We start from the raw sequence: 115343 nt of genomic DNA, 5'->3' as shown, positions 1-115343 counted from the left end.
CAAATTTCAGTTAACAAAATATAACTATACTATAGAAGATGGTCTACAAAAAGTAATAGATAGAACCATTGAAAATGAAGAGATAGTCTCTTACGCTTATAAAACTGCTTCTTCAGATGGAAATTCTGACATGGGGGTAACAAGCGATAAAGTAACAACCTATTCTCTGTTGTTAACACCAAAGGAGTTCCCAGCTCTACAGTATATTATTAATTATTATGAATGTGAAAATGGATATTTTATCGGTTCAAATACTAATGGCTTATGTACTAAAGTTGATGACTCAATCCATGAAATGATTAGTAGATTAAAATAAATGTATATGGAAACTGTAATATTAATTATCATTATAACTTGGAATTTACATTGCTTCTAATTGTTTGTTTTTCACGCAGTAAATAAACAGGTGCTTTTTGAAAATCAATGATGCACTATATAAAATTATATTAATAAAGGAATAAGGATAATGAATAAGAATTATGCGCTAAAATTAACTATTATATCTTTTTTTATATGTGTAGTTATTTTGGTTATAACAGGCTGTAGTAATCATAAGTTAGATGCTCGTGAAGCAGAACAAAATGTGAAGACTTTCTTATATAACAAATATGGACAAGACTTTACTGTGAATGTAATCGAATATAATAAAGCAGATTATGTTGGAGTTACATTACCTACATATTTTAAGCTTGAAGCCATAAGTAATGGGGAAAAATATAATGTTTTTTATGAAAATAATATAAAATATTATTCGTGGACAAAAGAGTCAGAAGATATAAAGTATCCCAATTCAAATGAAAAAGTTGAAGAAAATATTGAAGGTAGAGATTGGAACAAAGAGATATCAGATTATTACGCAAAGCGTATTGGTGAATATTGTAGTTATGGTTATTTAAAGGAATTACATTTTGTAAGAAATAGAACTCCATCAAAAGTTGGAATGACTGCAGAAGAATATCTAGACGAACTTTTTGATTATTCTGCACCATCAATATATATAGACTATGCAATATTTGTGGATAATACAGACAGTGTTCGTGCGAATAATAATGTTTTAAAGAAAATAGATGATGGTATTCGTAGAAAACCAGGTGATTCTAGTCAGTCAAAAAATTTATATCCACATGACACATTTTTTCAGGAACATTTCCTTATTGTATCTAAGAAAGACAAAGAAGAATATATAAAAAAAGTTGAGGAACACAATAAATTGGATGCAGATTATTATGGTAACAAAATGTCAGATGAATATGCAGAAAAAGTAAAGCCCCTAGATGACTGGTTTAAAAAAGCAGAACAAGATTCTTGTATTGTTGAACATAATAATATAGGACCAAATCCAAATGAGGTAGTACAAAATTGGAGAAAAAAATAATTTGAAGTAATAACAGGCTTGGAGGTTTGATTTAGTGAATGTAGAATATGTTTCTTGAAGATTGAATAGTGTGATATTTATAAATATATTATAATTTACAAGGTCATAAATTGTGGATTTAAAAGATTAGCAAATAAGAATTTAATGGAGGATAATCAAATGCTTGATTTTTTATTGGCGGCTTTACCTTGGGTGGTTATGGGAATTGCAATTGCCTTTGCAGTAGTAAGCTTTAGCAGAAAAAAGGACAAATTGAACATTGGAGGACAGAAAGGCCTAGATAAAGAAAATTCCAAGAGTACGGTAGATGAGGATGATTATATGTCTGTTGGAATGTGTTTGGGAATTTGTTTTGGAAGTGTATTCAGTTTATTAGGACTTGTGTCACTTTCATATGGAATCAGTTTTGGTATGCTAATTGGCATGGTTGCAGGGATATATATTAAGAAAAAATAAATATATCTATAAAATATCTCATTGTTTAAAAACGAATTTGAGGTATTTTTTTGTTGTACAAGTTACGCAATTCTAAAATAGGGTGAGTGGGACAGGGAGATATGAAATGAGATTGATATTGGAAGAATTTACAGAATTATATGCAAAAGAAATTTGTAATTGGAAATATGATGGAGAATATTCTAGTACTAATTTGTATCCAAGCAAAATAATTGCTTTAGAGGTGCGATCTTTCAACGAGCGGGCAGTTAAATGCTATAAAAGAGCAGGATTTATAGTAAAGGAAATATATAAAAAAGATACTCCTATTGGGTACGGTGAATTTATAAGAATGGAATTTATCTGTTGACTAATTGGTGATTTGTTAGATAAATTGCAATTTAGGCTGGGAGGGAAAGTAAGCTAGATGTATTTACTATCTATCATTTTTTATCTGATTTTAAAACTGAATAGTTCATAATTTACAAAACATGCTACAATTAAATAAAAGATAAATCATAATTTGAAAGGAATTAAGATAATGGATTTTAAAGAAATTATGAAACAAAATAGAGGATATTGCTCAAAGCACACAGATATGCCAGCAGAATTACAACTAAAAGCGAAAGAATTATGCTGGGAATATAATCAGACTGGACCATCAGAAAAAGAAAAGAGAAGTAATATTTTAAAAGAACTGCTTGGAACTTGCCATCCGCTAACATTTATTGAGCCGTTATTTCGTTGCGATTATGGTTTTAATATACATACCCATGGGCTTGCTGTGATTAACTATAATTGTGTAATATTAGATACATCGCCAGTTTACATTGGTGCAAATGCATTTATAGCTCCTGGAGTTTGTTTGGCTTGCTCGGGACATGCTGTATTTCCAACACAAAGGGCAGAAGGGATTGGAACCTCAAAACCTATTACAATAGAAGATGACGTATGGATTGGTGCTAATGCAACTGTATGTGGTGGAGTTACTATAGGAAAAGGTAGCGTTATTGGTGCAGGAAGCGTAGTAAATAAAGATATTCCAGCAGGGGTAATTGCAGTAGGAAATCCTTGCAGAGTATTACGGAAGATTACAGAAGAAGACATAATTAACTTGTCAGTTGAGCAAGGCAATTTCTAATTTGTAGAGTTTATTATATTTTTTTGTAATAATAAAACAAATGTGCAGGCAGAAGTTTAAATAATGTAATTTGAAAAGTTAATAGTGCGATATTTACAAGTATGTTATAATTTATAAAACAAATTGTAATTTAGACTTGGGGGAAAGAAAATGTTTATAGTAAATTTAACTTATGTTAAACCACTAGAAGAGGTTGAAAAGCATTTGAAAGATCACATTACATTCTTAAATAAATACTATGCTAGTAACAACTTTATCTGCTCAGGGAGAAAAAATCCTAGAGATGGTGGAATAATTTTATGCAGCGCAAAAAATAAAGAAGAGGTAAATGAAATTATTAGTGAAGATCCATTTCATAAAAATGGAGTTGCTAATTATGATGTAATAGAATTCCAACCAACAAAGTATTCTGAAGGTTTTAAGGAATTTGTTGAGTAAAGTTTGCTTTATAGATTAATATAACTCTTAATAAATGAATAAGAATTTTAAATATCACATTATTCAAAATAATAAATGGGTAATGTGATATTTACTATTTATGTTAGAATTAATTACAATATAAATTAGTTAAAAACTAGATATTTTCTATTTTTACTTGAGGAGATGGAAAATGATGATTATTGGCTTTATTATGTCAGCTATTTTTGGATTACTTGGAATGATATTTATGATTTTTAAAAAATATTCATTTTAATCCAGAAAAAGCATTTGATAAATATAAAAAATAATAATTTCATTGGGAGATGAGTACGTGATTAACTTGATATTAATGATCCCATTAGGACTAATTTCTATATTTTTAGGATGGCGTATTTGGAAAAAAGAGCAGATAACATTGATTCATGATTATCATCATGCAAGGGTTGCTGAAAGTGATAAGAAACCTTATACTGAGGAAGTTGGAAAAGGATGCATTATCATGGGAACTGGAATTATACTGACAGGCATTATTAATTTAATAGGAAGCACAAAATATGGATGGATATGTTTTGTAATATTTGCTGTATTGGGATTTAGGATGATGTTTAGAGCACAAAAGAAATATAATGGAGGATTGTTCTAATTTTAGGGCATCTCGCTATTATAAATTAAAAAAATAGAATAAAGTTAGGGAGAATATATGATTATTATTTTATCAATTATAGTATCTTTTTTATGTGGTTCAATTCCTACAGGATACTTAATTATCAAAAAGTTGCATGGAATTGATATAAGGACCAAAGGTAGTGGGAATATAGGATCTACAAATGTTAATAGAGTAGCAGGACGTAAAATATCTATTATTACGCAAATAGTGGATATTTCAAAAGGTATAATTCCTGTAGCTTTAGGAATTTGTTTAGCAAAGATTTTTGAACTACAAATGTCAATGGATACTTATCTTTCGATTATTGCTATAGCGGTAATTTTGGGACACGATTTTACTCCATTCCTAGGATTTAATGGTGGGAAGGGAGTTAATACAACTATTGGTGCATTCTTTGTAATTGTACCAATTCCAACATTGGTTGGAGTTGCAGTTCATTTTATATTGCGTTTATTTACAAGTATAGTTTCTATAAGGTCAATTGCAATAGGGGTAACAATACCTTTAATGTGTATAATTATGAAAACGCCTGTTTCAATAATAGTAAGTAGTTTAATAGCATGTGTTTTAATGATATATAAACATAAAGATAATTTAATAAGACTTTTAAATAATGAAGAAAAATAATCTTAAATTATCATTAATTAATTAGAGAATGGATTTACCACTATTTACAATACTGTTATAATTTGTTTATGTAGCAAGTTAGTTTGTATTAAATATTAATTGAGTAGTGGGAGGGGTTATGAATATTTCTATTGTTGAAAATGGAATAAAGGAAATTGAGCTAATGAAACCATTATGGGAACAACTTAATTCTATTCACTATAATAAATCTGTGCACTTTAAGGAGAAATATGACAGATTTACTTTTGACAAAAGAATAGAATCTATTTGCAAAAAGGCTAAAAACGGTGTTGTTAAGTTTGATATGCTTCTAGACAATGAAACGGGAAATTATGTAGGATATTGTTTAAGCTCAATTGAAAATAATTTGGGAGAAATAGAATCTATATTTGTTGAGAAAAAGTATCGAAAGCTTAAGCTAGGGGACAAGCTTATGAAAAATGCTTTAAGTTGGTTTGAATCTAACTCCATAACAGATATTGAAATTAATGTGGTATATGCAAATGATGAAGCGTTACCTTTCTACAGTAACTATGGTTTTAAAATTGGAAATTACATTTTGAAAAGGACGTGATTCTAAAAACTTACAGTCTTGTATTTATAAAAGTACAATTGGATTGTAAATTTATATATCACATTGCGTAAAATTAGGAATATGATATTTTATATAAAATTTCAGAATATGTACTAGTATTAGTAGCACTATAAATAATTAAATTTGAACTCAATCAATAGCAGGTTAGTAGAAAAATATTTTATTAAGATCGATAAAAGGTTTAGTTTATTATTAATTTGAGAGAAGTTTAGAGGGAGATATATGGATATTGAGAGCAAAGAAATAAGAAAAAGTGCAAGATATAGTTTGAAAGGTAATTGGAAGATTGGAATATTAAGTACGCTAGTGTACAGTGGCGCAGGTATTATAGGAGGCTTATTTCAAGATTCTAGTGTTATATGGAATTTGATATTAGAAATTATATTTGGTGCATTATTTACATTTGGATATTTTAGTATAATATTAAACATAGTTAGAGGAGAACAAGTTAATTTTTCAGATATATTTACTGGCACAAAGAAATTCTTTAAAGCATTAGGAATTACGCTAACAGTAAATATTCTTACACTATTATGGTCACTATTATTAATAATCCCAGGTATAATAGCAGCTGCAAAATATTCTATGACATACTATATATGGGCTGAACATCCTAATATAAGCATTCAAGAAGCAATTGATAGAAGTATTAAAATGACAGATGGACACATTTCAGAAATATTTTGGTTATATATAAGTTTTATAGGATGGAGCTTATTAGTAATAGCTCCGGCAGTAGCTATAAAATATTGGCATCCCGAATATTTTGATGTATTTATGTCTTTGGGAATGATTTTTGTAAATGTGTATGTTAATGTATCTTTTGGATATTTATACACCAAGTTGCTTCAAGAAGGGCAGAGATATTAATTTTAAATTGCTCTAGTTTTTTATTATTAATGCCTAGGTAAATAAGATATAAGAAAAACGACAGTACTTTTGCAGATACTGCCGTTTTTATTTATATTTTATTTTAATGATTTATGAGATTAGAATATGGTTTTCAATTTTGCTATCATTTTTTAACTTTTGGAAAGATAGTCATGTACAACCTTAGGTGTTCCAAGAGTTAAATCTGTGAGGATATGAGATGCTGATACAATCTCTAATACAGGTAAATCAGCAAGAGGAGCTAGTGCATGGCTAAATAATTGTAGACGTGCACTTCCAGTCCAAGCACCGTGAATAGTTATATCAGTATTTTCTGCACATATTAGTTCACAAATTCTTGGCTTACCATCATAACCTTGGATGATTTTTAGCATAAAATTGGGTCTGGCAATTTGATTATAAGCTTCTTTAAGATCTAGAGGCTCGTGCTTATATCCCATTGTTGCAGTAGCTACTGGTAATGTACCATACTTAAGTGTTCCAACTAGAGTGTCTGAATCAACAAATAGCTTTGGATAGCCAAGCTTTTTTGGATAAGCGCTACTTTCTCTTCCAACAGCAATAGCAGGTTCATTATCTAGATACATCATATGCAAGTAGTCACCCTTAACCCCATTATATTTTACTGGAATGGCTTGACCACATTCTGTATATGAGCCTAGTCCGGTTGTATCAGGCATGGCCATCATCTCAAATCTAACATATGCTCCATCTAATTCAAGTGGCTCTGGTACTATTTTTCGAAGAGCATCTAAATCAGTTCGATAAATAATGTTTAGATATTCTCTATTGTGAAATCTATATGGTCCTCTAGGAAACGCTGGAGCAGCAAGTGGAGTTGTAATTTGTTTAGATACTTCACTTTCTAACATAAAATAATCAACCTCTTTTCTCAGATTGTAATACATAATATTTTTAAAGTTATATATTTAAAATAGAATGATTCAGATATCCATAATCTTTAAGTTATCTGGAATAATTAAATCTGCATCTGTTAAAAATTTTATTTCATCAATAGTTGTATCTTTATGAATTTCTTTTAAAAGTAAGCCGTCATTTGTTACATCAATTACACAAAGTTCTGTAACAATTAAATCCACTTGAGCCTTAGCAGTAAGTGGGAGAGCACATTTTTTAACGATTTTAGGTTTACCTTTTCCTGTATGTTGCATTGCCACTATTATTTTTTTTGCGCCTATTGCCAAATCCATGGCGCCTCCCATACCTGGGACAATTTTATTTGGAACAATCCAGTTAGCTAAATTACCTTCTTCATCAACTTCTAGAGCACCAAGAACAGCAACATCAACATGTCCTCCTCTTATTAGTGCGAAAGACGTTGAACTATCAAAAAATGCACCTTGAGGTAATAATGTTACATATTCCCCACCAGCATTTATTATATCTGGGTCATTTTCACCTGATGAGGCCATTTGTGCCATACCAACCATGCCATTTTCTGATTCAAAAGTAATGTTCATTTCTTTTGGCACATAATTAGCTACTAAAGTTGGAAGTCCTATTCCAAGGTTTACGAGTTGGCCTTTTTTTAGTTCTTTTGCAACTCTTTTGGCAATTATCTCTTTTGCTAAAGTTTTATCTAGAATCAATTAAGCCACCTCCTTAACGATATAATCTACTAATACGCCAGGAGTCATTATGGTATCTCTTTTTAAATCTTCACATTTCACTAAATTTTCTGCTTCAACTATAACTGTTTTTGCCGCCATTGCCATATATGGATTGAAATTTTTAGTAGCAGCTCTATAGAAGGTATTTCCAAATTCATCTACAACGCTACCTTTTATTAATGAAACATCAGCAGATAAAGGAAGTTCTAATAGATATTCTTTGCCGTCGATAGTAATTTTTTTCTTACCTTCTTCAACGATAGTACCAAGCCCTGTTGGAGTTAATACACCTCCGAGTCCAGATCCAGCTGCACGAATTCTTTCAATAAGTGTCCCTTGTGGGGAAAGCTCGACTTTAAGCTCGCCAGAGCTCATTTTTTTTCCAGTTTCAGGATTAGTTCCAATATGTGAAGCAATTACTTTAGAAACTTGACCATTTACAATAAGTTTTCCTATTCCTTTATTAGGAAAAGCTGTATCATTGCTTATAATAGTCAGATTTTTTATATTTAAATCAACTAGCATATCTATAATATTTTCAGGAGTTCCACAATCTAAAAAACCCCCAATCATAATTGTCATGTCATCTTTGAAAATGCGCTTTAAATCTGTTGATTTTACTAATTTATTCATTTTAATATCTCCCTTCTAAATAATTTTTAATATTTTGTGGGAACATTGCATATTAAAGTTATGTGAATAAATGTATAAATTTAGCAAGAAGTTAGCCGGCAAGTACACATCTTCTTTGTCTTGTAAAATTTCTTGCAGAGGTTATGCCTTCACCAGTAGATCCAGCAATAGTGAAAGTTGTAAATCCTTCTGCTTCATAACCAACACCAGCAAAAGATTTAGCATTCTTTACAAAAATAGTAGTATCAATTTCTCTTTCAAATCTATTTAGGTTGTCTATATTTTTAGAATAAATATAGGCACTATGTTTTCTATTTTGTTCTGCTATCTTTGCATATTTAATAGCTTCATCTATATCTTTAACTCTTACAATTGGTAATATTGGCATCATGAGTTCCGTCATGACAAATGGATGATTTGCATTTACTTCGCAGATTATGCATTTAACATTTGAAGGAGACTCAACATCTATCTCATCTAAGAATAATTTTGCATCTTTTCCTACCCATTTTTTATTTATAGAGTATTCTTGAGTTTCATTATTTTTTTGTAATACTAAATCTATTAATTTTGATACTTGATCTTCATTTATAATTACAGCATTATTTTTTAGCATGTTAGATATTAAATCATCTGCAACATTCTCAAAAACAAATACTTCTTTTTCTGCAATACAAGGTAAATTATTATCAAAAGAACAGCCTTCAATGATGCTCCTACCAGCCTTTTCTATATCAGCAGTATCATCTACAATAACTGGTGGATTTCCAGCGCCAGCACCTATAGCTTTCTTACCAGAATTTAAGAGGGTTTTTACCATTCCTGGACCTCCAGTTCCGCAAAGTAGTTTTATTGAAGGGTGCTTAATAATTGCATCTAGAGATTCCATAGTTGGATTTTTTATAGTTGTTACTAGATTTTCAGGACCGCCACATGAAATAATTGCTTTATTTATCATTTCGACAGCAAAAGCAACACATTTTTTAGCGCCTGGATGCCCGTTAAATACTACAGCATTTCCAGCAGCTATCATGCCTATGCTATTACATATTACAGTTTCAGTTGGATTCGTAGAAGGAGTTATTGCACCTATAACGCCATATGGAGACATTTCTACGACTGTGAGTCCGTTATCTCCTGACCAGGCAGTAGTAGTTAAATCTTCTGTGCCAGGAGTATATTTAGCTACCAATTCATGTTTTAATATTTTATCCTCACATCTTCCCATATGTGTTTCTTCTAGAATCATTGTAGCCAAGACCTCTTTATTTTGTAATGCGGCCTTTCTTATCTCAGTTATGATTTTTTCTCTTTGCTCTTTTGTATAATGAAGGGATAATATCTTTTGTGCGTGTACAGCGCTGCTTATAGCATTTTCAACATTTTCGAATACTCCGAAACATGAAGAATTATCCTTGTAGTTCTTTAAATTAATGTTTTCAACATTTGTTTTTAATTTTAAATCTTTTGTTACAGATACTAGTGTGTCTTTGATCATGACTAATCCTCCTTATGATTTAAAAATTAATAAACATTAAAAATTTTATATGAAAATTAAATTTTTATATGTTATTAAATATATGTTATCACTAAAATTTACAGAATCAATCTTTTAAACCAAAAAAGTAAATATAAGGAAGACAAAACGTTATCAAATGACAAGACTATATGATATTTTTTTTATATAGCCGTTACAGATAAATTATCGTATTATTTTGGAATTATTGTTATATATTGTTTATAGGTAGAGTTTGTTTAGTATTTGAGTGAAATTTCGAATAAAGACTGTAATATTGTAATATAAAATAAATATTATTGATAATATTCCTTATAATTATATATTAAATGCGTAAATTTTAATAAATATAATCAATAATTCAAACAAGCATCTTAAAAGTCCGATCTTTTATTAATGAAATACTGACATAAATCCAGAAATTAATTGGTAATTCATATTGTCAGTGTTTTGAAAAGCAGTCAAGAATATATTGAATGCATATGTTATAATCAGTTAGTAATAGCAAGAAGATATGACATACTAACTAATTAATAATGGAGGAAGAATGGAGTCTGAATTTAAAGTTAAGCAAATTACTAAGTTATATGAAAGCTGCAATAAATGCGGGTTGCCAATAATAAATTGTATCTGTAATATTGTGCCTAAAATAGAGACAAAAGCAAAGATATTGATATTATCAACAGAAAGAGAATTTAGTAGGCCTTCAAATACCGCTAGATTATTGAAATTGGTGAATCCAGAATCAACTGAGTTAATTCTTTGGGAGAGAGTAAAGACTCCTGAAAAATTAATCGAATATATTAATAGCGATGATTATGAAATAAATATATTATTTCCTATGGATGATGATGAGCCTGTAGAAAGAAAGCCTAAATGCAAAGATTCAGAAAAAATTCCAGCATTTATTATCTTAGATGGCACATGGAAAGAAGCAGAGAAGATACTAAGAAAGAGTGACTACTTAAAGAAGCTTCCAAGAATTTCATTAAATCCAATTAATAAATCAGAATATACTTTAAGAAAAGGTGCTTCAGAAGGAGAACTTTGCACTATCGAAGCAGCAATTGAAGTACTTAAGTTAAATTCTGAACTTGAGAATGCACAGCTAATTAAAGGTGCTTTCGATTTATTTATGAGAAGTTTTAAAGCAGGGGTTAGTGGAGTAGAGCTGAAAGATATAAATAGATAGAGTTTTCATAGTGTTATTTCACTATAAATCTACATAATTGATAATTTCTACTTATAGAAGATATGCAGTAAGCATAAGAAATCTTTAAAATATTGAAAAAGTTAAGATAGAAGATCTCAAATTCATATTATGAAGTTGGGATTTTTTTGTATAATTTTGAGATTGCATTTGATATATAGGGTCCCACAATGATATTCAAACTTATAAAATTTCAATATCGCTGGTATTCATGAAATTGAAACAGTAGATATGTATTGTTATCAATATGGAACCCTGTATAGATAAACAACTTAAGAATTTAATTTATACTTTGCAATAAATACCATATTAGAAAGTAGAAACATTTTTATGCAGCAGGCATTGAAAATGAGCTGTTAAAAGCTCTTAATTGTAGGTTGTTCAACTAATGCTTGTCACAATGAAATTGGGAGCAAGCATTAGTGGTGCAACCTGCAATTTAGTACTTTCAGCGAAATTTTCATAGTCCTGTGAAATAACAATGTTTTTACTTTCGGTAGGTTATTGCATAAGTATAAGTTATATATTGTTTATCTATAAATATGCGAATAATAAAACTACATTTACAATATATGTTATAATTTATTTGTGATGGAAGTTTATTGTAAATTATTATAGAATACGGGGGAGTGAGTGCACGTGAAAAGAAAACTACCTATGATAGTGATGTTTATTGGAGACATGAGTCTGCTTTATGTAGCCTTAATTATAATATCAATTTCACCTATGAAAAGCATTATGGAGAATATTGGAGTTTATCCCATTCCTATGTATAATTTTTTAGATGGTGCGCTCAGAGTATTAAGCGCGATAGTCCTATTAACAATAGCCTATGGATATTTTAAGCTTAAAAAATGGGCATACTTAGAAATCATAATTTATAATGTATTTTTTTTAGCAGTATCTATGTTCTTTATAGCCATGAAGACAAGCAATCAATATAATACTCCAAATATTATAGAATCATTGTTAGGACTCATAATTGCATTTCCGTCCAAGAGATATTTTTTTAAAGAGGAATGTGATTCGTAATATATATTAACGTAATAAATTTATATTTAAAATTCTGGTAAGCCAAAGGTTAAGATAAGAATGGTAATGTAAGAATCAAATTGAAAGTGACAATACATAAGTTAATATGTAGATTATATATCACGAAAATTTATGAGAGACAAGAATGGTAAACTACGTTAATGTAAGAAGTATTTGATTTAAAATACATACTTCTAACTAACAAGATTACATGAAAGTTCATGAACAGGAGCAGAGGGAAGGGAATTATATGGGGAAAATATTATTTTTAATTTTTGATGAAATGACAGACTATGAAGTTACATTTATCAGTCATTTACTAAGTTCAGAGGCATGTAAAGAAATAATTACTATCTCCTATGAAGATAAAATGATTAAAGGACGATCTGGTTTCTTATATAAACCAGCCAAATTAGTTAAAGATGTCTTAAATTATAATGTAGATGGATTAATTATTACTGGAGGATGGTATGGTGAAGTAAGACCGGAATTAATAGAGCTTATCGATAAAATATATTTAGATGGGAAACTAGTAGGAGGTATATGTGGAGCAGGAACCTTTTTTTTAGCAAAGTCGGGAATTTTAAATAATGTTAAGTATACTACGCCTATTAATCAATGGACACAAAAACATATTGATATATATGGAGAAAATGACCCATTTCCAAGAGAAAATTTTATTTCTGAAAGAGTCGTGAGAGATAAAAATGTAATAACTGCTCAGGGAACAGCTTTTATTGACTTTGCAGTAGAGATATGTGATTGGTTCAACTTATTTGAAAACCAAGAAGATAAGGATAATTTCGAAAAAGAAATTAAAGGATTATAAGTGGATAATTTTCGAAAAGAGACTTAATAATTGGAGCATGTATTACGCAAGTTCCTAAGTTAGGCTCCATTAAATCAGTTCTCTCGTTCATTACCGTATTAATTTTTTGGATTATGAATTTTAGACTAAAGAGATTGGCAATACTTAAAAAGTATGCTGAGATAAGGCAATAAGTTCTTGTCCAATTAAGATCATTAATAATATTATAAATTAAGGATATTATAAGAAATATCTGATTTAAAGTTTATTATATTTTCAATATTATTTATTTAAAGACGAAGAGGAGAAAAAATATGCTTGAATATAAATTTGATACGCAATTATTAATCGAAGGAAAAGATCTTTCAGAAGATGAAATAAATGAATATATAACAAAAAACATTGAGGGAGATTCTCTGCTTGCAGTTGGAGATGAGGAATTGATTAAGATTCACTTCCATACAAATACTCCATGGCAGGTACTTAAGTATTGTGCTTCTTTAGGGGAGATATATGATGTTGTCATAGAAAATATGGAGCGACAAGCAAATGGACTCAAAGGCTAAAACAGTGAATTATTGAAATTAAATATAATGCTGAAAAATCGTATTATTCAAAGAAGATGATATGCTCCATTTAAGGTAAACAGATAAAAAATAAAAATCTGTTATTTTAATGGGAGTATTTTTATATCTAAAAATGTGAAGTTTAAAGTTAGTATAGATAAACAACTTAAGAATTTGATTTATAATTTGCAATAAATATAATACTAGAAAGTAGAAACATTTTTATGCAGCAGGCATTGAAAATGAGCTGTTAAAAGATCTTAATCGTAGGTTGTTCAACTAATGCTTGTCACAATGAAATTGGGAGCAAGCATTAGTTGAACAACCTGCAATTTAGCACTTTCAGCGAAATTTTCATAGTCCTGTGAAATAACAATGTTTTTACTTTCGGTGGATTATTGCATAAGTCTAGCTTATATATTGTTTATCTATAATTAAGTTTCTTGTAGGTTAACTTTTTCTACTAATATCAACTAGGAATCCATTTACGGAAAATGTAGAAACACATAAAATATTATTAGAGGTGAGGAATATGAAAAAGTTAAATATAGGAGAATGTATTGCTTATAAGAGGAAAGAGAAGGGAATAACTCAGGAGCAATTAGCAGATTATATTGGAGTTTCTAAAGCATCTGTTTCTAAATGGGAATCTGCATTAAGTTATCCTGATATCTTACTTCTTCCTGAGCTTGCGACTTACTTTAATATTTCGGTTGATGAATTATTAGGATATTCCCCGCAGCTTACAAAAGAAGATATTAAAAAGACTTATAAGGAACTTTCGAATGAATTCGCTATAAAACCATTTGATGAAGTAATAAATAAATGTGAGAAGTTAATAAAAAAATACTATTCCTGCTTTCCTTTTTTGCTTTCAATGATTCAGTTATTAATAAATTATTCTATATTAGCAAAAACTGAGGATATAAAAAAAGAAATTTTTCAGAAATGTATATTATTAAGCAAGAGAATAAAAGAAGAATCAGATAATATTTCTGAAATAAAGAGTTCAAATACAATGGAAGCATTGGCACAAATGTTATTAGGAAATAGTGAAGAAGTTATTCGATTATTGGATAATAAATTAATACCGTATAGTGGTGAGGATGTAATGCTAATTAATGCATACAAGATGCAGGGAGAAATAGATAAAGCAAATGAGGTCAATCAAATACTAGTATTTAATAATGTAATAAACATGTTAAGACTTTTAAACAACTATCTTTCAATAAATATTATGGAGCGAGTTTTGTTTGAAAAAATTTATTCTCAAGGTATTCAGATCATTGAGTCTTTTAATCTTAATGAGATTTTGACAAATGATGTTTTAGGAATTCATATTGTTGCAGCACAAGGTTATTTAATTCACAAAGATAAGGAAAAGGCCATATGTGCTCTGGAGCAGTATGTAAATATTGTCTGCAAAATAAAGTTTCCATTGAAATTTAAAGGAAATGAATATTTTACTAAGGTTGATAAATGGCTTGAGGATAATAGCTATATTGGAACGAGCACTCCTGTAGATGAGACAACAATAAAGAAAAATTTTGCCTCTGCAATTACTGAAAATCCGGCATTTGTATCATTAAGAGAAGATGAAAAGTACAAATTTCTTGTTAAAAAACTGAAGAGAAAGTTGGATGAATAAAATGAATGCAATAAATATAGAGAATCTTAACAAGTCTTATGATGGAAAGACTAATGCTTTGAATGATATAAACTTGAGTATACCAAAAGGCCAGATATTTGGATTTCTTGGACCTAATGGTTCAGGAAAAACTACAACAGTTAGAATTCTTAATGGAATTCTTTCAGCAACATCTGGTCATGCCGAAATTTTAGGGATTCCTGTTTTGGAAAATAATATTGAAATTCATAAATTATGTGGAGTTATGACTGAAAGTTCGAGTTGCTATGAGAATCTCACTGCAAAACAAAACTTAATATTCTTTGGAAAAATGCACGGAGTTAAAGAAAATTTACTCAATGAACGTACTGATTCTATATTAAAAAGATTAGAGCTGCTAGAGGTAAAAGATAAGAAGGTGAAATCTTTTAGTACAGGAATGAGAAAGAGGGTTTCATTAGCTATAGCATTAGTTCATAATCCAAAAATTTTATTTCTTGATGAACCAACGTCTGGTTTAGATCCAGAAAACGCATTAAATGTTACAAAGCTTGTAAAGGAACTTGCAGAAGAAAACGAAGTTACAATATTTCTTTGTACCCATCAATTAAAATATGCTGAAGATATATGTACTCAATATGGTTTTATAAACAATGGGAATATCCTTGGGATAGGCACTTTTGATGAACTTGCTTCAAAGAAAAATGCAAAACTTCAACTAAAAATTAGAGGAAAGAATGTTTCTGATAAATTTGGATTTATCTATGAAGGAAATGATATATATAGCAAACCTATTTCAGGAGACCAAGAGGTAAATACTCTAATACAAAGCATTATGAAAGATGATGGAGAAATTTACGAGGCGATGCAGCAGAAATGGTCTTTGGAACAACTGTATTTCAAATATATAAAAGGTACATCTGATGATGTGTCTTTATAAATCAGGAGTGATTAGAATATGAAGAGTAATGAAAAAGCACTTATATATAAAGATATAAATGAGTTAATAAGTTCAAAACGAGTAATTCTTCCTATGACTATTGTTCCAATTATCTTGACAATAATAGTGCCTCTTGGAATACTTATAGGTGCAAATTTTATTGGAAGTGACTCAAGCACCATTACAAAAATGGATCCTCTTATAAGGAAATTACCTTATGAATATACAATATATACTCCAGCTCAATTACTAGTAAAAGTGGCTATAAACTTCATGTTTCCATCATACTTTCTTATAATACCTATAATGTGTTCATCAGTTATTGGGGCTAGTAGTTTTGTAGGAGAAAAGGAACATAAAACTTTAGAGTCTTTGCTTTATACTCCAATATCTATGGAACAATTACTTAGAGCTAAAATTTTAGGTGTATTTATTCCATCGTATATTGTGACTTTGATTTCATTTATATCAATTGGAATAATATTTAATATAGGTGGCTTTATATACTTTGGAAAACTTATCTTTCCAGATATAAAATGGTTGATAATTATACTTTGGCTTTCACCTGCAATTAATTTGCTATCGTTAATACTTACAGTTATGGTGTCAGCAAAGTCGGAAACTTTCCAGGAAGCACAACAAATAAGCGGGCTTCTTGTAATTCCAGTTATTCTTGTATTAATTGGTCAGATGACAGGAGTACTATTACTTAGCAATTTTATAATGATTGTAGCAGGAGGAGTTCTATTAATACTTGATTATGCTCTAATAAAGAGAATTTCTTCAAAGTTCATTCCAGAAAAGTTAATTTAAAATAAGAAAATTTATAAGTTTAGATTCAATAATGAAAGTATTTATTTAAAATTTAATAGAGTGATATCTTGGTGAAAAAATACTGTGATAAAATCTGTTTTTAAACAAATTTCTTGCAGTACTTCTTCACCATTATTTTATTCTATAGGAATTTAGATCGGAGTGAAATCTATGAATAACTTTTAAAAGTATAAGAAATACATAATCTAATAAGGAGATTTTCTTGTAAATTAATGTGATGTTTTAAATTTGTGTTATAATATGGTAAGGTTTCAAAATGTTATATAAAGTTTGGACAGACTTATGTTATAATGAGTGGAGTTGTTAATTATGATATTTGAAGACAAAAAAGTAAAATTGAAAAATGGAGAAGAATGCATATTAAGAAGTCCTGATGTAAAGGATGCAGAAAAATTAATTGATTACTTAAGAAAGGCATCATCAGAAACAGACTATATGCTTAGGTATCCAGAAGAAATTACTATGACTATAGAAGATGAAGAAAAATTCATCAATGACATTAATGAAAGTAATAAGGATGCAATGATTTCAGCATTTATTGATGATAAGCTTGTTGGAAATTCAAGCATATGTACTATTGGAAATATGATTAAAGTTTCACACAGAGCAGATTTTGGAATAGCAGTTATCAGAGAGGCTTGGAATCTTGGTGTTGGAAAAGCTTTGCTAACTGAAATCTTAAAATATGCAAAAAAAGTAGGATTTGAACAAGTTGAATTAGAGGTAGCATGTGATAACTATAAGGCAATAAACTTATATGAAGAATTTGGTTTTAAAAAGTATGGGACAAGAAGCAACTCTTTTAAATTAAAAGATGGATCATATTACACAGAATATTTAATGATGAAAAATTTATAGGTATTCAAGATTTAATATTATTCGCTTATTCTTAATAAAGCGTTATTTTTGTTGTGTGAGTATTTTAAGTTATATAATAAAAAAATGAAATTGTAGTTTTTGTTTATATAAAATTCTGCTAGGCACAGTGGTGTGATGTTACAGAATTTGGGATTGATAGAAAAATATTATAAGCTTTACTAACAAACTAAATAGAAGATGAAATCTATAATTTATTTACATTCAAATTATAAAGATAACTTAGAGATTTTTTTGAGATTAAATCAATATTATTTATAGTTTATTGTTTAATTATATTAATGAAAATAGATTGATATTTGCAAAATAATAAAGGAATTTGACTACTTATGTAGAATTATTAATATTATTAAGAAGATAGTATAGGTGAATATAAATATTTGAGGAGGATTATCATGGGATATAAAGAACATTTAACTGAAAATTTAACGGACGAGGAAATTTTAAAGGCATTTTCTATTGTTTTGCCATATCTTAACGATCTATCAAGAGATGATACAGCATTTGGATTAACAGATACTGAAAAATATATCGAATATGAAGATCCTAAGGAATTTCAGTTGCAACTTAGAGCTGGCTCTGAACCATTAGATGTTATAAAAGATTCTTTAAGAAGTGGAAGACTTGAAAAAGGTGATACAAATGTATCTGGCAAAGAAATAAAAGTTATATCAATACCTATTAGAAATTCAAAAGGGAAGATTATTGGAACAATTAGCGATGGAATTGATTTAGATGATACTACTAGATTGGTAAATAGTGTTTCGGAAATATCAGAATCATTAGATCAAGTTTCTACAAGTGTTAGTGAACTAGCTAATTCCGCTTCAAATTTTGCTCTAACTGGACAAAAGACTCTAAAGCAGGCTCAAGATGTTATGGAAACTTCAAAGAAAACATCAGATGCTATAGAAATTATTAAGAGTATCGCTGATCAAACAAATTTACTAGGATTAAATGCAGCTATTGAATCTGCAAGAGCTGGTGAGCATGGAAAAGGATTTAATGTTGTATCAACAGAAATCAGAAAGCTTGCAAGCCAAAGTAAAGAATCAACTAGAATAATAAATGATATTGTTATTAATATGAATCAGTCAATAAATACTATAATTGGAGCTGTAAATGAATCAGCATCAGAAAGTGAAGAACAAGCAGCAGCTATTGAAGAAATAAGTGCTACTATCGAAAGTATAAATGCTAATTTAAAAAGATTAAATGAATTTATTGAAAGATTTGCATAATTTTAAGCAACAATAATAAATAATATAGATATTGAAATATCGCGGTATTCATATGAATTTGCGATATTTTTTATTTAGCAATTTTATAATATATAGATACCTAAATTTAAAACTGCATTTATGTGATAACTTACCGGTACGCCAAGCAAGGGCGTAAAAGATAATGAGGGCTAACCTTCCTCATTATTACTATATAGCAGGTGGGAATCCTGCATGACAAAGGCCAGCAACCAGTCATTAGTTAGTCTTGGGCTTATTATGGCGATGTAATAAGTTAAGTGTAGACAAACAAGGTACCAGGCCGCAAGCGAATGCTGAAACTACTAGCCACGAAATTATCACAAAGTCAGAAAGGACGATAATATCGGTAAATTAGAAGTCAGAACATAGATAATCATTATTGCAAGAATATCTGTGCTTTCTCGTGGTTTTAAGGTGTAGCATGGTATACATTGATATAGTACGTCAACTTGGGAGGACTCATTATTCTCTGACTTCAGAGTATGGAAAACAATGATTAGAAATCAGAGGTATTCAAATGATAATGAGTAGTCGGATTACACCATAGTACTGAAGAAATGAGTAATGACCATGGAGGGAAGGGTGTAACATATTATAGACCTTGAAAAGAGAAACAGAAATTCTCACACAGAGGAGGAAAAAAAAAAATGTACACAAAACTTGAGAGGATAGCAGAAATAGCTGGAAATAATCCTAAAGAGAAATTTACATCACTAATGCATTTAGTTAACAAGGAAATGCTAATTTTATGCCATTATGAACTGAGCGGAAATAAGGCTACAGGAGTGGATAAGGTAACAAAGGAAGAATATGAAACTAACTTAGAGAATAATATTGATAATCTACTAATTAGAATGAAGACTTTTAAATATAGACCGCAGCCTGTAAGGAGAGTATACATAGATAAGTCTGGTTCAAACAAGAAAAGACCTCTAGGTATACCGGCATATGAAGACAAAGTTGTACAATTAGCCATTAATAAAATATTAAAATCAATATATGAACAAGATTTCATTGATAGTTCTTTTGGGTTTAGACAAAATAGAAGTTGTCATGATGCTCTTAAAATCTTAAATGTATATTTATCTGAAAAGAATGTGAATTATGTTGTAGATGCTGATATTAAAGGATTCTTTGATAATGTTGACCACAAGTGGTTGATGAAATTTCTTGAACACAGGATTGCAGACAAGAACTTACTTAGATATATAGGTAGATTTTTGAAAACTGGAATAATGGAAAACGGAAAGTTTTATAAAGTATATGAAGGAACTCCACAAGGGGGAATAATATCTCCAACATTAGCAAACATTTATTTACATTATGTTTTAGATATATGGTTTAATAACTTTATCAAAAAGAAGTGTAAAGGACAGGCGTACATAGTACGCTATGCGGATGATTTTGTTTGCTGTTTTCAGTATGAAGACGAAGCGAAAGCTTTCTATGAAGCATTGAAAAACAGATTAGACAAATTTAACTTGCAGGTAGCTGAAGATAAAACTAAAATATTATATTTCGGTAAGAATGCCTACTATGATAGAAAATTCAAGAGAGCATGAAAGTTAGAATCATATAAAGATAGAACTTTTGATTTTCTAGGATTTACACACTTCTGCAGTTGCAGAAAGAATGGAAGTTTTAGAGTTAAGAGGAAGACTAGCTCAAAGAAATTTGGAGCTAGCATAAAGAGATTGAATGAATGGTTAAAGAATAATAGAACAGTGCCGCTCACATTATTAATGGAGAAACTGACACAGAGACTAATAGGATATTATAGGTATTACGGAATCACTGACAACAGTTTAAGTCTCGCAACTTTCAGATATTTAGTAAGAAAACTAACTTTTAAATGGCTAAACAAAAGAAGTCAGAAAAGAAGTTATAACTGGAGAAGTTTTGACACTATGTTTGAGTGCTTCAAAATACCTAAAGCTAAAATATATGTTAATATTTTCAACTTAAAAGAAGATATATCATATATACTGTGAATTATAATGTGGGGAGCCGTATGCGGGAAATCCGCACGTACGGTTCTGAGAGGGGGTAGGGAAGTGATTCCCTAGTCTACTTACCAAATCATAAATATTTTGATTCCGAAAAGCTATGAAAATATCGCTGAAGCTTCTAAGCAGCAGGTTGTATCCACTTTAGCATGCTTCAACTTTCCTAGGGAAGCTCGACTCATTACATTCACTGAGGAAGTTCGAGAACCCAAAATAAAATTTTGGACTCTCACTTCACAAGCTAAAATGGAACAACCTACAGCTAAGAACCTTTAACAGCTCATTTTCAAATGTTTTCTCCACAAATATATTTATGATTTCTAGTGAAGATACGAACTTAAAGTTTTAGAAACCTTGTAAATATGTTCATCTAATAAATAAAATTCCTAAGTTGTTTATCTGTATATACACTGAAATAATAAATTTGCACTTGAACTCTAGCAAGTCAAATGCTTAAGTAAACATAGAATGTAGAAAATTAATTACAATATATATATGGAAGGAGATAGTTATGAATTTTTATATTTTTACTTTAGCTATATGTTCAATAATATTTTTAATATATGCTCTTAACGGAGTATTTTACATATTTAAAAAACCAGAAGCTATAATTAATAAAAAATTATCGAAAACAGAAAAGATATATGAAATTACAAATGTTAATGAGTACTTGAGTAATTTAGGAAAATTAAATTTATATTCAGCTATTATCCTCTATGCAGGCGTCTTAATTTCACTTTATGCTGATAAATATAGATATCAGATTTCAATGTACATATATATCGTAATTTACTTTGCCTATTTTTATTTGATAAGAAGTAGAATTGTGAGAAAGATAGAAAAATATTTAATTCGCAAGGATACTAAAGATTAAAATAAATGCGCTACTGATCAAAAAAATATTCTTGACCAGTAGTAATTAAGTATTTTTGAAGAATAAACATTAAATAGAAAGTGCGCATAGTTTTGCACAGATATTGTATAAAAAGTTCACACTTATTTTTGGAAATAAATATAAGTGTGAACTTTTTCGCTTTTTTATGTTTTAATTTTTGAAAAAATTTTCTTAACATAAAATCGTCAAAGTGTCTTAATAAGGCAAAATTTGTTTTTTAACGACATTAATTGTTTAAAAGTTATTTTTAATTCTTAGAAATATAAATTTGGCATATGTTTTGCTTATTAAATAAAGTGTAGTAACAAAGCAAGCTTGTTTGTTAAATATTAAACATAGGGAGGCAAAAAAATGATAAAAGGATTATCTAAATTTTTTACAGCTATTGTTCAAAAATTTCTTCCAGACCCACTTGTTTTTGCAATGATTTTAACATTGATTATGTTTATTTCAGGTATTATATTTACTGGCCATACTCCAATTGATATGATAGGATTTTGGGGTAAGAGTTTTTGGAATCTTCTAGCATTTGGTATGCAAATGGCGTTAATTTTAGTCACTGGTAATGCATTGGCTAGTTCACCACCTGTTAAACGTATTCTGCAAAAGATTGCAGGAGTGCCTAAAACACCAGCTCAAGCTATTATGCTTGTTACATTTGTTGCAGCGGTTGCTAATATTATTAATTGGGGATTTGGTCTAATTGTTGGTGCTTTACTTGCAAAAGAAGTTGCCAAAAAGGTGCGACATACAGATTATCGTTTATTGATCGCGTGTGCCTATATTGGTTTTATGACTTGGCATGGAGGCTTATCTGGTTCAATTCCACTTTTGGCAGCAACTAAAGGGAATCCAATGGAAGCGACAATCGGATTAATTCCGCTAGGTGATACTATTTTTGCTCCGTTTAATATCTTTATAACTGTTGCTTTAATAATAATATTACCTTTAATGACAAGAATGATGATGCCTAAAGATGAGGATGTTGTGGAGATTGACCCAGCATTATTAGCAGCAGAGGCAGCAAATGAGACTAGTACTGATACTATAACTGAAAAAACATTTGCAGTACGCGTTGAAAACAGCAGAATTATTGCATGGCTAATTGGTATTCTTGGGGTTTGCTATATGGTTTATTACTTCATGAATGGTGGTTCTATGGATGTAAACGCTGTAAATATGATTATGTTCTTTGCAGGTATCATTCTTCATGGTAGTCCTGTATCTTATATGCAGGCTATAGTTGATGGAGCAAAAGGAACAGCTGGTATAATGGTACAATTTCCTTTCTATGCGGGTATACAAGGCATGATGGATTTGTCAGGATTAGGTGGAATGATTACAAGTGGCTTTGTTAGTATATCAAATACTCATACATTCCCAATTTTTGCGTTTTTAAGTTCAGGAATAATTAACTTCTTTGTTCCATCTGGTGGTGGACATTGGGTTGTACAAGGGCCATTTATAATGCCAGCTGCGCAAGCACTTGGTGCAGATATGGGGAAAGCAGCTATGGCAATTGCATATGGTGAGGCTTGGATGAATATGGCGCAACCATTCTGGGCACTACCAGCTTTAGCTATAGCAGGTCTTAAAGTTCGTGATATTATGGGATTTTGTGTAACAACCTTAATTGTAGGTGCTTTAATATTTGGTGTTGGATTAGCTTTATTTTAACAATTGAAAGAAGTAAAAAAGTACGTTTAAATCTAGCCCTTATAACTTATTTGATACTTGCGGATTTTATACGTATTTTTATCAGTTAATAGTATCAGACTATAGTCTGAAATCTGCAAGGTTAAAGTTTGATTATACTAACATTATTATATGGAAAATTAAATATATGGAGAGAAAGGATGATAAAAATGGATATAAAGAATATAGCAGTATTAGGTACCGGAACTATGGGACATGGTATAGCATTATTTTCTGCCAAGGCTGGGTTAAATGTAGTTATGTATGGCAGGTCAGATGCAAGCTTAGAACGAGGCTTTAATAGTATAAAGGCTAGTTTAAATCTTTTGAAAGCTGAAGGAAAATTAGAAGATAGTGGGTATAAAGAAATCCTAAATAAAATAAAAGGAGTTAAAAGTATTGAAGAAGCTACTAAAAATGTTGACCTTATAATAGAATCGTTGGCAGAAGATTTAGAGCTTAAACAAGAAATATTTAAGCAATTAGATGAGCTTTGTCCACCAAGTGTAATTTTAGCAACTAATACGTCAGGATTAAGTCCAACAGATATAGCTAAATATACAAAAAATCCAGAGAGAATAGCAGTTGCGCATTTTTGGAATCCACCACAATTAATTCCTTTAGTTGAAGTAGTTCCAGGAGAAAAAACATCAGAGGATACAATAGTAAAAGTTATGAAATGGGTTGATTTTATAGGAAAAAAATCTGTTCGTATGGAAAAGGAATGTTTGGGGTTTATAGGAAATCGCCTACAATTAGCGTTGCTTAGAGAAGCTTTATATATAGTAGAAAAAGGCTGGGCAAAGCCTGAGGAAGTAGATAAAGCCATGGAGTATGGTCATGGAAGAAGGCTTCCTGTTACTGGACCATTATGTAGTGCAGATTTAGGAGGTTTAGATATATTCAATAATATTTCTTCATACTTATTTAAAGATTTATGCAGTTATACTGAGCCATCTAAGTTAATGCAGTATATGGTTGAATCAGGGAACTCAGGAAAGAAGAGTAAACAAGGATTCTATAATTGGTCACCAGAATTTATAGAAAGTAAAGAAAAAGAGCGTGCGGAAGTGCTTTTATATTTCTTAGATAGAGATGCTAAAAAATAAGCTGAAGAAATTAAGGCTATTGAATAAATAAAGTAAGATAAAGTGGGAGGGATTAATTATGAAGTCAAAAGTAATCTCTATAGAACAATCGGTTGATTTAATAAAAAATGGAGCTACTGTTGCAGTAGGTGGATTTGTTGGATGTGCCCATCCAGAACAAATTACATTAGAAATAGAAAAACAATATTTAAAAAGGCATGTTCCTAACAATTTAACATTAGTTTTTGCAGCTGGTCAAGGTGATGGTAAAGATAGAGGATTAAATCATCTTGGTTATGAGGGGTTAGTTCACAGAATAATAGGGGGACATTGGGCATTGACACCAAAGCTTCAAAAACTAGCTTTAGAAAATAAAGTAGAAGCATATAATTTACCTCAAGGAGTTATATCACATTTGTATAGAGACATTGCAGCTGGAAAGCCGGGAACAATTACTCATGTTGGATTGAAAACATTTATAGATCCTAGAATTGAAGGTGGTAAACTTAATGAAATTACAAAAGAGGATATTGTAAAAGTAGTTAATATTGAAGAGAAGGAATATTTGCTATATAAAGCGTTTCCGATAGATGTTGTACTTTTAAGGGCTACTTATGCAGATGAAGACGGAAATGCAACAATGGAAAAAGAGGCTTTAACACTTGATGCAACAGCAATGGCTCAAGCTGCTAAAAATTCAGGGGGGATAGTAATACTACAAGTTGAAAAGGTTGTAACTAAAGGTTCACTTGATCCAAGAAAAGTTAAAATCCCAGGAATATATGTTGATGCTATAGTTGTTGCATCAACAGAAAACCAAATGCAAACTTTTAGTGAAAACTTTAATCCAGCATATTGTGGAGATACTAAGGTACCAGTGGATTCAATAGAACCATTACCACTTAATGAAAGGAAGGTAATAGCAAGAAGATGTGCTAAGGAACTAGTACCAAATGCTGTTACTAATTTAGGTATTGGCATACCAGAAGGAATAGCTATAGTTGCTAATGAAGAAGGTATTGCAGATCAAATGACTTTAACTGTAGAGCCAGGTGGAGTAGGTGGCGTACCAGCAGGTGGACTAAGTTTTGGAGCTTCAACAAATCCGGTTTGCATACTGGACCAATCCAGCCAATTTGATTTTTATGATGGAGGCGGTCTTGATGTAGCTTTCTTGGGATTAGCACAATGTGACAAATCGGGTAATATAAATGTTAGTAAGTTTGGACCTAAGATTGCAGGTTGTGGTGGGTTTATTAATATAACTCAAAATGCTAAGAAGTTAATATATTGTGGCACATTTACAGCTGGTGGTTTAAAAGTAAAAATTGGAGAAGGTAAATTAATAATAGAAAATGAAGGTAAGGCTAAGAAATTTGTGGATGCTGTCGAGCAAATTACTTTTAGTGGTGAATATGCATCAAGTATTGGACAAACTGTCCTTTATGTTACAGAAAGAGCCGTATTTAAGTTAACTAAAGAGGGGTTACTTTTAGAAGAAATAGCTCCAGGAATAAATTTAGAAAAGGATATTCTAGATAATATGGATTTTAAGCCAATAATATCTCCTGAATTAAAGCTTATGGATGAAAATATGTTTAAATAGTTGATTTAATAAGTTCTTAATTGCAATTCGAAGAATATACCTTGTCCATAAATACCCTGCTAAGTAGATTTCAACACAAACGCTTACTTAGTGGGGTAATCTAATTATTATGCCGCAAGGATTTGCACTTGCTTGACACGAAAATGTAGAAATATCATAATTATAAATGAGATATATGTATAAAATATTAATATTTATGGGGGTATCCTGATGAGGCTTCTTAGTATGCGTTATAAGCTTATAATTATTCTTGCACTTGCGGTGGTAGTACCGCTTATTGGAAGTGGCTATATACTAATTTATAGTGCGGAAAAAGCTATGAATTCAGAGAAGGAAAGCAAGCTCTATGGAATAGCAAGAACTTTAGATGCTAGTATGGAAGGTGATTTTGAATCCTTATTATCTATAGAAGCTAAGAGTGCTTCGCATGACGAAAAGGTACGACTACTTAATCAAAGACTATCAGGAGTTACGGAAAAAATTGTTTCGGGAAATCCCGGAGTAGGAGCTGGGTATTATTCTAAAGATCTCGATTGTATTATTACATATGGACCAGGTTCTGAATATGACACTACGGTTGGACAATCAATAAGTCAAGAACATTTGGGCCGGGAAGTAATGGAAAAGGGGATACCTTTGACTGCAAGTGGTAAGATGGTTAGAGGAAATATTCTAAATGCCATGGTTCCGATCATTCGAAATAATAATGTAATCGGATACGTATGGGCTAATGAAATGACTGAAAGCATAGAGCGTCAAATAAATGAGATGGAAATTGTGATGTACGAAGGGTTGGCTATTGCTTTAGTTGTTGGGCTAAGTATAAGTATGACTTTAGCAAATAGAGTTTCTAATTCCGTTAATGGTATTATTAAAGGACTATCTAGTTTGGGCAATGATTTAAGTCAACGATTGCCAGAAATTAATGGTGAATTTGGAAAGATTGCTTCTGCCATTAATGGAATGGCTCAAAGTCTAATGAATACACGTTCACATACAGAAATTATTATGGAGAGTATGGTAGATGGAATTATTACAATTGATAATGATGAAAAGATAACAGAGATAAACGCTGCTGCTTGGTCTATTATGGGATTAAATAAAGATGTGATTGGAGTTAATTATAAAGATCTATTCTCCGGGAATGCTAAAGTTCTTGACATAGTGCTAGAAACTTTACGTGTCGGTAAAAAAATTATGGGATATGAAGCAGAATTTACTCGTTCGGACGGTGCAATTATTCCAATTAGTGTCAGCACATCTATGCTATGTAATAATAATAATGTATTGGGTGTAGTTTTAGTTTTCAAAGATTTATCAGAGCATAAGGCTTTTGAGGATTATGTAAGGAGATTAGATCGTCTTGCCGCAGTTGGAGAGCTTGCTGCCGGTGTAGCTCATGAAATACGTAATCCTCTATCAGCTATTTCAGGGAGTGTGCAAATTTTGGTGGATGAATTGCCAAAGGATAATTCGACACGGATTTTTGGAAACGTTGTATTGAAAGAGGTTGATCGTCTTAACGGCGTTATTGAAGATCTCTTGTATTTTGCTAAACCTTCAAAACACTATGTGACATCAATCAATATCAACGAACTTGTGGAAAATTCTCTTTTTTTACTTTTACCGAGTATAAAAAAGGAGATTGTTGTTTTAGAAACACATTTTGATCAATCAATTGAAGCTATTTCAGTTGATGCTCAGCTTATTAAACAAGTTTTAGTTAACCTATTACTAAATGCGACACAAGCTATGCCTCAAGAAAACGGAAAAATTACAGTTACAACACAAAGGGTGATTAAAGGGATTGAGATTATCATAGAAGACAATGGAAAAGGGATTGATCAGGAAAGTTTACCTAGGATTTTTGATCCTTTTTTTACTACAAAGGATACAGGTACGGGACTAGGACTTGCTGTTAGTAACAAAATCATAGAAATTCACCAAGGATACATTCGAGCCGAAAGTATAGTTGGTATTGGAAGTACATTTACAATATACTTGCCTTATGAAAGTGGAATTAAGGAAGTATAGTGTAAATTTAAATATAGAAAAATATATTAAATACAATTTAAGACTTGTAATCTTAAAAATAGATAAAATTATGTTGCATAACAGAGCACGTTAATATTAATAGTATGACAAGCTAATGCTATTAATATTGCACTGATGGTAAAGTAGCTCAAAATAAATAGAGTTCACAAAAAATAATCTCACTCTTTAATGTCGCTTTTTGGTATAGGGATTTCAACTGTAATATAAAATTTTAAAAGTATCATTTGAAATACAAAAAATGTCTGAAGTATTTATGCATTAAGAAAAGTAATTTATTACGTTATATTAATTATAAAAAGATGGGATGATTTTATGAAAAGTATTAAGACTTTACTCACGGTTGTTAGTATAATTATTATTTGTTTATCTATGACCGTACTGGAGGTTACAAGTTATATAGAAACGAAACAGATGGTTGAAACAGAAGTGAAGACAAGCATGACTTCTACCACTCAATCAACAGCTAAAGAAATTGGATTGTGGCTTGATATTAGAAAGTCGGAGATGGAAAGTATTGCAAGTTGCCCAGTTTTTGTGAATGGGAGTAGGCAGGATATAATAGATTATATGTCTTCTGAAACAAGTCGTCTTCCTCTATATAGTGCATTTTGGCTTTCAGATGCTAATGGAGATTGGTATTCGGCTACAGGTACAACAGGGAGCATAAGCGAAAGACCTTATTATAAAGAATTACTAGCTACAGGAAAAACAGTGATATCAGATCCTTTACTTGGTAAGGCAGATGGAAAAATGGCTGTAGTTGTTGCTGTTCCGATAAAGGTTAATGGTACTATTAAAGCTATCTGGGGTGGTAATGTAAAACTTGATGAATTAGTACAATACATATCTTCTATAAAAGTAAAACAAAATGGTTATGCTTCACTTAATTTAACAGATGGAACAGTAATTGCAAATCCTAATAAAGATTTAATTCTTAAATATAATCCATTAAAAGATGAGAAAATTGAACCAAAACTAAAAGAAATATATGAAAATATGTTCAAAGGTGAAACTAATGTTGAATATTATGGCTTTAATAAGCAATATATATCATATAAGCCTGTTTCAGGAATTAATTGGACAGTTAGTCTGATAGTGTCTAAAAGTGAATTTACTGGACCACTTACACAACAAATTTATAAATCAGCTTTAACTTTAATAATCACTTTAGTAATAGTAATAATTTTATTTCTATTTATGTTAAATAAAATTCTAAAACCATTAAAGGCTATAGAAGATATGGCGTTATGTATCTCAGATGGTGATCTTAGTGTTGCAAAGGTGAGAGTTAATTCAAAAAATGAATTTGGCAGACTCGCTAAAACTTTTGAAAATATGATAATAAATTTGAGAGGATTAATTGAACAAGTTTCAATATCATCTGATAATGTAGCAACTGCCTCAAAGCTGTTAACTGAAAGTTCTGAGCAAACTTCGGATGCATCAAATCATATAGCAACAACTATTATGAATATATCAGAAGGTGCTAATAAACAAATGGAAGTTGTAAATGAAACTTCTTCTGAAATTAAAGAGATGGATAAAAAAATAAAGAATATGGCAGAGAACACAGACAGCATGATAGAAACAGTAGGAGAAACTGCAAATGCTGCACAATTAGGAAGTAAAGCTGTTAGTGAAGTAATTGTCCAGATGGCTAAGATTGAAAAAGCTGTTAACAGCTCAGCAAATGTAGTTGAAATATTAGGTGAAAGCTCAAAGGAAATAGGACAGATAGTAGATACAATATCTACTATAGCTAAACAAACAAATCTTTTGGCACTAAATGCAGCAATAGAAGCAGCATGCGCAGGAGAAGCAGGAAAAGGATTTGCCGTAGTGGCAGAAGAAGTACGAAAACTTTCTGAGGAGTCTAGTATAGCATCAATGCGGATAGCAAAACTTATTGGCGATATTCAAAGAGAAACTGACGATGTTATAATTGTAATGAAAGAAGGAACTCAAGAAGTAAAAAATGGAACTGATGTTGTAAATTCAACAGGTAAGGCATTTAGTCAAATATCACAGGCAGTTGAGTGTGTAGCAGCCCAAGTAAGAAGTGTATCTGAGACGGTAGGACAAATATCATCAAACAGTAATAAGATTGTTACTTCAATCCATAAGATAGAAAAAATTGGGGGTGACACTGCAGAGAAAACACAAACAGTAACTGCAACAACGGAAGAACAATCTGCATCAATGTATGAAATTGCTGGATCAAGCCAGAACTTACTAAAACTATCTGAAGACTTGCATGAAGCTATAAGTAAATTTAAATTATAGATACTTTTCTTTTAAAAATGAAAAGTTTTTTGTGAAAAGTTTATTATTATATTCAACTAAATTCCATATTTGATTTAAATATGGAATTTGGTTGAATATTGATATATACTGTAAAATGTTGTATAACTAAAGTAGATTAATAATTATGTTTATAAAAAGAAAGGCTGATTACAATATGACAGAAAGTGTTCGTGTTTTAGTAGCTGATGATGAGCTAAGCTTGAGAATGGTACTTCAAACAGCATTAAATAAGGCTGGATATGAAGTAGATACTGTTAAAAATGGAAAAGAGGCACTTTGTATGGCGCAGGAAAATCACTATGATGTCGCTATCCTTGATATCCGTATGCCAGAAGTGGATGGGTTGCAGGCATTTTATGAAATTCATAAAATTAAGCCTAGCTTGCCAATTATTCTTATGACTGCATTTGGAAGTTCGGAAACTGCAGTTAATGCTATGAAACACGGTGCTTATGACTATATATTAAAGCCTTTTAACCTTGATGAAGTTAAAATTATTGTAAGTAGAGCTATTCGCATGCAACAATTGACTAAAGAAGTTGTATACCTTACGCAGGAAGTACAAGAAATGGGAATGACAGCAATGACCCCAGGTAAAATTGTTGGGGAAAGCTCTAAAATCCAAGAAGTATATAAAATAATTGGACGAGTAGCGAATTCAAAAGCTACGGTATTGCTAACAGGCGAAAGTGGGACAGGTAAAGGAATGGTTGCTAAGGCTATTCACTATGCGAGTGACAGGAGAGAAAAGCCATTCATTCAAGTGAATTGTGGTTCGATTCCAGAAGGTTTATTAGAGAGTGAGATATTTGGACATGAGAAGGGAGCATTTACAAGTGCATTTTTTCAAAAACCAGGGAAATTTGAACTGGCTGAAGGAGGGACACTTTTTTTAGATGAGATTGCGGAGATGAGTCCAAATCTTCAGGTAAAACTTCTTAGGGTGTTGCAAGAAAAAGAGTTTGAACGTGTTGGTGGTACAAAAACATTTCATACAAATGTACGTATTATTGCAGCAACAAACCGTGATCTGAATAAAGAGATATCTGAAAAGTCTTTTCGGAAGGATCTATATTATCGACTTAATGTTGTTTCAATATGTTTACCTCCACTTTGCGAAAGGGGAGAAGATATTGTTTTACTAGCTGATTACTTTTTAAAACGTTTTTCTGTAGAAGTAGGACGGAATGGTATGTTTTTCGCTCCAGAGGTTTTGGATATTTTTCGTAACTATTCTTGGCCAGGAAATATCAGGGAATTAGAAAATGCAGTAGAACACGCTATTATTATGAGCAACACCCGTGTTATTTTGCCGGAAAATCTTCCACTTAGCATAAAAGTAGAAGATGTAGAAGCGGATGGTACCATTATTCTGGGAGATGATTCTTTCAAACCTTTGCGAGAAGTATTGCTAGAAGTTGAAAAGCGTCATATATCCGAAGCTATAGAACGAACAGGTGGAAACCGCACACAGGCTGCAAAGCTCCTTCAGATTTCACGGAGAGCCCTTCTGTATAAAATTAATGAGAATAATATCGATTAAATCATTATATGTAAACATGGATTGAGTTCGCGTTAATAAATAATTCTTTTTTGGATTTTAAGGGCCATGCCTCGCCTACATTATGAATCCCACGAAAATCTAAAATTGAACTGCCCCCTGTCAAGTAGACAGATGAAAAAACAAAAAATTATGAAACCAAGGTCTGATTTCGATATTCAATTGGAGTCAGACCTTTTAAGTTTTTCTGTAGTCTTTTTGTATTATAGAAAACTATGTATTCATCAATTGCTTGTCTCAATTCTTCATATGTATAAAATTTTTGCAAATAGTACATCTCACATTTTAGAGTTCCCCAAAAACCTTCCATTGGTCCGTTGTCGATACATCTGCTGACACGTGACATGCTTTGAGTTGCTTTGATTTTATCAAGTTTAGCTTTGAAAGTCCTATTAGTATACTGAAATCCTCTGTCACTATGAAACAGTGGCTTTGCAGTCGGATTAGCACTTACTGCTAAATCAAATATTGCGCTAAGGTAAGCCTTTTTACCATTAAGTAGTTTAAATTCAGTAACATCTGTTAACCATTTTTCATTTGGTTTCTTTGCATAAAATTCTCTATTTAATTTGTTTTCTGCTGTAATTTGTGGAGTACTTTGAATATAATGCTTTCTCTTTTTTCTTATAACTGATCTCATGTTAATAGATTTCATTAATCTATAAATTCGTTTATGATTATACTGTTTATCCAGGAGTCTATTTATATTCATTGTTATCCGACGGTATCCATAGATACCATTTACATCTTCATAAAGCTTAACAATTTCTTTTAGTATTATTGAATTTTCCTTATCTAATTCAGTCTCTGAACGGTTAATCCATTTGTAGTAAGATGATCGTGCAATCCCAGCTAAATTGCATAGATCAGCTATTTGATAGCCATTTTTTTCATGTAATTCTTTTATAGAAATATATTTATATTCTTGGAGTCTTTTAGTGCTTATCGCCTTCTTTCTACTTCTTTCAATTTTTTTAAGAAATCAATCTCCATCTTTAAACGTCTATTTTCTGCTTCAATAAGTTTTAATTGTGCGGATAATTTATCAGACTCAGTAATCTCATCAGTATCTTTACGCTTACCGCGACGGTCTATTAGCTCTTCATATCCATTAGCTTTGTATTTTCTTACCCAGGTATAAACTTGTTGATAAGAAACATTAAATTTATCAGCAGTAGCTTGATAATCATCATTATTCGAAATGCAGAATGCAACAATCTCAATTCTTTCTTCATAAGTAGTCTTTCTTCCATTAGTCATAATTCTATCCCCTTGCTTATTATGAGATTTAATTGTTTTATGACCATTATACTTCTTAATCCAATCGCTGAGAACACGAGGAGATGAAATTTCATATGTGCAGCATATATTTCTTAAAGAGCCTTTTCCAGCTAGATAATCTTTAACTGCATTAAGTTTAAGCGAATCGCAATAATATTTGTTTTTTGTAGAAACTATTAAATTTGCTTCACCAACATCATTATATATTTTCAACCAGTCATAAAATGTGGCACTATGAATTCCCATCTCATCGCATATCTGTATAACTGCTTTTTCTCCTGATAGGTATTCTTTAATTCCTTTCAATTTCTCTTCCAGAGAACATTTCGTTTTTCTTGACATTAAAATACTCCCTTTATAGAAACAGTTTTATTATTTTAACTGTTTACTATAAAGGGAGCATATCAAATTTGGATTTTCGTGGGTCTTTTATTTTGTATATTTAGAATTATTAATAGTGAATCGCGCTATAAGTAACATAGAATATTTTAATTGATAGAAAGCAGTAAATTAGAAAGAAAATAAAAATACCTACAAGATATCGCTAATATATTTAATTTTTAAGAAATAATTGTTAGCAAATTTATTCATGGTTGAGAAGATGCAATATATGTGTTAATTGGGCAATGTTTATGAAATTTCTTCTACTAATCTATGAGTTCGTTCAAAATAAGTATTAAATTTTGTTGGGTTCATCATATAAGTTAAAATTATCGATACTATGCATAAACCTCCAACAATTATAAAGGTAGGTATAAAGCCTCCTGCTAATGTTGCAATGAACGAACCCGAAAGAGCTCCAAAACCAAATCCTTGATATATAATTCCATAGTTTTTAGTTTGATTTTTAGAACCGAAGAAATCACCTACGATAGTAGGAAATACTGTAATATTTCCGCCGAAGCAAAATGCAATTGAAGCAACACATATAAAGAAAATTATAAAATCTAAATGTACAAAGCTTAAAACAAATACTGAAGCAGTTGTAACAGTAAGGGTAAAAATTAGTACGTTTAATCTGCCAAGTTTATCTGATAAAGCTCCTAATATAATTCTTCCAGCTGTATTAAAGATTGCAACCATAGCTACTGCATTTGCTGCCACAGCAGGTGTAAGTCCAGCTAATTGAACACCGATATCTTTAACAATTCCTATTAAATAAAGACCGCTCATGCAAGATGTGAAGAATATTAAAAATAAAAAGTACGCATCTTTAGTCTTAAGCATTTCTTTTACTGAAAAATCTTTTTCATTTGAATTATTATTAGTGTTATTAATAATAGAACTTACTATTGGAGCATCTTTTAATAACTGGGCACCAATAACAACCAATATCATAGCTATAATTCCCCAATATAAAAATGCTTCTGAAACACCATTACTATATATTAAACTTCCATTAATATATTTAAATATTAAACTTCCAGTTCCATAGGCTCCAACTGATATTCCTGAGATAAGTCCTTTTTTTTCTGGAAACCACTTAATACAATTTGAAAGTGATGTAAGATATGCAATACCATCTGCGGCTCCAACTATTATGCCAGCTGTAACATATAACATTGTTAGTGAAGTTACTTTAGATGTTAATATTAGACCAATCCCTAAGATTAAACCTGAAATTGATATAAGTTTTCTAATTCCTAGTTTTTCTTGAAGTTTACCTCCAGCTAATGTAGCGAATGCTAAAGCAAAACTAGTTATAGAGAAAGTAATAGTTACTTTATTTAACTGCCATCCAAATTTGTCTACTAGAGGCTGATTAAATAAACTCCAAGTATAAATTGTTCCGAGTCCCAATTGGGCAATTACTGTACCTAAAACTATTAACCAACGGTTTTCATGTTTTTCATTCATATCGTTCATCGCTCCTTAATTAATATATTAACAAGTAGATTTTAGAAGGTATTTACAACACTATTGAAATTTAACTTTTTATGTTGTCTGTTTCATTACCATCATTATAAATCGGTGTAATATAAAATTATTCTTTATTGAACGAAATGCATAGAAAATTACATAGAATACATTTATATATTCATAAGCTGTTTAAACTCTTTTATGTTACTTCTGCTTACAGGTATTTGATAATCTATATCTTGAAGTTTTAAATTATAAGTATTATTAAACCAAGGTATTATTTCTCTTATTTTATTTATATTAACAATATAAGATCTATGGCATCTAAAGAAAATATCTTTTGGCAGGCTGTCATAAAATTCAGCTATACCTAAGCTTACTGAATACTCGTCTTTCTTCGTAAAAACATGGGTTATTCTTTCTTCAGCAACGCAGTAATATATATCATCTATATTTACTACAATTATTTTTTCGTTTTTCCATAAATTTATCTTATTTTGTATGTTAACTTTATTTAAGTTGTTTTCTTTATATTTATTAAGGTCCTCCAATTTTTTTAGCATAGATACAATTCTGGATTCTGAATAAGGCTTTAGTATATAGTCAAAAGCTTCTATTTCGAAAGCTTCTGCCGCATGTTCCTTGTAGGCTGTTATAAAAACTATATATGGTTTTTTAGAAAACTTGCTTATACTTTTAGCAAGTAACACACCATCCAATGAGGGGATATTTATATCCATGAATATAACATCAACTTCGTTATTTTGGATAAATTTAAGTACATCTATTCCGTCCTCAAATTCATCTATTATTTCTATATTGCTATAATTTGTAATAAAATATTTAAGCTCTTCTCGTGCTAAAAACTCATCTTCAACTATTATAGCTTTCATATGATCACCTTCTCTTTATGTAAAATTCTATTTTAGTTCCCTTTTCTAATCTTTCTATAATAAGTCCTTCCCCATAAATAAGTTTAATTCTTAAATGTACATTGTAAAGTCCTATTTTATTTTCAGGCACTGCATCTTTATATATATTTTTAATTGCCTCTTCACTTATGCCAATACCACTATCTATTATAGAGATTTTTACTTTTTCACCTCTATCCTTTACAATTATTTTTACTGTGCCCGCTCCCTTATCTTTTAAAATACCATGAATTATAGCATTTTCTACTAGAGGCTGTATTGTAAGACTTGGTATATCGATATCTACATTATCTACATCATAGACTATATTTAATTTATTTCCAAATCTCGCCTTCTCAATTTCTATATAATCTTTAACTTGTTTTAATTCTTTCTTAATATCTATAAATTCACTGTTTATCTCTAAATTATATCTCAAATAACTAGCTAGGTTTATTATAAGTTCTCTTGCTTTATTTGGATCTATTCTAATAAAGGAAGTTATAGCGTTTAGGGCATTAAATAAAAAGTGTGGGTTTATCTGCCTCTGAAGAGCTTTAAGCTCTGCTTTATTAGCCATTGTTTTCATTTGTTCAACCTTTGATACTTCCATTAATGTTGATATAATTTGAGAAAGTCCAACAGCAAGAGCTTGTAGAGAATAAGTTATTCTATGAGAGGTTTTATAATATATTTTTAAGGCTCCTATAACTTCGTTCTTCACTTTAAGAGGTATTATAATTGCAGACTTTAACATTAAGCTTTTATCTTGCAGTCCATTATTTCTTATAATTATTTTATCGCTATTTATTGCCTCTTTAGTTACTTCAGTTATTATTTCGTGTCCAATGTTGTAATATTCTTTTCCAACTCCGATATAAGCTAATATATTTTTTGTATCAGTTATTGATACTGCGTCAGCATCAATATCATCTCTTATGACAGTGCATATCTTATTTAGAGAATCACTATTTATATTTCTAAAGTAAGGGAGAGTCTTATTAGCTATATCAAGTGCCAGTTTTGCTTGTCTAGCAGCTATTTTCTCTTTATCGTCCTCTATACTTTGAATTAATTGAACAATAAAGCCTACACTAATTTGACCTAGTATCATTGGTAATGCTATTTTAGATACTATATCAATGCCTAAAGAAAAAGGTCTGCTTAATAAAAGTATAAGAATCATTGTAATGGTTTCAGAAAACACCCCTGCTATTATTCCAGATATCCATCTATAGTTTCGTTGAATCTTTCTGTTAATATATCCAGATATTATTCCTGCTGTTATACTGCTTATAAGACATGGGATTGAAGTTATACCCCCTACATCTATTAAATATCTATGTACACCAGATAGTACTCCGGCTACAATTCCAACTACTGGTCCAAATATTATACCTCCAGATACTATAGTTATTGTCCGAACATTTACGAGAGAGCCTTCAACATTAAGTCCTGTATAATTAGCTATTATGGCGAATAGAGAAAATACTATACAAGCAATTAAATAGTCTCTTTTACTATAATTGTCCCTACTAAATATTTCTCTAAAGCCTCCAAATCTTGTTATAACAAATAAACACATAAGCAGTAGTGCGACTCTATCTACGAATTGAACTAATATGTTATATACGTAATTCAACTAGAATTCATCTCCATTCATTCATTAATTAGTATAGAATAAGTAATATCATTTTAATTATAATATAGAATAAGGAAGCAGTCGAAAAATAAAATTTATGGTGGATTTAAAAGGTGGTGTATCACCTCCAACATGAAACCCACGACCACCTGTATGTGGCTTAAATAGCTGCTTACAGTTGGTCGTGGGTTTTTATTGTCACTGGTAGTCCATAAATCATGAATTTTAATTAGATGATAATACAATAAGCTACACAGAAGAAGGAATTAATCTAAATATTATTTACTAAAACAGTATTGAATTTGAAAACGTCATATCTATGGTGCGTTTTCGAATATTCGAAAATCTTACCATTTTCTAAATAACATATTTTCTCAAGCTCTATAATAAAGTCAGACTCTGTCAAATTTAAATAAAGTTTATCGTTAGAGTTAGCCTCATCACCTTTTATAGAGATGTGGGCGCTTTGAATTTTAAATCCAAGTTCATTTGTTATGTAATCATAAATAGAGCCTTCTAAATGGTGTTCTTTTAGTCCAGGTATAACATAAATAGGCATATAAGTTTCTTCTAGTATTTGTGGGTCATTATCCACAGATCGTAATCGTAAAATTTTATATATATATTCATCGGTGATGTTAAGTTTTTCTGCAATTTCTTTAGGTGGTGTGATAATAGAAAAATCTATCACAGTTGATTTTAGATGCTCTGTACTAAATTTTTTAGAATAACCTGAAATATTATCTAATTCTATAGTAGTCCTGTTGGACAGATTTTCTTTAACGTAAGTACCAGAGCCCTGTCGTCTTATTAGCATACCTTCTTGAACTAATAAATCTAATGCTTTAGCTATTGTAAGTTTACTGCAATTATAGCATTCAGCTAAAGAATCTCCATCTGGAATTTTTTCATTGGTTTTATAAATATAATTATTTATCTTATTCTTTATATCTTCATATACTACTTTGTATTTAGGCGGCATATATAATCTTCCTTTCTCAATTGTTTCCACACATATATTATATATCAGATATAAATAAAAATATACTGGTATTTATATATCTTTTTATAAAAGGTATATATCTTTTTAAAAAAGGTATTGATTATTTTTGAAAGGACATATATAATCATAATTGAAAATGTTTTCTGCTCGAGACGAGAAACATAATATATATTAAGATGGGAGTTACTTATGAAAAAATTTTATGAATTTCCAGAAGGATTCTGGTGGGGGAGTGCCTCATCAGCAGAGCAATCAGAAGGCAAAGGTAATACTGATAAAGGAAAAACTATTTGGGATCATTGGTTTCAATTAGAAAAAAACAGATTCTATGATGAAGTTGGACCAGATATTACTTCAGATTTCTTCTATAGGTATGAAGATGATATCAAATTAATGAAGGAACTTGGACATAATTCATTTAGAATGTCTATTTCGTGGGCTCGATTATTTCCAAATGGAGATGGAGAAGTTAATGAAAAAGCAGTTGAATTTTATAATAATGTAATTAATTCATTTATAGCTAATGATGTAAAGCCTTTTATTAACTTATATCACTTTGATATGCCGTTAGTAATGCAGGAAAAGGGAGGATGGGAAAGTAAAGAGGTCGTTGAGGCATATGTGAACTATGCAGATAAGTGTTTTGAATTATTTGGAGACAGAGCTGAGCATTGGTTTACATTTAATGAACCTTTAGGACCAGTACTTGGAGGGTACTTACAAGATTTTCACTATCCAAACATAATAGATTTTAAGAGGGGTGCACAAGTAGCTTTTAATACAATTCTTGCACATGCAAAAGCCATTGAAAGATTTAAAAAACACAATCTAAAATCTAAAATTGGAGTAATATTAAATCTTAGTCCTACTTATCCAAGAAGTTCAAATAAGTATGATGTGGAGGCAGCAGAATATTGTGACTTATTTTATAATAGAAGCTTCTTAGATCCTTGTGTAAAAGGCGAATTTCCTAAGAAGTTAGTTGATACTCTTAAAAAATATAATCAAATTCCTATATATACAGATGATGAGCTAAAAATAATTAAAGAAAATACAGCTCAAATTTTAGGAATAAATTATTATGAACCAAGAAGAGCAAAGGCGAGAGAAAATGCTGTTAATCCTAATTCTCCATTTATGCCAGAATGGTTTTTTGATCCATATATAATGCCAGGAAGAAAGTTTAATAATTATAGAGGATGGGAAATATACGAGAAAGGAATACTAGATCTTTGTAATGATGTTAAAGAAAATTATGGAAATATAGAAGCTTTTATATCCGAAAATGGTATGGGTGTCACTGATGAAGAACGTTTTCTTGAAAATGGACAAATTAATGATGAATACAGAATTAATTTTATTAAGGGACATTTAAAATATGTTCATAAAGCAATTGAAGAGGGATGTAATATAAAAGGATATCATCTATGGACATTCATTGATTGTTGGTCATGGATGAATGCATATAAAAATAGGTATGGTTTAGTTAGTTTAGATTTAAAAACTCAAAAGAGAACAGTAAAGAAAAGTGGAGAGTTTTATAAACTGTTAGCTACAAATAATGGTTTTGAAGAATAAAAAAGGGGGAATATTGATGAACAAATTTTTTGAAAAACTAGGGAAAGCATCGCAAAAGTTAGGTGGAGAAATACACTTGAGATCACTTAGAGATGCATTTGCATCACTAATTCCATTCATTATTATTGCAGGCTTAATGATTTTCATTAACTATGTTGTTATTGAACCAACAGGATTTATGTCTAAAATAATTAATCCAGCAACATTAACTACTTGGCAAGATGTTGGAACATCTATTAATAATGGTACTTTAAATTTCTTAGCAGTATTGCTAGCGGGTGCATGTGCATATCATCTAGCAATAAATAGGAAATTTGAAAATCCAATAGCACCAGCGCTTCTAGCTATTTCAATATTTGTTGTTTTATTACCATTTGTGATTTCAACTACACCTGTAGGAGTTAAAGAGGCAGTTAAAGTTGCAGGAGTTATTTCTTATAGTTCCACTAATTCAGGTGGGATGTTCGTAGGTATTATAACGTCACTATTATCAACTGAATTATTTATGTGGTTATCTAAAAATGAAAAACTTAAGATTAATATAGGTGGAGAAGCAGTACCTCCAGCCGTTACAAAGTCTTTTAATAGTTTAATACCTATAATGATTACTATTCTAATTTTTGCTGTAGTGTCATTTGCAATAAAACAACTTTTTGGGACAGATATAAATTCACTGATCTTAAAAACAATACAACGACCATTGGTAGCTCTAGTTACTAGTTTACCAGGATTTATAATATTAATGCTGTTGTCTAATTTATTATTTGCAATAGGGATACATCCAGGAGGGGTAATTGCGCCAATTATGGATCCAGTATTATACACAGCTATGAATGAAAATATGACTGCTTTTGCTCAAGGTCAACCTATCCCTCACATAATTAGCATGTCATTTAAGGACACATTTGGAGTAATGGGTGGATCAGGTAATACTATTGCGTTATTAATTGCTATATTCTTATTCTCAAAGAGAAAGGATTATAGAGATATTGCTAAACTTTCCACAGCACCAGGTATATTTAATATTAATGAGCCAGTTATATTTGGTTTACCAATAGTATTTGATTTAACACTAATGATTCCATTTGTATTAGCTTCACCAATTTGCTTAACTGTTGCATACTTAGTGACTGAGGCAGGATGGATGTCACCAGTAGTAATTCAAACACCTTGGACGACTCCACCAATTTTATCAGGATTTCTAGCAACCGGTGGAGATTGGAGAGCTTCAGTATTTCAAATAATTATGATTGCACTTACAGTCTTACTATATATTCCTTTTTTAAAGGTTGCAGAGAAAAAACAGATTGAAGAATAAATAGAAAGAATATAAAAATAAAAGGGAGATGTTTTGTTATGAAAAAAATATTATTAGTATGTAATGCAGGAATGTCAACATCAATGCTTGTACAAAAGATGATTAGAGTGGCAAAAGAAAAGGGTATAGAAGTAACAATAGAAGCTATACCTTCGACAGATTTATCTAAGTGTTGGCAAAGTGCTGATGTAATTTTACTAGGACCTCAAATTGGATTTATGAAAGACAGTGTAAAAGAGACAGTAGAAAATAAGATATCAGTAGAAGTTATTAGTATGGTTGATTATGGCAGAATGAATGCTGACAAAGTTTTAACTTTCGCTATAGATTTAATGAAATAAGGTGGTTTAAAATGGAAGGAATGGAGTTAATAGCTTTCAATATTATTAGTAATGTTGGAACGGCAAAGAGTATGGGAATCCAGGCTTTAATTAAAGGAAGAGGCGGAAATGTAGAAGAGGCAGAAAAATTACTTGAAGATGCATCCGTGTTTATGAGAGAAGGACATAAGTCACATGCACAACTTATACAAGAAGAAGCAAAAGGAAATAAGCAAGAGTTTTCATTAATACTTATGCATGCTGAAGATCAATTAATGGCAGCAGAAATAATTTTATCTTTAGCTAAAGAGATGTTATATATGCAGAAAGAAATAAATGATTTAAAGAAAAAATAGTAAAAAGCCGAGGATTTATCCCGGCTTTTAATAAAATAAGCTTATAAAAAGTTTGGAACGAATAAGAAATAACAATTTTAAGTAAGCGCGCAATTAAAAAATATCATAGAAGATTTTATTTAATCAAATAGTTTTGTTAATATTTTAGGAGGTCAAGATGAATTATTATTTGGGAATTGATATAGGAGGTACCAACTTAAGAGCCGCTATTTTAGATAATGAATATAATTTAATAGATAAATTTAAAATAGATAATATCGTTGAAAAAGGTGCGGACTATAATGTAGATAATTTAATAAAAATAATTAGGGAAAAGTGGAATACATATAACATTCAGGCTATTGGTGTGGCATGTCCAGGTCCTTTAGATATAAGAAATGGAGTAATAATTAATCCGCCTAATTTAAAAGGATGGGAAGGATTTGAAATAAAAAAATACTTTGAAGAGCGTTTTAAATTACCTACAACTGTAAATAATGATGCAAATGTGGCTGGATATTGTGAAGCTAAGATAGGAACAGCTAAAAATGCTGAAAGTGCATATTATATTACTCTATCAACAGGAGTAGGTGGAGGATTTGTTTATAAAAATGAGATAATTAATGGTTTTAATAACATAGCTGGAGAAGTATGCAACATGATAATAAATGAAGATGAATATAGTCATGCGGGCTTAAACGCTGGGGGATTAGAAGGGCAGTGCAGTGGAGTAAGTATTTCTAGAATTGCTAGTAAGAAGTTAGGACAGGAACTCACGGCCAAAGATGTTTTTGACAGAGCTAAGGATGGAGAAGTAAATTGCAGAGAGGTTTTAAATGAGTGGTCTATAAATTTATCTAAAGCAATTGCTAATATAATAACTATTGTAGATCCAGAAGTTATAGTACTTGGCGGATCAGTTATATTAAACAATTCTAATTACTTAGAAAAATTAATTAATGAAGTTAAGCTAAGAGTATTTAACAATATTAATGTAAATATTAAATTGGCTAAAATAGGTGATGATGCAGGATTGCTTGGAGCGGGGATTCTAGCATCTTGTTTAAAATGATAGATATAATAAAAATAAATGCAGTATTGAAGATTAAAGAGAAGAAGTATATAAAAGAATCTACTAGGGATTAATGATATGTTCTCCTTAAGGTAGACAGTTAGATAAAAATTTTTATTATGGACAAGTTAAGAATTTTATATTAAGTGCAGGTGGTGGATTTTAAAGATTATGCTTCGCCTTCATCATAAAATCCACGACAACGAACTGCGCCCTATCTACTTGACAGGTAGCAGTTCATTGTCGTGGGTTATTTTAAGTGTCAAAAGATAAAATTAATAGTGGGAATGATAAGAGTATAAATTTAAATATTACAATTTATTTTAAGATGACATTGAATTAATGAAAATAAATGTGAAAATTAAGTTAGGGGATAAATGATTTTTAAAGAACCTTAGCCGAGTATTAGGTCTCCCATTAATATTCCTACAATTTGCTTTTGAGAATTTAGAACAGGTACAGATATTGCGATACAATAATTATTTGTATCTACAGAAATATAAGGCTCTGATTTGAAAAAATTTCCTTCAATTGCTTCTTTAAAGTATGGCCTATGAGAAAAGTTTACGTAAACTTCATTTTCAGTATAATCTAAAGTTATAGCTTTTCTTAAACCATCTTTTTGCATTAAAGCAAAAAGATCAAAATATGGATACTCAGCTATCTTTTCTTTTAGTATTTTTGTAGCACTATTATAGTCCATATCCCGTAAAATATCATTTTTAGATAAGTTTATGAGAATTTCTAATCCATTATTTATATACTGGTTTGTTTTATCATCTATAGTATAATCTTTTGCAAAGGAATCAATATGTCCTTTTAAATTGCTATTCATATCAGCTAAAGCGGATGCAGAAGTGGAAATATTGATTATAGAGTTTAATTGCTCTTCGGAAGCAGCAGCAACTTTTTTTGTAGAATCTGATATAGCAGTGGAAACAATTTCGATATCATCAATGAATCTACCTATTTTATCTATCTTGTTTCCTTGAATATCAATTATTTTATTTATATTTTTTACTGAAATTAGCGTAGCTTCATTTTTATCTTTAATAGTTTTCAATTTATCTTTTGTTATACTTGAAAATTCAATATTATCATTTATTACTTTTACCTCAGTAGCCATTGATTCGGATATATCTTTTATTATGTTATTTATGTCACTTATTATATTTTTTATATCCTTTGATTGTTCAGAGGATATTTTAGCAAGTTTTTGTATTTCGGTTGCCACAACTGCAAATCCTTTTCCTTGTTCTCCTGCTCGTGCTGCTTCAATGGATGCGTTTAGCGCTAACAAAGTTGTATTTTCACTAATACTGTTTACTGCATCTGAAATACTTTGAATTGTATACACTTTGTCGTATAGTAATTTAGTTTTATGTGCTAAATTTTCATTAGAAAGTGCAGAATTATTAAGTTTTTGTATTAGTTGATCATAAATTTCATTTGTTTTATTTATTTCAAGTGTCATGTAATAAGACATATCTTCAATTGAACTTCCGTTATTTATTATAGATTTATTTTCTTCAACGATTTCTGCGATAAAATTCTTGGCTTGTACTATATCATTGGTTTGATTTTCAACAACAGTAGATATTTGATTTATTACCGTTGTCGTATTATTGGCAGCGAATTCAACCTCTTTTGAATATTTTCCTAAATCTTTGCAATAATCTATTAACTTATCATTAAGTGTTGCGGTTTCATTTATAAATTTTCTTATATATAAGATAAATGTATTTATATTTAAAGAAAACTTTTTAAAAATCCCCATTCTGTTTAAAGTTAATGTTTTTGTTAAATCACCTTTAGATATCTTTTCTAAATGATTACTTATTGTATATAATTTTTGAGTATTTGATTTAAAAATTATTGCGACTAGTATTAAGGTTATTAATACTGATGTAATTATAGTAACTATAAACATACTAATGCCCCCTTATGTAATAATATCCGACTAAAACTATATGTTTAATATATATTATAATAAATATTGGAAATTGTAAACATATTTTTCTTAAATCATTTTACTTTAAATAAAGTGAGGAAATAGTATATAGTAAATTTTGTGTCAAAATATCGAACGATTAAAGCGTGTATTAGAATTACATTGAAAAATTATATATATAAATTGATGAAATGATTAAGAGTAAATTAAAATTGCCCTCCATTTTGCACGAAATCGGAGGCAGTTCAACTAAAAAATTAGAAATGCAAATTAATATACATTTCTAACTTTTATATTACTATTTAATATTGATTCTTTTTCTTTTTCCTAAATAAAATAGCCTGATCCCAAATGACATCATAAGGTGCTGGACCAACTAATGTTTCTTGATTTAAATATAGTCTAAAGGCTATAAATGCTTCTTGATAGTTATTAACTCCGTAGCATGCCCCTTTTGGATTTCCTGTACTATAAGGGATAATAGCTACACAATCGCCACAACCTTTTCTGGCCATTTTATACACATAATAATTATTTGATACTTCGCAATCTTTAGGAAAAAATTCATTTGCTGATCCTTCACAATCAGGCGAGTAAATAACACTAACACCGTTAAGTTTTTTAGCACCATAGAAACTAGAATTATAGTAAACTGCTTTTCCAGTTTGGGTGTGATTAACTCCGTAGGTGATTACAAAATCATCATCAGATGTTAATTCGAAATTGTTTGTTCGGAGGTACAAGGCATCTCTACTTTCGCCTAGTACATTCACATCCATTAGAATTCCTTCAAAGCTTTCCATAACCCAAATATTAGTTTTAAGATCTATAGCTTCATAGTCATTACTATAATATTTTTCAAGAATCTTATACCTTAAATAATTTAAATCATCTCTAGCATGTGGTAGTAGATTAAATTCTGTTTCGCATGTTTCACGGATTTTAAGTGTAGGTACTGGCCAAGGATAGTTGTTTTTAATTGGCTTTTTAGGTGTAATTCGAAGTACATGCCAGTATTTGTCCAAATTATCTAAATACTCTTGTCCAATGTCTCTATTTTCCCATATTGATGCTCTCATGAGTATTGCAAAGGTATCCTTACCTCTTTCAAGTCCTAAGTTGACAAGACCCTCTGGTATATTATCATTATTCATGATATCGGAACTAAATCCAGAATTAATTAAAGCCTTCCGCACTTGGTGGTTAATATATTGGTCAGCAGTTGTAATAATAATTGTAGAACTATCATAGGGATATCCTAGTGTTCCATCAGGTGTATTTTCAGTGTTAATATTATAGTTATTAATAGTATCACCTAGGCTGCCAAATATTATATGGTATTTTCCGGTTTGATTATTACCTACAGTAGTATTATCACTATAATCTTTTCCTATTTTGTTTTTGGCAAAGAAAAGAAAACTTCTGAAACTGTAGTAATATGCTTTAGGTGGTGTTTTTCCGATTAAAACAATAGCCTCATCAGGACGTAATTTGTAGGAAACTCCTTCTTCTATAAATTCTATAGAAGACTCTTGATTAGGCGAAGGTGGGACTAGAGCAAGAGCATATGGAGCACCTGCATTATTTCCCAAAGCAGTATTGACTAAACCTTCGCTGCAATATTTTAAAATATCTACATATTTTAATTCTCCTTCTTGAACTATACAACCTTGATGCTCTAATGAATTAATGAATTCCTTAACTTTTTTTTCATTGTTCTTATCACAATTACAATAATTATAATCTTTATGCATTTTGCTACTCCCTTTTTTCTTTGATTCTTTTCATTTGTTATTTATTATTATATGCTGAATGTTTAAAGTGGGTGCCATAACAGACAGGATTGTAACTGACCAAATAAAATTAGATACAATGCCAGTGCAGAAATAAAAAAAGTTATGAAATGCAAGGATATAAGTAATGGCCAATTCAAATTGAAATGCGATTATTGTAGTGAAATAAAGAAAAGTTAATTTTATAAACAAAGGCATTAATATGTAATATATTGAGGATCAAAATGAGATTAAATTCAGTGTTGGATTTTAAAGGTAGCATTTCGCCTCCATCATGAAACCAATGGAAACTACAATTTGGATTTTCGTTAGTTTATTTTTGTATTTTGAAGATGTTCAGTTAAAAATTATGAGCTTTAGAATACGTTTAAACTATTTTTTGGAAATTTAAATATTTGGACAGCTAACCAATATATTTAAATTATTGATTTTTTAATATCTATATGATAACATGACATATATATTAAAAAAATGACAATTATTAATGAAATATAGTAATTGAGAGCTATGAAGAATTCTTTTTATGTGGATATTTTAAGAATTTCGAGCTATCTGTGCAGTCGACCAATTTAAACTAATAAGTTCTTTTTTGATTAGTTTAAATTGGCCTTTATTATTTATAAAAATTATATAAAGAACAATATTTTTAGGGGTGGAGTATGAGTAAATTTGGGAAGAAAATATTAGGAATGATGTTGGTTATTTTATCATCTATAGCTATAATATTAGTTTCAGTAAATCTGATTATGTTTGAAAAATTTAAAAAGGAACTTAGGCAAACAGTTACTCAATGTATTTCAGATTTAACTGTTTCTATTGATAGAGACAAGCTTGAAAAGCTTATAAAAGAGCAATCGGATGACAGTGTAGAATATCAAGATGTATTGAAATCAATGAGTTTGGCTAAATCAAAAAGTGTTGCAAGGAATTTTTATACACTTGAAAGAGTTCAAGGGACACAAGCTAAGTTTTTAGTAGATGTTTCAGTTGATGCATCTGAATTTTTAGAAGACTATACTATGGATAGCGTGATGAAAGAAGCTTTTAATGATAAAGTTATAGTAACAAATGAATCGTTTACAGATGAGTATGGTACTTTTATTTCTGCTTATGCACCAATTAAAAATTCAGAAGGAAAGATTATAGCTATTGCTGGTGTAGATGTAGACTCAAGCATGTTTGAAGGTATGAGAAGTGCATTGCTAAATGCAACAATTCTAACAATAGTTATTGTGAGTATTTTAGCTTTTGTTATGATTTATTTATACTCTAAGAAATTAAGTAATAATATTGTAAAAATACAAAGTGTCTTAGGTAAAATGAGTGATGGTGATTTAACTAGTAATATAAATATAAGAACAAAGGATGAGATTGAGGATATAGCTATATCAATAGATAAGGTTCAGAATTCTTTAAAAGCTCTGATAAACGATGTAGCAATTGTATCTAAAGATATGAATACTGTTAATGATACAGTAAATGATAAAGTGAAGCATCTAAATAATGATGTTGAAGAAGTTTCAGCAATTACAGAAGAAATTTCAGCGAGTATAGAAGAGAGTGCAGTATCTGCAGAAGAGATGTCAAGAACTTCAAAGGAAATAGGAATTATAGTTAATTCTATAGCTGAAAAATCACAATACATTGAAGAGAAATCAAATCAAGTAAGTGAAAAAGCTAAAAATATTATGGGAACTTCAAAAAATAATCAAAAGGAAACTGAAAAAGTGTTTAAAGAAACAGGTATTAAATTGAAGCAATCCGTTGAAAAAGCTAAAGCTGTGGAGAAAATAAATGTATTATCGGAATCTATACTTCAAATAACTTCACAAATTAACTTACTTGCACTTAATGCAGCAATAGAGGCAGCAAGAGCTGGAGAAGCTGGCAAAGGATTTAGCGTAGTAGCAGAAGAAATAAGAAGGCTGGCAGAACAATCTAATGAAACTATAAATAAGATGCAAAATACAACGTCAATTATATTATCTTCGGTTGAAGATTTAACTAATAATTCTAATAATATGCTTAGTTTCATGGAAAACAGAATATTAAAAGATTACGAAACTTTAGTTAATGCAAGTCATGAATATAATAATGATGCGTTATATTATAAAGAATTTTCCTCTGAGTTAGGTATAACTTCGAAAGAACTTTTATTATCTGTAGAAAATATACTAGAAACCATAGAAAATGTAGCAGATGCATCTAATGAAGGTGCAAGGGGAGTTTCAGATATAGCAAATAAAGTCGGAAATATAACTACTCAATCTAATGATGTATTGGAAGAGGCATTAAAATCTAAAACAAGTTCGGAAAAACTAAAACAAGAGGTATTTAAATTTAAAATTTAAAAAATATGACAACACCCACAAAAATCTGAAATTAGGATTTTCATGGGTGTTTTATTTTATAACATAGTTTTGCTATTACACTGTTGTGCAAGTTATCACTTTCAGCAAAATTTTCATAGTCCTGCGAAATAAGAATGTTTCTACTTTCGGTGGATTATCGTATAAATCTAAATTCAATATTATCTACTGCATTCAGAAGCTTCACCTGTTAGAATATCAATTCCATGAGGAAGGGCTGGCAGTATAACTTCTAGATTTTCTACAGCGCCTTTTGGACTTCCAGGTAAATTTACTATTAAGGTACTTTTCCTAATTCCGCTAACAGCTCTTGAAAGCATAGCTTTAGGAGTTATTTTTAGTGAAGCACTTCTCATTGCTTCAGGGATACCAGGCACTAATTTTTCGATAACACTTGTTGTGGCTTCTGGAGTAACATCTCTCTTTGAAAAACCTGTTCCACCATTTGTTAAGATCATATTAATACCTAAGGAATCGCAAAGATATATTAGTTCTTCTTTTATCATTTCAACTTCATCAGGGATTATTTTATAATAATCTACAGAAAACTTATCACTTGGTAGAATATCTTTTATAGCTGGACCAGTTAGATCTTCTCGTTGATTGTTGTAGCCTTTATCACTTATAGTTAATATAGCTGTACTTATCATTTTATATTTACCTCCTGCGGGAAAATTTATATTAATAAACATTTGAATTTAAATATTATACTATAGTTTAGTTATAGATTAAATTAATAATATCAATTATAAGCTCATTGAAGAAAAAATGAAAGACTTAAAATAAACGATGATTAGTTAGAAATATGTCGAAATAAAGCTTTAAATAAAAAATTCAATCAACATTCAGAGTTGACTAAAATATTATGACAAGGTAAAATTTATAGAACTGGATTTTGTTAATAAAATAGGAGATTTAAATAGAAAATGAGTGCTATAAATCTTGAATTGCAAGAACAAATTAAAAAAGTTACAGTTAAAATTATAAAGCATTATAGAGGTAGAGGGCCAGAATATGTTAAAGTGAAGGTTGATTCCCTTGACACAATAACTTTAGAGATAAAAGGGATACTTTCAAATCTTAGTGAAATTTTGGTTAATGAAGGTGCTGTCAATATGGTAGCAGATTATTGGAAGATAATGAAGCCCCATCTTGAAAAAAATTTCCTTCAGGAAGTGAAAGATATATTAAAAAAAGACTTTACTTATAGCTGGAAAATTTGTAATATAGAAAACGATAATAGAACAGTTGTTATAACAATAAAATTAATAGATTAAAATTAGAAAAGTTAATAAATTAAGGTTGGATTGAAAAGAAAAATATTAGGCACTAGAAAGAAAATATGCTAGTATACTTACTTGTTATTTTTTGATAGTGCCGAGTTTATGTTTTAGCTTTTAAATAAACCAGTACTAAGGACCGTTGAAACAAACAGTCTTTGTACTGGTTTTTTGTTTTTTTTAGATAATATTTGATTTAGTGATTGAATAATTAAGGCATATGATGATTTATTATTTTTTGATTATGCCTAAAAAGGAGTGTATTAGAATATGGAAAAGAAAGTGTTAACGGTGTGTCCTTATTGTGGAAGTGGGTGCAATTTATATCTTGTAGTTAATGATGGAAAGATTGTAAGAGCGGAACCTGCAAATGGTGATAATAATGAAGGAAAATTATGTTTAAAAGGATATTATGGCTGGGATTTCTTAAATGATCCTCAAATATTAACTTCTAGAATTAAAAAACCTATGATAAGAAAAAATGGGGAATTAGAAGAAGTTTCATGGGATGAAGCTATTAAATTTACAGCAGAAAACCTTATGAAGATAAAAGCAAAATATGGACCTGATGCAATTATGGGAACGGGTTCAGCTAGAGGTCCAGGAAATGAACCAAACTATGTAATGCAAAAATTTATGAGAGCAGTTATTGGAACTAACAATATAGATCATTGTGCTAGAGTATGCCATGGACCATCTGTTGCAGGACTTACTTATTCACTAGGTGATGGCGCAATGTCAAATTCTATTCCAGAAATTGAAGATTCGGATGTTTTATTTATATTTGGATATAATCCTGCAGAAACTCATCCTATAGTAGCAAGAAGAATAGTTAAGGCTAAAGAAAAGGGTGCAAAAGTAATTGTGACAGATCCTAGAAAAACAGATGTTGTAAGATTGTCTGATTTATGGCTTCAACTAAAGGGTGGAACTAATATGGCTCTAGTTAATGCCTTTGGAAATGTGTTAATAAATGAAGATTTATATGATCATGATTATGTAGTAAAATATACTGAGGATTTTGAAAAGTATAAAGCAGAAGTAGAAAAATATACCCCAGAGTATGCTGAAAAAATAACAGGAGTAAAAGCTGACTATATAAGAAAAGCAATGAGAACATATGCAAAGGGTAAAAATGCCACAATATTATATGGTATGGGTGTTTGTCAATTCTCACAAGCTGTTGATGTAGTAAGGGGTCTCGCATCGATTGCTCTTTTAACAGGAAACTTTGCAAGACCGAGCGTAGGAATTGGACCAGTTCGTGGACAAAATAATGTACAAGGAACTTGTGACATGGGGACAATCCCTAATAATTATCCAGGATATCAACTTGTAACAGATAAGAAAGTACAAGAAAAATTTGAAAAGGCTTGGGGCGTTAAACTTTCAGATAAAAATGGATATTTCTTAACTCAAGTGCCTGAATTAGTTCTTAAGGAAGATAAAATAAAAGCCTACTATATATTTGGAGAAGATCCAGTTCAAAGTGATCCAAATGCAGCAGAGCTTAGGGAAGCTTTAGATAAAATTGAATTTATAGTGGTGCAAGATATATTTATGAATAAAACAGCCCTTCATGCTGATGTTATTTTACCTTCAACTTCTTGGGGAGAACATGATGGAGTTTATAGTTCAGCAGATAGAGGCTTCCAAAGGATAAGAAAAGCAGTGGAACCTTTAGGGGATGTAAAAACTGATTGGGAAATAATAAGTGCAGTAGCAACAGCTATGGGTTACCCAATGAATTATAAAAATACAGAAGAAATATGGGATGAAATGAGAAGCCTATGTCCTAAGTTTGCAGGAGCAAGCTACAAAAAGATTGAAGAACAAGGAATTGTTAGATGGCCTTGTCCTACAAAAGATCACAAGGGAACTTCTTATTTATATGAAGGAAATAAGTTTACGACTCCTAGCGGTAAAGGAAGATTATTTGCTTGTGAATGGAGACCACCAGTTGAATTAACAGATGAAGAATATCCTTTAAGTTTATCAACAGTAAGAGAAGTTGGACATTATTCAGTAAGAACAATGACAGGAAATTGTCGTGCCCTTCAAAAGCTTGCAGATGAACCAGGCTTTATACAAATGAGTATTGAAGATGCAGAGGAGTTAAATATAAAAGATCAAGAACTTGTAAGAATAACATCTAGAAGAGGAAGTGTATTATCAAGAGCACTTATTACTGAAAGAGTTAAAAAGGGTTCTACTTTTATGACATATCAATGGTGGATTGGTGCATGTAATGAGTTAACTAATGATAGTCTTGATCCTATTTCAAAAACTCCTGAATTTAAATATTGTGCAATTAAGGTTGAAAGAATCGAAGATCAAAAATCAGCTGAGGAATATATAATAACTGAATATGAAAACATAAGAAAGAAAATGAGAATAACATCTGAAAAATAGTATATATGTTGCAATTCACAATTACAGCTAAAATTCTTTTAATATTTTTAAAATTATGCTGAAGAATTATTTTTGCAATATATATATTAGGAATTTAAAAGAAAATGATAAGGCACAAGCAAAAAAATAGATAAGTATGCTTGTATATTTTACTTCATATGATGAGATATGTTTACCAAATAGGGCCAATCAGGTGAACATTATAGGGAGGAAACAGCAATGATTAGTGTAGAAGAAGCTTTAAGAATAATTTCGGAAGAATCTAAGGCCTTAGAATGTGAAGAGAAGGATATTTTATCTTGTTTAAATAAGGCATTAGCAGAAGATATATATTCTAGAGATAATCTTCCACCATTTGATAAATCAGCAATGGATGGATATGCCATAAAAAGTGAGGATACTGATTTATATGAAGATGGAGTTTCAATAGAGCTTGAGATAGTTGATCTTATAAAAGCTGGAGAGTTTAGTGATAAAGAATTAAAAAACGGGCAAGCAATGAAGATAATGACAGGAGCACCAGTGCCTAAAGGTGCAAATGCAGTAATACAAATTGAAAAAGTAGAGGTTCGTGAGGATATTCTTTATATTTCTGAGAAAGTTAAAAATGGATGCAATGTAATAAAGCTTGGTGAAGAAATTAAAGTAGGAGATATTGCTTTAAGAAAAGGAACGCTGATTAGGCCAACTGAAATTGGAGTTTTGGCTTCCTTAGGTTATAGCAAAATTAAGGTTCATAGAAATCCAGTAGTAGCAATACTTACAACAGGAGATGAACTTGTAGACATAAATGAAACTCCTAAGTTTGGACAAATAAGAAATAGCAATGAATATTCGCTAAAAGCATTAATTCAGAATTTAGGCTTAGAAGCTTTATCCCTAGGAATTGTAGAAGATAAAAAGGATACTTTAAAAAGTAAAATTAAAGAAGCATTAGAAAAATCAGATGTAGTTATAACTTCAGGTGGTGCGTCAGTTGGAGATTTTGATTTTGTAGAACAAGTATTAAAGGAAATAAATGCTGATATAAAATTTCAATCTGTAGCTATAAAACCAGGAAAGCCAATAAGTTTTGCAGTTATTGATAAAAAACTATTTTTTAGCTTACCAGGCAATCCATTATCTGCAATAACTACCTTTGAAGAATTCGTAAAGCCAGCTTGTGAAAAAATGCTTGGTAAAAATATGGAGAGTGATGATACTCTCCAAGTTATACTAGCTGAAGACTTTAAAGAAAAAGAAGGCAGAAGTAAATACATATATGTAAATATAAAAGCTGAGAACGGAAAGTTATATGCATATAAGGTTGGATCTCAAAGTTCTAACCAGTTAATTACTATGAGTAAGGCAAATGGAATAATAATAATGCCAGCAGGAATTGGATATAAAAAGGCAGGAGAAGTTTTAAGTGGAAAATTCATCTTTAAATAAATCAAGTGAACTTAAAGTAATATCTATAGTTGCAACTAAATCTGGAACAGGGAAGACAACGCTCATAGAAGCATTGATACCTATATTAAAAGAAAAAAACTATAACATAGGAGTCCTAAAACATGATGCTCATAAATTTGAAATTGATAAAGAGGGAAAAGACAGTTATAGGTTTGTAAAAGCTGGAGCAGACAAAATGGTTATTTCATCAAAAGAAAAAATAGCTATGATAGAAAAGCTAAAGGAAGAAAAAGATCTTGAAGAAATACTAGAACTATTTGTAGGTATGGATTTGGTAATCATAGAGGGATATAAAAATAATGGATACCCTAAAATAGAAGTTCATAGAAAAGAAGTTGATTCAAAGCTTCTATGTGAAAATGAAAGTTCGGATAGAACGAAATTTTTAGCGGTAGCTACTGACGAAAAGCTAAATCTAGACATAGAACAATTAGATATCAATGATGTGAATAAGATAGCTGAATTTATTGAGGACAAAGTTATTTTTAAAGTGCGCGAAGGAGAAATAAATAATGGAAAAAACATTAGAATGTAAAGTTTTTAAAATAGAAGACGGCATTTGTAAAGCAGATGTAGATGAACTTCTAGTTAGAGAATACCCACTAACAATTTTTCTTAATGGAAAAAAATTAGCTACACTTTTATGTAGCCCAGAAAACTTAAAAGCATTGTCAGTTGGCTTTTTAAGAACAGAAGGTTTAATAAATACTAGTGAAGATATAATATCTTTTAATTTAAATGAAGAAAAAGGAATTGCAGAGGTTGAGACTAAGAATAAAGATGCTGCTCGCGAAAGCTTTTTCTCTAAGAAAATTGATTTGGAAAGTATAAAGGATCAATCAATTGATGGAATTGATAATTTCTTAGATTCCTTAAACTGCAAGCCTGTTGAAAGTGATGCTAAAATGCATACTGAAAATATATTCGAATTTATGAGAACAAATTTAGATTATTCGGATGTTTTTAAGAACACAGGAGGAGTTCACTGCGTTGCATTATGTGATAGCAATGAAATGCTTGTAGTGTATGAAGATGTAGCTAGACATAATGCCTTGGACAAGGTTATTGGAGAATCACTTATGAAAGGCATATTCCTTAAGGATAAAGCAGTTATACTTAGCGGAAGAGTCTCTCTTGAAATGATATTAAAGGCGGCCAAGCTAGAAATACCAATAATTATATCTAAATCAGCACCTACAAGTCTTTCTGTGGCCCTTGCAAAAAGATTAAATATTACCTTAGTTGGATTTGTAAGAGGCAATAAAATGAATATATATGCTAATGGATATAGAATTGTAGATACTAATAAAAAATCAGAATTCTAGTATTTTGTTTTTTAGATGCTTGATTGTACAAAGGAGTGAAATTAATATGGAAAATTACAATTCTTTCATTGTGGGAGATGCTAATAAGTGCGTTGGGTGTAAGGCTTGTGAAATAGCTTGCTTTAAGGCTCATAATGAAGCAGTCACTGTTGGAAATATAGAGACACCAATAATTTCTAGGATACATGTTATTAAAGAGAAGGACTTTACAGTTCCAGTTCAATGTAGACATTGTGAAAATGCGCCTTGTGCAAAGGTCTGTCCTATAAATGCAATTAAAAATGAAGATAATGCAATAATAATTGATGAAGAAATTTGCATAGGTTGTAAAGCATGTGCAGTAGCTTGCCCGTTTGGAGCTATTGAAATGGGAACTAAGTATAAGGCTGGAAAAGCAGTCATGCAAAATGTACAGAAGGAATTATTTGAAGAAGTCCTAGAAGAGAAAGAAACAAAGGTTGCATATAAATGTGATTTATGTAAAGAACAAGGTGAACCAGCTTGTGTAAAAGCCTGTCCTAAAGATGCTCTTAAATTATTCGATGTCATAGAAGAAAAAAGAATAAGAAACATAAGAGCAGTAAGTAACTTAAATATATAACTAGACGAAATAAGTAACATGTTGTGTTCCGGTTTCTCTGGAATTTAGATGGGTGATTCTAAGACTAAAAGTTGCACCCAAAAAGCTAGTCTCAAAGAGAAGCTTTGAACAAGCATTTTGGAACAACTTCTAGTCAAGAATCACTACCATCTAAATTCCAATGAAACACTACACACAACATGTCACTTATTTCTAGTGTAGATATATATTTAAGGAAATATAAAGTTTTTGATATATATTATAAAAGAAAGGAATTTAGTTTATGGATATTGGTTTTGTAAATATTGATAAAGAGTTATGTACTGGGTGTCAGCAATGTGTTGAAGTATGCCCTGTAAATGCAATACAAGGTAAAGCGGGACAACCTCAAGAGATTGATTATGATGTTTGTGTTTCTTGTGGACAATGCATACAGGTATGTAATTCTTATGCATTTGAAAATAGAGAAAACAGCTATGCAATAGAAGAAAAAAGAAGAGCTAGAGGCTTACTTGAAAGTGTAAAGGAACCGGTTTTTGCAGCGTTTAACAAAGGAAATACAGCTAAAGTGAAAGAGGCTTTACATAATGAAGAATTATTTACTATAGTTCAATGTGCACCAGCTATAAGGGTTTCTTTAGGTGAAGAATTTGGACTTAAAGCTGGCAGTTTAACAGCTGGTAAAATGGCAGCAGCTCTGCGAAGATTAGGTTTTAACAGGGTTTATGATACTAACTTTGGTGCGGATTTAACTATAATGGAAGAAGGCAGTGAACTTATAAAAAGGGTAACAGAAGGTGGAAAATTACCAATGTTTACTTCTTGTTGTCCTGCCTGGGTGAAATTTATGGAACAAAGCTATCCAGAGCTTTTGAATCATCTTTCAAGCTGTAAATCACCACAACAAATGGCTGGAACAATTTTCAAAACTTATGGTGCTAAAATAGACAAGGTTGACCCTAAGAAAATATATAATGTAGCTATAATGCCATGTACTTGCAAGCAATTTGAATGTGATAGAGAAGAAATGCAAGATAGTGGTTTTAAGGATGTAGATATAGTTATTACTACAAGGGAATTTGCTCAGCTTATAAGAGATAAGGGCATAGATTTTAAAAATTTAAAGGATGAAGAGTTCGATTTACCACTTGGAAGTTATACTGGAGCTGGTAATATTTTTGGAGTAACTGGTGGTGTAATGGAAGCAGCACTTAGAAGCGGCTATGAGATGCTTACAAAGAAATCTATTCCTAATTTGGAGCTTAATTTTGTACGAGGCAGTGAAGGAATTAGGGTTGCAGAAGTGAAATTGCCAAAGATAACATTAAAGGTAGCAGTAGTTTCAGGTTTGAAAAATGTAGTTCAAATACTTGAAGATATAAAAGAAGGAAAGTGTGAGTTTGATTTTATTGAAGTTATGACTTGCCCAGAAGGTTGTGTAAGTGGTGGTGGACAACCTAAGTTTATCTTGGATATAGATAGAAGAAATGCCTTGGTAAGTAGAAAAAAAGGTATCTATAAACATGATTCTGAACTTGAAATAAGAAAATCTCATGAAAATCCTTTTATAAAAAAATTATATGAAGAGTTTTTAATAGAACCTCTTGGTGAAAAATCTCATCATCTACTACATACAAAGTTTGTTTCAAGAAAGAAGGAGGAAATATAAATGAATAATTTTGTTATAGCAAATCCAAAAAGGTGTATAGGATGTAGAACTTGTGAAGCTGCATGTGTTGTTGCACATTCTGAAGAAAACATACTTGTACAAAGTAAGGATAAGGTTAATTTTAATCCTCGTTTAAAAGTTATTAAAACTGCAGATGTAAGTGCTCCAATTCAATGTAGACATTGTGAAAATGCTCCGTGTGCTAATGCATGTCCAAATGGTTCAATTATAAATAAAGACGGAGTAGTGTTAATAAATAAAGATACTTGCATAGGATGCAAATCTTGCGCAATAGTTTGTCCTTTTGGTGCCATAGATATAATAGTTGAACATAAAGCTGGAGAGAAAGTTATTCAAAAGGGGTTAATGTGTGATAAAGACGGAAAGCTAGAACATAAAGAAAGATTAGTTGCAAACAAATGTGATTTATGTATAGGTAGGGAAAATGGTCCTGCTTGCGTAGAGGTATGTCCTACAGAAGCATTAAGATTAGTTGAATCTAAAATTATAGATGAAGACATTTCGGAAAAGAGAAAAAATGCTGCAGCTAATTTAGTAAATATATTATAAGTGTATGAATGTGGAAAGTTTTAAAACAGCAGTGATACTTGCAGGTGGAAAAAGTTCACGAATGGGTTTTGATAAGCAGTTTTTAAGAATTAATGAAGTGAGAATTATGGAAAAGTTAATTCATGAACTAAGTAAAGAATTTGAAGACATAATTATTGTCACAAATAAGCCAGAAGAGTATAAAACAGCAGAAAACGGAATAAGAATAATTAGCGATGAAATAAAAGATATTGGTCCTCTATCTGGAATCTATGGTGGGCTTAAAGAAAGTAAGAGTAAATATGTATACTTTATAGCTTGTGATATGCCTAATGTAAACTTAAAGTATATTAAGTATATTAAGAAAGTGCTTACAAATAGTAAAGCAAATGCTTGTGTTGCTAAAAGGGAGAGTAAGTTTGAGCCTTTTAATGCTTTTTATTCTGTAGATATATTGCCTAAAATTGAAAAACTTATAACACTTAATAAAAGATCTATAGCGGGATTAATTGATATTATAGAGCCCCTTTTTATTGAAGAAAATGTTTTGAAAAAATATGATTATTCTTTTGATATGTTTATGAATCTTAACTCAAAAGAAGATTTAGAGCTATATATAGGTAAGCAACTTTGACTCTAGAATTGTGTAATAACTAACCGAAATCATAAATGTTTTTATTTCGAAGTACTATGAAAATGTCGCTGAAAGTTCTAAGTTGCAAGTTGTACCCAATTCAGCATGTTCCCGCTTTCAGCGAGACAAGCTAAATTGGAACAACTTACAACTAAGAACCTTTAACAGCTCATTTTCAAATGCCTTCTGCATAAAAATATTTATGATTTCTGATGAAGGTATGCACCTAAGTTTCAGAAATTTTGTAAATATGTTTATCTAATAGCTCAAACTCATAAATTGGATAATAAAAATAAGAAGTAATAGTAAGGAATAAAGGAGCAGAAAGAAAATAACAAGTCAAAGATTCTTAGAATATTTTGCGCTAGGCGAAGAACCATAACTTGCTCATAGTGAATTATGTAAGGGTTGTGGTGATGAATCATAGAACCAAATAGATAAGAATCTGACTGGTTATTTTCTAGAAGTTTCATGAGCTGGAGGAAAATTATGTTTGATTCGTATGGCAGAAAGATAAATTACTTGAGAATATCAGTCACAGATTTATGTAATTTAAGATGCAAATATTGTATGCCTGAAAAAGGAATTGATAAGATGTGGCATAAAGAGATTCTAACTTTAGAAGAAATAGAAGCTATTACTCAAAGCTTTGTTGAATTAGGTGTAGATAAAGTTAGGATAACTGGAGGAGAGCCTTTAGTAAGAAAAAATATTTTAAAGTTAATTAATGGCATAGGTAAAATGGACGGAGTTAAGGATTTAGCTATGACTACTAACGGAATTCTCTTAAAGGATTATGCTAAAGATTTAAAAAATGCAGGTCTTAATAGACTTAATATAAGCTTAGATACTTTGAATGAAGAAAAGTATTCACAGATAACTAAGGTGGGCAAACTCAAAGATGTACTTCAAGGTATTGAAGCAGCTAAAAAGAGTGGACTTGCTCCAATTAAATTAAATGTAGTTTTAATAAAAGACTTTAATGAAAATGAAATAGAAGACTTTATAAATTTAACAAAATATGAAGATATAGAAATAAGATTTATAGAGCTTATGCCAATAGGCACTTTGAAGCATTGGTCATCTAATAAATATATTTCTAATGATACAGTTTTAGAAAAAATGCCAGAATTAATAGAAATAAAATCAACAGATATTTCTTCTCCAGCAAGATATTATAAGCTTCCAAATGCAAAGGGGAAAGTCGGGCTTATTAATCCTATATCATGTAAGTTTTGTGGAAATTGCAATAGAATAAGATTAACAGCAGATGGAAAACTAAAGTCATGCCTTCACTCAAACTCCGAAGTGGATTTAAAGAAATTGCTTAGAGATGGTAAAGATATAAAGACAGTGATTACCGATACTATTAAAAGCAAACCCAAAGAACATGAATTAGAGAACGGAAATTATATTAATAGAGAAATGACAGCAATTGGAGGTTGATTTTATGGAATTTACTCATTTTAATGAAAAAGGAAGAGCTCATATGGTGAATGTGAGTGAAAAGGATGAGACAAAGAGAGTTGCTATTGCAAGAGGATTAATTAAAATGAAAAAGGAAACTGTAAATTTGATAAAAGATGGCCTTATTAAAAAAGGTGATGTTTTATCAGTTGCCCAAATTGGCGGAATAATGGGAGTAAAAAAAACCTCGGATTTAATTCCTATGTGCCATAATATTTTTATAACAGGATCTGATATAAATTTTAGCATAGGCGAAGAAGAAATAGAAATTGAAGCAACAGTTTCAACAGTTGGGAAAACAGGCGTTGAAATGGAAGCATTAACAGCTGTAACAACTGCAGCCCTTACTATATATGATATGTGCAAGGCTGTTGATAAGGATATGGTAATAGAAAATGTTCGATTAATAAAGAAAACAGGCGGAAAAAGTGGAGAATATATAAGGGAGATTTAAATAAAATGATGGCTAAAGTATTATCAATAAATATCAGTGAAAAAAAAGGTGTTATAAAAACCCCTATAAAAGAAGGAATTTTCATAGAAGAGCATGGCTTAAAAGATGATGCTCATGCTGGAAAATGGCATAGACAGATAAGCTTATTAGCTCAAGAAAGCATAGATAAAATGATTAAAATGGGGATAAGTGACTTAGATGCTGGGAAATTTGCAGAAAATATAACAACTGAAGGTATTATTCTTCATGAATTGCCCGTTGGGACAAGATTAAAAATAGGAGAAACAATTCAGGAAGTGACACAGATAGGAAAAGAATGCCATAAAGGTTGTGCTATAAAAAATCAAGTTGGCACGTGCATTATGCCAACAGAAGGAATCTTCACAAGAATACTAAAAGGCGGAGTGATTAGATCAGGAGATTCGATAGAAATTTTATAGTGGCTAGACATCAGATAAAAGAGCAAAGGAATTTATGCAAGAATATTGAGAAAAGCTAAAGCAAACTCATTTGCCCAAGGAGATAGTTATTTTGAATTTTGCGGACAAGGGATAATGTCCATTGTCTCCACCATGAGCATGAAACCCACTACCATTTGCATGCTGCTTGAATAGCAACTTACAGATGGTAGTGGGTTTTTATGAGTAAGGTATTCAATTTTTAGTCTCTTTTCTTAAATAAAGTAAAAATACCTATGACAATAAATATTATAGGAATAAAATATTGCGAAGCATAAGATCGGATATATTTATAAATATCGCTATCTATAAAAACTTGATTTAAGATAGATAAGATTCCAAGAATAATTAAAAAGGAACCCAATATTACCCAACCTTGTCTGTTAATTCTTCCGTTCCATGTAGGAGTTACGCTGTAAGAATTTTCTGTGTTAACGTAATTCTTAAAAATAAATTCAGAATCAGGCACATATTCTCCACGTTTAATTTTGTTTGAAACAGCAAATGTATCAAAAAAAGTATAAAACCATATGCAAATTTTAATTAAATGAGATAAGAAGCCAAGTCCTATAAAAGACAAAATAGGTCCAATAAGCATATATAAGAATAAAACTTGGACTCCCTTTTTGATTAGTCCATGATACATATATCCAACGCCAGGAATGCAGGCAGTTACAAAAGTAAGAAAACTATTTCTATTGTTCATATTTTCACTCTCCTAATTGTTTTATAAAATTAATAATAGAATGTTGGTTAATTTCAGTAATTACAGCTTTGTCAAAAAAACGTGATTCAAAGTTTGTAATGTGCACCTGAAGACTAGTAATACTAAGAAATATACTAAGTAAACCAGCAGCAATTAAAGCGTAGGAAGGGATTAGATTATTTCTCTTAGAATCAGGAAGCTGCTTTTTATGAAGTTTTTGCATTAGTTTTTTATTATACTCATCAGATACGGTTATATTTTTAAAGGAATTAATAATTATGATATCAAAATCATCTCTTTTGTTCTGCATAAAATGGAACCTCCGTTTCAATAATATTTTTTAATTTATTTTTAGCTCTATAAATTCTCCCTTCAATTGTTTTTAAAGGTAAGTTTAATATATCTGCAATTTCTTTTTGAGTTAATCCAATATAATAATATAGTACAAGCGGGGTTTTCAAATTTAGTGGCAGAGATTGAATGCTTTGCCGTATAAAATTTTGATTGTCTATATCCTGAGTAGATTCATTAGAAAAGATAAAGAGACCAGTTAAAAAATTCTTAATGCTTCTTTTTCTTGTATAATCTATACATTTTGAAGTTGTAATTTTGTATAAATAAGTGGAAAAGGAACTCTCTTCTCTAAATTTATCAATATTATTAAATACGCTTATAAAAACCTCTTGGGATAAATCTTCTGCCTCATAATAATCAGAGGTATAGGAATAACATAAGGAGAGAATTCTTTTTTTATAAACGTCTACCATGTAAATAAAAGCATTTTCATCTTTGGTTTTCATTTTTTCAACGAATTCTTGCTCCTCCATTTCTTCACTCTCCACTATTTATTTTAATGGTTCCATTATTTAATTTAGCTTTAACTATGCCCTCACCAGTACCGATATTTTTAGAAATTCCAGAGTTGACTCTTTTTTCATTATTTATTTTGCATGTACCATGGTTTATATCTGTATTGATTGATAAGTTTTTGTCTTTTGAGTCTAAAGAGATTGAACCATTATTCATAGAAATATCAATATTTTTACATAAATTATTGTTTAAATCTATTTTACCATTTTCTAACTTTAGAGACGAATTAGGAATGTCACCTTGTAAATCAAATTTTCCATTAGATGCATTTATATTTAAAGCATCAAGTCTTATATCACTATTACTATCTACATTAAGGTTAGCCCCCTTTATAGAAACATCATATCCTTCAGGTAAATAGATAGTGGCTTTAATTGAGTCTATATCATCATCTACAATTTTTAGTGTGTAACCATTTGAATCAGTTATTGGATTCAATTCATAATCCTTTGAAGTATTATCTTGCTTTACATATAATTCAGTATCTATAGTTATTTTATTGTCAGTTGCTTTTTCTATATTCAGTTTACCATTTACTGTTTCAAAATTTAGGTTACTACCAATGGGATCTAAAGTGATTTTTTTATCGATAGATTGTAAGTTTTTACTTGTAAAGACATTATCAAAGAAATTTGTATCTAAATTAAAGGAAGAATTATTTTGTTTTATATTATTAAAAATGTCTATAGATATATTTGTGAAAAAGAAAACTATTATTATAAGAAAAACGAGACCACTTATTCGTATTCGTTCATTTTCTTTTTTGACTAAAGTGTAATACAAAATTTCTATACCTATTAAGATAATAATTATTGGCCAAAATTTTATGAGCTTTCTTCCTAAATCTGGATTGTTAGAATTAATCATAATCCAAATGCCTAAAAGTATAAAACAGATAGCAGAAGTTGTTGTACCTATTTTTCGCATATAAAAATCCTCCGTGAATTTTATTTTCATATATTTAGACGTAAGAGATACATGTAATCCCACGTTTAAAATAAAAAATTAAATATATATTTAAAAGTTAGCCTTTATAAGGTTAAAATCCATATGGAAAGAAGTTAAGGATAATAAAATAATAATAATTAGGAGAAGTTGCAGAATTATTAGAGTAGGGAAAAAGAAGATATATTATAGAATTTGCAGAAGATAAGTTATTAGAATAATCTAAATAACTCTTCTTTTATTTATGTTATACTGGTTATAATAAATATTTAGGAAATTATGGATTTATTTTGTAAATAAGGTTGCTAATATCAACTTTAACACGATAGAAACAAAAGGATATCTTTAGAGTAATGAGCAAATTTACAGAAATTATAGATAAATCATTATAAGTTGGACTTATATTATAAAATATATCACAACTAGAAATAAGAATTATTCTTTTGTAAAATGTTCCCTTAAAAACTTCAGCGGTATTTTCATAGCTTTTCGGAACAAAATATTTATGTTTTCGGTAAGTTATCACATAAATTTAGTTTTAGAGTTGGATATCTATCTATGCTTATAAGAATTTTAAAAGATCTAAATGAAGATTTTAGTTGAGAATATTTTTATTAGATTTATATTATAGATAAGAGGTATAACATGAACCAGTTTGATGAGCTATTGTGGAAAAATGAAATAGAAACAAATAAAACAGTGTCAAAGGCGATGCGTATTGTTTTGTATTTTTGCTTTGCAGCAGGATTTTTAAATTTGATTCATGTATTTGATGCCGTGCAGAATGTTATGGTAAAAATGAATGTATTACTTATAATTCCTCTTTTGTTGCCAACAATTTTGGTAGATATATTTGAACTTAAGAAAGCATGGACAAAGTATTTAATACTTACTTGTGCTGTGATTTCTACAGGAATATGCTATACATTATTAACCTTTCAAACAGTTTTAATGTTTGTCATTCCAACAATATTAGCTTCTATGTATTTTAGAAAGAAACAGCTTATAGTAGTAATTATTGAATCAGTATTTAATATAGTGATGGCTCATTTACTTAGCTTTTATTTTTTGATGGAACCATGGGTTGAACCCTTTACTGGATTAAAAAATATAATGCTATATGGAGCTGTGCCAAGAATACTTCAATATTTATGCTGTGGAAGTTTGTTTTATATATTATGTAATCGTACTTCTGGACTCATGCTCAATTATCATAAGTTTATAAAAGATAAAGAGGTTTTTGAACTAGAAAAATCTATTGCTCTGCAGAAGATAAAATATGAGGAGCGGGAGCAGGTAAGCAGAGATATACATAATAGCGTTGGTCATACAATAATGGCAGCGATTATGAGTTTGGATGCAGCAGAAGCAGTTTACAATATGGATTCTAAAAAAGCAATTGAAAAAATAAAATTTGCTAATATAAGAATGCGTGAGAGTCTCGAAGCCATTAGAAAAGCAGTACGTGGGGTAAACACAAAAGAAAATGGACAAACCATAGAAGATGTGATGAAATTAATAAATGCAAATGTTGCGAAATTAAAAAAGGATTTTAATCTCAAAATAAGAACTAAAATTGATTATAGTGAACAGCAATTAAGAACGCAGATTATTAGTATCGAAAGAATTGACTTCTTAATAGGAGCATTGCAGGAACTAGTTACAAATAGTGTAAAGCATGGAAATGCAACGGCTATTATTGTTATTATAAATGTAGATAGAAATAATATAAATATAATAGTTCAGGACAATGGAACAGGTATAGAAAGTATGAGAAATTATGAGGAATTATTGGACTCTGGATTTGGAATTAAAAAAATCAGAAACTACTTAATTTCTATAGGTGGGATTTTAAAAATAGAAAATCAAGAAGGACTTCTGGTAATGCTAAAAATTCCAACAAGAGCAGGTGATTAATAATGAATAAAATTAGAATATTAATAGTAGATGATGAAAAACTTCTTTTAGAAAGCCTTGAGTTAATCTTATCTATGAATGAATCTTTTGCAATAACAGGATTAGCACACGATGGAAAAGAAGCATTAGATGTTTTAGAGAAAGAACAAGTAGATATAGCATTAGTAGACTTAAATATGGAAGGAATGTCGGGACAGGAATTGATATTAAAGGTAAAAGCAGCATATCCTAAAATGAAAATACTTGTTTTGACAACTTTTTATGATGAAGAAAACATTGTTAAGGCAGTGATGCATGGGGCAGATGGATACTTATTAAAAGATGCAGGAACAAAAGTTATTGTCCAAGGAATTTTTAATGTTATGAATGGTCAGAGCATTCTTGATAGTAAAGTAATGACTGCATTAGCAAATATAATGTCAAAATGCTCAAGTGAAAATGCAGATAAAGAAAAACACCATAATGTTGACTTATTAAAAAATTTAACTGAAAGAGAAATAGAGATTTGTCAGTTGCTTTCTGATGGATATACAAATTCTCAAATAGCAGAATTCTTATATATTTCTGAAGGTACAGTTAAAAATTATATAAGTACTATTTATGATAAAACAGAAATAAAGGATAGGACAATGTTAGCCTTAAAGCTTGCAAAAATATTTTCTTGATAATTAAACATGACCAGAGTCATATGAAAGTAATGACTCTGGTTACTTTTTTATGAGCGATATTTTAGTTATTCTATAGAAAATGAAGAAGAAATGAGGAAAAAGAAATGAAAAGAAATGAATCAGTTAAAGTATTTGGAATTATTTTTATGATAGCCGCATTACTTATTTTTATTAATCTTATACCAACTCTTAGGTTAAAAACATCAAATATGCATATTATTGAGGGGGAATGGGTGAATGTTTATTATGAAGATGAAGAAGCGGCAGCTAAGGATGTTTTTCAGTTAGCCAATGCAAGAGCTGGTGAATTAGCTAAAAAATTAGGATTTAGTGAAAAGCAAAATATTAATATTTATATTTATGATCATCAGTCTACAATGCAAATGAAAAAATATGGGCTAATAGGGCCAATGTTAGGGCTAGACTGGTATATTGGTGACAATATAGGAACGAATGTTATATTGACATCACCTGCAAATCCAGGAAAGGTTCATGACTATGATAATAATAAGCAAGCTGCTTTACATGAAATGGTTCATGCCTATGTAAGTATACTAAATCCACATATTAGATTATGGTTAACTGAAGGAACGGCTTTATATTTATCTAATGCAGAGCCTTTTTACAAAAGATATGCCTATAATATGCACATTCCAACTTTTTCAGAAATTAAGACTAGCAATCCAGTTGAATTTTCAAAGATGGGAGGTTACACCTTTGCCAATACCTATATAGAGTATATAGATAAAAAATATGGATGGGAAAAATTAATGGAGATAATTAAAACAGAAGATTATGAAATGGTATTTGGAAAATCTGATGAAGATATATACAATGAATGGGTGGATTATATTAAAAACTATTATCAATGAAATAGTTAAATGGTTGTGAATGACTTATAATCCAATTGAGATTATGGCTTTTTAGGAAAAAATGAAGATATCATAAAAATGTTGACGTTTACTTTAGTTCGTGGTATAATTCAGTCATAACATAAAAAGAATATAAATATCAGGCATGTGACTGGTAATGCAGGCAGGACTTGAATAGGCTAATATTATATTAGTTTATTTGAGTCCTTTTTTATCTTGGCCAAATAAAAAAGTCTGTGAACATTATTTAATGAGAGGAGACAAATAATATGAGTTACAAAGAAGTAGCAGCGAAAATATTAAAAGCAGTAGGTGGAGATGAAAATGTTGAACATTTAGAACACTGCTCAACAAGATTAAGATTTAACCTTATTGATAATAGCAAGGTAAAAATTAAAGATCTTGAAAGTATTCCGGAGGTAATTGCTGTTAAACAAAATGTACAATGTCAAGTAATTATTGGAAATGCTGTTGTAGAAGTATATGATGAGGTTAAAAAGCTTATTTCTGATAAAGAAACAAGTACTAACAATAATAAAGAGAAAAGAAAAGTAGGCGCAATAATTTTAGACTTTGTTATAAGTGTATTCCAGCCATTGATTCCAGCTATAGCTGGAGGTGGTATTTTAAAGTCACTTTTAATGCTTTTTAATATGCTCGGAATTCTATCAAATACTACACCTACATATAAGATATTAAATTTTGTTGGTGATGCACCATTATATTTCTTACCACTATTAGTAGCATTTACAACTGCTAATAAAATGAAGGTAAATCCATTAGTTGCAGTATCTGCTGTTGCAGCACTGTTAACACCTAATTTAGCTAAGATGCTTGGAGATGGAACTTTATTTTTTAATATACCAGTGCAGAATATAAACTATGCATACCAAGTTTTCCCAGCAATATTATGCGTATTATTGTATTCACAGTTAGAAAAATTCTTTAATAAAATTAGCCCAAAGGTTATCCGTAGCTTTTTTGTTCCAATGATGTCATTACTTATAACTGTACCAATAACTTTACTTCTTCTTGGACCTATAGGTTATAATTTTGGTCAAGGGTTTGCAGGCGTAATATTATTTATTTTTGGTAAATTTGGATGGTTAGCAGTAGCAATTTTAGCAGCATTTTTACCATTTATGGTTGTTACAGGTATGCATAAAGCAATGATTCCTTACGTTATAACTTCTTTAGGTCAATCAGGAAGAGAATTAATATATAATGCTGCGTCACTCGCACATAATATTTCAGAAGCTGGCGGATGTTTTGCGGTAAGTATTCGTACAAAAGATAAAGCATTAAGATCTACTGCTGTATCAGCAGGTATATCAGCACTATTTGGAATTACTGAACCAGCATTATATGGTGTTACAATCTTACATAAACGTGTACTTTATGGTGTAATGGTTGGGTCTTTTATAGGAGGTGCTTTTTTAGGAATTCAAGCTGTTGAAGCATATGTAGCAGTAGGCCCTGGAATCGCAAGTTTATCTATGTTTATTTCTGAAACATTACCAAATAATCTGATGAATGCAATAATAGGATTAGGAATTTCATTTGTAGCTTCATTTATTGCTGTAGCAGTTTTATGGAAAGAACAAGCACCTAGTAATAAGGAAGAGGTAAAAATCGAGAATAAAAAAGAAGAATTTAATGCACCGCTAGAAGGGGAATTAATCCCTTTAAGTGAAGTAAAAGATGATGTGTTTTCTAATAAATTAATGGGCGAAGGCTTTGCAATAATTCCATCTAGTGGAGAACTATATGCTCCAATAGATGGTACAATTGAAATGGTCTTTGAAACAAAACATTCTTTAGCAATGAAGTCAGAAGATGGTACTGAAATTTTATTTCATGTAGGATTGGAGACAGTGAATTTAAAAGGAAAATATTTCAAGCCAGAAGTTACTGTTGGAAAGAGTGTAAAGCAAGGGGATTTATTATTAAGCTTTGACTTAGATAAAATTATTGCAGAAGGATTTGATACAGTAACTTCAGTAATTATTACAAATAGACCAGATGCTAAGGTAGAAACTATAGAAAGTAAAAAAGTTAATAAGAGTGATAAAGTATTTACAATAAATTAGATAGGAGTTGATGTATAAAATGTCATTTAGAGAAGATTTTTTATGGGGTGGAGCAATCTCAGCTAATCAAGTAGAAGGGGCCTTTGATGCTGATGGGAAAGGAATGTCTGTAGCTGATGTAGCAAGTTATAAGCCAAATCTTAGTGTAGAAGATTATGCTGGTCATAATAAGGTTACTACTAAAATGATTGAAGAAGCTATAGAAGATCAAACTACGAAATTCTTTCCAAAGAGAAGAGGAATTGATTTTTATCATCATTATAAAGAGGATATCGCTTTGTTTGCTGAAATGGGATTTAAGGCTCTAAGAATTTCTATTGCGTGGACAAGAATTTTTCCAACAGGAGAAGAAAGTGAACCTAATCAAGAAGGAATTAAATATTATGAAAATATGTTTAAAGAACTTAAGAAACATAATATTGAACCAATTGTAACATTATCACACTATGAAATGCCTTTGCATCTAAGTTTGAAATACAATGGCTGGGTAGAGCGAAAATTAATTGATTATTTTGTTAAGTTTGCAAAAGTGTGTTTTGAGTCTTTCGGAGATTATGCTAAGTATTGGTTGACCTTTAATGAAATAGACAGTGTTGGAAGACATCCATTTACAACAGCAGGAATTATTCCAGATAAATGTGCAGAAGGAAAGCTTAATGAAGCTGTTTATCAAGCTTTGCATCACCAATATGTTGCAGCAGCTTTAGCAACAAAGGAATGCAGAAAAATCATTAAAGACAGTAAAATGGGATGTATGTTAACAAAGCTTACAACATATCCTAATACTTGTAATCCAGAAGATGTATTGCTTTCGTTAAATAGTAATTTAGGAAATCATGTTCATGCTGATATTCAGATATTTGGAGAATATCCTAGATTATATAAAGTATTCTTGAAGAATAATGGAATTAATATTAAAATGGAAGAAAATGATGAAAAAATTTTAAAGGAGAATACAGCTGATTATCTATCTTTTAGTTATTATATGTCAAGAACAGAGTCTGCGGATACAACTAAAGAAAAAGCATCTGGAAATACCATTATGGGTGTGAAGAATCCTTATCTGCCTTCTACAGAATGGGGTTGGCAGATAGATCCAGTAGGCCTTAGAATATCATTAATTGAACTATATGACAGATATAGAATTCCATTAATTATAGTAGAGAATGGTATGGGCGCTAAAGATGTTATAGAAGAAGATGGAACTATTCACGATTCATATAGAATTGATTATTTCAGAGAACATATAAGAGAAATGAAGAAAGCTGTGGAAATGGGTGTTGATTTAATAGGATATACCAGCTGGGCACCTATCGACTGTATAAGTGTTTCAACTTCTCAGATGAGTAAGAGATATGGATTTATATATGTTGATCAAGATGATGAAGGAAATGGAACATTGGAAAGAAAAAAGAAAGATTCTTTTTTCTGGTATAAAAATGTTATAAAAACAAATGGAGAAATTTTAGAATAAAGATAAGGGATGTGAAAGAAAATAACAAGTCAAATATACTAGCATACTGACTTGGTATTTCTTTGAACATCCCTAGTAGGGGGAATGATTATGAAAATAAAAAAAGTACTTAATTCTAGTGTCATTTTAGCTATTGACGAGAATAACAAAGAATTCATTTGTTTAGGAAAAGGTATAGGCTACAATAAAAAAAATGGAGATATCGTTGAAAAAAAGAGTATAGATCAAATTTTTATGCCTGTAGAAAACATTCAAATAAATGAATACTTAAAATTATTAGATTCAATTCCCCCAATATATCTTGATATAACTCAAAAAATTGTTTCAAAAGCTGAAAAGGAGCTGGATTCTAAGCTTAATATAAGCATATATTTTACATTAAGTGATCATTTAAATTTTGCAGTAGAAAGATCAAAGAAGAATATTAATATAACAAATCGTGTTTATTGGGAAATAAAAAATTATTATCCAGAGGAATTTAAAATTGGAATATATGCTTTAGAGCTTCTAAGTAAAATAACAGATGTCAAGCTTCCGGAAGAAGAGGCTGCCAATATTGCATTCCACATAATAAATGCTCAATCGCAAAGTAATGACTCAAGAGATAGTATGAAATATGCTAAAATGATTGGCGGAATTGTTAACTTGGTAAGATACTCAATTGGCAGCAGTCTGAAAATGGAAGGAATTCACTATCAGCGTTTTATTACACATGTTAAATTTTTTACAGAAAGGTTTTTTAATAATGAAATGTTGAAAGATGAAAATGATGTAATGTTTGAACAGATAGCTACATTATATCCAGAATCAATGGAGATTGCATTTAAAATAAAGGATTATATAAAAAAGGTTTATGATGGAGATATTCCAAAAGACGAATTAACTTATTTAGCTGTTCATATAAATAGATTACAGGCTTATAATGAAATAAATAAATAAATAAGTATACAGTATTATTTGGATTCAACTTACGAAATAATTAAGGTGATTTTACGAAAAAAATTATTGATATGTAGTATATAAAATAGCTTGTATAAAATACAGTAAAGTTTATAAATAAGGCTTTACTGTATTTTTATTATTAGATAAATATATTTACAAAGTTGCTAAAACTTTAAGTTCATATCTTCACTAGAAATCATAAATATATTTGTGGAGAAAACATTTGAAAATGAGCTGTTAAAGGTTCTTAGCTGTAGGTTGTTCCATTTTAGCTTGTCAAACTGAAAGTTGGAGCATGCTAAAGTGGATACAACCTGCTGCTAAGAACCTTCAGCGATATTTTCATAGCTTTTCGGAATCAAAATATTTATGATTTCGGTAAGTTACTACATAAGTCTAGTTTTAAAGTCGGATATTGATAAATAAATTTAAATTATTTTATTGTTGCAATGTTTTTTAATTTTTCAGTGGAGCTGGTTATTTCTCCAATGGAAGCAGTTATTTCTTCTGTAGCAGCAGCCTGTGAATCAGCAGCTAAGCTTGATTCTGATATTTCACTTTCTATATGTAAAATTGATTCTTTTATTTGAGACATAATGTCTGATATTTTCTTACCTGACTCACTACTAAGTAGTGCTAATTTTTTCATTTCGTTTGCAACTACACTAAATCCACGGCCAGCATCACTTGCTCTAGCAGCTTCTATAGCGGCATTTAACGCTAGCAAATTAGATTGAGAAGCAATATTTTGAATTGATATAAGTATTGAATCTATATCTTCTAACTTTTTATTAGTAGCTTTTGTATAATTTACTACGTTAGTTATGGTTGAGGCCAATTTTTGAGAAGAACTTGCTATTTCTTCAAGACCCGCATTAGTTTGCTCCATAGAATTGAAAATGTTTTCTGAAGAATCCTGAATAATTGCCTGCTTTTCAAGGCTTTTTGCAACACCAACAGCTCCAAAGACATTTCCATTATCATCAATAAGTGGATAGCATATACCCTGGAATACAAATCCAAATATCTCTTTTGGTAAAATATTTGAAGTAACTCTCTTAGTCCTCATAGCTTCAAGGTATGGATCACCTTCTTGGATCCTATCGTTTACACTTAATTTCATTGGTATTTTTTCATTAGGATAATAAGCTATAAATTTTTCAGTGTCTGTAATTGATATGGCTATATCTTCTCTAAGCATGTCTTTAAGTAATGGAAGTACATCTTTTAGTGAGTTGATTATTTCTCTGTTCATATTATCTCCCCTTATAATTAATTAGTTATTTCATATTATACAACATAATTATACAGGTTCCATAAATAATGTAATAAAATGAAATTTTTTGTATGAAATGTAGAAATATTAGTTTTATATATAGATAAACTAATTATAAGTTAGATTTACACCAAGAAATATATCTCAACTAGAAATAAGAATTATGCTTTTGTGAAATGTTTCATTAGAAACTGGAATAACAGCATAATACCTATTTCGGCGAGCCATATACATAAGTTCAGCTCTTAGTTGGAATATTTACATATGATGCATTATTTGAAGTTCCATTAAATAGTCATACTTTGAGGAAACAGATAAATCTACCATCTTTGAGACTAGAAAAGCTGTATCATCAAGTTTCATATTTTTTATATCAGCATATTTAGTTATGTTGTTTATTGCGGACATAGTGTTTTCTTCTGAGTAAATAAAACTTTGATTAATATAACGACCTTCACGCAAATTTTTAAATTTTAGCTGAGGAATTTTTTTCTCAGAGAATACACCGAAACCTTTGACATTTAAATTTTTAGTCTTCATATATTCTGATAAGGAGAATAATAAACACATAGTATTATGTTCTGTAATATCTATATTAGTTATATTAGTGATATGTCTATTTACATATTTATCGATATCATAAATAGAGGTGTTGAGCTCAAGATAATAAAAATTTCTGCTCATTAGATATTGTTCATATATTTCAGTTTTTTTGGGAGATTTTTTCAATTCTTTTATATCAGATATCATACTATCTGTAAGCTGCTTTGAATATTCGATAGCAGCTATCTTTTTATCTAACTGTTCCTTATGAGACTCTAAAAATGTTAATAGTTTATCATAATCCTTATTCTCATCAAGTATATTTTTGATATCTTCTAATGGAATTAACAGAGTTTTATTTAAATATCGAATCACATCGATTATAAAAAGTTGATCATAACTAAAATATCTATACTTAGTGTCTGGTGAAATATAGCAAGGTTTTAGCAAATTTAAATGGTCATAATGACGCAATATCTTAGTTGATATATTCATATAGCGAGATACTTCTCCGATTGTATATAGATTTGTCATTTTTTTCACACTCCACTATTGACTTTACCATTATGGCAACGTTTATATTAATAGTATAAAGTAATTTTTGTACAAGAGTCAAGAAAATTGGAGGTTAACATGAGTAGTATAAAAGTCATAATAGATAATATAGAATTATGCGCTGATGAAAATAAAACAATTATGCAAGTAGCTGAAGATGCTGATATTTATATTCCACATCTTTGCCATCATCCAGATCTTCATGATGTTGGAGGATGCAAATTATGTGTAGTTGAAATATCAGGAAAAAATGATATACAAACAGCATGTACAACGAAAATTGAAGAAGGAATGATTGTTAAAACAAAATCAGAAAAACTTGATGAGATGAGAAGATTGTCAATGGAACTTATGCTTGCTAACCATGTAGACGATTGTACTACATGTCCAAAGTATTTAAAATGCGAATTGCAATCATTAATTCAATATTTAGGTGTCAGTACTTCAAGATTAAGAAGAACTCTTAATGCTGTTCCTGTTGAAACAGAAAACCCATTAATTATTAGAGACTTAAACCGATGTGTAGCATGTGGCAGATGTGTAAGAGCTTGCCATGATATCAGAGGTGTTGGAATTTTAGATTATGATAAAAATGAAGAAGATAGAATTTATGTTGGAGTTAAAAATGGATTATCATTATCAGATGCAAACTGCCGTTTTTGTGGGGCTTGTGTTGAAGTATGTCCAACAGGAGCTCTTCAAGATAAAAAAGGTGTATTCAAAGATGGAAATAGAGATGATGTATTAGTTCCATGTAAGCATGAATGTCCAGCAGGAATTAATGTTCCTAAATATGTTCGTTACATAAAGGACGGAAATTTTGATGAAGCAGCAGCAGTAATTCGTGAAAAAGCACCATTTCCTAAATCATTAGGACTTGTATGTATGCGCTTTTGTGAATCTGCGTGTAGAAGAAAAGATATAAATGGAGCAGTTTCAATACGTGAATTAAAAAGATTTGCATCTGAAACTGATTCTTATAAGTGGAAAGATAAATCATTTAAAAAGGATAAAACTGACAAGAAGGCTGCAATTATTGGATCAGGACCAGCAGGGCTTACAACAGCTTACTATCTTGCGAAACTTGGACATGCAGTAGATGTATATGAAAAACTCCCAGTGGCAGGAGGAATGCTGTCAGCAGGTATTCCAGATTATAGACTTCCTAAAGAAGTTGTAGAATCTGAAATAGATGTAATTCGTGAAGCAGGAGTTAATATCATTACTAACAGTAAGGTAGAATCTTTAAAAGAATTAAAAGAGAATTATGATGCAGTTGTAATTGCTATAGGAACAGATAAAGGTGTAAGAATTCCAATCCCTGGGTCTGATTTGAAAGATGTATATGTAAATATTGATTTTTTAAGAAGAGATTTGATAGATATAGACATTGAAATGAAGAAATCAGTTGTTGTTTTGGGTGGCGGAAATGTGGCATTTGATTGTGCAAGATCAGCAAAGAGATTAGGAGCTGAAAGTGTTGCAGTTGTTTGTTTAGAAGGAAAGGGAAACATGACTGCTAGCGATGAAGAAATCGAAGAAGCAATTGAAGAAGGAATTCAAATTTACAATAGCAGAACTTTTGTAAAAATTGAAGATAATGATGGAAATGCTTCTGGGATAGTGTGTCAGGAAGTTGAAGATTTCCACTTTGATGAAAATAAGAAATTGATATTAAATATAAAAGAAAACTCAGAACATTCAATCAAAGGTGAAATGATAATTTTTGCAACAGGCCAAAGAGCGGACCTTGGAGTATTTAAAGAAATCGAGCTTAACGGAAGAGGCTTAGTAAATATTGACGATTGTTATAAAACTAATGAAGATGGAATCTTTGCTGTTGGAGATGCAGTGACAGGAACAGCATCTGTAATTCAGGCAATAGCAGGAGCAAGAAAAGCTGTATCAAGTATTGATAAATATTTAGGTGGAGATGGAGTTATAGATGAAGTCTTATCATCTGAACAGCCTTTAGATCCAATGATAGGAATGGAAGAAGATTTTGCTAAAAAGGAATGTAGTCATTATAAATGTGTTCCGGTTGATAAAAGAATAAATAATTTTAATTTAATGACAGTGGGATTTGATACAAAAACTGCACAATGTGAGGCTTCTAGATGTCTTCAATGTGATTTGCGTCCAAAACTTACAAAGGCAAAATTCTGGACTGAATATAAGGTGAAGTAAAGGTGGTGAAAAAATGCTAGCAGAAAATATAAAAATATCAGGACATGGAATAAAAGATACTAATCTCATAGATAGATGGCAAAGCAGGGAATGGGAAGAATTAGCGTGTCTTTTTATTGAAGATAATAGTCAAAGTGAAAATATGAGATATTTATTAGAACAGCACATAAGTAAGGTTATTGATGGAATTAAAAGATGCCAAAAGGAATTAGGAATAGAAAAAGTTAAAATTTATCTTAGTGAATGTTATAGTAATTTCAAAATGCAATTAGAATCATATGAAATAGAAGTAGTGCTAGTTGGGAATAAGAAAGCTTTTGAAAAAGATGTATTTAATGAAATAACATTAGTACATAATGCAGAAACAATGTATGCACTTAAGAATTCATTGGAAGAAAATTATATCCCTAAAAAGATTATTTCAATAACTGGAGATGTTAAAAACTCTGGAATATATGAAATTCCATTTGGAACATCTTTAAGGCAAATTATAAGTGAATATGGCGGCGGAACTGAATCTGAAAAAGCAATAAAATTTGTGCAGGTAGGCGGAAATACAGGTGCTGTTTTCACAGAAGAAGAATTAGACACTCCATTCTTATATTCAAACTTGATGGAAAATGGGACAATGTTAGAAGTATCAAAAATAGAAGTTTATAATATAGATACGTGTGTTGTGAATTGGGTAACTCAAAAAATGCTAGATAACAGCAAAGAGACATGCGGGAAATGCGTATATTGCAGGGAAGGGATTTACCAATTATACAAAATCATTAAGGATGCAACTGAAGGAAAAGGTAAAGAGAGTGACATTAATTTAGCTATCCAGTTAAGTGAAACAATCAAAATCGGAACCTTATGCGATTTCGGAAGAACTGCTTCTAATCCATTATATACAGCTATTAATAAATTTAGAGATGAATTTGAAAAACATATTGATAGAAAAATTTGTAGTACACTAAATTGTATAGCTTATGCTAATTATTTTATAGATCCAAAGGTTTGTAATGGGTGTGGCGATTGTATGGATTGTCCTCAAAAAGCAATCAAAGGTGGAAATAATTTAATTCATATAATTGATATGGATTGTTGTGATAAATGCAAAAAATGCGAAGAGATATGCAGCGTAAAGGCAGTAAAGAGATATAGCTCAGTAAAACCTAAATTGCCAGCAGAACCAATAGAAGTTGGGAGCTTTGATGAAGGTGCTTTAGGCGAAAAGAAAGGCCTTGGACTTGGAAGAAGACGAAGAAAATAGCTCATAATCAAAAATTAATATATATTTTTAATCAATAATTAAATTTGGGAGGTAACAAATATGCGTGAAATGGAATCAGATGTAATTATCGTAGGTGGAGGAGCATCAGGGCTTGCAGCAGCAATTGCAGCTGCAGAACAAGGAGCTGAAGTTATAGTATTTGAAAAAGCAAATACTACTGGTGGATGTGCTAATATGGCAATGGGTCTTTTAGGAGTAGAGACTAAAATGCAAAAGGAAAGACTTGTTGATTGCACAAGAGAGGGAGCATTTCAAAAATTCATGGATTATACTCACTGGAGATCAGATGCAAGGCTTGTAAAAAATTATATTTATAAATCAGCAAGTACAATTGAGTGGCTAGAGGCTATGGGTGTAAAATTTGCGCTACCATCAAAATATTTCCCAGGTTCAGAAGCAACTTGGCATATTGTTCAGCCAAAGACAGGAGCACCTGGACTTAGAGCAGCTGCAACAATGATTAAAGCAATGACAGACAGAGCAGAAGAATTAGGTGTTAAAATCTGTTTAGAATCACCAATTCAAAGTTTAATAAAAGATGATGGTGAAGTTATAGGAGTAGTTGCAAAGGATAAAGATGGTGAAATTGAAGCATATGGTTCAGCTGTAATTATTGCTACAGGCGGATTTGGAGACAGTCCTGAATTTATTAATAAGTATACAAAATTCGAATGGGGAAAAGATTTATTTTCGTATAGAATTCCAGGACTTACAGGTGATGGAATCAGCATGGCATGGGATGCTGGAGCTGCAAGAGATAGAATGGATATGGAATTAGTTTTCTTTGCACCTAATACAGGTGGATATGCTCCAATTGAACTTCCATTTAGACAACCAAATCTTTTCGTAAATCTAGATGGTGAAAGATTCTATGATGAAGCGGTAGTTGAAAATCCAGTATTCTCAGTTAATGCTATCTGTAGACAAAAAAATAGAACAGCTTTCTCTATTATAGACGAAAGTATAATGAAAGAATATGAGAAAAATGGCTTAGACTTAATCAATGTTGTTACTTCTAATATAAGTATGGATGATTTTAAACAAGAAATGAATGATCTTATTAAAAATGGAAATGATGTTTTATTTATAGCAGATTCAATTGAAGAATTAGCAGAAAAAGCAGGAATTGATAAAGAAGGTCTTGCAAAGACATTAAATGAATATAATGAATGTTGTAAATCAACTGATACATTATTTAATAAGAATCCAAAATACCTAAAACCATTAGTTGGTCCAAAATTCTATGCTTTAAAATTTGCTCCAAGTGCATATGGAAGCTTAGGTGGAATTAAAATCAATTATAAGACAGAAGTAATTGACAAAGAAGATAAAGTAATACCAGGATTATTTGCAGCAGGAACAGATGCAAACTCTATCTGTAATCCTGACTATGTGTTTGTACTTCCAGGAAATACTCTAGGATTTGCAGTAAATTCAGGTAGAATAGCAGGAGAAAATGCAGTTCAATATATAAAAGAACACTTTACAGAAGAATAGAAAAGCTTAACTGCTTTTGTGGTGGATTTGAAATAGTATAATTCATCTATTATAGATAGGCAACATATAGTTTAGAATCATGTGATGATTTACCGAAATCATAAATATTTTGATTCCGAAAAGCTATGAAAATATCGCTGAAGGTTCTAAGCAGCAGGTTGCACCCACTTTAGCATGCTCCAACTTTCCTAGGGAAGCTCTACTCATTGCATTCGCTGAGGAAGTTCGAGAACCCAAAATAAAATTTTGGACTCTCACTTCACAAGCTAAAACGGAACAACCATTAGCAGAAACTCGACTCACGTTCGTTCGCTGAGTAAGCGATTCTCACCAAATCAAAGATTCGGGTTCTCTGCTTAAGAACCTTTAACAGCTCATTTTCAAATGTTTTCTTCATATTATGACCCTTGTGGTTACAAATATATTTATGATTTCTAGTAAAGATATGAGCTTAAAATTCTAGCAATTTTGTAAATATGGTCATGTAATAAGTTAAATATTTAAATTGGATATCTATAAGCCCCATGAAAATCTAGAATTTAGATTTTCATGGGGCTTTCTTTTAAAAGATTTATAGAAATACTCTTATTGATAATATTGATTGATTCTGGAATGCCTAGTATTTCTTAAAGTCCAATTTAGTAGAGACTACATAAAAAGATCGTTGTACATAAGTAGTTAGTAAAAAGTATAAACTCTTAGATAAACATGATAAAAAAGTGAAAACATATGATATTTATTTTGCCACTTCTAGAGGTAAATAAGCGACTTTGTTTGCGAGATCTTATGTTATATAATACAGGTGTAAACGATAAGAGGAAGGAGGAAGAGATTAGATGGATAAAGAAAATAGGATAAAACCTAAGCATCATGTTGCACCCAAAACAGGTTTTTTAAATGATCCAAATGGATTAGTACAATTCAAAGGAACATATCATGCTTTTTATCAATGGTTAGAAGAAGTTACACCACAAGGGGCAAAATGCTGGAGACATTGTGTTTCTAAAGATTTAGTTCACTGGGAAGACAAAGGGATAGCATTAAAGCCAGATATGTGGTATGACAAAAATGGATGCTATTCTGGAAATGGAATTGTATTTAATGAAAAAATCTATCTGTTTTATACAGGAAATGTAAGAAAAGAAAATGGAGATAGAGAAACTTATCAATGTTTAGCAACTTCAGAAGATGGAATTACATTTCAAAAACATGGACCAGTTATCTATCTGCCAGAAGGATACACAGCACATTTTAGAGATCCAAAAGTTTGGAAAGATGAAGAAGAAGATATATGGTGGATGATAGTAGGGGCACAGACCAGTGAAAAGAAAGGAAATGTAGCACTTTTTTGGTCAGAAGATTTATACAATTGGAATTATAAAGGCAATTTGCTTCCAGAGACTATGAACTGGGGATATATGTGCGAATGTCCAGATATGATTCGCCTTGGAGAAGAATATATCTTAATTGTCAGCAGGCAAGAGAAGAAGATAGAAAATGGAATAGAAAAAGATAGCTGTCATGCAGTATGGATGAGTGGTGAATTTTCAAAAGAAAAAGGAACATTTACACCATATAAAGAAGGAATTAGAGTAGATGAAGGATTTGATTTTTATGCACCTCAATCTTTTGTAGATGAAAATAAACGAACATTATATATGTCTTGGATGGGGGGCGGTGAATATGACTATCAAATGTCACAGTTATCTGTAAACGATGGATGGCTTCACAGCTTTACATATCCAAGAGAGTTCATATATAAAAATAATTGGTTATATCAGAAACCAATTAAAGAATTACAATCTTTAAGAAATGATAAAATTGAGAAACATATAGAAAATGAAGAAATAAGTCTAGAAGTTAGGGATTACTATAAAGAGATTGAATTCATTTTAGATGATGAAAATGAATTTAATTGTACTATATTAGGAGCGCTTAAACTACATTACAATTCCAATGATAAGATATTAAATATTAAAAGACTTAATTGGCTTACAGGAGAGTTTGATGAAAAATACTTAAATGTTAACGAAAGTTTAAAAATGCTTAGGGTATTTATTGATAACTCATCAGTGGAAATATTTATAAACGAAGGGGAAAAAGTTATTTCTAGCAGAGTGTATTTTCAGGATAATGATATCCGAATAAATTCTAATGGAAAATTAAAACTAAATTTATGGAATTATAAGGGGGAAAATATAAATGAGTGATAATTATGAAAAGATCGCTAAAGAAGTTATTGAAGCAGTAGGAGGCGCAGATAATATTATTTCGGCGGCTCACTGTGCTACAAGATTAAGACTTATTCTTAAAGATAGACAAAAAGTTGATGATAAAGTAGTTGAAGAGATTGAGAAGGTAAAAGGATTTTTCTTTACTTCAGGACAATATCAAATTATTTTTGGTACAGGAACTGTAAATAAGGTATTTGAACAAGTAAGTAATCTTGGCATATCTGGGACATCAAAATCAGAACAAAGCCAAATGGTAGCAGAACAAGGTGACAATAAATTTAAAAGAGCAATTCGTATATTTTCTGATATATTTGTACCAATCATACCAGCAATGGTTGCTACAGGATTGTTTATGGGACTTAGAGGCGTTTTATTACAACAACAGATATTGGCGATTTTTGGATTAACACCAGAAAGCATTCCTAGTTCATTATTAACATTTACTCAAATATTAACAGATACAGCATTTGCATTTTTACCAGTTCTTATTTGCTGGTCATCATTTAAAAAGTTTGGGGGAACACCAATACTTGGTATTATGATAGGACTTATGCTTGTTAGCCCATCACTTCCTAATGGTTGGGCAGTAGCTCAAGGAACAGCTGAACCACTTGTGTTATTCGGTCTTAAGATGTCAGGATATCAGGCATCAGTATTACCAGCTTTCTTTGCAGGATTTATTGGAGCAAAATTTGAGATTTGGCTTAGAAAAAGAATATCAGATACATTTGATTTAATACTTACACCATTTTTGACATTACTTTTTACATTAATTTTTGGATTATTAATTATTGGGCCTATTGCTCATGAAATTGAGGTTTCTCTTGTATACGTTGTAACAATGTTATTTACATTACCTCTTGGATTAGGTGGATTAATTTGGGGAGGAATATCTCAATTAATAGTAGTTACAGGAATTCACCAAGCATTAAGTGTTGTTGAAATTCAGATGCTGGCTCAAACAAACTGGAATCTTGTAAATCCTATAGGTTCTTGTGCAATAGCTGCACAGGCTGGAGCAGCATTTGCAGTAGGTATGAAAACAAAGTCTAAAAAAATCAAAGCTTTATCTTTTCCATCAGTAATATCAGCACTTTTAGGAATTACAGAACCAGCTATATTCGGTGTCAATTTAAGATTTGTAAAACCGTTTATAATGGGACTTGTTGGCGGAGGCGTAGGTGGATTTTTAGCTTCATTATTTAAACTTAAAGCCACTGGTATGGGGATATCTGCTTTACCAGGAATGCTTCTTTATTTAAATAATCAATTTCCATTATATATATTAGTAATAGCGATTTCTTTTGGAGTAGCCTTTGCGCTAACATTCATGTTTGGATATAAAGATAAAGAAGAGCAGTAAGAGAGGAAGCTTATGAAAAATGAAGAGATAAAAACTCTGTTATCTAAGATGACATTGGAAGAAAAAATAGGACAATTAACACAAATCAGAACAAGTTATTATTATAATTCTAATACTTCAGCAACAGGAACGGTTTCTAAGCTTAAATTTACAAAAGAGCAAAAATGGATGATAGGAACTGTTTTAGGTAAATTAGATGCAAAGATGATGTTTGAAATTCAAAAAGAGTATTTAGACAATAACCGTTTAGGAATTCCTCTACTTTTTATGCATGATATTATACACGGATTTAAGACTATATTTCCTATTCCGCTAGCACTTTCATGTTCATGGGATGAGGAATTAATAGAAAAAACTGCAAGAGTTGCAGCAAGAGAAGGCAGTTCTTCAGGATATCAAGCAACATTTTCGCCTATGGTAGATATAGTCAGGGATCCAAGATGGGGAAGAGTTATTGAAAGTTTTGGAGAAGATACTCTTCTTAATAGTATATTCGGAGTAGCCATGGTTCGAGGATATCAGAATGGTGATTTAAAAGATCCAGATACCTTAATTTCTTGTGTAAAACATTTTGCGGCATATGGAGCTGCAGAGGGAGGAAGAGATTATAATACAGTTGATATTTCAGAATGCAGATTGAGAAATGAATATTTCCCACCTTATTATGAAGCTATAAAAGCTGGAGCAAAATCAATAATGTCTTCCTTTAATGTATTAAATGGAATACCAGCTACTGCTAATACATGGCTCTTGCGCAAAATATTAAGAGAAGAATGGGGATATGAAGGTGTCGTGATCTCCGACTGGGGGGCAGTAAAGGAACTAATACCTCATGGCACAGCGGAAAATAGTATAGATGCAGCAAAATTATCATTAAAAGCTGGAATAGATATTGAAATGGCTACTACAGCATATTTTGAAGCTTTACCAGAACTATGCAAAGATAAGAGTATGGAAAAACTATTAGATGATGCAGTAGAGAGAATTCTTTTACTTAAAAATGAGTGCGGATTATTTGAAGATCCATACAGAGGGATTTCTTATGAAAAAGAAAAGGAAACATTGTTATGTAGTGATTTCAGAAAGGTAGCAAGAGAAGCAGCCTCTAAATCTGCAGTGTTATTAAAAAATTCCGATGTATTGCCTTTGGAGCGTAGTAAAAATGTAATATTAATTGGACCATATGCAAGTAGCTCATCAATATTAGGCCCATGGTCTTTAGATGGAGACCTTAATGATGTAATTACAATTGAACAAGGATTAATAAATAAGAATATCAGGCTTGAAGGCGTAGAAACGACATCCTTTAGTGAAATTTCGAAAGAAAAATCAGAGGAAATAATAGAAAAAGCTAAAAGAGCAGATGTTATTGTATTAGCATTAGGAGAAGAAGAAGAAAAGAGCGGAGAAGCAGGATGTGTTAGCAATATAACTCTTCCAGAAGCTCAAATAAGGCTTTTACGTTGTATGAAAAAGTTGAACAAGCCTTTGATAGTTCTTCTAATAAATGGTCGTCCACTAGATCTTACTAATGTAATAGACGAAGCCGATGCAGTTTTAGAGTGCTGGTTCCCAGGAACAGAAGGTGGAAATGCAATTGCAGATATTCTATATGGTGATTATAATCCAAGTGGAAAGCTTACTATGAGCTTTCCAAGAGGAGTAGGTCAAATTCCCGTTTATTATAATAATTTAGCAACAGGGAGACCAAAAGAATTGCTTAAGAACGAAAAAAGATATAAGTCCCAATATTTAGATGTCCCAAATGAGCCACTATTTCCGTTTGGATATGGGCTTGGATATTCGAAGTTTAAGTATGATAATTTAAATATAAGTAAAAAAGAACTAAGCAAAAAAGAGCGAATATCATGTAGTATTAATGTTACTAACATTGGAAAGTATACTGGTATAGAAACAGTACAATTGTATATGAGAGATAAAGTTGCAGATATTTCAAGACCAGTTAAACAGTTAATTAAATACAAACAAATTATGATTAATCCTAATGAAACAAAAACTGTAGAGTTTACCATCGATGAAAAAGATCTTCGCTATTGGAATGGTGAAAATCAATATAAAAGTGATGAAGGATTATTTGAATTTACATTAGGAAAGGATTCTTCAGAAGGAACTTCTTTTGAGATTAGATTAATTAATTAGAATTTAAGCATTTCCCTCATTATTTATGGTGAGGGAAATTCTTTAAAAAATATTTTTAAGAACTGTTAAAATATATATCTATTTTTTCATGTGACCTATCTTTCGTATATAATATAGTAAAGAGTCTTGTACAACAAATATATGGAGGAAAAAATGCATAAAACATATTATCTAATGTTGTAGCAAAAAAAGATGATTATATTATAAAAGTGGAGGATTTATGAAATCAAGACAAGTAATTATGCTTAGAGATTTATTACATAATGAATATGTGCGACCCAATGAATTTATGGAAAAGTTAGGTATCAGCTTAAGGACTGTCAGGATGGAAATACATGAGATAAATGATATATTAAGACATAAAGATATGAGGATAAACTCGTCTTCAGCTAGAGGTTATTTTATTCTTAAGGGAGAGAGAACTCAGTTTTATGAATTTTTAAATAATATGATTTTGAGTTTGAAGAAGGTAGAATTGCCAGAAACACCTGGAGAAAGATTTTTATTTACTTTTATATATTTGACATTTATAAAAGAGCCTATTTCAGTTCAGAACTTAGCAGATATTATGTATGTATCAAAAACAGTAATGATAAAAACTCTAAAGGAAATTGATGAATATTTACGAAATTTTAATGGACTTAATATTGAAAGAACAAAAAAAGGCATCTATTTCCGTGGAAAAGAAAGAAGCATAAGGCATATATTATCTGAAACATTAAATTATAAAACATTTGGATCTATTTTAATGTATAAAGTTTTGAAATTTCAGTTTGGAGAGTCATATAGCAAAATATATGAAATTTTGCAAAAGGAATTACCGGTTATTTTATATAAAAATAATTTGATTCTAATTGATAAATCGGTAGAAGGATTTTTGTTAGATTTATTTATAATGATATATCGTAATAAGGCAGGATTACTTTTAGAACCAGAAACTAGTAGACAGTATCCTCAAGTATTTGAAGATATTATAAATGAAATTGAGGAACTTTTAATTCAAAATGATATTAGAATATCTGAGTGTGATAGAAACTTTTTAAAAGATTGCCTTTTAACTAAAAGAGTATTATATGATGAATGTGTTAAATTGGAGCCAAGAAAAGAAATCGCGGAGTTAACAGAAGAATTTTTATCGATAGTAGATAAAAAATATAATTGTAGCTATTTAAAAAATCCAGAGTTAAAGAAAATGTTAAGCATACATATAGATAAAATGCTTTATCGTTCAGAACAAGGACATTTTGAGCACAATGCATCTATAAGAAATGCAAAGGAATTATATAAGCTTCAAACAGAAATGGCAGATATATTATATAAACTAATTTTTGATAAGTATGGTTATAAGATTCAAGAAGAAGAATTGGGTTTTATTATACTTTATATGGGAGCTTTTGCCCAAACAAAAATAAAAGCAATAATAATAAGTGATATTGGACAAAGTGCAGCTTCGAGTATGGCAAAACAAATCAATAATTACTGTGGTGATAAAATCGAAATAATAGGAAGTTTCTCTTTGAATTATATAAGACAGTACTCCATAGATGTAGATGTGATTTTTACTCCAATACGATTATTTAATGTTACATTACCAAGTAAAACTAAGATTATTTATATTAACTATGTATTGCAGGAAGAAAATATTAAGAGAATACAGGAATTTTTAATAAACTATCATGGAGGTGTAAATGAAGATTAAACTTATAGCATTGGATTTAGACGGGACAGTATTAAACAGTTGTGGTTATATAAGTGACAAAACTCTTACTGCAATTAAAATGGCGATTGAAAAGGGAGTTCAGGTGGTTTTGGCAACTGGGAGAAGTGTTGGATTAATATGTGATGAGATAAAATCAATAGAGGAAATTACATATGCAATATCTTCAAATGGAGCGGCTGTAGTAAATTTAAGAAAAAATGAAATAGTTTTTTCTAACTTTATTACTATAGATATTTTAAAGAAGATAATTGAAATAATTAAGGATTATCCAATCGTTGTTGAGTTTTATTCTAACGGGAATGCTTATATAGATGAAGAGGTTTTTATAAATCCCGTTAAATATGGATTATCAGAAAAATGCTTAAATCTTATGTCAGACAGTCATAATTTAATAAAGAATATTTTTTCGGTAGTTGATGATAGATCAGAATGTGAATGGATAAAATGTGTAGAAAAAATAAATATTCCATTTTTAAAAGATGATATGAAAAATGAAGTATATAATAGTTTGGTATCTATAAATGATAAAGTTAAAATAACCTCATCTGTAGAGGATAATCTTGAGATTAACATTCATAGCGCAAATAAGGGGGCTGGTCTGGAGAAACTAACTGAATTGCTAGAAATAGATTTGAAGGAAATAGCTGCTATTGGAGATAATAATAATGATATAGAGATGCTTCAGATGGCGGGAATTGGCATTGCAATGGGAAATGCAAGTGAAGATATTAAAGCTAAAGCAGATTTCATTACACTAGACAATGATAAAAATGGAGCGGCAGAGGCAATATTGCGAATTTTAGATAAAAATTTGCAATTTAGTTAACTTATATATTGTATTTATGATTTTCTAAGTGGTGCAAAAGTCTAGAGATAGGAATTAGCGGTGCAATAAATATAGAAAAAAGTAGTTTATAAAAGGAAGGCTGGAAAATATGTTTAATTTATTTAATAGGACAAAGTTCAAAATAGTGTCACCAACGGAGGGAAAACTAAAGCCAGTAACATCTGTAATAGATGAGGTATTTGCGTCTAAAGCTTTAGGTGACGGTTTTGCAATTGAGCCTAAACAAGGTGTTGTGTATTCACCTATAGTTGGTGTAGTATCAATGATTTTTCCAACTTTGCATGCAATAGGTCTAAAAGCAAATAATGGAGCTGAAATTCTAATTCATGTTGGTATTGATACAGTCAAACTCAATGGTAAAGGATTCAAAACATTTGTTAGAGAAGGGCAAAAGATAAAAATAGGTGATAAGCTTTTGGAATTTGATATAGAAGAAATAAAAGATAAAGTTCCATCAACTGATGTGATAGTTATATTTACTAGTGGCGAGATATGTGAACTGGTTAATGGCGATATACAGGTTGATGCAGGACAAGCTAACATAGTCAATATTGTTAAGTAAGGTAATGAGGGATAAAAGTTCTGTGAAATAGAATGTTTATAACGGATATGGAACTAAATTATGCGTATTCGATTTTAAAGATTATGCTTTGGGCTGTAGATAAATTTGTGTAAAAACGAAATCTATCTACAGCCTCTTTTATTGATATATTTTTATTTTTGATTAGGCTTTAGTGCGTTTTCAATAGCCTTTAAAATTGTTTTACTGCTATTTGTTGCTCCTGAAACAGTATCTACTTGTAAACTTTGTGCTTTAACTACCATGCTTGGAATAACTTCTGCAGGCTTGCCTCTATCGGTTTTATGTTCTAGTAAATCTATATTTTCAATCTTGTGGTTTTTAACTGTAACTGAAACTTTTGCGCTAATTAAATTAACATCATATGAACCAATATATTTTCCATCGGAAATCTTCGATAAATCTACGTTGTTAATTGTTAATCCTCTAATTGTTGTTTGATAATTTCTAACAGAGATTAGATATTTTCCTCCAACGATGATAACTGTGATAACAATAAGACAAACTACACCTAATAATATTTTCTTTACATTTAACATATAAAATACATCCTTTACTTTTTAATAGATTCTAATAAAAGGCTAATTCCATCTTCTGTTAAATTTATAATATTTCTTTTTCGCATAATAATATTTTATCATAAATTTCCAAATTATTGGGTTTGAGACTTTAAAGATAAATTATTGTTGCATTTTTTTATTATGATTAAGAATAGCTAGAAATTAGGGAATTAGTTAAGTTCTTATACAGTTTATTAGCTTATGGATTCTCTATACATAATATGAAATATTTAATTTATTTTCATGTGCCTTATACGATTCAGTTATAATATGATTAGTCTGAAAATGAAATAGAATTTGTACAAAAATGATAACAAATATATTTTGATATAACTTATAATCAAAGTGTAAATATTTACAAAGCGGTTATAGTATATCATGAAATGGGGGAAATATGAGTTCATATATTTTTGAAACAATTGAGCATGAAGAGAAATATCCAGCAAAGGTGTTTGTAACATCAATTGAACATTCTAGTTTTCATTGGCATTATGATTATGAATTAATTTTAGTTCTGAAAGGATCCCTAATAGTAAATGCAAGCCCCAAGATAACGGTTTTGGAAGCAGGGGATATTGTGTTATTAAATTCAAAAGCAGTACATGAATTACAACGTACTAAGGAAGAGAATTTATGCTTATTTATTCAGATGAATGAGAATTTATTCAAAAATACAAAAGATGATAATAGATCGTATTATTTTTACTTAAACAGCAAGCTTAATGATAAAAAGCCTAAGAACGGATATGATGCATACGTTGCTAATGCTGCTAAAATTGGACTTGAAAGTCAGAGTGATGAAATATTTAACACTTATAGGGTAAAATCTTTAGTTTATATGTTAATAGCGGACTTATTTGAATTCACATTATATGATATTCATCAAAAAGCTGTAGATTTGAAAGAAACAGAAAACACAGAATTGCTCATGCAGGTAATAAACTTTATCCAAAAAAACTGTACAAAAGATACAGTATTAGATGAACTATATAAATTTATAGGCTTGTGCGAGAAATCAGTTTATCGTTTCTTAAAGGCAAACATTGGATTATCACCTAAAGATTTAGTACTTAGCAGCAAAATAGAGGCTTCTAAATATATGCTTAAGTTTTCAAACAAGTCAATTAGCTTTATAGCAAATGATTGTGGCTTTTATTCTGAAAGTACTTTTTACAGAGCTTTTAAAAAAGAAATAGGTGTGACCCCTGCTGAATACCGAAAAAGTGGGGCAAGTTTAAATGCGGATCCTAATGTACAAGGCTATTTGCGTTTTGATTTTAAAGAATCTATTAATTTATTAGAAAAATATTGTAAAGGAGATATGTAAAAATGAAATGTACTAAATTAAAAAGATTATCTTATACTGAAAAGGCAAAGGAAATAGTTAACTCTTTAACTTTAGAAGAAAAGGTTTCCTTAATGGGTGGAAATGTTACTCTTAATGATATGCTCTCTGATTTGAGAGATGCTGATGAGCAAAAACATTATAATAGTTATCCTTATCCAGCAGGAGGAATAGAGAAGAATAATGTGCCTCCTATGCTTTTCTGTGATGGGCCAAGGGGTGTAGTTTGTAGTGCAGGAAAAAGCACATGTTTTCCAGTATCAATGCTTAGAGGTGCAACATTTGATACAGCATTAGAAGAAAAAATAGGTAATGCTATAGGTAAAGAAGTTCATGGGTATAAAGGTAACTTATTTGCAGGAGTATGTATTAATCTTCCGTATAATCCAGGCTGGGGAAGAAGCCAAGAAACTTATGGTGAAGAATCTTTTCACTTAGGGGAAATGGGACAAGCATTAGTTAAAGGTGTACAAGACGAAAATGTAATCGCATGTGTAAAACATTTTGCTTTTAACCAAATGGAAATTTCCAGATTTAAGGTAAATGTTGAATGTGATAAACGTACTGAGAGAGAAGTATTTCTTCCTCATTTTAAGAAATGTGTTGAAGCAGGTGCAGCAGCTATTATGAGTTCTTATAATTTATACAAAGGAACTCATTGTGGACATCATGATTACTTATTAAATCAAGTATTGAAAAAGGAATGGGATTTTGATGGATTTGTTATGAGTGACTTTATCTGGGGAGTCAGAGATACGGTTGAAGCAGCTAATGGCGGACAAGATATGGAAATGTGCTGTACTCAGTTTTTTGGAGATAAATTAGTAGCGGCAGTAAAAAACGGACAAGTAAAAGAAAGTAAAATTGATGAATCTGCATTACGTATCGTGCGTACATTGCTAGCATTTGAAGATGCTTATTCAAATGAATATGATGAGAGTTTAATTGGATGTGAAGATCACATTAAACTTGCACTTCAGGCAGCAAGAGAGGGGATTACATTAATTAAGAATGAAAATAATGTATTACCATTAAACAAAGATAAAGCAAGAAAAATTGTTGTGTTAGGAAAGTTAGGCGATAAGGAAGTAATAGGAGATCACGGTTCAAGTCAGGTAAGACCAGCTTATGTTATAACACCATTACAAGGAATTGCAAATGCAGCACCTAAAGCGCAGGTTGTATATTATAATGGCGAAAATTTGGAACATGCAAAAGAATTAGCTAAAGATGCAGATGCAGTTATATTTGTAGTTGGATATAACTATGACGATGAAGGTGAATATATATCAGAAGATGAATTTGAATCTTACACAGGAGCAGTAGGTGGCGATAGAAAAAATTCGTTAGGTCTTCATGAAAATGAAATTAAATTAATACAGGAAGTAGGTCCTGTTAACACCAATTCTATAGCCGTGTTAATTGGTGGAAATATGATAATGATGGAAGAGTGGAAAGAAAGCGTTGGAGCTATAATGATGGCATATTATCCAGGTATGGAAGGCGGAACTGCAATAGGAGAGATTATATTTGGAGATGTTAATCCAAGTGGAAAACTACCATATGTAATTCCATTTAAAGAAAGTGATCTTCCACAAGTAAATTGGGATACAACATCTCAATGGTATGATTACTATCATGGATATACAAAGTTAGAAAAGGAAGGCATAAAACCATCTGTACCATATGGATTTGGACTATCTTATACTAAGTTTGATTTTAGTGATGCAAATTTTGATGCATCTGATGATAGTGTTATCGCTAAATGTACTGTTAAAAATATAGGAAAAATGGCAGGGGATGAAGTCGTACAAATGTATGTCGGATTCAAAAATTCATCTGTAGAGAGACCTGTAAAATTGTTAAGAGGTTTTGCTCGTGTAAATTTACAGCCAGGAGAAAGCAAGGAAGTTACAATAACTTGCCCTAAAGAGGAGCTTTGCTGGTATAATCCAAAAACAGAACAAATGGAATTAGAGAAAATGGAGTATGAGGCGTATATAGGAAGCAGCAGCGCAGATTCAGATCTACACATGGGAAAAGTTACATTGTAATTGTCTCAAATACAAATGAAATGACAGAGTGAAAAGTATTAGTTTAATGATAGTTAATATTAGTTGGTTGATTAGTTAATATTAACTGTACATAAAAATATAATTACTTTACTCTGCCATATCAAGTCATATTTTTATAATATATAAGTTTTAATTAGAATTCAATGCTTTTTGAATAGGAATTATTGAAAACTCAAAAAAATTTCAGCATTTATTATTTATTGATAAATGTGCATCATTAATTAGAACATATATATTCTTGGAGTAATCGTTTAATTACTTTATATATTGAGTACTATGAAAGGAATGAGTATTTTTATGGAAGAAAAAATTAATTTAAAAGAAAAGATTTCTTATTCAATAGGCGATGTAGGATGTAACTTTGTGTATGTGCCAATTACTTCTTTTTTGATGATATATTATACTAATAGCGTTGGACTTGGAGTAGCAGCAGTTGGGACACTAATGCTGATTGCGAGACTTTTAGATGGTGTAACAGATTTATCAATTGGAGCACTTATTGATAAAACTAATACAAGGTGGGGGAAAACAAGACCTTGGATTTTATGGAGTGCACCATTTATGGGGATTGGTTTGATATTATTGTTTAATGTTCCTATGGGGCTCAGCAATGGTGGAAAGCTGATTTATGCATATATCACTTATATATTTTTAGTGTCAATTGTATACACGGCCTCAAATTTGTCATATTGCACATTGCTATCAAGAATATCAAGTAACATACAAGAACGTTCAGTTTTGAGCTCAATTCGATTTGTTTTTGTTATTTCATTTACTATTATATTATCAATGATTACAAATCCATTGGTTGAAAAGTATGGATGGTCAAAACTTGCAGTTATTTATGGAATAATTTCATGTGCATTTCTATTCATAACATTTGCATTTACAAAAGAAAGAAATCAGGATGAAAAGGGAGAAAAATTCAAGTTAAAAGTAGGAATTGGTTCCTTGATGAAAAATAAATATTTTTTACTTATAGCGATTATGTTTATTATTATTTATACAGATATGGGGTTATTTTCAGGAGCTACTCTTTATTATACAACTTATGTATTAAATAATGCTAATTTAATGGGGATGCTTACTTTAGCACTTTATGCACCTATGATAGTTGGATTTGCACTTTTACCTAAGTTCATAAGTAAATTTGGTAAATGGAAAGTTATGATGTTTGGATTTCTAGTGAAATTAGTAGGTGTTATTATTATGGCAATTAATCCTGCTTCTTATGAGCTTGTTATGGCAGGAAGCATTATAAAAGGGTTTGGTATGGCGCCTCTAATAGTTGGAATTTTCGCAATTGTTGCAGATGCTGTAGATTATGGAGAATGGAAAACAGGAATACGTGCAGATGGATTAATTAACAGTTGTGTAAGTTTTGGAATGAAATTAGGGGGTGGCCTTGGTACTGCAATTCTCGGATGGATTCTTGACTTTGGAAAATATAATGGAACAGCTGCTGTACAGACAGGAGCTGCAATAAAGGCAATTAATATTTCATTTATATACTCAGGAATTGTATTTACCATAATTGGATTAATTGTAATGTATTTTATAAATATGGACAAGTTTTCAAATAAAATGGTAACTGAACTTAATATTAAGAGGACTTCTAAATTTGTAGGGGTAGACTAATTCTAATTATTTTAGATGGCGGACATATGAGAATATTTCCATACACATAATGTTCAGCAAGTAATAATCAAATTGTAGTGGCGGAGAAGTAGTTTATTAGCTTACCAAATGTCTTGACTAGATGTTTAGTTAAGTAAAAATATAAGTGTTATTGCTTAAAAACTTGTATATTAATAATTAATTTTCTTTTGAAATATTTATGTATAGACCCTTGTTTTCATTGCTGTTTACAAACGCAATTAAAACAAGGATTTATCATAAATATTTTTTTGTTTTTTAGGAACTCCCTATGAAGGCAAGATCTTCAAAAAATATAATGGAAATAATTTTATTTAATAAGTATTACCACAAATTTCAAGATAATGTCCCCTAATGTAAGGTTGACAAATTTTACTGATGAATATAAAATAAATACCGACAGCAAATGAAAAACATTATCATTTGAATATAAAAATCAAATAAATATTAATTCAATAAAATACATAACAATTAGGAGGATTATCATGAAATTAAAAGGAATAACTACGATTATTCTTGCTTGTACTTTATTAATAACGGGATGCTCAAGTGGAGCGGCTAAAAATGAAGATAAATCTAATGTGGGACAAAGTGCGACTGTAACTTATCCGCTTACTATTAAACATGCTTTTGGTGAAACCGTAATTGAAAAACAACCAGAAAAGGTCGTTACAATTTCTTGGGGAAATCAAGACGTACCATTAGCATTAGGAGTTGTACCAGCAGGAGTTTCTAAAGCTAACTATGGAAAAGCAGATGAAAATGGTTTATTGCCATGGACAGCAGAAAAATATAAAGAGTTAGGTGTGGACAAACCAGTTACTTTTGACGATGTAGATGGTTTAGATTATGAAGCTATCAGTAATGCAAAGCCAGATGTTATATTAGCTGCATATTCAGGAATAACGCAAGAGGAATATGATTTGTTAAGTAAAATTGCTCCTGTTGTAGCATATCCTAAACTTCCTTGGCAAACATATTGGCGTGATCAAATATCAATTAATTCAACTGCAATGGGTAAAAAAGATGAAGGAGACAAATTGGTTTCAGATTTGGAAAAGCAAATAACAGAAAAAACTAGTAAGTATCCTAAGCTTAAAGGTAAAAAGGCCGTTTTCTGTTACTTTAATCCAGCTGACTTAGGTAAATTTTATATATATCTTCCAACAGATCCTCGAGCAGCATATTTAACTGATTTAGGATTAGAATTACCAGAGAGTGTTAAAAAGCTTGCGCAGACTTCAGATAGTTTTGCTCTTGAAATTAGTTCAGAAAATATTGATAAATTAACAGATGTAGATGTAATAGTAACGTATGGAAATGACACATTAGTAAAACAATTGCAATCAGATGCCCTACTTGGAACAGTTCCAGCAATAAAAAGAGGATCAGTTGCCGTAATAGAAGATGGATCAGCACTTGCAGCATCTTGTACTCCTACTGCCTTATCAATTCCAGCAACAATAGATGAATATCTAAAAATAATTGGAGAGGCAGCAGATAAAGCATAATGAGATTTAGAAAGACAGTAGGAATATATTTAGGTAGTATTTTTTTACTAGGTATATGTGTAGTAATATCACTGGCATTTGGATCAAAAAACATAGGAATTAGTCAAGCAATAAATGCTTTATTAAATAGTGACGATACGTCTTTTGCTGCATTAGTTGTTCGAGAACGTGTTCCAAGAACAATTTTTAGTATTATGGCAGGAGCTTCTCTTGGAATATCGGGGGCTCTTATGCAATCAATCACTAGAAATCCAATAGCAGACCCAAGCATTTTAGGAGTTAATACAGGTGCATCTTTATTTGTTGTAATTGGAATAGCATTTTTTAATATAAATTCAGCTAACGAGTATATCTGGATTGCACTAGTTGGAGCAGGAATCACATCAATATTTGTTTATACTATAGCTTCCATTGGCAGCGGAGGTATGACACCAATAAAACTTGCTTTGGCAGGCTCAGCTACTAGTGCAGTTTTAACCTCTTTAGTAAGTGTAATAATACTTCCTAGAAGTGAGGTTATAGATGCATATAGATTTTGGCAGGTCGGAAGTGTAAGTGGTGCAACTTGGGAGAGTATTGACTTAATGTTACCATTTTTAATAATTGGATTAATAATAAGCATAATATCAGCACCAGCATTGGATATTTTAGCTTTAGGAGATGAGGTTGCAACTGGTCTTGGAGTAAATATAGGAATTATTAGGATTATATGTGCAATTGCAGGGGTTATACTATGTGGTGCAACCACAGCAATTGCAGGCCCCATAGGATTTGTAGGTTTAATGATTCCTCACAGTATACGTCTCATTTTTGGCTCAAATTTAAGAGGTTTAGTGCCCATGTCAGCTATTGGAGGAGCGGTGCTTTTAACAATTTCAGATGTTTTGGGAAGAGTAATTGGAAGTCCTGGTGAACTTCAGGTGGGAATTATTACTGCATTTTTAGGAGCACCAATTCTTATTATCATTGCAAGGAAAGCGAAGGTGAGGGCTATATGATAAAAACTACTCACTCTATGATAAAAGAAGGTTATATAAAAAGAAAAAAACGCATGATCAGCGTTAATATAATTCTCTTTGCTTTAACATTAGGTCTTTGCGGAGTTATGCTTTTATATGGAAAAACTAATTATTCATTAAGTACAGTTATAAGAGTACTTAGTGGGGAAGAGATACAAGGCGCTGCATTTACTATAGGAACCTTGCGTTTACCAAGAATGCTTTGTGGACTTTTAGCAGGGCTAGCCTTTGGAATTGCAGGAAATACATTTCAAACTATGCTTAGAAATCCACTAGCTAGTCCTGATATCATAGGAATAAGTTCAGGGGCTAGTGTGGCAGCGGTATTTTGTATATTAGTTCTTCACATGAGTGGAAGCGGTGTTTCTATTGCAGCTGTAATTTCTGGAATTTTAGTTTCAGGACTTATATATATGTTCTCTAAAGGTTCAGGATTTTCAGGCGGCAGATTAATACTTATAGGAATTGGAATGCAAGCAATGTTAAATGCCCTTATATCATTTTTGCTGGTTAAGGCTTCAGAACACGATGTCTCAAAAGCACTCACATGGTTAAATGGTAGCTTAAATGGGATGAGTATGAAAGATGTCCCAGGCTTACTTGTGGTCGTTATTATATTTGGAGTTATTATTTTATGTTTAACTAATCATCTTCAAATATTAGAATTAGGAGATGAATTTGCAACAACACTAGGTATTAAAATAAATTTAATAAGAATCACACTTATCTTAAGTTCAGTATTTTTAATTGCTTTTGCAACGGCTGTTACAGGGCCTATAGCCTTTGTTGCATTTTTATCAGGTCCAATTTCAGCAAGACTTGTTGGGTTAGGTTCGCCAAATGTTTTAGCATCAGGTTTAGTTGGAGCATTATTAGTACTTGGAGCAGATATGATTGGCCAGTTTGTATTTAGTACAAGATTTCCTGTAGGTGTAATTACAGGAATTTTAGGAGCACCATATATGCTATTGCTTCTAATAACTATAAACAGAAGGGGGCAAGCATAATGAATGAAAAACAACAATTGCTTGAAGCAAAAAATTTAGTAACTGGGTATGAAAAAAAGATTATAGTTGATGGAATTGATATAACTATTCCAAGTAATAAAATCAGTGTTATTATTGGTGCAAATGCATGTGGTAAATCAACTTTGCTAAAAACACTTGCAAGGCTCATTAAGCCAATTTCGGGAGATGTTGTAATTGACGGCAAAAAAATAACTTCAATGCCTTCTAAAAAATTGGCACAAGTTTTGGGACTGCTTCCACAATCACCAGTAGTTCCAGAAGGTATAACAGTCTGGGACTTAGTTTCAAGAGGTAGATTTCCATATCAAGCATTTTTAAAAAGCATGGATAAAAGTGATTTTGATGCAGTAGAAGAGGCACTTGAAATAATGGGAATAACAGATCTTGCTAATCGTAGTGTAGATGAATTATCTGGAGGGCAGCGTCAAAGGGTTTGGATAGCTATGGCGCTAGCTCAGCAGACCGATATACTTCTTTTAGATGAACCAACCACATATCTTGATATTGCTTATCAAGTAGAAATCCTTGATTTATTGACAGATTTAAATCGCAAAAGAGGAACTACTATTGTAATGGTACTTCATGATATAAATTTATCTGCTAGATATGCAGATTATATATTTGCTCTTCGAAAGGGAAAATTAATTGGGAAAGGTGAACCATCAAAGGTTATAACTTCGGAATTAATCAATGAAGTATTTGGATTAGATTGTGTGGTAATACAAGATCCAGTATCTAATTCACCTTTTATAGTGCCAAGAGGAAGGCATCATGTTAATATATAAATAATTGAGATAGATTTGTGCTAATTGATGAGCAAGGCATTTGCAAACTAAGAGCTTTGAGGAGTTTTTTAGAGGAATTAAATCCAAATCTATCATGTAATGCATTGTATATCAAAACGATATAAAATTTATTTATGAATTTTAAGGGGCATGATTTGCCCTATACATAAAGCCCACGATAATTTTTGATTGTCGCGGGTTATTTTTATGAGAAATGTTTATCTATGAAATTTCATTTTATAGCTGAAGAAGAGTTAAAATAGCGTTTTAACTAGAGGTTTTCAGCTGGATAATGAAATGAATTATTTAGTTGGTAGGATGTATTATAAAATTACCTTTTAAAGCAAAGTGATAATAGTTTTGATGTAGTATATTTTAATCCTATGTTTAAAGAACCAAATAAAAAGCCGGCATCAGTAAATTCATTTAGGTATTTTGCGGATCACAAAGGATTAACAAAGGGGATTTTAATGAAAACTCTTAGGGTTTGTAAAAAAAGAGTTGTTATCAAAGAAAGGCAAGGTTCTAATGATTTTGAAAAGCTAGGAATAGAAAAATATTATGGAGGTAAGAAAAGCAGTTCAATTATTTATGGGGTAATTGAAAAAACAACCAATTTAGATATGAAGGATAAATGAGCTAAATAATTGATACCTATAGATCGGATTAGAAATGTAGAAAAATAAACATATATATGCGTATTGAGTACAGATAATGAGTTATATTAAAATATTTATAAAAATAAAGATATAAATTATGGAATAATAGAAGGGAAAATGAAAAAAAGAACGAATTTTATAATTAAAGTATGTATTTGTTGAAAAATAAATTTATTAAAAATAAAAGTTATCATAATGAAGGGAGGTATTTTTAATCCGTAATTTTAGAAAATTATAAATTATTATCGTCATTGATTAAGAACGCAAAATATAATACGATTAAATGCTTTTAAATTAGCTAAAGTATAAAGGGGGATAAGTCGATGAAGAAAATCTTTTACCCTGGAATTAAACTTATGAATAAATTAAAGTATTCAAAAAAGTTTCTACTAATACTTACAATATTTCTAATCCCGATTTTAGCAGTTCTTTCTTTCTTTGTTCATCAGCTAAATGGTGATGTGAAGATTAGTGAAAATCAGATTAAAGGATTGAATTATATTAATGCTACAACATCCTTTGTACGGCATGTTCAACAACATAGAGGATTAACGTCAGTGTTACTTAGTGGAAATAAATCCACTGAAGAACAAGTAATTCAAAAAGAACAAGAAATAAAAAATGATATAGTAGCTATAAACAAATTAGACGAAGATTATGGTAAAGAACTTGGTACAACAAATGAATGGGCAAGTATAAAAATTGATTGGTCTTCATTAGAAATAAAAGATAATAAGTCTGCACTCAGTGAATTAACAGCAAAACATACTGCTTTAATAGGTAAAATACTTGATTTTAATGGTAGCATTGAAGATAGTTCAAATCTGATATTACAAAAACAGTTAGACAGATATTATTTGGTAGATACCATCGTAAATAATCTACCAATGGTTACAGAAAATCTTGGATTGTCTAGAGCTGTTGGATCTGGAGTTGCAGGAAGAAAGTCAATAACAGATGATGAAAGATTTAAATTAGTATACGTGACTAAAGCAGCTACTATTAATTTGAATGCATCTATAAAAGGACTTGATGAAGTATATAAAACTAAGCCAGAAATAAAGGACAAATTAAGTGGAGAGATTACAGGAGCTTTTAACAATTCAAAGGAAATAATTGATATAGTTAATAAAGAACTTTTGGAAACAAATAGTATAACGATTGATTCAACAGAATATTATAATAGGGCTACAACGGCTGTAGATAGTATTTATACTTTAATACATGGTGAATCTACAGAGTTAATGAACATATTACAGCAAGATAATGCTTATACAGTTAAGATTAGATTTTTCGTTTTAGTTATTTCGGTGCTAACAATCTTAAGTTTAATTTATCTATTCGTAGCATTTTATTATGGAATAAGAGGAACTATAGAGTCAATTGAAGAATCAACACACAAAATTTCAGAGGGAGAGCTTAACGTACATATTACTCATGATGTAAAAGACGAGACGGTTTTGATAATTGATGCTCTAAATAATATGACAAAATCTTTTTCTCAAATTATTGTAGCAAGTAAAAATGTTTCAAGTGATGTAATCGATTCAGCAGAAAATCTAGCAAAAACTACAGAACAAACAGCTAAGGTTGCTAATATAATTACTAATTCTATTCAAAATGTTGCAACAAAATCTGAAGAGCAATTACAAATTTCAGAAGACGCATCTGTTGCGATAGAAAAAATGTCAAAAGACATAGAATATATCGCAAAAAATTCTAATGAGGTTTTAAAAGCTTCAAGGCAAGCAGACGAGTTTGCAGAAAAGGGCAATATATCTATATTAGAGACAGCTAATATGATAAATAATATAAATAACTCAGTAATAGAATCTAATTCTACCATTTATGCGTTGGGAAAAAAATCAAAGAGCATAGGTGAGATTATTGACACTATTACATCTATTGCAGAACAAACAAATTTATTAGCTTTGAATGCATCAATTGAAGCGGCTAGAGCTGGCGAAGGAGGAAAAGGTTTCGCAGTAGTTGCAGAGGAAGTTGGAAAGCTTGCAGAACAGTCATCTAACTCTGCTAGAGAGATTTCAAAAATTATACATTCGATACAAAAAGATAGCATGGAGTCTATAAATAAGATGGATAATGTTACAAGAAATGTTCAGGAAGGACTAAAAGTAGTAAATGAAACAGGAGAGACCTTTCAAAAAATTATATCATCTGTAAGAAGTATAACAAAACAGATTAGTGAAGTAACAGCAGCCTCTAAAAATATATCAAATAATTCAGAAAAAGTAACGGCTACTGTCAGGGAAGTAAGCCAAATAGCTGTTGAGTTTTCTGAGAGTGCACAAGAGGTGGCATCGGCTTCAGAAGAACAATTAGCTTCTATTGAAGAAGTATCTTCATTAGCAAGTTTACTTAATGAAAAAGCTGATGAATTAGAAAAGATTATTCAAAAATTTAAGGTTTAAGGTGCTTGGTACTTTTTAATTGTGCCTAAATAATAATTGAAACTCACGGAAATCAATATCTGATTTTCGTGAGTTATTTTTATGCGATATATACATCTTTTTATAATTGAAATACTTAAAAATTATCACTTATTGAGTTATTAGGTGAGATTAAAAAGCTTCTAAATTTTGGCATTAAGTTTCTTATAAATTTCTTTTAAAGCGTATCATATGATACGGAGTCTAGCGGGAAAGTGTAATATAATACTTATAAGAAGTAAATGAGAATGAATTTCAAAGGAGGGTGTTATGAATAAGTTAGGAATAGATATTGGTTATTCAACTCTTAAGTATGTTTACTTAGATAATAATGATAATTTAATTGAAAGTAATTATATATTCCATAAAGGAAATATTAATAAATATTATAGTGAGTTAATTGAGAAGGTTAAAGCAGTTAATAAAGAATCAAATATGGTTATTGGGATAACAGGAAGTTTATCATCAAGAATTAATTTAGATAAAAAATATCATATCAATAATAGTATTTCTCTTATTGAAGGAGCTTTATTTAAAAATAAGAATGTTAAATCTATTATTGAACTTGGTGCACAAGAAACAAAATATATTACAGATATAGACGTTAAAAATGTAAAATTCTTTATGAATACAAGCTGTGCAGCTGGTACAGGTTCTTTTTTAGAAGAGCAGGCTTCAAGATTATCTATAGATATAAAAGATATATCAGCCTACACAGAAAAAGCTACAGAAATTCCTAGAATAGCTGGAAGATGCAGCGTTTTTTCAAAGACTGACATGATACATCATATGCAGGATGGAGTGAAAGTAGAGGATATATTACAAGGATTATGCCATGCACTTGTAAGAAATTATAAAGCAAATGTTCTTCAGAAAAATAAACTTAATAAACCAATCATGCTTTCTGGTGGGGTAATACATAATAAAGGAGTAGTTAAAGCTCTAAAGGATGTATTAAAGTTAGAAGACGAAGACATTATAATTGAAGAAAATTTTGAGTTACTAACATGTTTTGGTGCTTGCAAGATAGCAGAAGAAAAAGGATTAATTATAGATGTAAATAAACTTAGCTCTTCTGAAAAATTAATTATAGAAAAGCCTAAAAATAGCTTATTTGAAAAATTAGATAAATTCGGAGTAAATGATAGCTTAAATAAGCATACTTGTATAAATAATAATTTAAAAGAAGGTTACTTGGGGGTTGATATTGGATCAACAAGTATCAATTTTGTTGTTATTGATGAAGCTAACGACGTGATTGATTATATTTATACAAAAACTAATGGAAAACCAAAAGAAGTTGTTACTGAGTATTTTGATATATTAAAGGAAAGATTAGGAGAAGACTTTAAATTCAAAGGAATAGGTACAACTGGTTCTGGTAGAGAGTTTATTGGAAAATTAATTAATGCGGATTTAATTATAAATGAGATTACAGCTCAAGCAGAAGGTGCGATAAATGTATGTAGTGATGTTGATACCATATTTGAAATTGGTGGTCAGGACTCAAAATATATATGTATAGAAAATAAATTAGTAAAAGACTTTGAAATGAATAAGATATGTGCAGCTGGAACAGGAGCATTCATAGAAGAGCAGATTAAGAAACTTGGAATAAGTCTTGATGAATTTGGAAAGATTGCTTTAGAAGGCGATAGCCCTTGCAATTTAGGGGATAGATGTACTGTTTTTATTGAAGGAAACATAGGTAAAGCAATAGGAGAAGGCGAAAGCATTGAGAATATTTCAGCTGGACTTGCTTACTCTATAGCAAAAAATTATTTAAATAGAGTTGTTGGAAATAGGCCTATTGGAAATAAAATTTTCCTTCAAGGTGGAATTGCTCATAATCAAGCAGTAGTAAATGCATTTAGAGCTTTACTTAATAAAGAAATTATTGTTCCAGAATTCTTTAGTGTTACAGGTGCTTTAGGAACGGCGGTTTTAACAAAGGAAAGTATAAAGAATAACGAAAAAGATAAGAAACAAAATAGCAGTATAGATTATTCAAATAAAGGTGAAAAATTATTCTTAGAAGGATATATAACTGATAAAGATGCTAATAAAAAAACAATAGGGATACCAAGAGTATTATTTCTTAATAAAATGTTCCCGATGTTTAATGAAATATTTAAAAAATTAGGATATAATGTTTTACTTTCAGATGCAACTAATGAAGATATAATAGGCCTTAGCCAGGAATATTCTTTTGAAGAAACATGCTTTCCAGTTAAATTAATAAATGGACATGTAGCATGGCTTTTAGAGAAAAAGGTTGATTATATATTCCTTCCACATCTTTATACTATGAAGCATGCAGGTTCAGATGTAAGAGAAGATTATGCATGTGTGTATATGCAGACTTCACCAAAGATAATTGAAAGCGTGTTTAACTTAGCAGAAAAAAATATAAAATTAATATCACCAACATTATCATTTAATTTTGGTAAACAATATATGATTAAAACTTTATTAAGTATAGGAAAAGATCTTGGAAAAAACAAAATAGAAACAGCGGCGGCAGTAATGTCTGGTATGAAAAAGTTTATGGATTATGAGAAAAATCTTGAGTCACTTGGATCGGATGTTTTAAAAAATATAGGTGAAGATGAAAAAGTATTTGTAATGATAAGCAGAGTATATAACATAGTTGATCCAGCATTGAACATGGGCATAGAAAATGAATTGAAAAAGCGTGGATATAAAGTACTTCATTTAACTCACCTTGAAGCTTCTGAAATGAATATAGGAGAAGAATATTCTAATATGTATTGGCCTTTTGGGCAGCACATAATAACTGGAGCAAAAATTATAAGAAACCATAAAAATTTATATCCAATATACATTACTAATCATGGATGCGGACCAGATACAATTCTTACTCATTATTTTAAAAAGGAAATGGGAAGTAAGCCTTATCTGCATATAGAAGTAGATGAACATTCTTCAAAAGTTGGAGTAATTACAAGGGTAGAGGCATTTATAAATTCAATTAAAAATTGTGATAATAATGGCCTTTTAGAAAATAAAGTTGAGGAATCTGCTGAAGGTAATTGTAGTAAAAAACTTGGAATGGTTAATGAAGTTAAATTTGATAATAAACTTCAAAACTCTAAGAATGAAATAGAAACTGAAAATGAAGTGATAATTCCATATATGTATCCATATAGCAATATACTAAAAGCTTTCTTAGAAAGAAAAAATACAAAGGTTACAATATTAGAACCTGTAAGTGAAAGCACAATTGAAATTGGAAAGCAATTTTCAAGAGGAAAAGAATATTTTTCATTAACTGGTTTAATATCAGAGGTCATAAGTAAAGTTAAAGAAAGTGAAAAAGAATATACATTATATCTTCCTACAGATGAAGGAAGTGAAACCTTTGGGCAGTATGGGAAGCTTATGCAATATAAAGCCTTAGAATGTGGAAGAAAACTAAATCTCGAAGCGCCATTTATAGAAGATTACTTAGGAGATAAAGATTTTGGTCTAGAATTCTTTAAAGCATTGGTAATAGGCGATCTAATTAATAGATTACATGAAGATAAAAAAGAAACATCCTTAGATGATTTAATTAAAGCAATAAAAAATAATAATATATCAGACTCATATTTTGATGAAAAATTAGAAATCCTAAATAGTGAGATATTAAAAGAAAATAAAAAGAAACTGCTTATAGTTGGAGAAGCTTTAGTAGTGCATAAAGATTATTTAAATAATAATCTCATAAAAAGGCTAATTGAAAATTATGATGTTGTAAAGCAGTCATTTGCAGAAGAATTATATATGCTATATAAAGATTTTAGCAATAAGAGAAATAAGACTAATAAACAATATTTAAAATTAATAGATGAAGCCAAGAAGATTATTAATAAAGTTAATTTGATTCTAGAAGAAAAATCTCCATTTAATAGGGAAATTGATAGTCTTAATGAAATATTAAAAGATAAACTTCCAAACTATGCAGGAGGAAGCGGAAGATATAGATTTGCTAAATTATTAACAGCAGAAAATGTTGATGGGATTATTGTTGTAAGCTCTATGTATGAAAATACAGCTACAATATTAAAAATACTAAGAGAAAAATACAAAGAAGAAATAAAAATTCCTGTATTAGATCTATATTTTGATAGTAATATAAACAAAAATAATGAAGAACTAATAGAAACATTTATAGCTTATCTGTAAATAAACTAAATGGATCTTAGAGTTATGGTTATAATCACCGAAATAACAGGGATTCTGTTATTTCGGTTTCTAGAGAATTTCACTGTGGATTTCTAACAGTATAAGTTGTACCAATTTCTGCATGCTCCTTTGACAAGCAAATGACAAGCAAAAATAGAACAACTTGTACTGAAGAAATCCTACAGCAAAATTCTCAATGAAACACTGCACAAAAGAATCCCTATTATTTCTAGTATGGCTATATATATAAATCAATGGAGAGAGGTTGTTTACCTACATATAAAAATGAAAAGGAGAATGTAATATGCAAGAATTAATTAAGAATATAGAAAAATCAAAGGCAATAGATTTTGACAGCTTAGTAAGCTGCAAGGAAGGTCAAATAGAAACTGTTACAATGGCTCAAAAGAAAGGTGTAGGACTTACTGCATTAGCATTTGGAAAAGGTGAAGGCGTTGGGCCTCATGCAGCTAAAGGCGATGCTATGATTGTTATTCAAGAAGGAGTTGCTACTGTAAAGATAGGTGATGAAGTAATGGAAGCTCACAAAGGTCAAGTGGTAGTTATGCCTGCAAATATTCAGCATCAAGTGACTGCAAAAGAAGATATGAAGATGCTATTAATAGTAGTGAAAGAGGATTAAGCTTATGAAATATTTAAGAAACATCAAACCATTTGAACCAATGAAAATGAAAGATATGATAAGTCATTCAGGAAATACAATAGCAAGTAAGGCTTTAGTAGATAATGAAAAACATGAAGTTAGATTCTTTTCATATGCAAAAGGAGAAAGCATAGATAAGGAATATTATCAGATGGAATCATTATTTATTGTAATAGAAGGAGAAGTTAAAGTTGTTTACAATGAAAATGACGAATCAATAATAAGCGAAGGCGATATTTTTGCATTGGAAGCTGATATTCAATATGGAATGGAAGCATTAACTGATGTAAAGTTATTGAACATATTAATAAAAGAATAATTTATATAAAAGATTATAGATAACCCAGCTAAGACCTGAACTTATGCATATTACTCATTTTTGGTTGGAAGATATTTCATAGTGTAAGTAGAGTTGATGATTGTGTTATCTATATGAATTAAAAAAGCAAGGCTAGATTTTAGTCTTGCTTTTTAATATTTAAATATTTACTTATAAATTGACAGAACGAAGAAGAATGTAGAACAACTGGTGTAAATTGAATATTTGGTATTTTATATAATTGGAAATTTTACTTCCGGTTATATTTTTGATGTGCCCGTATAGGTACGTGTTATAATCGGTGAAAGTTCGCAATGGGGACTGATAATGTCAACTATTAACTTTAATGGAGATATTCCATAATATATTTAAAGTTAGAATCTAAAATTATTATAATAATTGAACAAGAGACGTTGTAAAATAATACAAAATATATAGAAACTACCCCTGTGCCGTGAAACACGGTGCAGGGGTAATTATTTGAAGAAGTAAAAAACGAAGCCAATGGTTGAGTTAAATCATCTTGCTATAACATAACTTCAGCAGCAGATGAAGAGTTCTCGTTTAAAAATGCATATGAATATTTATGTAAGCCAATTATGTAATTTTTACTCCACTTCATTATTTCCTTTTGCATTAGAGGAGTAAACAATGATGAAACTCCTGGATTTTCAAATGAATATCTTAACTTTCTTATTTCCATATTAAGTTTTCTGTGACACATTTTAAGTTCAGAACAGTTGTATTTTGTTTGGGTTATTTCTTCATCAAAATTATTATTTGCATAATATTCAACAGAGTCCAAAGCTTTTAAAATTTCATTACTATCCTTTTCCTTTTCTAAAGCATAAAGAAGTTTATTAACTCGATTAAATAATTCTTTATGCTTATTGTCAATAGCATCAAACTCCATAGAAAAACTAGTATTAAAATTAAAATTCATAAAAACACACCCCTCATAAATTAATATTTTTATATTTATTTACCTATAATTTAAAATTCTCAAAAAATTAAATAGTTCCTTCTTTCTGAAGAATATATTTTAATTTGAATTTCAACAAAATACATCAATATAAGTCATAAAGTATTCATTGTTATGATTGAAATTTGTATATTTTTGATTGCTATATGTATATCGTGTCAAAGAATGTAATAAATTTAATTGGAGTCTATTAAAAATGTATATTGTAATTAAGTTTCTAAATTTTAGTTTCAATCGAACATCTGGTTTGCTAAAGATTTAAGTAAAAAAATATAATTTCATATTTCAGCACATAGACTTAAACTTAATAAAATTTAAGTAATTTATAATTGTAATATATGTTATTATTTAGTTATAATGTCAGAATATCTTAGGAGAAAGAAAAGGCTGTAGCAATGCTAAATTTAGGTGATTTATAAAATATTTTTAATAGAAAGGACAAGGCAAAATGAATGAAATATTTAGGCAAATACCATTGTATAGGTTCATCATGTTCTGTAATGAAACAACTATGGATAAAGTGGTTCTAGATTGTGGTGCAGGAGGGAATTTTCCACCGTTAAGCTTATTTCTAGAATATGGGTATAAAACGCATGGAATAGAATTTGATATTAATCAATTAAAAGAGGCTAATATGTATGCACATAAAAAAAATCAAGATTTAAATATTGAACAAGGAGATATGAGAAATTTAAAATTTGAAGATGAAACATTTAGCTTTGTTTATTCTTATAATTCGGTATTTCACATGAGAAAAGAAGATGTTTTAAAATCAATAAATGAAATGAAACGTGTATTAAAGCCTAGAGGCTTACTTTTTGTGAATTTTCTTACGACAAAGGATTCTCGTTATGGAACAGGTTTAGCTATTGGTGAAAATCAATATGAGCAAGTGGAGAGAAACACTACTGTAATACATTCATATTTTGAGGAATGTGAGCCAGATACATATTTTGAAGATATGGAAATATTGCATAAAGAAATTAGGGTATTAGAAAGAATGGATGAAGGTGAAAAAATAAGACAAGGATTTGTTGATTATATTGTTAAGAAATTATAGATTTAGTGGTTACTATTAATTTAATGATATTCTTAAGAAAATAAAAGATGATGGGGAGTTTAGTTATGAAGGATTTTGAAAGTATACTTAAATATTATAAGGAAGAATTGAAATGGAATCCGCCATTTGCTGATGCACTTTCTAAATATTCGCCAGATGGCTTAAGTGGATATTTGGCAATGCGTGAATCAATTGAAAATGGACATCTTCCTAAAAAAACAAGGGAATTAATTTTTACTATATTGGATAGTTTAGATGATGAAGTAAGTGGAGCAAAGGCACATGCTGTTGCAGCTGTAGAAGCAGGTTTAACTATGGAAGAATTAGTAGAAGCATATGTAATTGTAACTATTGTTAAGGGAATAAATGTACTGTGTAAAACAGGAACTCAAGCAATTAAAGCAGCTGAGGAAAGGCTAGAAGAGATAAAGCTAGCTAAAGGAGAGGAATAAAATGAAGTTTTCAAATCCAATGATAGTTGTTTCTAATATGGAGAAATCAAAGAAATTTTATTATGAAGTACTTGGGCTAGAGGTTGTTGTTGACTTTGGAGCAAATGTAACTTTAACTGGTGGTATTGCATTACAAACAAAAGATACTTGGTTATCATTTATATGCAAACAGAATGATGAAATTGCTTTTGGTGGAAATGCAGCAGAATTATATTTTGAGGAAGATGATTTTGACAGCTTTATCCAAAGGCTTAACAGTATCTCAGATATTAATTATGTACATCCTATGATAGAACATTCTTGGGGGCAGCGTGTTGTTAGATTTTATGATCCTGATAAGCATATTATCGAAGTTGGAGAAAATATGGTCATGGTCGTAAAAAGATTCTTAAATAGTGGTCTATCCATAGAAGAAACGGCTATTAGGATGGATGTGCCAGTTGATTATATAGAGTCTTGCTTAAAATAGATATAAAGATAGCGATACTACTTATACAGTTAACTACCTCTATTTTTTAGATAAACTAATATTTCACTAAAGCTAATTAATACTCTAGTAAAGTTAATTAATATGACATGATGCTGTCAAGTTTTATGCTGTATTATTATACAAAATAGGAGGTGTAGTTATGGAGCAATATGAGGATAAAGAAACTTTCATAAATGAACTAAAAAGGACAGCAACACTTTTTATAAAAGAATTTGATGATGTAGCAGAAAGTGATAAGAATCTTATTATAGAAGGAATAGATAGAACCCCTGAAGAAATTATTGCATATCAACTTGGGTGGATGCAGCAGCTTAAAAGCTGGGAAAGTGATGAATTGGCTGGAAAGGAAGTAATAACACCAGATAAAGATTTTAAGTGGAATCAACTAGGAAAGTTATATGAAAGATTTTATGCTAAATATAATGACTATTCGTTATCAGAGTTAAAGGAAATATATATTTCAAATGTAGAGGATATTATTTTATGGATAAAAGGTTTTGATGAGGATCAGTTATTTAATCCAGGAGGCAGAAAGTGGGCAGAGTCAACACCATCTAATTGGCCAGTTTGGAAATGGATTCATATAAATACTGTTGCACCTTTTAAATCTTTTCGCAGCAAAATTCGAAAGTGGAAAAAACTTCGTGCAGCACAGGTATAATCCATTAAGTAAGTACTGCATAGTAATTAATAATAGAATTTATCATTGAAATCTGTATATTTTTAAATAAGTTTAAGTCGAATGATATTCAAGTTTTCTTAATTTAAATGTGAATTAGCCTCTATTGTTTGTTATAAAAGGTAAACTTATAATAAATTTATCAAAAGGTATTTTCAAGCCTAAATATCGGAGGTATAGAATTGAACGAATTAAATATAGGGGAAACAATTTTAAAGTTAAGAAAAGAGAGAAAATTGACTCAAGAGGAATTAGCTCTTATGATTGGAATTTCAGCAGGAGCAGTAAGTAAGTGGGAAAATGGAAATTCAATGCCTGATATTTCAATATTAGCACCTTTAGCCAGAGCTTTAAACACATCTATTGATACATTATTATCATTTCATAAAGAACTTTCTGAAGAAGAAGTTAATAATATAAAATCAAAGCTCACAAAACTATTTCTTAATGAAGGGTATGCAGCTGGTGAGAAAGAATGTAAAAGGTACCTAAGTGAATATCCAAACAGTATTTGTTTAAAAGTCGAAGTTGCAAGTTTGCTTAACACATACCTTATGATGTCTGAGGATGATTCAGAAGAGTTTATAAAAGCAAAAAGACAAGAAGCTTTAGATTTGTTTAAGAAGGTAGCTGAAAGTAAGGATCCTAAATATATGCAAATAGCTGTGTTTTTCATTGCTCATATTAATATGATTTTGGGAAATTATGAAGAAAGCGAAAGAGCACTTAATGAACTTCCCAAAAGCTTAGATCCAGTAACTCTATACCCAGTTATTCTTGAAAAGCAGGGAAAGAAAGAAGAAATTCAAAAATTTTGCAGCAATAAATTATTGAATTATCTAAATAATAGTATCCTTATGCTAATTATAATGGCGAAGACATCAAAGAAAGAAAAAGATTATGAAAAGGCAATGCTTTATCTAGATGCATGCCATAAGATTCAGAATATATTTCATATTGGATTAGGTTCAGCTGCATATAAATATGTTGAATTATATATTGAAATTGGAGATAAAGAAGCTGCTGCCAAATGGTTTAAAACCTATATTGAAGAAGTAATTTCTATGGGATATGACTACAGCAGCAATCCTTACTTTAATAAAGTTGAATTAGAAATAAAACCTGAAGAACAAAAAATAATTAGAAAGAAAATGCTTAAATCAATTATTGACAATGAAGAATTTAAGATCTTAACTGGAATTAAAGAGTACGATATGGCTATTAAAGAAATTGAAAAAGCCATTCTTAGCAGCTTTCAATAGGATTATATTAGATTTTGGTGAGGATTCACATAAGTTCTATTGCCATTGCTGAATCATATAGATAGCACAATCATAAACTATACGTAAACTATGAAATATCTTCCAACCAGAAATGAGTAATATACTTTTGTGGAATGTTTCATTGGTAATTTTGATGGATGTGATTCTTTGGCTATAAGTTGTTCCAAATGTGCTAGTTCAAAGCTTGTTCTTTGAGACTAGCACATTTGGAACAACTTTATAGCCTTAGAATCACCCATCAGAATTACCTAGAAACTGGAACAAAAGTATATTATTCATTTCGGCGAGTTATACGCATAAGTATAGATCATAGTTGAGTTATCTATAATAGAGCATTTTGATTAGGGGGATTTGAGATGAATTGGCTTGGTATATTACCAATTTTAATGGGAATAATCCATTTAATATATTCTATTTGGTGTAAAGATAAAATTACTTACTACAATAAAAGATTTGCAAGAAAAACAGAAATGACAATTATAAAACCAAGAGAATTTTTTAGGATGCAGTTAAAATTTGCAATATTAAATTCAGTGTATCTTGCTGTGGCTGGAATAGTAATAATTACTTTTAATATTTCTAATATTTTTGTTATATTATCAATTGGAGGATTTCATTTTATAAATCTTATATTAGTAATACAAAGTAAAATGAAAGGTTATACCTACTATGAATAATGCATAATTAGCAAGTATATTAAAACGTAATTATAATGATTACAATATAAGGGTTTACCCTTAATAAGCATGTGAGAATTCTTGAGGAGGAGAAGTTTTGAAGGTATCATTTACTATTGGTTTAATTATTGCGATAGTTGCGTATATAGCAGGATTTTTAATGAATGATTATAATATAACATTAAAAATATCTGGTTTCTTAAGTGCTTTTTGTATTGTTATATGTGGAATTTTAAATGGTTCCTTTATTAGTGGCGATAAATACTTAGCTAATTATCTAAGTGAAGGAAAAGATGAGAGGAATAAAAGAACAAAAATAGTAAGTAATTTATTGATTATATTAATACCTAATATTGTTGTTTGTATAATAGTATTGTGGTTTATAAACTTCCATCACTAAGATATAGAATTATGAATAAATAAATTTTGAAATATAAGAAGGGCACTATTTCTAGTGCCTTTTAGTAAAAGGTAACACTTGAATTACCAACGACTATGATTAAGGAACCATAATCAAATGGCTTTAAAGTGTGTTCAGTGGATTCGGCTTCTAACTTTACCATTTCCTTCATGGAATAATCAGAATCAAGTATAAATATAATAGCCTTGCCGCTAGGAGAATCAATTTTAACCGTCATAGGAGTACTTATTAATAAATTTGAATCTCTTGCATTATAAATTCCTTGAGAAAGAGTTTTACCAGATTGACTATAAGCGCTGGTTGTTAATGATGTAACTAATATTAATAAGAAAGCAAATAATGCTGTACGAAATCTCTTCATTAAAAATCATCCACCTTTCTTAATTAAACGGTATAATTAATTGATTTATTTTATTATGTGAAAAGTTAATATATATATTCAGAATAGATATTTATTTAATAAAACAAAAATAAGCCCTTGAAAATAAGGGCTTATTCTGGTGGTTCACTTTTAATGAAATTAAATTACTACTATCTTACGAGAGTAGTATATGCGTTTCATAAAAAAATATTCAAAACTATAATATTGTAAATAATTGTTAGGTTAAATAAATAATAAAAAAGAGATAGCAGGGTAATCTAAAATGCTATCTCTTTACCATAGTTGAAAGTTAATACTTCAATGATAATTATTTGCATAAGTTAAATGAAATATTCACCAATATTAAAATTTTTTCATAGAGTGGATTTAATAAGTTTTATTTATTCCCCATTAAAGTTAATATTAAAATTTAATGAATTAATATAATCCTCGATTTTACTTTTTGAATTAAGACTTATTTTATATGAAACAGTAAAAACTTTTTCTAAAAAGGTATAATATATCTTTACAATGAAAACCTCATTTTTTTCTTCTATAAAGTCAAGGCTTCTTATATCTATATATTCAATAAATTTATTTCCAATAAAAATTCCATCTTCAAGAAAATACATTTTAGATACAACTTTGTCATATAAAAATAGACATAAAATAATAATAAATATAAGAATACAATTACTTAACAATAAGTACAAAGAAAAGCTTTCTGCAATATTTCTTATTATAAGAAATACAATAAAGATATACATAAAATATGAGTGTTTATTAGAGCATAAATGTGAATCAATTACTAAATTAGCTTTTTTATCTCCAACTAACCTACGGTAGGATTGGATATAATTTATCATAAAAATTAATGAAATGCAGAAAAAAACAAGGAATAGAAGAATATCTAAATATTTAAATATTAAAATCATAAATCACCTCAATCTAAGTCTATTTAAATTATATTATACATAAATATATGACAAAAATAAACATAATAGCATTATGCTTACACGAAAATAAAAGTATATAATCAATAAAGTTTAAAGATTATATACTTTTATTTTATATTATTAAACACTTTTTAATGCACATCTCAAAGAAATAACTGGATTATATATTAAGGAAATCTGAAAAATAAAGCTTAATTAATCTTAATTTTGATTTCATTTAAAGCTGAATTCATAGAATCTAAAAGATTTAATTTATCAGTAAGCTCCTTAATTATTTCCTGATAATTTTTTTCTCTTTCTTCCTGCTTTAAGTCTCTGGTTTCCTGTGCTTTTAATATGTATACTATAAGCACACAACTAAGTAATGTCCAGATTCCTTGAGTCATAGCAACCTTTATAAGATCATCATACATAATATCATCCCTCCATATATAACTTAGTTTTTAGTAGATTTAAAGAAACTCTTTTAGCTGTATTTACAGATTGTCTAGATATTTTAAGAATTTTACCAATTTCAATATCTGAAAGCTGCAGATAGAATTTATAATAAACAATTTGTTTTTGTCTAGGTTTTAATGATGAAATTAAATCATTAAAGAATACATCTGAATAATCATTGCTAGAATTATTTTCATTAAATGATTCTAATGATTCATCATCACAATTAAAGGTGAGGAGATTATTATCACGATTGACTTTATATGATAATCTAATTGCTTGATTTCTAAGACATCTTTTTATATACATTGAAGCATCTGCACCAGAAACAAATTTATCAAAATTTATCTTTGTAATTAATTCATAAAGAAATATGATAAGGTCTGTTTCAGCTTCGGGATATTTTAGTTTATAGATTAGGTATTTTATCTTTGAATTAAAATAAGATAAGATTTCCATAAAATTATTTTTATTTTTCTGAAAAATTATAAGTTTTTCTAATAAGTCTATATCCATATTCTAACCTCCAAGCGATTTATTTAGGCTTGCTT

Annotated in this window: 104 protein-coding genes, 2 pseudogenes and 1 riboswitch (1 of these 107 cut by a window edge); of the genes and pseudogenes, 80 read left to right on the top strand and 26 right to left on the bottom strand. The window is 30.2% G+C overall.

Going from position 1 to position 115343, the window contains the following annotated elements:
• From F3K33_RS19650 to F3K33_RS19605, 10 genes are all read left to right on the top strand, one after another.
• Positions 1-316: the 3' portion of a hypothetical protein gene (locus F3K33_RS19650; protein WP_039768962.1), read on the top strand. The gene continues 353 nt to the left of window position 1, outside the view; the window shows 316 of its 669 coding nt (coding positions 354-669); the start codon falls outside the window, past its left edge; the stop codon is at positions 314-316.
• Positions 317-466: 150 nt separating this feature from the next.
• Positions 467-1375 carry a hypothetical protein gene (locus tag F3K33_RS19645; RefSeq protein ID WP_039768964.1) on the top strand — a complete coding sequence of 303 codons (909 nt, stop codon included), beginning with the start codon at positions 467-469 and terminating at the stop codon, positions 1373-1375.
• Positions 1376-1534: 159 nt separating this feature from the next.
• Entirely contained in the window at positions 1535-1831 is a 297-nt protein-coding gene (locus F3K33_RS19640) for a glycine zipper domain-containing protein (protein WP_039768966.1), read from the top strand.
• Positions 1832-1937: 106 nt separating this feature from the next.
• Entirely contained in the window at positions 1938-2180 is a 243-nt protein-coding gene (locus F3K33_RS19635) for an N-acetyltransferase (protein WP_039768968.1), read from the top strand.
• Between the two features lie 171 nt (positions 2181-2351).
• Positions 2352-2951, top strand: a complete 600-nt coding sequence (locus F3K33_RS19630) for a sugar O-acetyltransferase (RefSeq protein WP_039768970.1) — start codon at positions 2352-2354, stop codon at positions 2949-2951.
• A 150-nt stretch (positions 2952-3101) separates the two neighbouring features.
• Positions 3102-3389, top strand: coding sequence for a YciI family protein (locus F3K33_RS19625; protein ID WP_023975655.1), 288 nt, complete (start codon positions 3102-3104; stop codon positions 3387-3389).
• Positions 3390-3702: 313 nt separating this feature from the next.
• Positions 3703-4014: a DUF3784 domain-containing protein gene (locus F3K33_RS19620; protein WP_023975654.1), complete on the top strand. Its 312-nt coding sequence runs from the start codon at positions 3703-3705 to the stop codon at positions 4012-4014.
• A 57-nt stretch (positions 4015-4071) separates the two neighbouring features.
• Positions 4072-4665: a glycerol-3-phosphate 1-O-acyltransferase PlsY gene (gene plsY / locus F3K33_RS19615; RefSeq protein WP_039768972.1), complete on the top strand. Its 594-nt coding sequence runs from the start codon at positions 4072-4074 to the stop codon at positions 4663-4665.
• A gap of 118 nt (positions 4666-4783) precedes the next feature.
• Positions 4784-5239 carry a GNAT family N-acetyltransferase gene (locus F3K33_RS19610; RefSeq protein ID WP_023975652.1) on the top strand — a complete coding sequence of 152 codons (456 nt, stop codon included), beginning with the start codon at positions 4784-4786 and terminating at the stop codon, positions 5237-5239.
• A gap of 243 nt (positions 5240-5482) precedes the next feature.
• Positions 5483-6130 (top strand): DUF975 family protein, encoded by a 648-nt coding sequence (locus F3K33_RS19605; RefSeq protein ID WP_039768975.1) that lies wholly within the window; start codon positions 5483-5485, stop codon positions 6128-6130.
• Between the two features lie 152 nt (positions 6131-6282).
• Here F3K33_RS19605 and adc read toward each other — a convergent pair whose 3' ends face one another.
• From adc to F3K33_RS19585, 4 genes are all read right to left on the bottom strand, one after another.
• Positions 6283-7023, bottom strand: coding sequence for an acetoacetate decarboxylase (gene adc, locus F3K33_RS19600; RefSeq protein ID WP_039768977.1), 741 nt, complete (start codon positions 7021-7023; stop codon positions 6283-6285).
• 72 nt (positions 7024-7095) lie between these two features.
• Positions 7096-7761 carry a 3-oxoacid CoA-transferase subunit B gene (locus F3K33_RS19595; RefSeq protein ID WP_023975649.1) on the bottom strand — a complete coding sequence of 222 codons (666 nt, stop codon included), beginning with the start codon at positions 7759-7761 and terminating at the stop codon, positions 7096-7098.
• The gene (ctfA, locus tag F3K33_RS19590; protein WP_023975648.1) at positions 7762-8415 is read right to left on the bottom strand and encodes a butyrate--acetoacetate CoA-transferase subunit A; all 654 of its coding nucleotides are present in this window, start codon (positions 8413-8415) and stop codon (positions 7762-7764) included.
• A gap of 91 nt (positions 8416-8506) precedes the next feature.
• Entirely contained in the window at positions 8507-9913 is a 1407-nt protein-coding gene (locus F3K33_RS19585; RefSeq protein ID WP_023975647.1) for an aldehyde dehydrogenase family protein, read from the bottom strand.
• 565 nt (positions 9914-10478) lie between these two features.
• On the opposite strand from F3K33_RS19585, the gene F3K33_RS19580 reads away from it, so the two are divergent.
• The 18 genes from F3K33_RS19580 to F3K33_RS19500 all read left to right on the top strand — a co-directional run bounded on the left by F3K33_RS19580 (position 10479) and on the right by F3K33_RS19500 (position 32278).
• Positions 10479-11123, top strand: a complete 645-nt coding sequence (locus F3K33_RS19580; RefSeq protein WP_039768979.1) for a tRNA-uridine aminocarboxypropyltransferase — start codon at positions 10479-10481, stop codon at positions 11121-11123.
• A gap of 657 nt (positions 11124-11780) precedes the next feature.
• Complete coding sequence (locus F3K33_RS19575; RefSeq protein WP_039768981.1) at positions 11781-12173, top strand: hypothetical protein; 393 nt, start codon at positions 11781-11783, stop codon at positions 12171-12173.
• A gap of 250 nt (positions 12174-12423) precedes the next feature.
• On the top strand, positions 12424-13002 hold the full coding sequence (locus F3K33_RS19570; RefSeq protein ID WP_039768983.1) for a DJ-1/PfpI family protein: 579 nt from the start codon (positions 12424-12426) through the stop codon (positions 13000-13002).
• Positions 13003-13295: 293 nt separating this feature from the next.
• Positions 13296-13547 (top strand): fatty acid kinase subunit FakA-related protein, encoded by a 252-nt coding sequence (locus F3K33_RS19565; RefSeq protein WP_039768985.1) that lies wholly within the window; start codon positions 13296-13298, stop codon positions 13545-13547.
• Positions 13548-14079: 532 nt separating this feature from the next.
• Entirely contained in the window at positions 14080-15195 is a 1116-nt protein-coding gene (locus tag F3K33_RS19560) for a transcriptional regulator (RefSeq protein WP_039768987.1), read from the top strand.
• Position 15196: 1 nt separating this feature from the next.
• Positions 15197-16114 (top strand): ABC transporter ATP-binding protein, encoded by a 918-nt coding sequence (locus F3K33_RS19555; protein ID WP_111944678.1) that lies wholly within the window; start codon positions 15197-15199, stop codon positions 16112-16114.
• A gap of 18 nt (positions 16115-16132) precedes the next feature.
• Positions 16133-16927 carry an ABC transporter permease subunit gene (locus F3K33_RS19550; RefSeq protein ID WP_039768991.1) on the top strand — a complete coding sequence of 265 codons (795 nt, stop codon included), beginning with the start codon at positions 16133-16135 and terminating at the stop codon, positions 16925-16927.
• Positions 16928-17257: 330 nt separating this feature from the next.
• Positions 17258-17806, top strand: a complete 549-nt coding sequence (locus F3K33_RS19545; protein WP_039768994.1) for a GNAT family N-acetyltransferase — start codon at positions 17258-17260, stop codon at positions 17804-17806.
• A gap of 413 nt (positions 17807-18219) precedes the next feature.
• Positions 18220-19065, top strand: a complete 846-nt coding sequence (locus tag F3K33_RS19540) for a methyl-accepting chemotaxis protein (protein ID WP_039768996.1) — start codon at positions 18220-18222, stop codon at positions 19063-19065.
• A gap of 668 nt (positions 19066-19733) precedes the next feature.
• Entirely contained in the window at positions 19734-20648 is a 915-nt protein-coding gene (gene ltrA, locus F3K33_RS19535; protein WP_012059836.1) for a group II intron reverse transcriptase/maturase, read from the top strand.
• Positions 20649-20828: 180 nt separating this feature from the next.
• On the top strand, positions 20829-21077 hold the full coding sequence (locus F3K33_RS26880) for a hypothetical protein (RefSeq protein ID WP_238953652.1): 249 nt from the start codon (positions 20829-20831) through the stop codon (positions 21075-21077).
• A 526-nt stretch (positions 21078-21603) separates the two neighbouring features.
• On the top strand, positions 21604-21966 hold the full coding sequence (locus F3K33_RS19530) for a hypothetical protein (protein WP_023975637.1): 363 nt from the start codon (positions 21604-21606) through the stop codon (positions 21964-21966).
• A 372-nt stretch (positions 21967-22338) separates the two neighbouring features.
• Positions 22339-23664, top strand: coding sequence for a TIGR00366 family protein (locus tag F3K33_RS19525; RefSeq protein ID WP_017211971.1), 1326 nt, complete (start codon positions 22339-22341; stop codon positions 23662-23664).
• A gap of 188 nt (positions 23665-23852) precedes the next feature.
• Positions 23853-24791 carry a 3-hydroxyacyl-CoA dehydrogenase family protein gene (locus tag F3K33_RS19520; protein ID WP_031276041.1) on the top strand — a complete coding sequence of 313 codons (939 nt, stop codon included), beginning with the start codon at positions 23853-23855 and terminating at the stop codon, positions 24789-24791.
• A gap of 58 nt (positions 24792-24849) precedes the next feature.
• The gene (locus F3K33_RS19515) at positions 24850-26376 is read left to right on the top strand and encodes an acyl CoA:acetate/3-ketoacid CoA transferase (protein WP_023975635.1); all 1527 of its coding nucleotides are present in this window, start codon (positions 24850-24852) and stop codon (positions 26374-26376) included.
• Positions 26377-26586: 210 nt separating this feature from the next.
• Positions 26587-28410, top strand: coding sequence for a two-component system sensor histidine kinase AtoS (gene atoS / locus F3K33_RS19510; protein WP_039768477.1), 1824 nt, complete (start codon positions 26587-26589; stop codon positions 28408-28410).
• A 333-nt stretch (positions 28411-28743) separates the two neighbouring features.
• Positions 28744-30714 (top strand): methyl-accepting chemotaxis protein, encoded by a 1971-nt coding sequence (locus F3K33_RS19505; RefSeq protein ID WP_031276040.1) that lies wholly within the window; start codon positions 28744-28746, stop codon positions 30712-30714.
• Between the two features lie 145 nt (positions 30715-30859).
• Positions 30860-32278: a sigma-54-dependent transcriptional regulator gene (locus F3K33_RS19500; protein WP_039768479.1), complete on the top strand. Its 1419-nt coding sequence runs from the start codon at positions 30860-30862 to the stop codon at positions 32276-32278.
• 148 nt (positions 32279-32426) lie between these two features.
• On the opposite strand, the gene F3K33_RS19495 is transcribed toward F3K33_RS19500, so the two are convergent.
• From F3K33_RS19495 to F3K33_RS19470, 7 genes and pseudogenes are all read right to left on the bottom strand, one after another.
• On the bottom strand, positions 32427-32936 hold the full coding sequence (locus tag F3K33_RS19495) for an IS3 family transposase (protein ID WP_167514426.1): 510 nt from the start codon (positions 32934-32936) through the stop codon (positions 32427-32429).
• Positions 32937-32969: 33 nt separating this feature from the next.
• A pseudogene (locus F3K33_RS27165) lies at positions 32970-33014 on the bottom strand (hypothetical protein); the annotation flags it as partial.
• A gap of 224 nt (positions 33015-33238) precedes the next feature.
• The gene (locus F3K33_RS19490) at positions 33239-33919 is read right to left on the bottom strand and encodes a helix-turn-helix domain-containing protein (RefSeq protein WP_011968065.1); all 681 of its coding nucleotides are present in this window, start codon (positions 33917-33919) and stop codon (positions 33239-33241) included.
• A gap of 288 nt (positions 33920-34207) precedes the next feature.
• On the bottom strand, positions 34208-35434 hold the full coding sequence (locus tag F3K33_RS19485) for an L-lactate MFS transporter (RefSeq protein ID WP_039773734.1): 1227 nt from the start codon (positions 35432-35434) through the stop codon (positions 34208-34210).
• Between the two features lie 173 nt (positions 35435-35607).
• Positions 35608-36330 (bottom strand): LytR/AlgR family response regulator transcription factor, encoded by a 723-nt coding sequence (locus F3K33_RS19480; protein ID WP_039773735.1) that lies wholly within the window; start codon positions 36328-36330, stop codon positions 35608-35610.
• A 4-nt stretch (positions 36331-36334) separates the two neighbouring features.
• Positions 36335-37990, bottom strand: a complete 1656-nt coding sequence (locus tag F3K33_RS19475; protein ID WP_039773736.1) for a sensor histidine kinase — start codon at positions 37988-37990, stop codon at positions 36335-36337.
• Between the two features lie 271 nt (positions 37991-38261).
• On the bottom strand, positions 38262-38972 hold the full coding sequence (locus F3K33_RS19470) for a GntR family transcriptional regulator (RefSeq protein WP_012059980.1): 711 nt from the start codon (positions 38970-38972) through the stop codon (positions 38262-38264).
• A gap of 210 nt (positions 38973-39182) precedes the next feature.
• Between F3K33_RS19470 and F3K33_RS19465 the strand changes: the two genes are divergently transcribed.
• The 5 genes from F3K33_RS19465 (at position 39183) to F3K33_RS19445 (ending at position 43616) form a co-directional block, all read left to right on the top strand.
• Positions 39183-40571, top strand: coding sequence for a 6-phospho-beta-glucosidase GmuD (locus F3K33_RS19465; protein WP_023975630.1), 1389 nt, complete (start codon positions 39183-39185; stop codon positions 40569-40571).
• Between the two features lie 16 nt (positions 40572-40587).
• The gene (locus tag F3K33_RS19460) at positions 40588-41889 is read left to right on the top strand and encodes a PTS sugar transporter subunit IIC (protein WP_023975629.1); all 1302 of its coding nucleotides are present in this window, start codon (positions 40588-40590) and stop codon (positions 41887-41889) included.
• A gap of 38 nt (positions 41890-41927) precedes the next feature.
• Positions 41928-42230: a PTS sugar transporter subunit IIB gene (locus tag F3K33_RS19455; RefSeq protein WP_009172401.1), complete on the top strand. Its 303-nt coding sequence runs from the start codon at positions 41928-41930 to the stop codon at positions 42228-42230.
• 11 nt (positions 42231-42241) lie between these two features.
• Entirely contained in the window at positions 42242-42565 is a 324-nt protein-coding gene (locus F3K33_RS19450) for a PTS sugar transporter subunit IIA (protein ID WP_023975627.1), read from the top strand.
• A 157-nt stretch (positions 42566-42722) separates the two neighbouring features.
• A complete protein-coding gene (locus tag F3K33_RS19445; protein WP_023975626.1) occupies positions 42723-43616 on the top strand; it encodes an ROK family protein in 894 nt (297 codons plus the stop codon).
• A gap of 394 nt (positions 43617-44010) precedes the next feature.
• On the opposite strand, the gene F3K33_RS19440 is transcribed toward F3K33_RS19445, so the two are convergent.
• Both F3K33_RS19440 and F3K33_RS26875 read right to left on the bottom strand, forming a co-directional pair.
• Positions 44011-45546 carry a methyl-accepting chemotaxis protein gene (locus F3K33_RS19440; protein WP_051144948.1) on the bottom strand — a complete coding sequence of 512 codons (1536 nt, stop codon included), beginning with the start codon at positions 45544-45546 and terminating at the stop codon, positions 44011-44013.
• Positions 45547-45869: 323 nt separating this feature from the next.
• On the bottom strand, positions 45870-47321 hold the full coding sequence (locus F3K33_RS26875; protein WP_051144950.1) for a hypothetical protein: 1452 nt from the start codon (positions 47319-47321) through the stop codon (positions 45870-45872).
• 530 nt (positions 47322-47851) lie between these two features.
• Positions 47852-47935, top strand: a riboswitch (cyclic di-GMP riboswitch).
• Between the two features lie 84 nt (positions 47936-48019).
• Between F3K33_RS26875 and F3K33_RS19430 the strand changes: the two genes are divergently transcribed.
• Positions 48020-49711 carry a methyl-accepting chemotaxis protein gene (locus F3K33_RS19430; RefSeq protein ID WP_039773737.1) on the top strand — a complete coding sequence of 564 codons (1692 nt, stop codon included), beginning with the start codon at positions 48020-48022 and terminating at the stop codon, positions 49709-49711.
• 179 nt (positions 49712-49890) lie between these two features.
• On the opposite strand, the gene F3K33_RS19425 is transcribed toward F3K33_RS19430, so the two are convergent.
• Complete coding sequence (locus tag F3K33_RS19425) at positions 49891-50379, bottom strand: MogA/MoaB family molybdenum cofactor biosynthesis protein (RefSeq protein WP_012059968.1); 489 nt, start codon at positions 50377-50379, stop codon at positions 49891-49893.
• A gap of 276 nt (positions 50380-50655) precedes the next feature.
• Here F3K33_RS19425 and F3K33_RS19420 point away from each other — a divergent pair, with 276 nt between their 5' ends.
• The 12 genes from F3K33_RS19420 to F3K33_RS19365 all read left to right on the top strand — a co-directional run bounded on the left by F3K33_RS19420 (position 50656) and on the right by F3K33_RS19365 (position 61991).
• A complete protein-coding gene (locus tag F3K33_RS19420; RefSeq protein ID WP_023975240.1) occupies positions 50656-51006 on the top strand; it encodes a Na-translocating system protein MpsC family protein in 351 nt (116 codons plus the stop codon).
• A gap of 273 nt (positions 51007-51279) precedes the next feature.
• On the top strand, positions 51280-53421 hold the full coding sequence (gene fdhF / locus F3K33_RS19415; protein ID WP_039773738.1) for a formate dehydrogenase subunit alpha: 2142 nt from the start codon (positions 51280-51282) through the stop codon (positions 53419-53421).
• Between the two features lie 219 nt (positions 53422-53640).
• On the top strand, positions 53641-54852 hold the full coding sequence (locus tag F3K33_RS19410; RefSeq protein ID WP_039773739.1) for a molybdopterin molybdotransferase MoeA: 1212 nt from the start codon (positions 53641-53643) through the stop codon (positions 54850-54852).
• Positions 54830-55408: a molybdopterin-guanine dinucleotide biosynthesis protein B gene (gene mobB / locus F3K33_RS19405; protein WP_023975237.1), complete on the top strand. Its 579-nt coding sequence runs from the start codon at positions 54830-54832 to the stop codon at positions 55406-55408. Before F3K33_RS19410 ends, mobB begins: the two co-directional genes overlap by 23 nt.
• Positions 55386-56198 carry a formate dehydrogenase accessory sulfurtransferase FdhD gene (fdhD, locus tag F3K33_RS19400; RefSeq protein ID WP_039773740.1) on the top strand — a complete coding sequence of 271 codons (813 nt, stop codon included), beginning with the start codon at positions 55386-55388 and terminating at the stop codon, positions 56196-56198. The genes mobB and fdhD overlap by 23 nt, the downstream gene beginning before the upstream one ends.
• 46 nt (positions 56199-56244) lie before the next feature.
• Positions 56245-56799 (top strand): 4Fe-4S dicluster domain-containing protein, encoded by a 555-nt coding sequence (locus F3K33_RS19395; RefSeq protein ID WP_009172359.1) that lies wholly within the window; start codon positions 56245-56247, stop codon positions 56797-56799.
• A 262-nt stretch (positions 56800-57061) separates the two neighbouring features.
• The gene (locus tag F3K33_RS19390) at positions 57062-58447 is read left to right on the top strand and encodes a [FeFe] hydrogenase, group A (protein WP_039773741.1); all 1386 of its coding nucleotides are present in this window, start codon (positions 57062-57064) and stop codon (positions 58445-58447) included.
• Positions 58448-59017, top strand: coding sequence for a 4Fe-4S dicluster domain-containing protein (locus F3K33_RS19385; protein WP_039773742.1), 570 nt, complete (start codon positions 58448-58450; stop codon positions 59015-59017).
• Positions 59018-59021: 4 nt separating this feature from the next.
• The gene (locus F3K33_RS19380) at positions 59022-59630 is read left to right on the top strand and encodes a molybdenum cofactor guanylyltransferase (RefSeq protein WP_039773743.1); all 609 of its coding nucleotides are present in this window, start codon (positions 59022-59024) and stop codon (positions 59628-59630) included.
• 489 nt (positions 59631-60119) lie between these two features.
• Positions 60120-61076: a GTP 3',8-cyclase MoaA gene (moaA, locus tag F3K33_RS19375; RefSeq protein WP_039773744.1), complete on the top strand. Its 957-nt coding sequence runs from the start codon at positions 60120-60122 to the stop codon at positions 61074-61076.
• Between the two features lie 4 nt (positions 61077-61080).
• Positions 61081-61551: a cyclic pyranopterin monophosphate synthase MoaC gene (gene moaC, locus F3K33_RS19370; protein ID WP_023975230.1), complete on the top strand. Its 471-nt coding sequence runs from the start codon at positions 61081-61083 to the stop codon at positions 61549-61551.
• Between the two features lie 8 nt (positions 61552-61559).
• On the top strand, positions 61560-61991 hold the full coding sequence (locus tag F3K33_RS19365; RefSeq protein ID WP_039773827.1) for an MOSC domain-containing protein: 432 nt from the start codon (positions 61560-61562) through the stop codon (positions 61989-61991).
• A 220-nt stretch (positions 61992-62211) separates the two neighbouring features.
• Here the strand turns inward: F3K33_RS19365 and F3K33_RS19360 are convergent, their stop codons facing one another.
• The 4 genes from F3K33_RS19360 to F3K33_RS19345 are packed head-to-tail and all read right to left on the bottom strand — an operon-like array spanning position 62212 to position 64512.
• Complete coding sequence (locus tag F3K33_RS19360; RefSeq protein ID WP_039773745.1) at positions 62212-62715, bottom strand: hypothetical protein; 504 nt, start codon at positions 62713-62715, stop codon at positions 62212-62214.
• A 4-nt stretch (positions 62716-62719) separates the two neighbouring features.
• Entirely contained in the window at positions 62720-63025 is a 306-nt protein-coding gene (locus F3K33_RS19355) for a hypothetical protein (protein WP_039773746.1), read from the bottom strand.
• A complete protein-coding gene (locus F3K33_RS19350) occupies positions 63006-63542 on the bottom strand; it encodes an RNA polymerase sigma factor (protein WP_023975226.1) in 537 nt (178 codons plus the stop codon). The genes F3K33_RS19355 and F3K33_RS19350 overlap by 20 nt, the downstream gene beginning before the upstream one ends.
• Positions 63543-63546: 4 nt before the next feature.
• Positions 63547-64512, bottom strand: a complete 966-nt coding sequence (locus F3K33_RS19345; RefSeq protein WP_023975225.1) for a DUF4097 family beta strand repeat-containing protein — start codon at positions 64510-64512, stop codon at positions 63547-63549.
• A gap of 663 nt (positions 64513-65175) precedes the next feature.
• On the opposite strand from F3K33_RS19345, the gene F3K33_RS19340 reads away from it, so the two are divergent.
• From F3K33_RS19340 to F3K33_RS19315, 6 genes are all read left to right on the top strand, one after another.
• On the top strand, positions 65176-66447 hold the full coding sequence (locus F3K33_RS19340) for a sensor histidine kinase (RefSeq protein ID WP_039773747.1): 1272 nt from the start codon (positions 65176-65178) through the stop codon (positions 66445-66447).
• A gap of 2 nt (positions 66448-66449) precedes the next feature.
• Complete coding sequence (locus F3K33_RS19335) at positions 66450-67112, top strand: response regulator (protein WP_039773748.1); 663 nt, start codon at positions 66450-66452, stop codon at positions 67110-67112.
• Between the two features lie 107 nt (positions 67113-67219).
• Complete coding sequence (locus tag F3K33_RS19330) at positions 67220-67987, top strand: hypothetical protein (protein ID WP_039773749.1); 768 nt, start codon at positions 67220-67222, stop codon at positions 67985-67987.
• Positions 67988-68256: 269 nt separating this feature from the next.
• Entirely contained in the window at positions 68257-70077 is a 1821-nt protein-coding gene (locus tag F3K33_RS19325) for a beta-glucoside-specific PTS transporter subunit IIABC (RefSeq protein ID WP_039773750.1), read from the top strand.
• Between the two features lie 19 nt (positions 70078-70096).
• Entirely contained in the window at positions 70097-71551 is a 1455-nt protein-coding gene (locus F3K33_RS19320) for a glycoside hydrolase family 1 protein (protein WP_039773751.1), read from the top strand.
• Between the two features lie 90 nt (positions 71552-71641).
• Positions 71642-72490, top strand: coding sequence for a PRD domain-containing protein (locus F3K33_RS19315; RefSeq protein ID WP_009172412.1), 849 nt, complete (start codon positions 71642-71644; stop codon positions 72488-72490).
• A gap of 436 nt (positions 72491-72926) precedes the next feature.
• Here the strand turns inward: F3K33_RS19315 and F3K33_RS19310 are convergent, their stop codons facing one another.
• Positions 72927-73748, bottom strand: a complete 822-nt coding sequence (locus F3K33_RS19310; RefSeq protein WP_023975218.1) for a methyl-accepting chemotaxis protein — start codon at positions 73746-73748, stop codon at positions 72927-72929.
• A gap of 279 nt (positions 73749-74027) precedes the next feature.
• Complete coding sequence (locus F3K33_RS19305) at positions 74028-74846, bottom strand: MerR family transcriptional regulator (RefSeq protein ID WP_039773752.1); 819 nt, start codon at positions 74844-74846, stop codon at positions 74028-74030.
• Positions 74847-74945: 99 nt separating this feature from the next.
• Here F3K33_RS19305 and F3K33_RS19300 point away from each other — a divergent pair, with 99 nt between their 5' ends.
• From F3K33_RS19300 to F3K33_RS19260, 9 genes are all read left to right on the top strand, one after another.
• Positions 74946-77054 (top strand): FAD-dependent oxidoreductase, encoded by a 2109-nt coding sequence (locus tag F3K33_RS19300; RefSeq protein ID WP_039773753.1) that lies wholly within the window; start codon positions 74946-74948, stop codon positions 77052-77054.
• 13 nt (positions 77055-77067) lie between these two features.
• Positions 77068-78312: an NADH-ubiquinone oxidoreductase-F iron-sulfur binding region domain-containing protein gene (locus F3K33_RS19295; RefSeq protein ID WP_023975215.1), complete on the top strand. Its 1245-nt coding sequence runs from the start codon at positions 77068-77070 to the stop codon at positions 78310-78312.
• A gap of 60 nt (positions 78313-78372) precedes the next feature.
• Entirely contained in the window at positions 78373-79830 is a 1458-nt protein-coding gene (locus F3K33_RS19290) for an FAD-dependent oxidoreductase (RefSeq protein WP_023975214.1), read from the top strand.
• Positions 79831-80666: 836 nt separating this feature from the next.
• Positions 80667-82040: a glycoside hydrolase family 32 protein gene (locus F3K33_RS19285; RefSeq protein ID WP_039773754.1), complete on the top strand. Its 1374-nt coding sequence runs from the start codon at positions 80667-80669 to the stop codon at positions 82038-82040.
• A complete protein-coding gene (locus F3K33_RS19280) occupies positions 82033-83427 on the top strand; it encodes a sucrose-specific PTS transporter subunit IIBC (protein WP_039773755.1) in 1395 nt (464 codons plus the stop codon). The genes F3K33_RS19285 and F3K33_RS19280 overlap by 8 nt, the downstream gene beginning before the upstream one ends.
• Positions 83428-83439: 12 nt before the next feature.
• The gene (locus F3K33_RS19275) at positions 83440-85587 is read left to right on the top strand and encodes a glycoside hydrolase family 3 N-terminal domain-containing protein (RefSeq protein ID WP_039773756.1); all 2148 of its coding nucleotides are present in this window, start codon (positions 83440-83442) and stop codon (positions 85585-85587) included.
• A 220-nt stretch (positions 85588-85807) separates the two neighbouring features.
• Complete coding sequence (locus F3K33_RS19270) at positions 85808-87286, top strand: BglG family transcription antiterminator (RefSeq protein WP_023975211.1); 1479 nt, start codon at positions 85808-85810, stop codon at positions 87284-87286.
• The gene (locus tag F3K33_RS19265; protein WP_039773757.1) at positions 87276-88133 is read left to right on the top strand and encodes a Cof-type HAD-IIB family hydrolase; all 858 of its coding nucleotides are present in this window, start codon (positions 87276-87278) and stop codon (positions 88131-88133) included. The genes F3K33_RS19270 and F3K33_RS19265 overlap by 11 nt, the downstream gene beginning before the upstream one ends.
• A 109-nt stretch (positions 88134-88242) precedes the next feature.
• Entirely contained in the window at positions 88243-88716 is a 474-nt protein-coding gene (locus F3K33_RS19260; RefSeq protein WP_039773758.1) for a PTS sugar transporter subunit IIA, read from the top strand.
• A gap of 152 nt (positions 88717-88868) precedes the next feature.
• On the opposite strand, the gene F3K33_RS19255 is transcribed toward F3K33_RS19260, so the two are convergent.
• Positions 88869-89273 (bottom strand): FMN-binding protein, encoded by a 405-nt coding sequence (locus tag F3K33_RS19255; protein ID WP_039773759.1) that lies wholly within the window; start codon positions 89271-89273, stop codon positions 88869-88871.
• A gap of 415 nt (positions 89274-89688) precedes the next feature.
• On the opposite strand from F3K33_RS19255, the gene F3K33_RS19250 reads away from it, so the two are divergent.
• The 12 genes and pseudogenes from F3K33_RS19250 (at position 89689) to F3K33_RS19195 (ending at position 106993) form a co-directional block, all read left to right on the top strand.
• Positions 89689-90621 (top strand): helix-turn-helix domain-containing protein, encoded by a 933-nt coding sequence (locus F3K33_RS19250; RefSeq protein ID WP_023975208.1) that lies wholly within the window; start codon positions 89689-89691, stop codon positions 90619-90621.
• Between the two features lie 2 nt (positions 90622-90623).
• Complete coding sequence (locus F3K33_RS19245; protein ID WP_039773760.1) at positions 90624-92693, top strand: beta-glucosidase family protein; 2070 nt, start codon at positions 90624-90626, stop codon at positions 92691-92693.
• A 318-nt stretch (positions 92694-93011) separates the two neighbouring features.
• Entirely contained in the window at positions 93012-94352 is a 1341-nt protein-coding gene (locus F3K33_RS19240; protein ID WP_242986304.1) for an MFS transporter, read from the top strand.
• A gap of 503 nt (positions 94353-94855) precedes the next feature.
• A complete protein-coding gene (locus F3K33_RS19235) occupies positions 94856-95881 on the top strand; it encodes an iron-siderophore ABC transporter substrate-binding protein (protein WP_023975205.1) in 1026 nt (341 codons plus the stop codon).
• On the top strand, positions 95881-96879 hold the full coding sequence (locus F3K33_RS19230; RefSeq protein ID WP_039773762.1) for a FecCD family ABC transporter permease: 999 nt from the start codon (positions 95881-95883) through the stop codon (positions 96877-96879). The genes F3K33_RS19235 and F3K33_RS19230 overlap by 1 nt, the downstream gene beginning before the upstream one ends.
• A complete protein-coding gene (locus F3K33_RS19225; RefSeq protein WP_023975203.1) occupies positions 96876-97907 on the top strand; it encodes a FecCD family ABC transporter permease in 1032 nt (343 codons plus the stop codon). The genes F3K33_RS19230 and F3K33_RS19225 overlap by 4 nt, the downstream gene beginning before the upstream one ends.
• The gene (locus F3K33_RS19220) at positions 97907-98713 is read left to right on the top strand and encodes an ABC transporter ATP-binding protein (protein ID WP_023975202.1); all 807 of its coding nucleotides are present in this window, start codon (positions 97907-97909) and stop codon (positions 98711-98713) included. The genes F3K33_RS19225 and F3K33_RS19220 overlap by 1 nt, the downstream gene beginning before the upstream one ends.
• Before the next feature lie 329 nt (positions 98714-99042).
• A pseudogene (locus tag F3K33_RS19215) lies at positions 99043-99351 on the top strand (class I SAM-dependent methyltransferase); the annotation flags it as partial.
• Between the two features lie 344 nt (positions 99352-99695).
• A complete protein-coding gene (locus tag F3K33_RS19210; RefSeq protein ID WP_039773763.1) occupies positions 99696-101804 on the top strand; it encodes a methyl-accepting chemotaxis protein in 2109 nt (702 codons plus the stop codon).
• Positions 101805-102092: 288 nt separating this feature from the next.
• The gene (locus F3K33_RS19205) at positions 102093-106010 is read left to right on the top strand and encodes an acyl-CoA dehydratase activase (RefSeq protein WP_039773764.1); all 3918 of its coding nucleotides are present in this window, start codon (positions 102093-102095) and stop codon (positions 106008-106010) included.
• A gap of 304 nt (positions 106011-106314) precedes the next feature.
• The gene (locus F3K33_RS19200) at positions 106315-106653 is read left to right on the top strand and encodes a cupin domain-containing protein (protein WP_012059922.1); all 339 of its coding nucleotides are present in this window, start codon (positions 106315-106317) and stop codon (positions 106651-106653) included.
• A 4-nt stretch (positions 106654-106657) separates the two neighbouring features.
• The gene (locus tag F3K33_RS19195; RefSeq protein ID WP_023975198.1) at positions 106658-106993 is read left to right on the top strand and encodes a cyclic nucleotide-binding domain-containing protein; all 336 of its coding nucleotides are present in this window, start codon (positions 106658-106660) and stop codon (positions 106991-106993) included.
• Positions 106994-107519: 526 nt separating this feature from the next.
• Here F3K33_RS19195 and F3K33_RS19190 read toward each other — a convergent pair.
• Positions 107520-107936, bottom strand: a complete 417-nt coding sequence (locus F3K33_RS19190; protein WP_023975197.1) for a hemerythrin family protein — start codon at positions 107934-107936, stop codon at positions 107520-107522.
• 487 nt (positions 107937-108423) lie between these two features.
• On the opposite strand from F3K33_RS19190, the gene F3K33_RS19185 reads away from it, so the two are divergent.
• From F3K33_RS19185 to F3K33_RS19155, 7 genes are all read left to right on the top strand, one after another.
• Positions 108424-109035, top strand: coding sequence for a class I SAM-dependent methyltransferase (locus F3K33_RS19185; RefSeq protein ID WP_039773765.1), 612 nt, complete (start codon positions 108424-108426; stop codon positions 109033-109035).
• A 65-nt stretch (positions 109036-109100) separates the two neighbouring features.
• Complete coding sequence (locus F3K33_RS19180) at positions 109101-109487, top strand: carboxymuconolactone decarboxylase family protein (RefSeq protein WP_017213060.1); 387 nt, start codon at positions 109101-109103, stop codon at positions 109485-109487.
• 1 nt (position 109488) lies between these two features.
• A complete protein-coding gene (locus F3K33_RS19175; RefSeq protein ID WP_023975194.1) occupies positions 109489-109956 on the top strand; it encodes a VOC family protein in 468 nt (155 codons plus the stop codon).
• 160 nt (positions 109957-110116) lie between these two features.
• A complete protein-coding gene (locus tag F3K33_RS19170; RefSeq protein ID WP_039773766.1) occupies positions 110117-110638 on the top strand; it encodes a ClbS/DfsB family four-helix bundle protein in 522 nt (173 codons plus the stop codon).
• A 200-nt stretch (positions 110639-110838) separates the two neighbouring features.
• A complete protein-coding gene (locus F3K33_RS19165) occupies positions 110839-111918 on the top strand; it encodes a type II toxin-antitoxin system RelB family anti-toxin (RefSeq protein ID WP_023975192.1) in 1080 nt (359 codons plus the stop codon).
• Between the two features lie 377 nt (positions 111919-112295).
• Complete coding sequence (locus F3K33_RS19160) at positions 112296-112616, top strand: hypothetical protein (protein WP_023975191.1); 321 nt, start codon at positions 112296-112298, stop codon at positions 112614-112616.
• A gap of 97 nt (positions 112617-112713) precedes the next feature.
• The gene (locus F3K33_RS19155) at positions 112714-113016 is read left to right on the top strand and encodes a DUF5316 domain-containing protein (protein ID WP_012059912.1); all 303 of its coding nucleotides are present in this window, start codon (positions 112714-112716) and stop codon (positions 113014-113016) included.
• A gap of 61 nt (positions 113017-113077) precedes the next feature.
• On the opposite strand, the gene F3K33_RS19150 is transcribed toward F3K33_RS19155, so the two are convergent.
• From F3K33_RS19150 to F3K33_RS19135, 4 genes are all read right to left on the bottom strand, one after another.
• A complete protein-coding gene (locus F3K33_RS19150; protein WP_012059911.1) occupies positions 113078-113398 on the bottom strand; it encodes a hypothetical protein in 321 nt (106 codons plus the stop codon).
• A gap of 401 nt (positions 113399-113799) precedes the next feature.
• Positions 113800-114030 (bottom strand): hypothetical protein, encoded by a 231-nt coding sequence (locus F3K33_RS26870; protein ID WP_236887846.1) that lies wholly within the window; start codon positions 114028-114030, stop codon positions 113800-113802.
• A 515-nt stretch (positions 114031-114545) separates the two neighbouring features.
• Positions 114546-114767 (bottom strand): BhlA/UviB family holin-like peptide, encoded by a 222-nt coding sequence (locus F3K33_RS19140; protein ID WP_012059909.1) that lies wholly within the window; start codon positions 114765-114767, stop codon positions 114546-114548.
• Between the two features lie 4 nt (positions 114768-114771).
• Positions 114772-115308 (bottom strand): RNA polymerase sigma factor, encoded by a 537-nt coding sequence (locus F3K33_RS19135; RefSeq protein ID WP_039773767.1) that lies wholly within the window; start codon positions 115306-115308, stop codon positions 114772-114774.
• Positions 115309-115343 lie beyond the last annotated feature (35 nt).

The organism is Clostridium beijerinckii, assembly GCF_008705175.1.
Lineage (GTDB): Bacteria > Bacillota > Clostridia > Clostridiales > Clostridiaceae > Clostridium > Clostridium beijerinckii.
Note: the sequence above shows the minus strand (reverse complement) of the source record. Positions and strands in the feature narration are given on the sequence as shown.

Excerpts from the sequence above, each read along its gene's own strand:
- F3K33_RS19645 (WP_039768964.1), top strand. The coding sequence starts at position 467 with ATGAATAAGAATTATGCGCTAAAATTAACTATTATATCTTTTTTTATA.
- F3K33_RS19640 (WP_039768966.1), top strand. The coding sequence starts at position 1,535 with ATGCTTGATTTTTTATTGGCGGCTTTACCTTGGGTGGTTATGGGAATT.
- F3K33_RS19635 (WP_039768968.1), top strand. The coding sequence starts at position 1,938 with ATGAGATTGATATTGGAAGAATTTACAGAATTATATGCAAAAGAAATT.
- F3K33_RS19630 (WP_039768970.1), top strand. The coding sequence starts at position 2,352 with ATGGATTTTAAAGAAATTATGAAACAAAATAGAGGATATTGCTCAAAG.
- F3K33_RS19625 (WP_023975655.1), top strand. The coding sequence starts at position 3,102 with ATGTTTATAGTAAATTTAACTTATGTTAAACCACTAGAAGAGGTTGAA.
- plsY (WP_039768972.1), top strand. The coding sequence starts at position 4,072 with ATGATTATTATTTTATCAATTATAGTATCTTTTTTATGTGGTTCAATT.
- F3K33_RS19610 (WP_023975652.1), top strand. The coding sequence starts at position 4,784 with ATGAATATTTCTATTGTTGAAAATGGAATAAAGGAAATTGAGCTAATG.
- F3K33_RS19605 (WP_039768975.1), top strand. The coding sequence starts at position 5,483 with ATGGATATTGAGAGCAAAGAAATAAGAAAAAGTGCAAGATATAGTTTG.
- adc (WP_039768977.1), bottom strand. The coding sequence starts at position 7,023 with ATGTTAGAAAGTGAAGTATCTAAACAAATTACAACTCCACTTGCTGCT.
- ctfA (WP_023975648.1), bottom strand. The coding sequence starts at position 8,415 with ATGAATAAATTAGTAAAATCAACAGATTTAAAGCGCATTTTCAAAGAT.
- F3K33_RS19585 (WP_023975647.1), bottom strand. The coding sequence starts at position 9,913 with ATGATCAAAGACACACTAGTATCTGTAACAAAAGATTTAAAATTAAAA.
- F3K33_RS19580 (WP_039768979.1), top strand. The coding sequence starts at position 10,479 with ATGGAGTCTGAATTTAAAGTTAAGCAAATTACTAAGTTATATGAAAGC.
- F3K33_RS19570 (WP_039768983.1), top strand. The coding sequence starts at position 12,424 with ATGGGGAAAATATTATTTTTAATTTTTGATGAAATGACAGACTATGAA.
- F3K33_RS19565 (WP_039768985.1), top strand. The coding sequence starts at position 13,296 with ATGCTTGAATATAAATTTGATACGCAATTATTAATCGAAGGAAAAGAT.
- F3K33_RS19560 (WP_039768987.1), top strand. The coding sequence starts at position 14,080 with ATGAAAAAGTTAAATATAGGAGAATGTATTGCTTATAAGAGGAAAGAG.
- F3K33_RS19555 (WP_111944678.1), top strand. The coding sequence starts at position 15,197 with ATGAATGCAATAAATATAGAGAATCTTAACAAGTCTTATGATGGAAAG.
- F3K33_RS19550 (WP_039768991.1), top strand. The coding sequence starts at position 16,133 with ATGAAGAGTAATGAAAAAGCACTTATATATAAAGATATAAATGAGTTA.
- F3K33_RS19545 (WP_039768994.1), top strand. The coding sequence starts at position 17,258 with ATGATATTTGAAGACAAAAAAGTAAAATTGAAAAATGGAGAAGAATGC.
- F3K33_RS19540 (WP_039768996.1), top strand. The coding sequence starts at position 18,220 with ATGGGATATAAAGAACATTTAACTGAAAATTTAACGGACGAGGAAATT.
- ltrA (WP_012059836.1), top strand. The coding sequence starts at position 19,734 with ATGTACACAAAACTTGAGAGGATAGCAGAAATAGCTGGAAATAATCCT.
- F3K33_RS26880 (WP_238953652.1), top strand. The coding sequence starts at position 20,829 with ATGGAGAAACTGACACAGAGACTAATAGGATATTATAGGTATTACGGA.
- F3K33_RS19530 (WP_023975637.1), top strand. The coding sequence starts at position 21,604 with ATGAATTTTTATATTTTTACTTTAGCTATATGTTCAATAATATTTTTA.
- F3K33_RS19525 (WP_017211971.1), top strand. The coding sequence starts at position 22,339 with ATGATAAAAGGATTATCTAAATTTTTTACAGCTATTGTTCAAAAATTT.
- F3K33_RS19520 (WP_031276041.1), top strand. The coding sequence starts at position 23,853 with ATGGATATAAAGAATATAGCAGTATTAGGTACCGGAACTATGGGACAT.
- F3K33_RS19515 (WP_023975635.1), top strand. The coding sequence starts at position 24,850 with ATGAAGTCAAAAGTAATCTCTATAGAACAATCGGTTGATTTAATAAAA.
- atoS (WP_039768477.1), top strand. The coding sequence starts at position 26,587 with ATGAGGCTTCTTAGTATGCGTTATAAGCTTATAATTATTCTTGCACTT.
- F3K33_RS19505 (WP_031276040.1), top strand. The coding sequence starts at position 28,744 with ATGAAAAGTATTAAGACTTTACTCACGGTTGTTAGTATAATTATTATT.
- F3K33_RS19500 (WP_039768479.1), top strand. The coding sequence starts at position 30,860 with ATGTTTATAAAAAGAAAGGCTGATTACAATATGACAGAAAGTGTTCGT.
- F3K33_RS19495 (WP_167514426.1), bottom strand. The coding sequence starts at position 32,936 with ATGAGATCAGTTATAAGAAAAAAGAGAAAGCATTATATTCAAAGTACT.
- F3K33_RS19490 (WP_011968065.1), bottom strand. The coding sequence starts at position 33,919 with ATGTCAAGAAAAACGAAATGTTCTCTGGAAGAGAAATTGAAAGGAATT.
- F3K33_RS19485 (WP_039773734.1), bottom strand. The coding sequence starts at position 35,434 with ATGAATGAAAAACATGAAAACCGTTGGTTAATAGTTTTAGGTACAGTA.
- F3K33_RS19480 (WP_039773735.1), bottom strand. The coding sequence starts at position 36,330 with ATGAAAGCTATAATAGTTGAAGATGAGTTTTTAGCACGAGAAGAGCTT.
- F3K33_RS19470 (WP_012059980.1), bottom strand. The coding sequence starts at position 38,972 with ATGCCGCCTAAATACAAAGTAGTATATGAAGATATAAAGAATAAGATA.
- F3K33_RS19465 (WP_023975630.1), top strand. The coding sequence starts at position 39,183 with ATGAAAAAATTTTATGAATTTCCAGAAGGATTCTGGTGGGGGAGTGCC.
- F3K33_RS19460 (WP_023975629.1), top strand. The coding sequence starts at position 40,588 with ATGAACAAATTTTTTGAAAAACTAGGGAAAGCATCGCAAAAGTTAGGT.
- F3K33_RS19455 (WP_009172401.1), top strand. The coding sequence starts at position 41,928 with ATGAAAAAAATATTATTAGTATGTAATGCAGGAATGTCAACATCAATG.
- F3K33_RS19450 (WP_023975627.1), top strand. The coding sequence starts at position 42,242 with ATGGAAGGAATGGAGTTAATAGCTTTCAATATTATTAGTAATGTTGGA.
- F3K33_RS19445 (WP_023975626.1), top strand. The coding sequence starts at position 42,723 with ATGAATTATTATTTGGGAATTGATATAGGAGGTACCAACTTAAGAGCC.
- F3K33_RS19440 (WP_051144948.1), bottom strand. The coding sequence starts at position 45,546 with ATGTTTATAGTTACTATAATTACATCAGTATTAATAACCTTAATACTA.
- F3K33_RS26875 (WP_051144950.1), bottom strand. The coding sequence starts at position 47,321 with ATGCATAAAGATTATAATTATTGTAATTGTGATAAGAACAATGAAAAA.
- F3K33_RS19430 (WP_039773737.1), top strand. The coding sequence starts at position 48,020 with ATGAGTAAATTTGGGAAGAAAATATTAGGAATGATGTTGGTTATTTTA.
- F3K33_RS19425 (WP_012059968.1), bottom strand. The coding sequence starts at position 50,379 with ATGATAAGTACAGCTATATTAACTATAAGTGATAAAGGCTACAACAAT.
- F3K33_RS19420 (WP_023975240.1), top strand. The coding sequence starts at position 50,656 with ATGAGTGCTATAAATCTTGAATTGCAAGAACAAATTAAAAAAGTTACA.
- fdhF (WP_039773738.1), top strand. The coding sequence starts at position 51,280 with ATGGAAAAGAAAGTGTTAACGGTGTGTCCTTATTGTGGAAGTGGGTGC.
- F3K33_RS19410 (WP_039773739.1), top strand. The coding sequence starts at position 53,641 with ATGATTAGTGTAGAAGAAGCTTTAAGAATAATTTCGGAAGAATCTAAG.
- fdhD (WP_039773740.1), top strand. The coding sequence starts at position 55,386 with ATGGAAAAAACATTAGAATGTAAAGTTTTTAAAATAGAAGACGGCATT.
- F3K33_RS19395 (WP_009172359.1), top strand. The coding sequence starts at position 56,245 with ATGGAAAATTACAATTCTTTCATTGTGGGAGATGCTAATAAGTGCGTT.
- F3K33_RS19390 (WP_039773741.1), top strand. The coding sequence starts at position 57,062 with ATGGATATTGGTTTTGTAAATATTGATAAAGAGTTATGTACTGGGTGT.
- F3K33_RS19385 (WP_039773742.1), top strand. The coding sequence starts at position 58,448 with ATGAATAATTTTGTTATAGCAAATCCAAAAAGGTGTATAGGATGTAGA.
- F3K33_RS19380 (WP_039773743.1), top strand. The coding sequence starts at position 59,022 with ATGAATGTGGAAAGTTTTAAAACAGCAGTGATACTTGCAGGTGGAAAA.
- moaA (WP_039773744.1), top strand. The coding sequence starts at position 60,120 with ATGTTTGATTCGTATGGCAGAAAGATAAATTACTTGAGAATATCAGTC.
- moaC (WP_023975230.1), top strand. The coding sequence starts at position 61,081 with ATGGAATTTACTCATTTTAATGAAAAAGGAAGAGCTCATATGGTGAAT.
- F3K33_RS19365 (WP_039773827.1), top strand. The coding sequence starts at position 61,560 with ATGGCTAAAGTATTATCAATAAATATCAGTGAAAAAAAAGGTGTTATA.
- F3K33_RS19360 (WP_039773745.1), bottom strand. The coding sequence starts at position 62,715 with ATGAACAATAGAAATAGTTTTCTTACTTTTGTAACTGCCTGCATTCCT.
- F3K33_RS19355 (WP_039773746.1), bottom strand. The coding sequence starts at position 63,025 with ATGCAGAACAAAAGAGATGATTTTGATATCATAATTATTAATTCCTTT.
- F3K33_RS19350 (WP_023975226.1), bottom strand. The coding sequence starts at position 63,542 with ATGGAGGAGCAAGAATTCGTTGAAAAAATGAAAACCAAAGATGAAAAT.
- F3K33_RS19345 (WP_023975225.1), bottom strand. The coding sequence starts at position 64,512 with ATGCGAAAAATAGGTACAACAACTTCTGCTATCTGTTTTATACTTTTA.
- F3K33_RS19340 (WP_039773747.1), top strand. The coding sequence starts at position 65,176 with ATGAACCAGTTTGATGAGCTATTGTGGAAAAATGAAATAGAAACAAAT.
- F3K33_RS19335 (WP_039773748.1), top strand. The coding sequence starts at position 66,450 with ATGAATAAAATTAGAATATTAATAGTAGATGATGAAAAACTTCTTTTA.
- F3K33_RS19330 (WP_039773749.1), top strand. The coding sequence starts at position 67,220 with ATGAAAAGAAATGAATCAGTTAAAGTATTTGGAATTATTTTTATGATA.
- F3K33_RS19325 (WP_039773750.1), top strand. The coding sequence starts at position 68,257 with ATGAGTTACAAAGAAGTAGCAGCGAAAATATTAAAAGCAGTAGGTGGA.
- F3K33_RS19320 (WP_039773751.1), top strand. The coding sequence starts at position 70,097 with ATGTCATTTAGAGAAGATTTTTTATGGGGTGGAGCAATCTCAGCTAAT.
- F3K33_RS19315 (WP_009172412.1), top strand. The coding sequence starts at position 71,642 with ATGAAAATAAAAAAAGTACTTAATTCTAGTGTCATTTTAGCTATTGAC.
- F3K33_RS19310 (WP_023975218.1), bottom strand. The coding sequence starts at position 73,748 with ATGAACAGAGAAATAATCAACTCACTAAAAGATGTACTTCCATTACTT.
- F3K33_RS19305 (WP_039773752.1), bottom strand. The coding sequence starts at position 74,846 with ATGACAAATCTATATACAATCGGAGAAGTATCTCGCTATATGAATATA.
- F3K33_RS19300 (WP_039773753.1), top strand. The coding sequence starts at position 74,946 with ATGAGTAGTATAAAAGTCATAATAGATAATATAGAATTATGCGCTGAT.
- F3K33_RS19295 (WP_023975215.1), top strand. The coding sequence starts at position 77,068 with ATGCTAGCAGAAAATATAAAAATATCAGGACATGGAATAAAAGATACT.
- F3K33_RS19290 (WP_023975214.1), top strand. The coding sequence starts at position 78,373 with ATGCGTGAAATGGAATCAGATGTAATTATCGTAGGTGGAGGAGCATCA.
- F3K33_RS19285 (WP_039773754.1), top strand. The coding sequence starts at position 80,667 with ATGGATAAAGAAAATAGGATAAAACCTAAGCATCATGTTGCACCCAAA.
- F3K33_RS19280 (WP_039773755.1), top strand. The coding sequence starts at position 82,033 with ATGAGTGATAATTATGAAAAGATCGCTAAAGAAGTTATTGAAGCAGTA.
- F3K33_RS19275 (WP_039773756.1), top strand. The coding sequence starts at position 83,440 with ATGAAAAATGAAGAGATAAAAACTCTGTTATCTAAGATGACATTGGAA.
- F3K33_RS19270 (WP_023975211.1), top strand. The coding sequence starts at position 85,808 with ATGAAATCAAGACAAGTAATTATGCTTAGAGATTTATTACATAATGAA.
- F3K33_RS19265 (WP_039773757.1), top strand. The coding sequence starts at position 87,276 with ATGAAGATTAAACTTATAGCATTGGATTTAGACGGGACAGTATTAAAC.
- F3K33_RS19260 (WP_039773758.1), top strand. The coding sequence starts at position 88,243 with ATGTTTAATTTATTTAATAGGACAAAGTTCAAAATAGTGTCACCAACG.
- F3K33_RS19255 (WP_039773759.1), bottom strand. The coding sequence starts at position 89,273 with ATGTTAAATGTAAAGAAAATATTATTAGGTGTAGTTTGTCTTATTGTT.
- F3K33_RS19250 (WP_023975208.1), top strand. The coding sequence starts at position 89,689 with ATGAGTTCATATATTTTTGAAACAATTGAGCATGAAGAGAAATATCCA.
- F3K33_RS19245 (WP_039773760.1), top strand. The coding sequence starts at position 90,624 with ATGAAATGTACTAAATTAAAAAGATTATCTTATACTGAAAAGGCAAAG.
- F3K33_RS19240 (WP_242986304.1), top strand. The coding sequence starts at position 93,012 with ATGGAAGAAAAAATTAATTTAAAAGAAAAGATTTCTTATTCAATAGGC.
- F3K33_RS19235 (WP_023975205.1), top strand. The coding sequence starts at position 94,856 with ATGAAATTAAAAGGAATAACTACGATTATTCTTGCTTGTACTTTATTA.
- F3K33_RS19230 (WP_039773762.1), top strand. The coding sequence starts at position 95,881 with ATGAGATTTAGAAAGACAGTAGGAATATATTTAGGTAGTATTTTTTTA.
- F3K33_RS19225 (WP_023975203.1), top strand. The coding sequence starts at position 96,876 with ATGATAAAAACTACTCACTCTATGATAAAAGAAGGTTATATAAAAAGA.
- F3K33_RS19220 (WP_023975202.1), top strand. The coding sequence starts at position 97,907 with ATGAATGAAAAACAACAATTGCTTGAAGCAAAAAATTTAGTAACTGGG.
- F3K33_RS19210 (WP_039773763.1), top strand. The coding sequence starts at position 99,696 with ATGAAGAAAATCTTTTACCCTGGAATTAAACTTATGAATAAATTAAAG.
- F3K33_RS19205 (WP_039773764.1), top strand. The coding sequence starts at position 102,093 with ATGAATAAGTTAGGAATAGATATTGGTTATTCAACTCTTAAGTATGTT.
- F3K33_RS19200 (WP_012059922.1), top strand. The coding sequence starts at position 106,315 with ATGCAAGAATTAATTAAGAATATAGAAAAATCAAAGGCAATAGATTTT.
- F3K33_RS19195 (WP_023975198.1), top strand. The coding sequence starts at position 106,658 with ATGAAATATTTAAGAAACATCAAACCATTTGAACCAATGAAAATGAAA.
- F3K33_RS19190 (WP_023975197.1), bottom strand. The coding sequence starts at position 107,936 with ATGAATTTTAATTTTAATACTAGTTTTTCTATGGAGTTTGATGCTATT.
- F3K33_RS19185 (WP_039773765.1), top strand. The coding sequence starts at position 108,424 with ATGAATGAAATATTTAGGCAAATACCATTGTATAGGTTCATCATGTTC.
- F3K33_RS19180 (WP_017213060.1), top strand. The coding sequence starts at position 109,101 with ATGAAGGATTTTGAAAGTATACTTAAATATTATAAGGAAGAATTGAAA.
- F3K33_RS19175 (WP_023975194.1), top strand. The coding sequence starts at position 109,489 with ATGAAGTTTTCAAATCCAATGATAGTTGTTTCTAATATGGAGAAATCA.
- F3K33_RS19170 (WP_039773766.1), top strand. The coding sequence starts at position 110,117 with ATGGAGCAATATGAGGATAAAGAAACTTTCATAAATGAACTAAAAAGG.
- F3K33_RS19160 (WP_023975191.1), top strand. The coding sequence starts at position 112,296 with ATGAATTGGCTTGGTATATTACCAATTTTAATGGGAATAATCCATTTA.
- F3K33_RS19150 (WP_012059911.1), bottom strand. The coding sequence starts at position 113,398 with ATGAAGAGATTTCGTACAGCATTATTTGCTTTCTTATTAATATTAGTT.
- F3K33_RS26870 (WP_236887846.1), bottom strand. The coding sequence starts at position 114,030 with ATGTATTTTCTTGAAGATGGAATTTTTATTGGAAATAAATTTATTGAA.
- F3K33_RS19140 (WP_012059909.1), bottom strand. The coding sequence starts at position 114,767 with ATGTATGATGATCTTATAAAGGTTGCTATGACTCAAGGAATCTGGACA.
- F3K33_RS19135 (WP_039773767.1), bottom strand. The coding sequence starts at position 115,308 with ATGGATATAGACTTATTAGAAAAACTTATAATTTTTCAGAAAAATAAA.